Source organism: Acinetobacter sp. LCT-H3, assembly GCF_001866125.1.
Taxonomy (GTDB): domain Bacteria; phylum Pseudomonadota; class Gammaproteobacteria; order Pseudomonadales; family Moraxellaceae; genus Acinetobacter; species Acinetobacter schindleri.
In genome coordinates, this window is record NZ_MODX01000003.1 from 1 (window position 1) to 115,343 (window position 115,343).

Consider the following 115,343-nt stretch of genomic DNA (forward strand, 5'->3'; position numbering starts at 1 on the left):
TCATAATCTCTTAATGATCTTACTTAAAACCTCGTCAGCTTTAAGTTCCAACCCAATCACTTAACTTTTCGTTTCATGCATTGCGTTGGTGTGCTGCGTATTCTATACAGTTTCACAATGAGCGCAAGTGCTTTTCATAAAAATATATAAAAATATGATTTGGTCGTTCATTTTTTACTCTGAATGCGTATTTTTAGCAGCTTTAGGTGTGTAAATCCATCATTCTGGCCTGAAATATATTTTCAAAGTGTAACGTTTAGCTCTCAAACTAAAAAAGATCGGTATAAACCGATCTTTTTCATGTTTTTTCAATTCCCTTGCTCTGCTAGCCATAACATAAACTTCCGACGCTCTTCTTTAGATGCTTGCTGCCAAAGCTGAATCAGCTTTTGGTCAGTGGAAGTTTTTATTGCTGTTTCAGCTGAATTTAGATTCGCTACCACTGGTGATACCGCTGCCTGTGGATAAACAGACGCAGGCTGATTTGCAGGAGCAACTGTTTTAGTTGTCAAGTCTAGCGCTTTACCTAATACACTTTTACCCAATAATGGTTTGGTTTCACTATTTGCGCCTGACTGTTGTACCAACAATTGATTTCTGGCGTCATATAAACCAATGATCGGCTGATCTTTATATTTTTGTGCAGTATCAAAATCTTTAGGTGCATTAATCAAAGCCAAACGATAACTTTCGCCATCTTTTAATTCAGGTGTTTTAACTGTTACTACATCCGATTTTAAAATGTCATGGCTGTTATCATTATGCTGGAAGAATTCAATATAACGTACACTAATTCTATTTGAACCCGGATCTAGCTTATAAGTCTGTTTTTTACGGATTAATCCACTATTCACTTCTCGCTCATTCACCCCGACAATCTTGATTTCTTCTGGTGCCGTCAAGGTCACTGCTGAAAAAACAGAAGTACTTCCCATTAAAGTCGCAACTGCAATCATAATACGTAAATTCATTCGCTTCTTTTTCCTGATTATTTAAGTCTGCTTGCACTATGCCGAGTATACGTGACAATTTTATGATAAATCACTTAGACAAATAGCCAAGACTTTAAGCATATATCTATATATCCATCTGATTTATTCAGCTAAGCACTTTATCTTGAATGAATACAAAATAAAAAAAGGAGCACCGAAGCACTCCTTTTTTTATTATTTAACTCAATTAATTAAAAGTTTTAAAACGCTCTGCATCATCCATAAAGGTTTTTTCACCTGCTGGTGCTTCGATCGAACCAAACACAAGTTGGGCACGTAGCTTCCAGTTTGAAGGCACATCAAAAGCAATTGCAACTTCATCATCAATGATCGGATTATAGTGCTGCAAAGAGGCACCAATATTTTTCTCCGCCAGCGCTGTCCAAGTGGCAAATTGGGCAATTGCTGAAGAATGCTCTGACCATACCGGGAAATTATCTGCATATAATGGGAATTGTGCTTGCAGCCCTTTCACTACTTCCTGATCTTCATAAAATAAGGCTGTACCATAACCCGCTGCAAAACTGTTAATTTTATTATTTGTTCCTTCAAAGGCATCAGCTGGAACAATTTTCTTTAAAGTATCACGAACAATATTCCAGAAATTTTGATGCGATTCACCAAACAGGATTACCACGCGGGATGTTTGCGAGTTAAAAGAAGATGGGCTATGACGTACCGCTTCCTTAATTGTATTTTCAACTTCTGTCTGATCTAGGCTTACATTATTACCAATTGTATAGATGCTGCGACGTTGTTTGATCTGATCTAAAAATGCCATGAAGAACCTCTTGTATATCTTGTCTTGTTCAAAGTTGATAAAGAGAGATTAATCTTTTTATCACCCAGAAACAGGCGTATATAAAAAACGTAGTGTTTTATTTATAGAACAATAAGAGGATTCTTAACGTTTAATATTTGTATTGAACCCACTGGCAAAAATTTCCAGCGGGTTATTGGTCTTTATGATTTTAGGTAAATATGCGGAAGCGATCCTGAAAGTTAGGATCTGGACGGGCTTCTGCAGGCTGCTCAATAGAACCAAAACAAAGCTGGGCACGTAGCAGCCAGTTTTCATCTATTTTAAAATGTGCTGCAACTGCCTGATCCACCATTGGATTGTAGTGCTGTAAGGATGCTCCTAATCCTGAATCTGCAAGTGCTGTCCAGACAGCAAACTGCGCCATACCCGAAGTTTGCTCAGACCAGACCGGGAAATCTTCAGCGCTCATTGGCATTTTCTTTTGTAACTGCTGAATAATTGTCTGATCTTCATAAAATAGAACTGTTCTAAAGGCAGCAGCACATTGATCAAGCTTGATTTCAATTCCTTCGAATACCTGAACAGGCATTTCCTGACATTTGACCTCTTTCACGATTTCCCAGAATTTATAATGTGAATCACCAAACAAAATCACGATTCGTGCACTTTGTGAATTGAATGCTGAAGGACAACTACGTACCGCAGCTTGGATCAGTTCAGCAATATACGCCTGGCTATAATGAACTCGTCTTCCCAAAGCATAAATACTACGGCGTTTTTTCAGCTGATCAATAAAAGTCAGCTCATCTCCCTGTACAGTTTTGCTTTTTTTTTGAAAATTTAAAATCTTTCGTCAGGTCTGCCGTGAGTACATGCCCAATCTTATTTAATAACGCCATTTACACTTTCCCCCAATCAACACATGCCTACCAATAGGTGGACTTGTTTATTGTAAAGATTTTGACTAATAAGGCTTATGACATAAGCTTTCAAGCCTGTTGCTTTTTACAGCAAATAATCAATCTAAAAACAAAAAACTCCGCGCTAAGCGGAGTTTGTGTGACTTATTACACGATTATTTATTTTCAGTTTCAAATAATGCAGCAACAAATGATTTGGCAGAGAATGGACGAAGATCGTCAATTTTCTCACCTACACCAATAAAGCGGATTGGAACATGGGTACGACTGGCAATGTTAAATAGCACCCCACCTTTAGCAGTACCATCTAATTTAGTAATGGTAATACCAGTCAGACCAACCGCTTCATCAAACATCTCTACCTGATTAATGGCATTCTGACCCGTACCAGCATCTACAACCAGCATCACTTCATGCGGTGCAGTTGCATTAATCTTCTGCATTACACGTTTCACTTTGGTCAACTCTTGCATCAGATGGCTCTTGTTATGCAAACGACCTGCCGTATCAGCGATCAGGACATCTACACCTTTGGCACGTGCACTTTCAAAAGCATCAAAAATAACAGAGGCAGAATCGGCACCATGACCTTGAGCAACTACGGCGATATTATTGCGCTCACCCCAGATTTGCAGCTGTTCAGTTGCCGCAGCACGGAAGGTATCACCAGCTGCCAGCATGACTTTCTTGCCTTCGCCTTGTAAACGTTTTGCCAGCTTACCAATGGTTGTGGTTTTACCTACACCGTTTACACCGACAACCAGAATCACGAAAGGACTTTTGTTCGGGTCAATGTGTAACGGTTTTACACGCGGTGCCAATAAAGCCACCAGTTCTTCCTGAAGCGCTTTATATAATGAATGAGAGTAAATCAAGTCACCACGTGCTGTACGTTCTGTCAGATTGGCAATAATGGTCTTGGTTGCATCTACACCAATATCTGCAACCAATAATTGCTCTTCTACTTCTTCTAGTAATTCGTCATCAATTTCTTTGCCACCGATGAGGATATTGACCATACCATCTGCAAAGTTTTTGCGGGTCTTGGTTAAACCTTCCTTCATACGGCTAAAGAAACCGCCTTTAGGAGCAGATTCTTCACTCGGTATTTCTGTTGCGGCAGGCGCTGAAACAACGGCTTGTTCGCGTGGCGTTTCTATAATTGGCACATTGACCGCAGGTAAACTCGGTAATGTGACATCGTCATCTCCGATATCAGCATCAATCAAAAATTTGTTTTGCTCATTAGATTGCTGTTGCATGCCGAATCCTTGAAAAGCATTGCGTTAAAAAATAGGATTCTACCATAAGTTATAAGGTTTTAGCTTTAGATTAAAATTCCATTTCTACTACACCAAAAAGCAACAGCACCAGTTTGCTTTCAATTGCACAATTCTTAAAATGGCTTATAAATACATCTGCTTATTTTGGAATATCCAGTGTTCAAATCACTTATTTTTATGCACGCCCGTCCAATCCAGTTTAAGCGATACATGTATTCGCTTGGTACAATACTGATATGTCTAAGCAGCAGTCAGATTCAGGCACAAACTATAGAAAAATCCAAATCTGAACTGACGCGTAGTACCTTTGAAACCACCCTGAAAAATGGTCTAAAAGTCATTATCCGAGAAGATCACCGTGCGCCGATGGTCATGACCCAGATCTGGTATAAAGTCGGCAGTGCGGATGAATCCGGTAACACTCTGGGTATATCACATGTGCTGGAACATATGATGTTCAAGGGCACCAGCAAAGTTCCAAATGATGAATTTACACGGATTAGCCGGATTTATGGGGGCAGTATTAATGCTGCAACCTTTACCAATTACACCAATTATTATCAGCTTTATCCCAAGGCCTACTTCCCGATGGCGCTCGAACTCGAAGCTGACCGTATGAGTAATCTGCTGCTACGCCAACAGGATTTTGAGCCAGAAATCAAAGTGGTTATGGAAGAGCGCCGCCAGCGCACCGAGGACAATCCTCGTTCACGTGCCTTTGAACGTTTTAAATGGATCAGTTATCCCACCAGCCATTATCGCCAACCGGTGATTGGTCATATGAAAACCCTGAACAATATCCAGCTGAACGATGTAAAGCAGTGGTACAAGACCTGGTATACGCCGAACAATGCGATTCTGGTGATTGTTGGTGACGTAGAGTCTGAACAAGCGCTGTTACAAGTACAGAAATACTTTGCTGACACACCTTCACGTGCCACACCGCAACGCAATGATGTACATGAGTTTGAACACTTGGGCTATCGTCACATGGAAATCAATACCGATGTGCAAGTGCCCAACCTGTACATGACCTGGAATGTCAAATCACTGGCTTCCGCAATCAATCCGCAGGATGCTTATGCCCTGACAATTATCCGGAGTTTGCTGGACAGTGGTATTTCCTCAAGGCTGCAAGATCGCTTGGTACGAGACCGCAAACTACTGACTTCTGTCAGTGTGTCGTATGATCCGTATAACCGTGGTGACAGCCTGTTTAGTATTTCTGCATTACCTGCAAATGGCGTCAGTTTTGAAGATGCGCAAAAAGCCATTCAGGCAGAAGTTGATGCATTAAAAACCGAAGATATTCCCAAGCATGAACTTGAACGCATCACTACCCGCTTTGTTTCCAACCTTATTTATAATCAGGATAATATTGCTGGTCAGGCTAAAATGATCGGCAATCTGGAAGTGAACGGCTTAAGTTACCGACTGATGGATGAACTTCCTAAATATTATGAAAATGTCAGTATGAGCGATATTCAGCGTGTCGCGAATAGCTATTTTATTCGTGAAAATCTCAGTACCTTATACCTCGCACCGGAAACAAAAGCACAATGATGATCAAGTTCAAGTCTGCATGTTCGAATAGTTTATTAATTGTTGCGTTGAACTGTGCTTCTGTGGTCTGGGCCGAAAGTGTTCAAAATACAAAAGTTATACCGGAAGATAATCCCACCCAGTTGCAATCTATTCCCTTGCTACAAAGCTTAAAGAATCTGAAGAATGAAAGACAGTTTCATGCACCTTATGTACATGAGCTGAATAATCGCTACAAAATACGTACGCTGTTTGTCGAAACCAAAGATCTGCCGATGGTCGATATTCAACTAACCTTTAATGCTGGTGCAGCACGGGATGAGGAAATTCAGAAGGGTTTGTTTGGTTTGTCCAGTATGGCAGCCAAACTGATCCGGGAAGGAACCGATACATATACTGCGCGGGAAATTGCGTCTGTTTTTGATCAAAGTGGCGCACAATTTAGTGCCCAGGCGTATCGGGATATGTTTGTCATCCGCCTACGTGTAATGTCTGATCCGAAAAAACTGGAACCCGCACTGGCAATGATGATGGAAGTACTTAAACATGCTTCATTTAAAAATCAGAGCATCAGCCTGGCTGTTAGCAACACCAATGTTGGTCAAAAACAGCTACAGGAAAATCCAGGCCGCTTAATGGATATCCGTTTTTATAGAAGCCTATATGGGCAGCATCCTTACGCACAGCCAATCACAGGCACCATTGGCGGCACTCAAAAAGTAAATCCTGAACATTTAAAGAAGTTCCGTGATCAGTTTCTGGTTGCGCAAAATATGAATATTGCGATTACCGGAAAACTTAGCCCCAAAGAGGCCTTAGACCTGTCAGAACGCATTGCAGGAAATTTCAAGCAAGGCACACGAGCAAAGTCATTGCCTGATCCACAGCTAAAAAATGATATTGAAGTAATTCATATTCCCTATAACTCAAGTCAGGCTCATGTAATGTTCGGGCATATCGGACCCAGCCGCTTTAATAAAGATAGGCTGGCTTTAGAAGTTGCGAATCGTATATTTGGTGGTAGTGGCTTTAATGCGATATTGATGCAGGAGTTAAGAATCAAGCGTGGCTTTACTTATGCTGCCTATAGCACTTTTAGTTTTACTCAGGCACCGGGTGTATTCAGTTTCCGCTATTCGACCCGTCAAGACCAGCTATTAGACAGTATTCAGGTCGCGCATCAGGCATTGATCAACTTTGTAAATCAGCCGATAAATACTAAACGACTGGAAGAAACCAAATCTGGCATGTTAAGGGCATTTCCAAATAACTATAGTAGCAATGCCACCATTAACGCCCAGCTCGGAACGATGGGATTCTATGCAGAGCCACGCGATTATCTCGCCACCTATCCAGAACGATTAGCCAAAATCACTGCAAAAGATGTTGAAAATGCAGTAGACAAACATCTGCATCCAGACCGTTTAACCGTAGTGGTGGTCAGTCAGGCACTGGATAAAGATAAACTAAAAACAGCCTTAAAAGCGAATTTAACAAGTACGGCTACGGCTGAGGAATTAATACTCACACCTTAAATTTTAAGGCTGATCCGCTTTTACTGCAGGTAACTGATGTGCACGGACTGATTCCTGCTGGTATGCCTGCATCAATTTAAGATATTGTCCACGATAAACCGCTGGCCGCTCAAGCAAGGCTATAGCCATATCTTGCGTTTGTGGTAACTGTTGCTGTATGGAAAGTTGCTGAATTTGTTCAGATTGAACCGTAGTGACAGGACGATAAAGTGCAATACTTGCCAGCACCATAATAAATAAAAAAATAAAAATAAAAACGCTGTTATAAATTTGCTCCAGCGTTAATTTGGACAGAAATATCCTGATTTTTTCTACGTCAATAGCCATACACTACCTCTAATTCAAAGTAGTGTATGGCTGCATTGCAATAAGTTCAAGTAATCAACCGGAAATTCGCCTGATTTGCAGACGGCTTACTTTAGTTGAGTATTGTCTATTCTATTTAAATAAAGCGATAAAAACGGTACTTCCCAGCATACCCGCAGTAATTGCCAGAATCAGGAAGATAGCAAACTTGCTCAGCCCAGACTCTGCACTGGCTGGGTGCAGGCGGTCGGGATCGGCAAGACGTACCAGTTCTGAATTATAAAGTTTGTAGAATTGTTCACGCTGATTCTCGTCTAGCTGACGGGTAAAATCATAGACTGCTTTACGCTGTGCCAGACTATACTCCCCTAGATGGATTTCTTTATGGAAAATAGCTGCATCTAATTTTTTCCGGTGCAGTTGCGCCAATGCCATTACTTGGCCAGCCGTCGGGGGAATATCAAAATCAATTCCATCTAATGTGTGCGACATGTTATTCTCCTTGTTGTTAGCTTAATAGTTACTTCTTATAGTAATAAAAAATATATTTGATGATAGTTTAATCATGTAAACTACATAACAAAAATAAAATTCGATGAAATAATTGACTTTTCACCCATTCTGTAATATTAGTTTAACATTACTCAGTTATATTTGTAGTTAGACTAAAAAGTCTATCCGTAATCATAATTAAAATTAAGGAGTTTTTATATGATTCAACAATTCTCTCCACATGAACTTGAACATCTGTATGCTGAAGCTGTGAATACAATCCAGTCACAAATGAATTTTTCAGATGCTGTCAAACAACTTGAAGATGCTGCACGTGCAGGCCATGGTAAAGCGGCGCTTTTTTTAGCTGAACTTTATTATCAAGGTTTCCGTGTCGAGCGGGACTCAATGAAAGCCCAATACTGGCAAAACATGGCCACCATGCAAGCCTAAAAAAACGTCACCCCGGTGGCGTTTTTTTATAGTTACAATATTACTTATACATGATGAAGCATTAACATAACGATTTCTTGCAAAGCTGAAACAGTAATTTCATATAGTTTTCTTACAATGACAGCGTTGTTCTACGATAGCTTGATCATAATGAAAATGCCAAATATTAAAGATATCCAACCACTGCCTAAGGACCTTGCGGTCAAAATCACCATCCTGAAATCGATGATGTACTGCGGGGTACTTTGGGGACTGTTTCATGAAGGCTGGGGCATGATGCGCGATCAGGATGAAACCCTGTTCCCGTTCTGGCTTAATTCATCTCATGCGGCAAATTATGCCAAAAAGAACTGGCCAAATTATACTCCGCGCAAAATCACGCCTGAGGATTTTGAGCAGGCACTGTTACCTACCTTACATCGTCTGAATGTCACTCCTGTTCTGGTACGAGGCAGTGGCAAACAAATTAAGCTGACAATTGGACAGGTGCGTCATTTCTTTTTTTCAGGACAAGGGCTGCACTTCGCTGCATAACATGTTATTTATAGAGTCAGCACAGCAATTACCTGAAGATAAACAGCTTAAACTTCAGGATAAATAATAACAGCTAAGGACTTAATAATGACGAATGTAGCGCAAGTACTCAAAGACAAGCCCTCTCAAGAAATCTATACCATTCATCCAGAAGCGACGGTTCTTGAAGCCATTACTTTAATGGCAGATAAAGACATCGGTGCGATTGTAGTGGTCGAAGAAGATAAAGTGGTCGGAATTCTTTCCGAACGTGATTACACTCGAAAGATTGTGCTGATGGAACGTACTTCCTTTGATACGACTGTCAGCCAGATCATGACTTCTAATGTAATCATGGTAGATTGCCACACTTCTGTACCGGACTGTCTCAGCTTAATGACCAATAAACATTTGCGTCATTTACCAGTGGTAGAAGCAGGAAAACTGGTGGGGTTGGCTTCAATTGGTGACTTGGTTAAAGCAGCCATGAATGATCAGCAAATTTTGATTGATCAACTGCAACAATATATTTCAGGTTAAATATTAATTCAAAAAGCCATTTTGTAATGACATTAGATTGACAAAGAAATGATAGAAATAAAAAACCGCTCAATTTGAGCGGTTTTTTTATTTACAGCTATAGCTAGATTAGTTGAGACCTAACTTTTCAGCCACATAGTCAGAGTCTTTATCACCACGACCTGATAGATTCACAACAATTTTCACATCTTCTGGCAATTTACCTGCTTCACGAATCGCCCAAGCCACTGCATGTGAACTTTCCAGCGCAGGCACAATACCTTCTACACGTGATAAAGTCATAAAGGCATCCAGACATTCCTGATCTGTTGCCGTCGTATATTCCACACGACCCAAATCTTTAAGCAGACTATGCTGCGGACCGACACCCGGATAATCCAGACCAGATGCAATTGAATGCACTGGTAAAGGTTCACCCTGCTCATCTTCTAATACATAACATGCCATACCATGAATCTGGCTAGGCTTACCTAAAGTCAGCGTTGCAGAGTGTTTGTCAGTATCCAGACCATGACCTGCCGGCTCCACACCCACCAGTTTTACTTCTGGTTCATTTAAAAAAGCGGTAAATGCGCCCATCGCATTGGAACCACCCCCTACACAAGCTACGATATAATCCGGGTTTGCACCAAAACGATCATTACTTTGTACCTTGATTTCGTCCCCAATAATCGACTGAAAATCACGTACCATCATTGGAAATGGATGCGGCCCTACTACCGAGCCGATTGCATAGATGTAGTTTTTCGGGTCTTTTAAATATTCTTCAAAGGCACTATCTACCGCATCTTTCAAGGTAGCTGTACCACGAGTGACTGAAATCAGTTTGGCACCGAGAATTTTCATTTTCACCACGTTCGGGTGTTCTTTCTCGATATCCACCTGCCCCATATGAATTTCACATGGAATACCAACCAATGCACACGCCGTTGCCAAAGCAACACCATGTTGCCCGGCACCTGTTTCAGCAATCACTTTGGTTTTACCCATGTATTTTGCTAACAGTGCTTCACCCAGACAGTGATTGATTTTGTGCGCACCTGTGTGGTTTAGATCTTCACGTTTTAGGTAGATCTGCGCCCCACCGAGCTGTTCAGAAAGACGTTTGGCATGAAATAAAGGACTTGGGCGACCGACATAGTGGACCAACAGGTCTTTCAGTTCATTCTGAAATTCTTCAGTCTGACGAATTTCCTGATAAGCAACATTAATATCATCCATTGCCTGTTTCAGATCGGGTGGAATAAACTGACCGCCGTAGTTCCCAAAAAAACCCTCTTCATTTGGCAATGCAATACCATTAATTTGATGATCCATAGCGATCCTTAACAATCTGGACTAAATTTATAAAAACTACTTTATATTAAAATGTTTTGTTTTAAAGGACTAATAACTATAAATAAAGTCATCAAAAGATAAATGGAATCAGCGCGCCAGATATTTGGTCATATCTTCAATGCCTTTTAGGGTCATTGGATACATATGCTTTTCAAAGATCTGCTGAATCAATCCGATGGTTTGCGTATAGTGCCAGTAACGCTCTTCTTCCGGATTTAACCAGGCCGTTTTTTCAAAATGCTGACGCAGACGCTGTAACCAGACCTGTCCTGCTTCATCATTCATATATTCCACCGAGCCTCCCACTGAATGCAGCTCATATGGCGCCATACTGGCATCACCAACCACGATTACCCGATAATCGCGACCATAAGTATTCAGCAGATCCCAGGTATTCATACGGGTACTGGAACGACGAAAATTATCTTTCCAGACATAGTCATACAAACAGTTATGGAAATAAAAATATTCCAAAGTCTTGAACTCGGTTTTGGCAGCACTAAACAGTTTCTCACACTGGGCAATGTGTGCATCCATGGAGCCGCCCACATCAAATAGCATAAGCACTTTGATGCGATTACGGCGTTCCGGCACCAACTGCACATCCAGAATGCCCTGCTTGGCTGTTTCACGAATGGTACTGTCAATATCCAGTTCTTCAGCAGCACCCTGACGGGCAAACTTACGCAGGCGACGCAGTGCCAGCTGCATCTGACGGCTACCCAAAATCTGTTCATCATCCAGATTACGGTATTGACGCTGTTCCCAGACTTTGACTGCTGAACGCTTACGCCCCGGCCCGCCAATACGCACACCTTCAGGATGATCGCCATAGGCACCAAAAGGTGAAGTGCCACCAGTACCAATCATTTTGTTGCCGCCCTGATGTTTTTTATGCTGTTCGCGCAAGCGCTCTTCCAGCATTTTCATCAATTCTTCTAGTGAACCGGCTTTTTTCAGCTCTTCACGCTGTTCTGGTGTCAGATGCTTTTCCAATAGTTCCAGATCAAACCAGTCTTTGGGCAGCTTATGCACCTGATTCAGCAATTCATCCAGATCGAAAGTGGCGATCCCATCAAAATAGTCTTTCATGGCACGATCGAACTTATCGAAATAGCGCTCGTCTTTGACCATGACGGTTTTGGCTAGCTGATAGAACTCGTCCTGATCGGCAAAAACAATACCTTCAGCAACTGCCTGATTCAGGTCAATCAGCTCACGGGTAGATACCGGTACACCGTATTTGCGCAAGGTATAAAACAGTCGCACGAACATGCGTGTTTCTCCCTTAACGGCGTGACATGAATGCTAGGCGTTCAAGCAGCTGGACATCCTGCTCGTTTTTGATCAGCGCACCATACAGCGGTGGAATGGCTTTAGATTTATCGGCATTACGCAATACATCTTCTGGCATATCATCTGCCATTAACAGACTTAACCAGTCAATTAATTCAGAAGTTGAAGGTGGTTTTTTCAGGCCCGGAACCTGACGTAATTTAAAGAATACTTGCAATGCCTCATTTACCAAGGTTGCTGAAATATTCTCAAAATGCACATCAATAATGTCGCGCATGGTCGCTTCATCAGGAAATTCGATGTAATGGAAGAAACAGCGACGCAGGAAAGCATCCGGCAATTCCTTTTCATTATTTGAGGTAATGATGACAATTGGGCGCTGTTTTGCAGTAATAGTTTCGCCTGTTTCATACACAAAGAACGACATCTTATCGAGCTCATGTAACAGGTCATTTGGGAATTCAATATCTGCCTTGTCGATTTCATCAATCAGCAATACACAGCGCTCTTCACTGCTAAATGCTTCCCACAGTTTTCCTGGCTTGATGTAGTTTTTGATGTCATAGACACGGTCATCACCCAATTGACTGTCACGCAGACGCGATACTGCATCATATTCGTAAAGGCCTTGCTGGGCTTTGGTGGTGGACTTGATGTGCCAGGTGATGAGTTTCATTCCCAGACTTTCAGCCACCTGTTCTGCCAGCAGGGTTTTACCTGTACCCGGTTCACCTTTGACCAGCAGCGGTTTTTGTAAACTGCGTGCGGCTTTGACAGCCAATTTTAAACTATCAGTTGCAATATACTGACTTGTACCAGAAAACTGTTGATGATCCACAGACATGATTTAACCTTATTTTTTTATTTACAGTGGTGAAGTTTTTTTGTTTACAGCAATCTTTGCTTTATTTGTTACATAGCTTGACCAGCAATAGCCGATCAGTGAAGCAATACCAATCACAAACAAAATGAGTGAGGCATTGATCCAGACCAGTTCTTGTTCCTTGGTCAATACACCAAATATCAGTCCGAAAATCGCCGGGGCTAATGAGGCATTCGGACCTTCGGATACTGTCGGCGTTAGCAGGATGGCAAACACTAAAATCCAGAGAAAGCCACCTGCCGGTTTTGGCAGGCGCTTAGTCACGCCATACCAGCACAACAGTGCAATTATACTGCCTATCAGGTATACCGCGATGGCAATCGATTCTTCAGGAATTGAATCTAATACAGTTACATAACCATTCATTTCACAACTCCTGAATAAATATTAAGCACCACGAAGACCTTCTGGTTCTACAGCATTCGGGTTAATCAAACCTTCAGGCGGCATTTGCAGGAAGAAACCACGGGTTTCAATCGAGTCGATCACGTGCAGCACATTAGCACGTGCCAGCTTGCGGGTTTCGCTCAGTTCAAGATGCATGACAAAAGTCGCACGACCAAATGCTACGCGGACAGCTTCGCCCAGTACGTGAAGTGGATCGAAAGTTTCAGCTTCATTTTCTTCAGCTGGACGAGCCACATAAAGGTACATTTCATCCTTTTTGCTCGATTTGTAGATAGACACTTGCATGATTTTGATTTAGACAACAATTTAGAAAAATCAGTAGCAAGGATACCTTAAAACGTCACCTGAGGCATTAGCCATAATTAACGCATCAGTCGTGATTTTGTATAATTGCTCTTTCTTTAATCAGTTTTGTAGTTAAGTTTCTATCCAGGCTTTAGTCGACAACTTTCATCTGTCTAGAAAGATAGGATTCATCCTGACGTAGCAGCTCAACCAGTGGCTTGGTCAGATGATCATAACGCCAGCCAAGTAAAAATTCCGGCAAATCCTGTTCATCATTGTGGAACACAACATGCTGGTACAACGCATTCATCCATTTTTTGCGCATCAGGACTTCTTTCGGGATAGAAGTTTCATCTACAACATTTTGAATGATGGCATCAACTTTTGTACCGACTTCACTTGAAGAATGACGGATTGGACGTGCCAGACGTAATGGCCACTCGGATTGATCTGGCAAGAATTTCAGCAGGTCCAGAATCATCTTGCCATGATCACGAATAATATTGGCACGCAGATCTTTCACAGTGCTGAGCTGGAACATATTCTTAGGGTTCTTCTCCACCAGATTAATCATAGCCGAGTTTTTCATGATGAAACTGCGCGGAATATTCAGTGCCTTGGCAATCTGCTCACGCCATACTGCAAGCTGCTGTAGCTGCATCAGCTGACGGCGTGAATGACGATAGTTGCCAACATCCTGATATAACAAGGCCGTTGGTGTTTCCTCGCCAATTTCCCGGGTCATGAAGCGACAATCTTCCAGTGCCAAGTCTAACAGGTGCTTTTGTTTCAACTCCTGCTTGATCTGATCACCCAAGTGCACCAGATAATGCACATCATTGGCTGCATACAACAATTGTTCATGACTTAAAGGACGTGCCAACCAGTTTGAACGGGTTTGATCTTTTTCAATTTCAACATCTAGCATCTGCTTCAAGGCATTCTGATAGCTGACCTGTAAACCATGCCCCAGAAACGCCATCCCTACTTGGGTATCAAACACATTACTCAGAGATTTTTGCTGGGTATAGTGATAGATCAGATCAATGTCTTCTCCACAGGCATGGAAAATGTTCTGTTGTGCTGCAAAGAGACGCTTGAAGAACTCGGTCAGATCCAGGGTCGTACCGTCGAGCAGATAGACATTGCCACAGACATTAATCTGGAACACACCAAGTTTCGGCCATAAAGTATCGACCTTGATGAACTCTGTATCCAAAGCATAAACCGAGCTTTGATCCATTTGTGCGAGTACTTGATCGAGTCCAGCTTGATCTTGAATAAATTGAAACATAAATGACTGAATCAGCGTAATGTGGATGTCCGAATATAGTTATATTAACTGATATTTATAATATTTATGATAAAAAAATAAACATTTAGCTATAAAATTTTGCAATAACAATATCGATAAATTAAATGAATATTCTCATATTTTTTTTAACTTGTTCTTCTCTTTAGTAAAACGCATGCAGAGAAACAGGTTTATTTCATCCGCATGCGGTTATGTACAGCTTGGCTTAAGGTATGGCTGTCTACATATTCCAGTTCACCACCTTGTGGTACACCCTGGGCAATCCGGGTAATCTGAATCGGTAAATGCTTGCTGGCTTCCATGAGGTAGTGCGCAGTGGCCTGTCCTTCTACAGTTGCATTCGTAGCCAGAATCACTTCACGAATCTGACCTCTGTTTAAACGCTCGAGTAGATATGGAATCCCAATTTCTTCAGGCCCAATTCCATCTAGTGGTGACAAATGTCCACCCAGTACATGGTATTTACCACGAAAACTGCCACTCTGCTCAATAGCCATCACATCCGCTGGTGATTCCACCACACAAAGCAGCTCATCATCACGTTCAGTTGAGGTGCAGATATTACAGACTTCATCTTCAGTGAGTGAATGACAGATTGAACATTCATGAATATGGTTGGTTGCTTCAGTCAATGCATGTGCCAGACCAATCGCACCTTCACGGTTTTTCATGATCAGATGCAATGCCATACGCTGGGCCGATTTCGGCCCAACGCTTGGCAAGATGCGTAATGCTTGAACCAGTTGATCAAAACGATCACTAAACATTGCGCAAATTTCCTTAGAACAGGCCAGCCAGACCTGGAGGTAAGCCCATGCCCTGGTTTGCAGACTTCATACGTTCTTCTGAAATTGCTTCAGCTTGGCGTGCCGCATCATTCATTGCAGCCGCGATCAGATCTTCAATCATATCCGGATCATCCTGCAGAAGTTCAGGATCGATCTGAATGCGTTTTACCACATTACGTGCAGTCATCGTTACTTTTACCAGACCACCACCCGCTTCAGCATGAACCTCTACCAGCGCAAGCTCTTTTTTGGCTTTTTTCAGGTTGGTTTCTACTTCCTTTTGCATGCGCTGAGCTTGCTGCATCAACATGTTAATGTTCATAAAAATCTCCGAACATAAATTTATAAAAATTAGATTAGATCTAAACCACGTGTAATGTCACGGATAATATCATCAATATCTTCCAAACCAACAGAAACACGAATTAAACCCTCACAAATACCTGCAGCTTCTTTTGCTTCCGGTGAAAGTTTCCCATGCGTTGTCGTTGCCGGGTGGGTAATCGTTGATTTCGCATCACCCAGGTTACCCGTTATGGAAATAAACTGAGTATTGTCGATGACTTTCCAGGCACCTTCACGACCACCCTTCACTTCAAATGATACGATACCACCGAAGCCGGTTTGCTGCTTTGCCGCCAGCTCATGACCTACATGCTCAGGCAGACCTGCGTAGTACACTTTTTCTACTTTTGAATGTGCATTTAAGTATTCAGCCAGTTTCTGTGCACTTGCGGAGTGTTCACGCATACGCAGACGTAAGGTTTCCAGACCTTTCAGGAACACCCAGGCATTGAACGGACTCATAGATGGACCTGTGGTACGCACATAACCGAAGATTTCTTCAAGCAATTTGTGATTACCGACAACTGCACCACCCAATGCACGACCCTGACCATCCAGGTACTTCGTAGCTGAATATACAACGAGGTCAGCACCAAATTTGATTGGTTGTTGTAATACAGGTGTACAGAAGCTGTTATCAATTGCCAGTAATGCATCATGAGCATGTGCAAGATCTGAAAGCGCCTGAATATCTGCCACTTCAGCCAGTGGGTTAGATGGAGATTCCACAAAGAACAGTTTCGTTTCAGGCTTGATTGCATTTTTCCAGGCATCGACATCGGTCAAGTCCACAAAATCAACTGCCACACCGAACTTGCCTACATATTTTTCAAACAGAGAAACTGTAGAACCAAATACTGCACGTGAACAGATCACATGGTCGCCTGCTTTCAAAAAGGCTATTGCCACTGCCATAATCGCAGCCATACCCGAACTGGTCGCTACGGCGCGCTCAGCACCTTCAAGCGCAGCCAGACGTTTTTCAAACATTGCTACCGTAGGATTGGTAAAGCGTGAGTAAATATTGCCAGGTTCCTGACCTGAGAATTTTGCTGCCGCTTCAGCCGCATTTTCATAGACGAAAGAAGATGTCAGGAAGATCGGTTCTCCGTGCTCACCCTCAAAGCTACGTGTATGACCTGTACGGATGGCTAAAGTATCTAATTGATAATCGTCTTGTTGGCTCATCGCTCTAATTCAGCCCTGGCGGACTGCCTGTTGTAAAAAATTGCCAACATTTTGAGCGCCTATGCTATTTCAGGTCAAGGCATAATAAGCAATTATTGCCTAGACTTCGATCACTCCCTACCGGACACGGACAATTTATCTTTATGATTCAGTTAAAACAAAATCTGCAACGTCAACAGAAAAAACTCAAGCACCTGCGTGCGCGGTTTTTCAACAGCTCCTCACTGGTGCTGTCTCAAAAAACCCCGTTTGAGTACATCAAGGAAACTGAATTATATAAAGTCCGGCATTATCCAGCACCTGAAAGAAAGTTTAAGGAACCTTTGGTATTTGTTGCACCGCTGGCGATTAATATGGATATTTATGATCTGTATCCCTACCGTTCATTAGTAAAGCATTTCCAGCATAGCGGTTTTGAAGTATACCTGGTGGAATGGAACCGTTTCAGCTTCAAACACAAAGAGCTGAATTTTCTGTCCTTTATCGATCAATCCATTCCAGATGCCATAGAGCATATTTGCGAACATGCAAATAGTCCTTATATTTCCCTGCATGGCTGGAGTATGGCAGGTGTCTTTGTCACCCTATATACCGCGCTACACTCTCCAGAGCATGTGAAAAACCTGATGGTCATGGGTAGCCCAATTGACAGCTATGCCTCTGGCCGTATCGGCAAACTGTTTGAAACCACCAATAAACTGATTTCACAAAATCCAGCCCTGCGAAATACCGTACATAAGGGATTAATCCCCAAACAATATATTCATACGCCAGGTATTTTGAATGCCTTAGGCTTTAAACTGCTGGATCCTGTGGGCTGGTTCAAAAGTCAGAAACAGTTTTTGCTGAATCTGGAAAAACCCGACCATGTCTATGAACATGCCACCATGGGTCATTTCCTGAATAAAATGATCGATTACCCGGGTGGAATCAATCAGGATATGGTGCTGCACCTGTGGTTACAGAATCCTCTTAAAGATGGTTCGATTAATCTGCATGGCAATAAGATTGATTTAAAAAATATTTCCTGCTCACTCATGATCGGTGCCGGCTTGACGGATCAGATTGTTACCCGAGAAGCTGCAGAACCACTCACCCAGCTAACCAGCAGCAAAGATATTACTTTTACCCTGATTCCAGGTGGACACCTTGGTTTAATGTCAAATCAAAAGACAGCCAACACTTTTTGGCCTAAACTAACCACCTGGCTTGAGCAGCGTTCTACTCGACTAGCGCAATAATTCGAGAGATGCCTTCAAGCTTATAATTTTTAATTAAAAGATTTTGAGGGTTATCATGATTCAATCAGTTGCATTTCTTGGCTTGGGTGCTATGGGCTATCGCATGGCTGCGCATTTACCAAAGCATTTTGATACGGTCTATGTCTGGAACCGTACTGCTACCAAGGCAGAGCAGCATGCAACTGAATATGGTACACAGGCAGCAAGTCTGGAACAGGCCATCCAGGCAGATATAATCTTCTCCTGCTTACCCACCAGTGCTGATGTTGAAGCTTTAGTCCAAGGTCTGGAATTAAAAGCAGGCAGTATCTGGGTCGACTGCACCAGTGGTGTACCTGATGCCGCTCGTCGTCTGGAAGAAGCTTTAGCAAATCAAGGCGTGATTTTTCTGGATGCGCCCGTCAGCGGTCAGACGATCGGTGCTGAAAATGGCACTTTAACTGTTATGATTGGTGGTAGTGCAGCAGGTTTTGAACAAGCCCTTCCCGCGATTCAGGCTTTCGGCAAGCTGATCAAGCATGTTGGTGAATCTGGCGCGGGCTTTGCAGTGAAAGCAGTCAATAATATGTTAATGGCTGTAAACCTGTGTGCAGTTGCAGAAGGCTTTATGACGCTGAAAGCGCATGGTGTAAGTTTGAATGAAGCACTGGAATGTATTAATGCATCAAGCGGTAAAAGTAACGTAACTGAGAGCGTGATGCCGCAGCGTATTTTGAACCGCAGTTTCCCGCTTACCTTTGCATTACCGTTACTTGCCAAAGATACAGGGATTGCGGTAGATCTGGTTCGTGATGCCAAGCTGTCTGCACCATTGCTATCGCTTACCCAGAACCTGATTCAGGCAGCTAACCTTCAGGCAGAAGAAAATAGTGACTTTTCTACTGCAATAAAAATGTATGAATCATGGAGTAAAATTACTATTGAGTAATATATCGCCATTGAATCGTGAGAACAAAACCCAATATTGTGTTTAGGTATAGACACATGACTCAACACCAGAGGAAACCCGCATGAAAAAATTGACTGTTGCGACAGTGATGAGTTTTGCAGCATTGCTAGGGGCTTCAACTTCAGTTTTAGCTTCTGAACAAGAATGCAAAAAACTGAAAAATGATCATGATGTGATTTATGCTTCTAAGGGCTTCTGTTTTAAAGATCCAGATGCCAAAGCAAAGTATGGCAATGACAATTGCTACACAACCAAGCCAAAATTTTCAGAAAAAGAGCAACAACGTCTTGACGCGATCAAAGATCGTCAGAAAGAATTGAACTGTAAATAATTTAATTCAATGACGCTCAAGGAATGCCCTAATGACTTACGATGATCAAAATATTTTTGCACGAATTCTGCGCGGTGAACTGCCTGCAATCAAGGTGTATGAAGACGACCAGGTTCTTGCATTTATGGACATCATGCCTCAGGCAGACGGTCATACTTTGGTCATTCCTAAATCGCCTGCGGTGACGCTACTTGATCTGGATCCTGAAGTGGCTGCATATACCATTCAGATCGTACAAAAGATTGCCAAAGCCATCGAAAAAGGCCTAGGTGTAGAGGGTATCGTGCTGATGCAATTATCAGGTACCGCAGCGGGTCAGACCGTACCCCATGTACATTTCCATCTGGTTCCTACCTCTTTGCACAATCTGGGCAAACATGCCTTGGTCATGGGTGATCAGGAGAAAATCAAGGCGCTAGCTGAGAAAATCAAAGCAGCGTTATAATGCTAGATTAAACCGATATAGAAATGGAGCTTCGGCTCCTTTTTTTCTACCACCCAAAAAATGAAAAATATTAATCTTTGTGAAAGCCGATAAATAAAACAATTTAATATATTGATTAATAATAACTTTCTTAAAACAAAACATATACTATTCATATTTTTACATAACGAAACATTTAATATATTTGAAATATTTCCTTAATCTTATTGTCTTATTTGTAATCGATACTTAGCACCAATACAGGACGGTAGCAAAATTTAACAAAGCTACCACAACATCCTTGTTAGGACCAAAACAAGTCTTATTGGAGCTACACATGAAAAAAACTCTTTGCGCATTGGCAGTTGGGGCAACAATTTTAACACCAGTAATGGCAGCTGCTGCTGACGTTAAAGTATATGGTCGTGCACACGTTTCTCTGGATTATCTGGATGATGGCCAGGATTATAACGAAGTAGGTCTTTCTTCAAATTCTTCACGCTTGGGTTTTAAAGCTGAACAAAAATTAGAAAATGGTATGACCGTATTTGGTCAAATCGAACAGGAAATTAACTTTGCAAGTGGTTCTGCAAACGATGATGTGGAATTTGCAACTCGCGATACTTTTGTTGGTTTAAAAGGTGATTTCGGTCAAGCGCGTATCGGCCGTTTTGACAGCCCATTCAAAGTAGCACGTGGCCCGGTCAACTTCTTTGGTGATATGGTCGGTGATGTTCGTAACGTCACACGTGCTGGCAACTTGCGTTTTGATGAACGTAATAACAATACCATTGAATATAAATCACCTAAGTTTGGCGGCGGCTTTAATGTTTTAGCAGCACTTTCTTTACACGAAGGTAATAGCCCTGATAGCGTGTCAACGTCTTCACCAAAAACTACTGTAATTGAAACTGTGAATGGTCCAGTAACAGTAGTCGTACCGGGAACCACAACTACTACCAATAAAGATAATCGCGATGATAAAGCATACGACCTCGCTTTAACCTATAAAGAAGGTAAAGTTGATTTTGCTGCTGCCTATGAACATTATGAAGAAGATGCAGGTCGTGGCGAACGCGATGGTTTCCGTATTGCTGGTGCTTACAAAATCACCCCTGAATTCAATCTGGGCGGTTTATACCAATTCCTTCAACATGATAATTCTGAAGCAAACCCAGATGCACAAGTATTTGGTGTAGCCGGTGAATATAAATTTGCACCAAAAACCTCATTCCGTGGTGAAGTATTCCACCGCGATGTCGATGCCGATGATGCGAATGCAACTTTACTGGCAATCGGACTTGAGCACCGTTTAGATCCAACAGTCCGCATTTATGGCAACATAGCAACTGTACTAAATGATGAAAACTCAAACCTTACCCCTTGGGCACAAGGTCGTACCAATGCTGTAGGTGGCGCACGCGGTGAAGACAGCCTAGGTCTTTCTCTAGGCATGCGTTACGACTTCTAAGTCCAGTCTCCCTCACAAAGCTTAAAAAGAACATGCCTCCAGCATGTTCTTTTTTTGGTGTGTTTTTTATCAATATAAATATGATGTGAAAGATTATGATACTGATATTCAACTCTTATAAAACCAACCAATTTAGTTTAATTAATTTTATTCTTTATTTTAAAACCAAGCATTTTAATCAGATTAAAAAATATTAATCCAACTAAAACAATCTACATTCGAATATATAAATATAAGCATTTTAGTCGGATTTAAAAACCAATAAAATTACATAAAATAATAAAAAATATTTAGAATAAATTTTAACTTATATAAATATATATTTATTACTTTCAAGTATTTATAAATATATATTTATTTAAACTGTATAGTCTATTTATTTTTTAGTTACAATAGATTAATAATATACAACAAGTCATATAACAGGCTTAGTCGAATGAGCTTAGTTCCCAAAAATCTAAACCAGAGAGTGGTTAGAGAAATAACCGCTATTTTAATTATCAAGGTTATTTTACTCATGATAATTAAAAACATCTGGTTTGATGCGCCTACGATTCCTAAAAATTTTGATAACCAAGTCGCCGAGCGTATCGCCGGTAATCCTTCCCAAATCCAGGAGACACGTTGATGATTTCTGAAAGCGTGGTCGATCTCTCGCGGTTCCAGTTCGCCATGACCGCGATGTATCACTTTATTTTTGTTCCACTGACGCTAGGTCTGGCATTTCTGCTTGCCATTATGGAAACCACCTATGTGATTTCCGGCAAAGAAATCTATAAAGACATGACCAAGTTCTGGGGAAAACTGTTTGGTATTAACTTTGCCTTAGGGGTAACCACCGGCCTGACCATGGAGTTCCAGTTCGGAACCAACTGGGCTTATTACTCGCATTATGTCGGTGATATTTTCGGTGCACCGCTGGCGATTGAAGGTTTGATGGCCTTCTTCCTTGAATCGACATTTATTGGCTTGTTCTTCTTTGGTTGGGATCGTCTGTCCAAAGTGCAACATCTGGCAGTAACCTGGCTGGTGGCTTTAGGCTCGAACATGTCCGCACTCTGGATTCTGGTCGCCAATGGCTGGATGCAAAACCCGGTCGGTTCGGCATTTAACTATGAAACCATGCGTATGGAAATGGTGGACTTTGCTGCATTGATCTTTAACCCGGTCGCTCAAGTTAAATTTGTGCATACCGTATCTGCCGGTTATGTCACAGGTGCCATCTTCGTCCTGGCTATTTCAAGTTACTACATGCTGAAAAAACGTGACCTGCCTTTTGCACGCCGTTCTTTTGCCATTGCAGCCATCTTCGGGCTTGCTTCTACACTTTCGGTGATTTTACTGGGTGATGAATCAGGTTATGAGCTGGGTGATGTACAGAAAACCAAACTGGCAGCGATTGAAGCAGAATGGGATACTCACCCTGCACCTGCGCCATTTACTTTGTTCGGTATTCCGAATAAGGAAACCATGACTACAGATTATGCAGTGAAAATTCCTTATGTAATGGGTCTGATTGCTACACGTTCTACGACTGAACAAGTTACAGGTATTAAGGACCTGCTGGTTCAGCATGAAGCGCGTATCCGTAATGGTATGGTGGCCTATTCGCAACTGGAAAAATTACGTGCTGGTGATCAGTCTCCAGAACTGAAAACCGCTTTTGAAGAAAGCCAAAAAGACCTCGGTTACGGTCTGCTGCTGAAGAAATACACGCCAAATGTCGTTGATGCCTCTGAAGAGCAAATCAAAGCAGCTGCTAAAGATACCATTCCACACGTACCAAGTCTGTTCTGGGCCTTCCGTGCCATGGTTGCTTCTGGCTTCTTGATGCTACTTCTATTTGCACTGGCAACTTTTGCGGTAGCAAAACGTAATGCTGAAAACAAACCATGGTTATTGAAATTTGCTTTATTTGCACTGCCTTTACCTTGGGTTGCTGCGCAAACTGGCTGGTATGTAGCAGAAGTAGGTCGTCAACCTTGGACCATTGGTGAGGTATTACCGACGCATCTTTCAGCATCAAGCTTAAGCACAGGCGATGTATGGGGTTCGATCCTTGCATTGGCAGCGTTCTATACTGTGTTACTGATTATTGAGATGTATCTGATGATCAAGTTCTCACGTCTTGGCCCAAGCTCACTGCATACCGGTAAATATCATTTTGAAAAGCTTGCAGCTGCAGAAAAAGCAAATGGGGAGACTCACGCATGATCGAATATGAATTATTAAAAATCATTTGGTGGGTGCTGGTCGGCGTATTGCTGATTGGCTTTGCCCTCACCGATGGCTTCGATATGGGCTCTATGGCGATCATGCCATTTGTGGGCAAAAATGATAGCGAGCGCCGTGCAGCGATCAATACCATTGCGCCGCACTGGGACGGTAATCAGGTCTGGTTTATTACTGCCGGCGGTGCTTTGTTCGCTGCCTGGCCAATGGTCTATGCAACCGCCTTCTCTGGCATGTACTGGGCACTGTTGCTGGTACTGTTTGCCCTGTTCCTGCGTCCGGTCGGTTTTGACTATCGCTCAAAACTGGAAAATACCAAATGGCGCAATTCATGGGACTGGGGTCTAGCCATTGGTGGTGCAGTGCCTGCATTGGTCTTCGGTGTGGCATTCGGCAACATGTTCCTGGGTGTACCATTTACTTTAGATGAAACTGTACGTTCTACTTATACTGGTAGCTTCTTTGCCCTGCTGAATCCGTTTGCGATTGTCTGTGGTCTGGTCAGTTTATCGATGCTGTGTGCACATGGTGGTGCATGGTTAATGCTGCGTACTGATGGTGACCTACGCCAACGTTCTGCCAAAGCAACACAAATCATGGGACTAGTGTATTTAGCAACTTTCCTGGCAGCCGGTGCATGGTTGTATTTTGGTGGTATTCAAGGCTATACCTTGGTTACACCTTTTGATACCAATGGTGTTGCCAACCCGCTCGCCAAAGAAGTGCTGACCAATGCTAATCCAGGCTGGATGAACAACTATTCGACGTATCCAATCACAATGGCTGCTCCAATTGCCGGCATTTTGGGTGGCTTGATCATTGTCTTGGCAGCTAGTAAAAACAAAGCAGGCTTGAGCTTCCTGGGTTCATCTCTGGCTGTCATCGGTGCCATCCTGACTGCTGGTTTTGCCCTGTTTCCTTTCCTGATGCCTTCAAGCATTAACCCGGTTGCAAGTCTGACCATGTGGGATGCGGTATCTAGTAAAAATACCTTAACCGTTATGACCGTTGCTGCATGTATCTTTGTTCCATTGATCCTGATCTATACCACCTGGTGTTACTACAAGATGTGGGGCGTGATTACCAACAAACACATTGAAGATAATTCACACAGCCTGTACTAAGGGCTGTGTCTTAAGGAGAGACAACTATGTGGTATTTTGCCTGGATTCTGGGTGTACTGATGGCATGTTTTGCCAGTGTGATTGCTGCCATTTACATGGAACAACACCAAGACCTAGATGAGGAATAAAACATGACCGAAGCTGCGCTTGAGAAAACCGTTGTAGACAAGAAACCAAACAAATTTGCGATGGTGATTTCCTGCCTGCTAGCATTTCCACTCGCAGCAGTGTTACTGGTACATCCAGCTGCGATGCTGGATGATAATGGTGCATATAGTCACCGAGCCATGATGTTTATCATGATTGGCATTTCAGGTGGTTTTATTCATGGTGTTGGCTTAATGCCACGCCACTGGTTCTGGAAATGGCTATTTAGCCCTTTCCTTTCATGGCCGCTGATGCTCTGGGGTTATTACACCTGGTTCATTGCCTGAGCATTCAAACAAAATTTAAGCTCTTTTCGGAGAGCTTAAATTTGATAAACACAAGATCTTTACTCTCATATTTTTAAAAAGAACAATGATATTTTTATCAATTTTGGCCTAAACTATCTTCTAAATTTATCCTGAACAAGAGTAATGAACTCAAACAAAGCGACATTGATTGGTCTTACGGCAGTTTTCTTATGGAGTCTCATTGTTGCTCTCATCAAAGAAGTCAGTCATTACTTTGGACCGATCGGAGGAGCTGCGTTAATCTATTCATGCGCCTCGATTATTCTATTGCTTTCATTTGGCTGGACACATCTGAAAGAATTCCCCCTTAAATATCTGATTTGGGGAAGCCTGCTTTTTGTGGCTTATGAAATTTGTCTTGCCCTGTCTATTGGCTATTCAAGCAATAATAGACAAGCTATAGAAATCGGAATGGTGAATTATCTGTGGCCGACAGCCACGATTCTGTTTTCAATTATTTTTAACAGGCAGAAAACCAATTTTCTTATCTTTCCCGGGATATGTTTATCTGTGGCAGGGATCTGTCTGGTGCTTGGTGGTGAAGCTGGATTTAGCTTTAAAACAATGCTGTCCAATATACAGACCAATCCACTGAGTTATGGACTGGCTTTAACCGGTGTCTTTCTATGGGCTGCCTATTGTACCCTGACTGCTCGTGCTGCCAATGGTAAAAATGGTATTACCTTATTCTTTATTTCGGTGTCGATTGTACTATGGACCCAATGGATTTTCTCTGCTGAGCCCATACCGAATTTCGAATTGAATTCCAGCATTTATCTGGTATTAGCTGCTTTTGCAATGGGCATTGGCTATGGGGCATGGAATATCGGAATTATGCATGGAAATGTGACTGTATTGGCAACAGCTTCATACTTTATCCCGGTTTTTTCTTCTGTGGTTTCAGCATTGATTTTGAGCACACAATTAACCTTCAGCTTCTGGAAAGGTGCATTGATGGTGTGTTTTGGTTCACTGCTTTGCTGGATGGCGACTAAAGCAAAATCATAGAACCGAAAAAGCCAACCAATGCAAAGCCTAACTTTTAATCAAATAAAAATGCCATTTTTAAAGCGTCTTTAGAGCCTTTGTGAACCGTATAGGTAGAATTCACCCCCTACCGTTTTAGGCACCCCATTTCATAAGTAGTACCCAAATCAATGAAGGACTGATTAAAGCTTGTATCCAATAAATGAACAAATTGCAGTTCATCCTTGGCTTCAGCCAGATGCAGATTTTGTTCGGAAAAGTGCTTAAGCTGTTTTAGACCTTTAGAATATTCACATGTTTTAGCAATCATAATTGCTGGATGCTCGCGACGATCCACCGACACATTGAGTGCAGCCTGTTTCACTTCTAATGCATCATAATGCTGCTTAACTTGAGATTTAAATTCCGCTGAACTCAATGGCTTTGCCCATATAGTTGCTGACAATCCTACAAGTCCAATCACCAACATTAACTTCTTCATCTTGTCCCCAATATGCAAATATAGTTATTTATCTAAGTTATTGAATATTTATAACATAAAATCTCAAGCAATAAAAAAGCCAGAATAAATCTGGCTTTTTCTTTTCTCCTATTATTTAGCGATGGGTATGGATTGACATCACAATACCCATACCGGCGAGCAAAGAAATCACAGCGGTTCCGCCATAACTCATCAGTGGTAATGGGTCGCCTGTCACTGGAAGGATACCACTCACCATGCCTGAGTTCAGGAATACGAAAAAGAAAAAGGTTAGACCTGTAGCACCCGCATATAGACGGCCAAAGTTATGAAAGCTGTTCATTCCGATCATCAAGCAACGAATAATAATAGCGGTAAACAGACTAAATAATAAAAATACACCGATAAAGCCAAATTCTTCGGCATAAGTCGACATAATAAAGTCAGTATGATGCTCTGGCAGATAACCCAGATGTGACTGTGTCCCTTGCGAATAACCTTTGCCAGTCATTCCTCCAGAACCAATGGCGATTTTAGACTGGATAATATTCCAGCCTGCACCGAGTGCATCTGATTCAGGATCAAATAGCGTCAGGACACGTTTTTTCTGATATTCCTGTAACAGGAACATCCACATTAATGGTGCGACCACAGCTAATGCTGCCATTGCACCGCCAATCAAGCGCCAGGACATACCACTCAAAAATAAAACAAAGATCCCCGGAATCACCAGACCGATATTCAAGTCAGGCTGCAATGCTACAAGCACAAAAGGAATACCCAGTAAAATCAAGGCACCAACAATATGCATAAACTTCGGTGGAAATGGCTTACGCGCGAAGTACCAGGCCATCATCAGTGGCATCGCAAATTTCATCACTTCACTCGGCTGCATACTTCCCACGCCCGGCAAAGTAATCCAGCGTGTTGCTCCGAGTCGCCTTTCCCCAATCACAAAGACCAGCAATAGCATAAAGATCCCGAAGGCATAAAAATACGGGCTGGCGGCTTGATACACTTTTGGCGGAACCTGCGCACAGATAAACATCACCACAAAACCGACACCAAAACTGATCGCCTGACGGATCACCATGCCTGAGTTTTCAGAGGTCGCACTATAAACTACCATCAACCCCAAGGCAGCATTCAGTAACAGGAAGCATAGCAACCACGGGTCCAGATGTAGCTTGGTCCATCTTGAGGAATCGTGTTTTATACTCAATCCATCACGTGCGGATTGTCGTAAAAAACGATACTGCTGTGAAGGTATCATTGTGACAAAAGGTTCAAAACTAACAATGGCGAAATTATAAGTGAAAGCAGCGGAGAATTGATCGCCAGTGCTCTATTTATTATGTATTTCTTCAAATAAATTTAGGCTTGTGCTGCCAGAATCAGACGAGCCAGTTCCAGGTCATCCGGATAGGTAATTTTGAGATTATCAGATCGCCCCTGAACTACACGTACGGTTTCACCTACATGCTCAAGTGCACTGGCTTCATCGGTAATATTGGCACCATCTTGTAATGCCTGTTCGATAGCATATTTTAACCGGCCTAGTTTGGCCATTTGTGGTGTTTGAGCCTGCCAGAGAGTCGAACGGTCTACTGTAGTTTCGATATCCTGACCTTGTACGACGCGCTTTAAGGTATCGCGGACTGGAATTGCCAAAATAGCAGCTTGATCAGTTTCAGTCGCCGTATTGACCAGATCAATCAATGCATTTTGACTGACACATGGACGTGCCGCATCATGTACCAATACCCAATCTTCTTCTGAAGTGATTTCAGTTAGGTAAGCTAAGGCATTGAGGACAGAATTGACCCGCTCTGTACCGCCGGCACAAAAATGGGCTTTATCCTGATTAGAAAATGGCAAGGTTATAGCAACATCATCCTGACTACCGATCGCCAGCACATAACCGGTCAGCGGAAGTTGATTCAGACGTGCAACCGTATGTTCAAGAACAGTACGCTCCTGAATCATTTGATATTGCTTTAGTTCTGTTTTAGAGAATCTGCTACCCGAACCTGCAGCTGGAATGATAGCCCATAATTTATGGTGTGCTTGAATTTTCAGCTGACTCATTGGTACGCAGGTCTACTTTAGAATTTTGATCGAGATAAATCGGTTTATATTGGGTACTGATGGTACTCATCTGCACAAAAGTCTCATGCGGCTTAATTAAACCCAGATCCAGACGTGCATGTTCTTCAATGGCTTGATCACCATTTTTCAGATCATAAACTTCAGCTGCCAGCACACGGTTGCGCTCTTTCAGCTCTTCATTCAGTTCTACTTGTTGTTGTATTTTCTGTGTCAGTGCCTGATGGTCTTGATAGCCACCCTCACCAAACCAGTATAAATATTGAAACCCTGCGATCATAAGGATCGCAAGGCCCAACAGTACTTTACTCATCAAAGAGTCGAATACATTTAACATCAACGATAATCGCTTAGTTCAAACCTTTGAATTCAGCTTTACCGCGATATGCAGCATTAGTCAATTCTTCGATACGAAGTAATTGATTATATTTCGCTACACGGTCAGAACGGCAAAGTGAACCAGTCTTGATTTGACCTGCTGCTGTACCTACTGCAAGATCCGCAATAGTTGAATCTTCAGTTTCACCTGAACGGTGAGAAATTACAGTAGAGTAACCGTTTGCTTTTGCAAGGTAGATTGCATCTAAAGTTTCAGTCAAAGTACCGATCTGGTTGTACTTGATTAGAATAGAGTTACCTACTTTCTCGTTGATACCACGTTGCAGAATCTTAGGATTCGTAACGAACAGGTCATCACCAACCAGCTGGATCTTGTCACCCAGAATCGAAGTCAGGTAAGACCAGCCTTCCCAGTCAGATTCATCCAGACCATCTTCAATCGAGATAATCGGGTACTGATTTACCAGACCTGCAAGGTAGTCAGAGAACTGGTTGCTTGTGAATGCTTTATTGCCTTCACCTGCAAGAATGTACTGACCATCTTTGTAGAATTCTGAAGACGCACAGTCAAGCGCAAGCATGATGTCAGAACCCGCTTTGTAGCCAGTTTTTTCAATTGCTTCAAGAATAACAGTGATCGCTTCTTCGTTTGAACGTAAGTTCGGAGCAAAACCACCTTCATCACCAACAGCAGTATTTAAACCCTGTTTTTTAAGTACTGATTTAAGTGAATGGAAGATTTCAGCGCCAGCGCGAAGTGCTTCAGAGAATGAAGTGAAACCTACAGGCTCAATCATGAACTCTTGAATGTCAACGTTGTTGTCCGCATGTGAACCACCATTCAGGATGTTCATCATTGGAACAGGCATTGTCAGAATGCTGTTGTTACGAAGGTCTGCGATGTATTGGAAAAGTGGGATTTTCTTTTCTTCAGCCGCAGCACGTGCAGCAGCAAGCGAAACTGCCAGAGTTGCGTTTGCACCTAGTTTTTCTTTGTTTTCAGTACCATCTAAAGCGATCATCGTGTTATCGATGTCTTTTTGTTCAAATACTGATTTACCAACCAAAGCTTCACGGATCAAAGTGTTTACGTTGTTAACCGCAGTTTTAACACCTTTACCCAGGTAACGTGCCTTGTCGCCATCACGAAGTTCTAAAGCTTCACGAGAACCAGTTGAAGCACCAGATGGTGCACATGCACGGCCAACTACGCCAGATGCTAAGATAACGTCTGCTTCGATGGTTGGATTACCACGAGAGTCCAAAATTTCACGTGCACGAATGTCAACGATTTGACTCATGAACTATTCCTCAGTTGATTAATAAAAATGATGCGTCAAAAAAGACGCATCAATGTGTATTGAATTAATGTGTATCTAGCTTTGCGAAACCTTTGACCAAGGTATCTAATTCTTTCAGCTGCGCCAGGAAAGGCTCAAGCTGTGACAGGCGCAATGCGCAAGGACCATCGCACTTGGCTTTTTCCGGATCCGGATGTGCTTCCAGGAACAGGCCTGCAAGACCTGTTGCCATACCCGCGCGTGCAAGTGTCGTGATCTGGGCACGACGACCACCAGCAGAGTCAGCACGACCGCCCGGAGTTTGCAGCGCATGGGTAACGTCAAAGAACACCGGGACATTCATCTCTTTCATGATGTCGAAGCCCAGCATGTCTACAACCAGATTGTTATAGCCAAATGCTGAACCACGTTCACAAAGAATCAGTTTGTCATTTCCTGCTTCCAGACACTTGTGCAGAATGTGGCGCATTTCATGTGGAGCAAGGAACTGGGCTTTCTTGATGTTGATAATAGCATCAGTTTTTGCCATTGCTTCAACCAGGCCAGTCTGACGACTTAAGAAAGCTGGCAACTGAATAATGTCGGCAACCTCTGCCACAGGAGCCGCTTGATACGGCTCATGTACATCGGTAATGATCGGCACATTAAAGTGTTTTTTAATGTCCGCTAACCACTCGAGACCTTTTTCCAGACCTGGGCCACGGAAAGAGTTCAAACTTGAACGGTTGGCTTTATCAAAACTTGCCTTGAATACGTATGGGATTCCCAAACGTTTACAGATATCTACATAAGTTTCTGCAATTTCAAAAGCCAAGTCTTTGGACTCGAGTACGTTCATCCCGCCGAATAGTACAAATGGCAAATGATTTGCCATTTGTATATCGCCTAAACATACAATCTCTTGTGGTTTTAACTGCGACATTTAAACTTCCTAGTTGTGTCCTGACACCGATTATTGCGCTTTTTGATGCTTTTTTTTCGCAGCGTCGATAAAGCCAGCAAATAATGGATGACCATCACGTGGTGAACTTGTAAATTCCGGATGGAATTGTACCGCAATAAACCAAGGATGTTCAGGAATTTCAACAGTTTCTACTAAATGTTGTACTGGTGAATAACCAGAAATCTTCATGCCTTTCTCTTCCAGCACTGGGATATAACGGTTGTTCATTTCGTAACGGTGACGGTGACGTTCGATGATTTCATCAGAACCGTACACAGCAGCAGTCTTGGTTCCTGGTACCAGTTCAGACTTCTGTGCACCTAGACGCATTGTACCGCCAAGGTCAGAATCTACAGAACGCTGTTGCACTTCACCACGCTCATCTAACCATTCAGTGATCAGACCAATCAATGGAGATTTGGTTGAACGGTTGAATTCAGTCGAGGTTGCGTCAGCAATACCGGCAACGTTACGTGCATATTCAATTACTGCCAACTGCATACCCAAGCAGATGCCCAGGAACGGTACGCCATTTTCACGGGCGTATTTAATTGCCTGCATCTTGCCTTCAGTACCACGTTCACCGAAACCACCTGGAACCAGGATCGCGTCAGCATCTTTCAGTACTTCGCTTACATCCTGACTTTCAAGCTCTTCAGCATTAACATAGTCGATCTGAACTTTAACGCGATTTTGAATCCCTGCGTGTAAAAGTGCCTCATTCACAGATTTATATGCATCTGGAAGTTCAACGTATTTACCGACCATTGCAACACGCACTGTGTATTCAGGATTCAGTAAAGCTTCTACAACGTTATCCCAATCTGTTAAGTCAGCTTCAGGAAGGTCGTTATAACCAAAACGTTCACAGATTAAATCGTCAACATTTTGTTCATAGAAAGTACGTGGAATCTGATAAATCGTACGCGCATCTTTACACACGACGACTGCACGTGCTTCAACGTTAGTGAACAGTGCAATTTTACGCGTAGTATCTGCATCAACATCGTGTTCAGTACGACAGATCAGAATGTCTGGCTGAATACCAATCGACAGAAGTTCTTTAACAGAATGCTGTGTTGGTTTGGTTTTTAATTCTGCTGCAGACTTAATGTATGGGAGTAACGTTAAGTGCATAAGCATCGTGCGCTTGTGACCAAGTTCAACCATTAACTGACGTACAGATTCCATGAATGGGAGAGATTCAATGTCACCTACTGTACCGCCGATCTCAACGATCGCAACGTCATAACCTTCACCAGCGCGAAGTACACGTTCTTTAATATTATCAGTAATGTGTGGAATAACTTGCACAGTACCACCCAGGTAGTCACCACGGCGTTCTTTATTCAGAACATCCTGGTAAACACGACCTGATGTGAAGTTATTCAGTTTGGTCATTTTCGCACGACGTAAGAAACGTTCGTAGTAACCCAAGTCTAAGTCTGTTTCAGCACCGTCTTCTGTAACAAAAACTTCACCATGTTGGAATGGGCTCATGGTCCCCGGATCGACATTAATGTATGGATCCATTTTTACCATGGTCACTTTTAAACCACGGGCTTCTAAAAGTGCAGCAACAGAAGCAGCTGAAATACCTTTACCTAGTGATGATACAACACCACCAGTAACGAAAATAAAATGGGTCATTGGGTTTCTCGTACAATCGAGCCTAAATAGGCCTGCAATGTTGCGCAATTTTACTTTACCTTGCACCTAGAAAGCAAAGTCAATCCGCATCAATTCAAAGAACAATAAACAATTGACTATTCTAGCAGCATTTCCGATAAAAAATTAGAGTAAGTTCAGATCATTTCTATCTGCTAATTTACTGCTATAATATTGTAATCCCCTCTACATTTACCTATGAAGTAATGATGAATAAGAAACTTTTAATCTGTGGCGCGCTTGCAACCGGACTTTTACTTACTGCATGTGTAAAGAAAGAAGCTCCAAAGGAAGAGGAACAGACTGAAGTTGCTGCAGCATCGGAAGCAACCCCAGTAGAACAGCCGAATTTCGAAACACTGGAACCAGCAGAACAAGATCAGCCTTTAATTGAAGAAATTCCTGAAACAGTTGAAGTGATTCGTGAAGAAACGCCGAATACCACAACTGAAATTCGTCGTGAAACTCGACCTGCTCAAAGTACTCCTGCTACAGCACCGGCAGCATCACAACCTACTCAAGCACCAAACACCCAGGATTCTGAGACTGAATACAAGCCTAAAACCAATTCAGGTGCAGAACAGTCAGAGGATGATGCTGTGGCAGAAGCCATTGCAGCTGCTACGCCAGCACTTGAAAACTGATTATTTTTCAGTTAAAAAACCCAGCTTATGCTGGGTTTTTTAATGCTACGTATTCAGGTTCTGCTTCTTCTATTTCTGCCGCGGCCATAGAAAGCTGCTTCAGATACTGTGCTATAAGACGAGTAGCCCATGATTCAGTTCTGGTTAAGCCCTGATAAAAACCGCAATGACTGCCCCTTTTCGTAGTAACTACAATAATATTCGGCATGGCACGGATACGGTCTTTATATGGATGCAGATTGTTAATATGACAGACTGGGTCGTCTTCTGCATTCAGAATCATCAATGGGATTTTTACATTTTCAAAGACATAAATTGGGTTCGTGGCCTTGGTATAGGTTTCATAGTCTTCATAGCCAGCCAACTGAAAATACAGCTTCTCAAAATCGGCCAGATTTTGAACGGAAAGAATCTGCTCCCAGGAAGGTATATTTTTCCAGGTGTCCTGATAAGGATGAATAAATTTTTTCAGTAATTTTTTAGCCATAACCTTGCTATAAAATGGATGCACATAAGCAAAACCACTTTCAGTGTTATAGCCCGGACACAGTGCAAAAGCTGCTTTGAGTGGGGTTTGCTCACCCTCTTCCCCCAGATAGCGCACCAACAAACCTGTTCCAGCGGAAGAACCTACACCATATAGTTCGGATTGCGGGAATTTATCCTGAATATAAAGTAACTGTTCACGTAAATCTTGAGTGGAGCCAAACAGGTTCATTTTCGGAACAGGCATCGGTAAATTGGCATGACCACGGCGTAAACATAATGCCACTCGCCAACCCGTGTGCAGATGCAGATCTCTGACCAGCTCACCCATTGATTCTGGTGAACCGGTAATGGTATGTAGTAAAACAATCGTTGGCGTATCTACTGGCAGGTCGAGTCCATACCAGGCAATACCAGTGATTCCGCCATCAGACATGTTCAGCTGCTCAATTGCATCATATTTTAGTTTGATAGTTTTCTTTTTGATCAAGTCAAAATACAGAATATGGGCATGCGCATTGCATAGCCACGGTGTAGGACGGTATTTTTGCTTTAATTGTGGTAAATGATCAATCAGGTTCTGAAATACGCCATTTGGGTTGTAATATAAAGTAGGCGTGTCCGCACCAATCACACGGTCCAAATATTCACCTGAAAGCTGAACTACTTTTTTTATCAACATTTTCATTTGTCTTTCCATCCAGTTGTCCTTCAGTGACTTACAAATTTCATGCCGGGTTATATGATGGCTCCTGAATCAGACTAGTTTTGGAAGGCCATCATCCGCTGTCCCATTTGTGCAGCAAGCGCTTCAAGACCTGACTTCGGCCGAATCATCACTTCAAAGTCGATAATTTTGCCTTCATCATTGAACTGAATCATATCGATACCCTTTAATTTCTTATCCCCCACATTGGCAGAAAACTCAAGTACAACATAGTTACCGTCTTCTGAATAGAAAGTACGGTGATACGTAAAGTTCTCGAAGACCTGAATCACATTAGTCAGAATAAAAAAGACTACAGGCTTACCTGAGTATGGATTAAATGCCACTGGTGAACGAAATACTACTTCATCTGCCAGCAGTTCATTCAGAATATTCATGTCACGGCTTTCCAACATTTCGTGCCAGAATGCGAGTGAAGCTTTGGTGGTTTGTAGAGTCATTTTTGGGTCCTTTTTTGTTATTCGTATTTTTTAATTTAGAGCTCCTCCCTGAGCAAGTTTTAAAGCAGTGCTTTAAAATGAAGCGCAAGAAAGGGAGGTTGGAAGGGATTTTTCATATTTTCAATCCCCTTAAATCCCCCTTTTTCAAAGGGGGACTTCCTTAAGCATTTTATTTAAAAGTAGTTCCCTCTCCTTTAAGGAGAGGGTCAGGGAGAGGTAAAGAATTCAATTACCCTCTCCTAAATCCTCTCCCAGAGGGAGAGGACTTGAAAGCTATTAAATCACCGCTGCCAATTCAGCACCTTGACGAATCGCGCGCTTGGCATCCAGTTCACCGGCTTCTTTAGCTCCCCCGATCAGATGCACGCTCTTGCCTGACTGTTTCAGTTCATCAAACATTGCAGTATAAGATTCCTGACCTGCACAGATGATGACATTATCTACTTCAAGCAACGTTGGCTGACCGTTGACTGTAATATGCAAGCCCTGATCATCCACTTTTTCATAGCTGACACCAGGGATCATTTTTACGTGGCGGTGTTTCAGACCTGTACGATGAATCCATCCGGTTGTTTTGCCCAGATCTGCGCCCACGGATTTTGCTTTACGCTGCATCAAGTAAATTTCACGACTTGGCTGTTCTACACTTGGCTGTTTTAAACCACCGACATTGTCATAATCGGTATCGATTCCCCATTCATCATAGAATTTCTGCGGATTGACGCTGCCACTTTCCCCTTCATGGCTTAAATATTCCGCAGTATCAAAACCAATACCGCCTGCACCAATAATGGCAACATGCTGACCCACTGGCTTACGCTCTTTTAGCACATCCAGATAAGACAGCACTTTTGGATGATCAATGCCCGGAATATCCAGCTGACGTGGATTCACCCCAGTCGCTACGACGATTTCATCAAATTCTGAAGACAGCAGCTGCTCAAAAGTCGCTGTATGATTCAGTTTGAGCTGAATACGGGGTTGCAATTCGATCTGGCGTTTAAAGTAACGAATGGTTTCGTAGAATTCTTCTTTGCCCGGAACAGTTTTGGCAATATTAAACTGACCGCCAATCTGATTGGATGCCTCAAAGACAGTGACATGATGACCACGACCTGCAGCATAAATCGCGAAACTTAAACCAGCTGGACCCGCACCAATTACTGCAATATTTTTTGGTGTAGACACTTCTTTGAAAATCAGTTCAGTTTCATAGCAGGCGCGCGGATTGACCAGACAGGTCGCAATTTTCATCGAGAAAATATGATCCAGACAGGCCTGATTACAGCCAATACAGGTATTGATTTCATCACTACGGCCCTGCTCGGCTTTCACGACAAATTCGGCATCCGCCAGCATCGGCCGCGCCATGGAAACCATATCCGCATGACCGGCAGCCAGGACATATTCTGCCATTTCTGGAGTATTGATACGATTTGAGGTAATTAAAGGAACTTTGACTGAACCTTTTAACTTTTCAGTTACCCAGGTAAAAGCTGCACGTGGCACTTTGGTCGCAATGGTTGGAATACGCGCTTCATGCCAGCCAATCCCTGTATTGATAATTGTTGCACCTGCTTTTTCGATTTCCTGTGCCAGCTGAATCACTTCTTCTAGCGTTGAACCACCTTCGACCAGATCCAGCATCGACAGACGATAGATGATAATAAAGTTCTCACCTACGCTTTCACGGGTCCGGCGCACAATTTCAATCGGGAAGCGAATGCGATTTTCATAACTGCCACCCCACTCGTCATCACGATGGTTGGTACGTGCGGCAATAAATTCATTGATCAGATAGCCTTCCGATCCCATGATTTCCACACCGTCATAACCGGCATATTGGGCTAAGCGTGCACAGTTGGCAAAATCATCAATAGTCTGCTGGACTTCACTCGAAGTTAGGGCATGTGGTTTGACCGGATTGATTGGCGCCTGAATCGCAGACGGCGCGACATTTTCAGCCTGATAGGAATAACGTCCGGTATGCAAAATCTGCATGGCGATCTTGCCGCCAGCTTCATGCACTGCTTGAGTAATTACCTTGTGCTTCTCAGCTTCTTCTATCGTATCGAGCTTAGAGCCACCTTGGAAAGTCACACCGTGATCATTTGGCGAAATGCCACCAGTCACAATCAGGGCCACACCCCCTTGGGCACGTTCAGCATAGAATGCCGCCATACGATCATAACCACCCGGGGCTTCCTCCAACCCGACGTGCATAGAACCCATCAGAACCCGGTTTTTTAATGTGGTAAAGCCCAGATCTAATGGGGCAAGTAAATGCGGATACTTTGACATTTCGACTCCTTAGCGTGCCTGTCAGCTGGCTATTTTTTATATCGGCTGATGTGAAATTCACCTCACTCATCAGCTTTTATGCAACTTGTTGCATTAATTTATAGTTCAGAATTGATTTTTATGCAACATGTTGCATAATAATCCCGAGTCATTTTTCTTGAGACGTTTATGTCTTTATCGCATGTTCTATTGACCAGTTTACTGGAAAAACCAAGTACCGGTATTGAGTTAGGACGCCGCTTTGACCGTTCGATGGGCTTTTTCTGGAATGCCACCCATCAGCAGATCTATCGTGAACTGAATGCCATGTTACAAAAAGGCTGGATTTCTACCATAGAAGATGAAGACAGCAGTTCACGTAAAAAGACTTATCAGGTAGAACGTCCAGGACGTGAAGAACTGGCCAACTGGATGCTGGAACAAAGTCCACCGGCTCAACTACGTGAAGAATTGATGGTACGCTTACGTGCTGAAGCCCAAATGGGCAGCAATACTATCTTGCCAGAACTGGAAAGGCATCTAGAGTTGCACCGGGAAAAACTGAATATTTACCGACAGATTTTTGCCAAAGATTTTGCAACAGCTGACGAAAATAACCGCACACTGTATATTCATAAAATGATTCTGCAACTGGGTATCGATCTGGAAGTAGGCTGGATTAGCTGGTTAGAAATCATGATTCCAAAATTAAAACAATTTAATAATGCAGCTGCTGGCTAGCATATAAAAATAAGGACTCAGTCGATGTCATATTACAAAATGCCCGATGGCGAAATGCTTTTTGTACGCGAATATGGACAGGGTCAGCCGGTAGTGGTGTTGTCCGGCCTGGGGATGTTGAGCTGGCAATGGGCAGCTTTCCTCTATCCGCATCGGCATCAGTTCAGATTTATTATTCCGGAGTGGCGCGGTTTTGGGGCTTCCAGTAATTGCAAGATTCCAGATATGAATGCAATTTCCAGTCACTGGCTGGATGTGCAATCGGTAATCCAGCAATTACATCTTGATAAGGTGATGGTGATTGCATATTCCATGGGTGCCACTACGGCCATGCATGGTATGCACTATGCTAATTTCGCCGAGCATATCACTGCTTATCTGCATATTGACCAGACCCCAAAAATCCCGGTAGATGACAGTTGGAGCTATGGCCTGTTTGGTGAACATCATCCGGTATTTATTTCTATTCTGACCCAGATTTCAGAATTACTGGCAACACATCAGAATGTAAAATACATTAAAGATTTGGACAGTAACACTCGCCATCAGATTGCCAAACTTTGGCTGCAGTTTATTGGCTTGCAAAATAACAATAAATACAGCCTGAAAGCCTTTGAATGGATTCTGAATCAGCCACGCCTGCAAAGTCTGCTATTACCATCAAACCGGGTCGACTATATGGCCTGGTATATCAATAATTATCTTTACCATCGAGAAGATTACCGTGCGGCGATTCAGACACTCAAATGCCCGGTGACTTTCCTTAGCGGCTCACAATCCAAACTTTATCCAGTTGAAGGTCAAACCCTGATTGCCCAAAGCATTCCACATGCCAAACAGGTACGTTTTGAAAAATCCGGGCATACTCCACTTTTGACTGAACCGGTAAAATTTAGCAAGGAAATCGCGGCATTCTTAAAAGCCAGTGTTAAACACAGCAATCACGCAGCTTAGAGGAAAAAAGAAACAAAATGAAAAAACTGGTGGTCTTTTCTGGTGCAGGCATGAGTGCTGAAAGCGGAATCAATACCTTCCGCGACAGTGATGGCCTTTGGGAGCAGCATCGCGTAGAAGATGTGGCAACACCAGAAGCATGGCGACGTGATCCTGAACTGGTACAGCGCTTCTATAATGAGCGGCGCAAAAAGATTCTGGCTGCACAACCCAATGCTGCGCATCAACTGATTGCTGAACTGGAGGTTGCTTATGACATACATGTGATTACCCAGAATATTGATGATCTGCATGAACGTGCTGGAAGTTCAAAAGTCATTCACCTGCATGGCAATATCCAGCTGGCAAAAACGTCTGGACCAAAGGCGCAATACACCACCGAGTTTTATCCGATTGATGGAGCTGAACTGGATCTTAATAAACACCTTTGTACGGATGGCTATCCGCTGCGTCCGCATGTCGTGTGGTTTGGCGAAGCTGTACCTGCTTATGCAGAAGCACAGGACTGTGTGCAGGATACTGATATTTTTATTGTGATTGGCACCAGCTTGCAGGTTTATCCGGTTGCTGGCTTGATTCATGAGATTCCATTGAATTGCAGCGCTTACTATATTGATCCTAAAGCCAATCAGCAGCACTTACCTCCTCAGTTTGAGAAAATTGCCATGACTGCTACCCAAGGCATGCAATATCTGAAAGATAAACTGCTTAATTAAGCTAGATAGTCAATAAAAAGACAAAGTCAGCATTGACACATTGCAACAATAATTCTTTAATCACTTTATTGTTGCGTATATGGAATGAACTCATGCTGACGGATCTGGATGACTTTTATTGTTTTGCTCAAGTCGTAGAACATGGTGGCTTTAGTGCAGCAGAACGCGCCACTGACATTCCTAAATCCAAACTCAGTCGCCGGGTTTATAATCTGGAAGAACGTCTTGGTGTTCGGCTAATTCAACGCAGCTCACGTCATTTTGCCGTAACCGATATCGGTATGAATATTTACCGTCATGCCCAGGTTATGCTCAGTGCCGCCCAAGCCGCCCATGATCTGGTCGATCATCTCAGTACTGAACCACGCGGCATTATTAAACTCAGCCTGCCAGTATCCATTGCACAAAACGAAATCGGGCGCATTCTTCCTGCATTCCTGAAACAATATCCTGAAATCAAAATTCAGATGATGGTCACGAATCGTCGTGTGGATATCATCAATGAAGGTTTTGATATTGCCCTACGCGTCCGTTCCAGTCTGGATGATGATCCAAATCTGGTAATCCGTCAGTTTGACCAGATCGAACAACATCTATTTGCCAGTCAGGGCTATCTGAATGAATTTGGTCATCTAAAAAATCCGGAAGAATTGTCCGAGCATAAAATCCTGAGCATGGCGGATGAACATACTGAACAGTTTTTGATATTACACAATAATATGCAACAACAGAAAAAGATCCGCGTTATGCCAACAGTACTGGGCTCCGATCTAAGCATGCTGGCACAACTGGCTACTTCAGGCTGTGGTATTACCCTGTTACCTGATAACGTCGTGCAGCAATATGTGGAACGTGGTGAACTGGTACGTGTACTTCCGGAATGGAAAGCAGCTCATGGTATTTTCCATATGGTTTATCCGTCACGTCGTGGCTTGTTACCTGCTGTTCGGGTCTTTATCGATTATCTGGTTGAGCACCTGCATCATGATTAGATTAATGAGCATCTAAGTAAAATAAAATAATAAGTAAAAAAAAGCCCATCTACGGAGGATGAGCTAGTCAGAGTCACTACAGCATTAAGGGGTAACAATATTTACTCTGTAAATCAAAAAATATATCGCTCTCTTATCTCTTAAATTATATGCGCACTAATAAATAAAAGAGATTGATACAGCCTATCTATCTAACTCATATAAATATAGAGAATGAATCTCATTTGCACCACTGCAAGTCGTACTATTTTGTATTGTTTTGAAAACGTATGTGTGTGCTCATTTACAATTAAAAAAAACACTGATTTTTTAAAAATCAGTGTTTTCATAATCAGAGATTTATCTTTTATTTAGATTGCAGAATAAGAGCCCGTGCCTTCTGGCCATGGAGATAACAATTCAAAGCCAGTGTCAGTCACATAAACCATATGCTCCCACTGCGCAGATAACGATTTATCTGCAGTCACCACTGTCCAGCCATCTTTAAGTTCTTTAACACGCGCTTTACCCAGATTCACCATTGGCTCAATAGTGAATACCATGCCTTTTTTTAGCACCAGACCCTGACCCGGTTGACCATAGTGCAAAATGTTTGGCTGTTCATGGTACACCTTACCGATACCATGACCACAGTATTCACGTACGATACTATAACCTTCGCGATGTGCCACAGACTGGATTGCATAACCGATATCACCCAAGGTTGCACCCGGTTTTACTGCATGAATCCCGGCAACCATGGTTTCATAAGTGGTTTCAACCAGTTTTTTTGCTTCAGCCGAAGGCGTACCGACATAGTACATTCGGCTAGTATCACCAAAATAGCCATCTTTAATAATCGCAACATCGATATTGATGATATCGCCATCTTTTAATACGGTAGTTGCTGATGGAATGCCATGACACACCACTTCATTGGGTGAAATGCAGGTAGTCTTGGTATAACCGTAATACCCCACATTCGCCGGAATAACTTGGAGTTTATTCACAATAAAATCATTACAGATATCATCCAGATATTCTGTCGTGACACCCGGCTTCACATGCTCTCCGATCATTGCTAAAACCTCAGCAGCCAGACGGCCCGATATACGAAGTTTTTCGATATCCTGTTCAGTTTTAAGACTTATCGTCGAAGCTCTCATGTGTTCATCCTCTTGGTCAATCCTTGAATTATAGACCCTTTTTCTGAAAGATGCGGTGAATTCCTTCAATAACAGCGATCGGAAAATGTATATTTAAAACATGTATTGTTTATAGATTAAACAAATAAAACTATTCAGGATTTTTTAGAAATATTGATAATTTATGATGATTTTTATAATTTATAAATTTATTTGATTGAATTCATAAATTTATTTTAACCAAACTTCTACCCATCAGTTAAACAGAAAATCACTCAAAGAAATTCATCGAAGCTCAAGCCAAAAGGTGCTCCAAAAATCAGCATATTTCCTTTAAAATCGCTTTCTTTTTTGCGTTTATTCTCCCTCTATGACAAGTCTCCGTACTCGGGATATTGTTGCCTTAGGTTTTATGACCTTTGCACTGTTCATCGGTGCCGGCAACATTATCTTTCCACCGATTGTGGCTCAACAAGCCGGTGAGCATGTATGGTTAGCTGCTCTAGGTTTCCTGGTTACTGCAGTTGGCCTGCCTGTTATCACCATCGTGGCATTGTCTCGTGTTGAAGGTTCAATCCAGATCTTAAGTTCACCTTTAGGTAAAGCAGCAAGTCTTTTACTGACCGTAGTTTGTTATCTCACTGTTGGACCTTTATTCGCAACACCACGTACTGCAACCGTTTCCTATGAAATTGGTTTCTCCTCTTATTTTGGCAATGAGCCAAGTAATCTGCTGATCTATAGTGTGATCTATTTTGCAGTAGTGACACTGGTTTCGCTGTACCCAAATAAAATTCTGGATACTGTGGGTTACTTCCTGTCTCCATTGAAAATTATCGCATTGGTCATTTTAGGTGTGGCCGCAGTTCTTATTCCTGCCAGTAACCCACCTGCTGCGATTGGTAATTATGTTTCTAGCCCGGTCACTGAGGGCATCGTCAATGGTTATCTGACCATGGATACTTTGGGTGCCTTGGTCTTTGGTATCGTGATTGTGCGTGCAATTACTTCTCGTGGGGTCACTGACCGTAAGCTGATTACCAAATATGCGGTAAATGCTGCCATTATTTCCGGGATCGGCCTAACCTTGGTTTACCTCAGCTTGTTTAAATTGGGTCTGGGTAGTCATGAAGTTGCCCCAAATGCTGCCAATGGTGCGATTATTCTGCATGCTTATGTACAACATGCCTTTGGTGATATGGGTGCCTATTTCCTTGCAATCATGATCTTTGTTGCCTGCATGGTAACTGCGATCGGGCTGACCTGTGCATGTGCTGAATATTTCTCATCGATTACCCGTTTACCGTACAAAGCCTTTGTATTTGTTCTGGTTGGCTTCTCGCTGGTGATTTCAAACCTTGGCTTGACCAAACTGATTGCCGTTTCTGTGCCTGTACTGAGCGCGATTTATCCGCCTGCAATTGCAGTGATCCTGCTGAGCTTCTGTGGACATTTCTTTAAAAAGCCTGCTCAAGTTGTTGCACCCACCACACTGGTTGCATTTATTTTCGGTATATTTGATGGTCTTAAAGTTGCCGGTTTTGATTTACCTGCTGCACTTCAGAATTTGCCGCTTTCTGAGCAAAACATGGCATGGCTTATCCCTGCCCTGATTGTTCTCGTGATTTCAGCTTTGATTGACCGTATCAGAAACTAATCTTTCTGCGCAGTGTCAATAAATCGTCTTTTTACCCAGAATACGATTTAAGCGTGATCAATAATTGTCAGGTTTTACCCAAACGGACATTTATTGGTTCAATTCACTGCATGATTATCGCTAAGCAAGCGCTCAGTTAAAAGTAGATAAAAATTTAGCTGATACACAATTTAACCATTCGTTTAGCTAAACTAACCGAATCATTTCCAAAATTATTCAATTTCATTTACTTATATCAATATTCTAACAAATTTTATAATTCTTCAGCATCCCGCATACATGTGCTTAAATTCTCTGCCGACCAAACTACATATTGTGGCGTAAAATTTGCATTTTCCTGCTTGTACCATTTAAATTTTATCACCCAGCACTGCCTTAAACCCTAATTTAAGCATTTAAATGGTTCAGGTAAATTACTGTACTTTGACAATTTTTATAGCTCTACGACTAAAGTTGCTGTATTTCACCAGAACAGTCATCCGGAGCTATTGAAAAGTTCTGGTATTCGAAGTACAACTGTATGTTCAATTCTGATCAATCCACTCAGTTTTGGACATCAATAACACTAAAAATAGGAGGGATGGAGATGTTATCAGTACATTTCAAAAAGCAAGTCTTCATTGACGCTCTTAAAGCCAATTCTAACCTTGTGGTGTTTCTAAGCACCACCTTTGCGCTGATGTTGACTTTAATCGTTCACTGCGTAATTCAAGGCAATTTAAAGCCAGAGTATTTAGCGTATGCGCTGATCGTCTCGGCTGCATTTTACCTATGGGTGGTCATTGACCAGAAATATCGCTAATCAACCTTGATGTTGAACCACATGGATGAATTCGCCACTCATCCATGTGGTAGAAGAAAAAGAAAAGTCCAATTCAAGTATTTCTCCTTCCAATCAGAATAAAAATAATCTAAAACAGCCCGTGTGCTGCGCCCCAAAGTAAAATTCCTGTTCCACCCAGCTCTGCCACAATTAACCCTATCATCGCCAAAGTCATTAATATGCCCGGTAACTGAACCTTGCCCAATTGATGCGGTTTTTTGAATTGGTTGGTGGTGTCTTTTAGGATGCCATGCAGAATATAAGCCCCAATTGAGAAGCTGAAAAAAGCCAGATTCAATACTACACAGATCAGATTTATAGTCTCTGAAAATTGAGAATAATAAGCCAATACCGCAAGAATTAGTGCTGCTGGTGCATACAGCAAGCTGCTACGATGGGCAATATCGACATAATAATGTGCCCGTGACTGGGCTGAATTGCGGATCTGCAGATATTTCCACACTCCTGTCAACATCCCTACCCATAAGAAAATTCCACTAAATAAAATTGCCAGTTTAACTGCCAGACTAAGCTCGATTAGCTGCATATCCTAATTCCATTATGTTCATTATTTTGACTTTTTAGTCATGTTTTAAAACCGCTCCTACCCGGAACTGGTGTAGATTAATTCTTGATAATGATCCCAAAAATATAGTGTAGCGCATGTCCGAATTTGAAACATTGACCATTAAGTGCAAGGATGGCTATCCATTGACAGCACGTTTTTACGCCACCAATGCAGCTAGCCGAAAAGCTTTACCTATATTAATCTGCCCGGCGACCGGAATTACAGCACAGTTCTATCACAGTTTTAATGTGTGGCTGCAGGCACAAGGTTATGATGTATTGTGTTTTGACTTTCGCGGTATTGGTCAGTCCTTAAATGGTCCTTTAAAAAAATCTAAAGCCAGTATTGTGCAATGGGGACAACTGGACATTCCGGCTGCAATTGATGCGCTATTAGCTAAGACTCAGGCAGCAAAGGTTATCTTACTTGGGCATAGTGCTGGTGGACAGCTGCTGGGTATTGTCCCAAACTATGCCAAAGTGGAAAAAGTCGTAGCAATTGCTGGATCGACGGGTCATGTTAAAGGTTTAAAGGGTCGCACCAAATTACTAGCACCAGTGATGTTCAATATCATTTTCCCATTGGCACGTATCACCAAAGGCTATGGTCCAACTCAAGCGATTGGTATGGGTGAAAACCTGCCAAAAGATGTGGCGCGTGAATGGGCAGAATTTTGTAGTAAACCAGGTTATATAATTAATGCGATTGGTAAAAAGATCGCACCAGCACATGACTATCATGCTCAGATCACCTGCCCGATCACATCAATGTGGGCTTCGGATGATGAAATCGCCACTCAAGCGAATGTCAAAGACTTGCTGCGCTTATATCCAAAAGCAGCCACAGAAATGATTGAGCTAAAACCCCAAGAATATGGTCATAAAGGGATTGGCCACATGCTGATGTTCAAGAAATCTCATCAAAACTTATGGCCAGTGATTGAGCAACAGTTATCTGCCTAAAGATGATTTAAATGGCTATTGATAGGTTAATGTGCTTTAATACGCTCAGTATGAGATGAGCCTCTTACAGTATGTGCCTCAGATGTGCATACGACTAGCCCCTAACCATGGGGCTTTTTAATGTCTATATGATTTTGAAGTCGTATTAAAATTTAACCGAAAAATGCAATGATACTCTGAATCACCACAGCATTCACAATATCAATAAAAAATGCACCACACAGCGGTACGATTAAAAAGGCTTTATGTGATGGACCATAGCTATTGGTGACCGCCTGAATATTGGCAATCGCAGTCGGGGTTGCTCCCATACCAAAACCACAATGCCCTGCTACCAATACGGCTGCATCGTAATTTTTTCCCATGATTCTAAAGGTCACAATTGCGGTAAATAAAATTAGTACCGCTGTCTGCGCAAACAAAATGGTAATGAGCGGGCCTGCCAAATCGGCCAGCAACCAGAGTTGCAGTGAAAGTAAAGCCATAGATAAATACAAGGACAATGACGCATTCCCAAATACATCAATGGCACGGTCGAAAATATCGACTTTCAGTACATGCTCGAGGAAGTTACGTACAATCACCCCTGTCCCTAAAGCCCAGACAAAGGTCGGCAGTTCGAACCATCTTCCCTGACTAATCTCTGTCATTTCATTCGCAACAAAAATACATAGTGCAAACATTCCCAAAGTCGACACTGCATTACTGGCTGTAATCAACCGGGTTTTCTTTGGATATTCGAAGGGTGCGGTGTTGATACTAGTATCGAGTTGTTGTTCATTGGTCTCTTGTGCTACTGTCTCTGCCAATTGATTGCGTTTAATCAGGAATTTGGCAACCGGACCACCCATAAGCCCACCAATAATCAAACCAAAAGTAGCACTGGCCATACCAAGAACAATTGCCCCTTGGATTCCATATTGAGTTTCAAGCACTTCACCCCAAGCACCGGCAGTACCATGACCCCCTGTTAAAGTAACAGAACCAACAATCAAATCAATCAATGGATCAAGCCCAAGTGCTGTGGCTAAGCTCATGCCAACCGCATTTTGTACAACTACAAATAGAATGACACAGACCAGAAAGATCAGCAGTGATTTCCCACCTTCTTTGAGCTTGGTAAAGTCTGCACTTAAACCAACAGAGGTAAAGAACATCAGCATTAGAATGGTTTGAATTTCTGAGTCAAATGTGGCACTGATATTAAAAAATTTATAGAGAATAAAAGCTGTAATCGCTGCGATTAGACCGCCGATTACAGGTTCAGGTAAGTTATAGTTTCTAAAGAAGCCAATTTTACTAACAAGATACCGCCCAATAAAAAGAAAAAATACCGCAATCACCAAGGTGCCAAAGGCATCGATCTCATAATTCATAACATTCCCTATTGGCTTTATTTTCATACAGTTTTAGGAAAATAGTATGAAAAATCAATTTTAGAAATGTTATGCAAGTTACTGTTTCTAGTAATTGTTTAATTTAGAGCCCGAACAGGTGCAATTAATACAATGGAATATCATAGATCCAGTTGCGCGCTTGCTGGTCTGTGATACTTTCACAGACATAATAATCATGATCCCAAGCGTCTTGATGGAAGATTTCCTTTTTATAATAAGTCACGTGTTTACCATTTTCGATACAGATAAAACTGTCGCCTTGGTCTTTGACTTGGGTTCCATTGAGGAACCCACCAATACAGAGGAATCGGGATTGTTTGGGCATAGTTTATTAATTAAAATTATAAAGATGTAAAATCATTCTCTTTTAAAGCATATTTTTCAATAAAATCTGTATATGACTTTAAATTTTGAATAGTTTTTTCGATATCAATTAATTTTGAGGCCTTATCTTTAGTCAAGTATTCAGCCGTAAGAATTGTCATTGTTTCGCCGTTACCAAAACGTGCTGGTTTTTTAAAACTTAAGTTCTCTTGCTTAGCCTTTTCTATATAATATTTATAACAATAATTTCTAAATTTTGTGTAATTTTCAGGTTTCAAAGCATTTATTTTCAAAACAAGTTTATCTTCTTGAATTTGAAGGTATTGCCAACAGCTCTCATTTTTTTGAAAAGCCCACCAATACCCCATGAACCCACCATTTTGATTAGGGACATATCCCCAATCACCACGATTTAATTCTTTTTGCAAATACTTAAAAAATCCTACCCAATTTTTATGATTCCATTCTTCTTTATGAACATATGCATTAACTTCATTTTCTATAGAATATATATAATCTTTGAAATCATTAAAAATATCACTTGGTATAGACGTATAATTGTCTAATACAGAAATTAATCTATCTCTAGAAAAAATCTTAAATCCATCTGCTATTTCTTTTTTATAATTTGACTGGTCATGCGTTTTAAAAAATATTGCTAAAACGTTTTCTTCACCCACCTCTGAAGAAATAATATTTCTATATCTGGTTAGTTGATCTCCATGAGATTTTGTTGCAGTTTTATCTTCAATGACAATAGAATAATTATTTAATTTTAATAAGATATCTATATTTTGATATTGTTTTGAAAGACTAAATTTTTCAATATTCTTTGGCATTTCCTTATTTTCTAATTTAAAAAATTCTGATATTAAGTTTAAAGCACAATTTTTTAAATCCTGATTAATATTATTATATTTAGGATTTGCATGATCTAATAGCCAAAAAATAAAAGCATCTTGTGATAATTCTTTTGTTGCATATGTAAATATATTCGGTTTATGCATTTTTATACTCAAAAAAATAAGGGCTGATTACTCAGCCCTTATCTTATACCGCTTATTACTTAATTAACAAAGAATTAAGCTAATTGAGCAGCAGCAATTTTCTTAGTATCGATGTCTTTAGCAGCATCTGTATACTCGCTCATCTTGTCGAAGTTCAAGTATTGGTAGATGTCAGCAGACATGCTGTCGATTTGAGCAGCGTACTGTTGGTATTCTTCTGGAGAAGGTAATTTACCCAATACAGCAGCAACAGAAGCAAGCTCAGCAGATGCTAGGTAAACGTTAGCACCTTGACCTAGACGGTTCGGGAAGTTACGAGTAGAAGTCGATACACAAGTCGTGTTCGGCGCTACACGTGCCTGGTTACCCATACATAGTGAACAGCCTGGCATTTCTGTACGAGCGCCAGCTTTACCATAAGTATTGTAGAAACCTTCTTCCATCAATTGGTGTTCATCCATACGAGTTGGAGGAGCCAACCATAGACGAGTAGATAAAGAACCGCCAGGAACTTTGTCTAGAAGTTTACCAGCTGCACGGAAGTGACCGATGTTGGTCATACAAGAACCAATGAATACTTCATCAATTTTCACGCCTTGAACGTCAGAAAGCAGTTTTGCATCATCTGGGTCGTTCGGGCAGCAAAGAACTGGTTCTGTGATTGTAGAAAGGTCGATTTCGTACACTTTAGTGTATTCAGCATCAGCATCAGCTTTAAGAAGTGATGGATTTTCCAACCATTTTTCCATGTTCTCAACACGGCGCGCCATAGTACGAGCATCGCCATAGCCTTGTGAAATCATCCACTTCAGCATAGTGATGTTAGAACGCAGGTATTCAGCAACTTTCTCTTCAGAAAGCGTGATCGCACAACCAGCCGCAGAACGTTCAGCAGAAGCATCAGAAAGTTCGAATGCCTGCTCAACAGTCAGGTCAGTTTCCATTTCTGTCAGGTCGATCTCAAGGATACGGCCAGAGAAGATGTTTTTCTTACCTTTCTTCTCTACAGTCAGGTCACCTTCTTGGATCGCTACGTAAGGAATCGCATGTACTAGGTCACGTAGAGTGATACCAGGTTGCATTTTACCTTTGAACTTCACAAGAACAGACTCTGGCATGTCAAGTGGCATAACGCCAGTTGCAGCAGCAAATGCTACCAGACCAGAACCCGCTGGGAATGAAATACCAATTGGGAAACGAGTATGCGAGTCACCACCAGTACCTACTGTATCTGGAAGAAGCATACGGTTTAACCAAGAGTGGATAATACCGTCACCTGGACGTAGAGAAACACCACCACGGTTCATGATGAAATCAGGAAGCGTGTGTTGCATTTGAACGTCAACTGGTTTTGGATACGCAGCTGTGTGACAGAAAGATTGCATTACCAAGTCAGCAGAGAAGCCGAGGCAAGCCAAATCTTTAAGTTCGTCACGAGTCATCGGACCAGTTGTATCTTGAGAACCAACAGTTGTCATACGTGGTTCACAGTATGTACCTGGAACAACACCTTGACCTTCTGGAAGACCACAAGCACGACCAACCATCTTCTGAGCAAGCGTAAAGCCTTTGCCAGTTGCAGCAGGTTGTACTGGTGTACGGAACAATGTAGAAGCAGGAAGACCTAATTCTTCACGTGCTTTAGTAGTCAAACCACGACCAATGATCAGGTTGATACGGCCACCCGCGCGAACTTCGTCTAGAAGTACTGGAGTTTTAAGATCAGCTTCAGCGATTTGAGCACCGTCTTTGAACGCAGTTACTTTAGCAGCAGCTTTGTCGATCTTAAGCGTGATTTCATCGCCCATGTTCATGTTTGCTACATCGATTTCAACTGGTAATGCACCAGCATCTTCCATCGTGTTGAAGAAAATCGGAGCAATTTTAGAACCTAAGCAGTAGCCGCCTTCTTTTTTGTTCGGAATGTGCGGAATTTCGTCACCGAAGAACCAAAGTACAGAGTTAGTAGCAGACTTACGAGAAGAACCTGTACCAACAACGTCACCTACGTAAGCAACCTGGTTGCCTTTCGCGATCAGTTCTTTGATCTGGTTTAATGGACCAACTTCACCAGGAACTTCTGGGTTGATGCCATCACGTACGTTTTTCAACATTGCATTTGCGTGCAATGGAATGTCTGGACGGCTCCATGCGTCTTGTGCTGGAGACAGGTCATCAGTATTCGTTTCGCCAGTTACTTTGAAAACTGTCAGTTTGATTTCTTCAGGAACGTCTTTACGGTTTGTGAACCATTCAGCGTCAGCCCAAGATTGAAGAACTGCTTTCGCGTTTGCATTGCCTGCACGTGCTTTGTCGGCAACGTCATGGAACGCATCAAATACAAGAAGAGTTTTCTTCAACGCTTCTGCAGCAAGTTCACCTAGTGCAGCGTCGTCTAAAAGTTCTACTAAAGGAGCAACGTTATAACCACCAAGCATAGTGCCCAGTAAGTAAACCGCACGTTCTTTAGAAACTAGTGGAGAAGTCGCTTCGCCTTTTGCCAATGCAGCTAAGAACGCAGCTTTTACGTATGCAGCTTGGTCAACACCTGCAGGAACACGGTTTTCAAGCAAGTCAACTAGGTATGCTTCTTCACCCGCTGGTGGATTTTTTAATAATTCAACTAATGCAGCAGTTTGAGCATCGTCAAGTGGCTTCGGTGGGACTCCGAGTGCGGCACGTTCTTCAACGTGTTGGCGGTAAGCTTCTAGCACGGTTTATTCCTCTTTTTTAAAAAATTATCTGTGAATTCCTACTTTATAAAGCTTCACAAATAATATGGACTCTCAAATTTTACTAAAATTCCAGTTAAAAGTTAATGCAAGTAAAGTGTTTCTTTGTGATGCTCATTATTTTGTAAATAAATGATGTGCATAATGATTATTTGATAATCAAAAATCTGTTTTCTTGCATAAATTAAGCTCCAATTGAGCACTTTTAGCTGAATTTCACTTATAAAAAAGGCAACACGAATGTTGCCTGAGTTATAAGAAAAAAGATACTCCACCTTAGTGTACTGTGCTTGTGCTCAAATATTGGTTAAATGCATCACGACAGCCTTCAAATTTGAGTACACACTGGTCTTCGTAGGTGCCGTTATGATTGTTACTGGCAAAGGAAATATCGACCAGATAGAGTTTTTTATTTTGATCAAGAATACGTTTTAAACTGACTTTATCACCAACGCTCAGCACGTAGTTTCCACCACCAATGATCGCCATGCCCTGTTCATCTTCGAGCAACAGGTCTGCATGATGTAAGTATCCCACAACGTTCATAATGCTGCTCCTTTTTAATTATTTTGGAGATATTTTCATTATTCGATATTTAGATAAGTATTGCTATATTTTAGATTTAGAATTTGTCACAAATTGTACAAAAGGCTTAGGCTATTTTTATAAGAGATCAGTATCAGATAAATAACTTCTTTAACTTTGCATAAAATAATTTAAATATGGCAAAGCTATAAAAAAACCGTTCCTTAGAACGGTTTATAATCTGGCAATTCATCATGCGGTGTCGCAATACATTTTTCAGTATATTCGGCACGGATTTTTTCACGCGATTCTTTTACATCTTTGGTGATTTCATCCAATGGCATTTTATAAACATCATCAATAATGGTCATGACGAATGCTTTGGTGGTTTCATCTTCAACCTTGCTGGCATGTTCAACAGCTTTTTCTTTCTCAATGCCATTTTGACGGTCCAACATGATACTGCGTGCAGCATTGCCCACACTACGACAATAACCTTGCCACTGCTCTTCAGGGGTGAGTGGTTTCTTTTCGGCACAGCCAGCCAAAGCCACCAAAACAGATAAAGCAAATAACTTTTTCATGAACTTCTCCTTACGCAGGGCAATATAAAAGATCACAGCGCATTTGTCATTTAATTTGCCAAGTCCGACTGTAACAAAAAAGCCCTCTACAGGGCTTTGTTGTCAAAATGATTTAACCACAGCTGGACTGAACAAGTTTTCCAGTTTTTGGATCTACGGTGACCGTAACACGGTCTTCACGGAAATCCATAGTTACTGCTTGTCCCGGTTGTATCATACGCACAATTTTAGCTTTGGTTTTGGCTTTGATTTGCGCTTCACTCAGACCAGACTGACCGATCAGACTATGTGCTGCTTCAGACAGGCAGATGTCCTGATTGCTACGATACAATGCCCACTCCTCCACCACTTTACCATCTGGCAGATGGCAATAGGCCACCTGACCATCCACTTCATTATGGATATCAAGCTTCCCACCTTGATCCACACAATAAGCACTGGCAGGATTCGGCATGCCAATACGCGGTGTTTCTTCCAGCTGCTGTGCTGCACATCCTGTTAATATGGCGATCAACATGCCCAGATACATAATTCTTTTCATTGGCGATCTTCTTCTAAAGGCCCATTCCGACTTAATTTAACATAGTCATACCCAATAAAGTTTATCTAAATGTATGTAAATCAATGTTGAAGCTACTCTCAGCGATAAATCATGATGCTTTTATATTGCCCTGCTGCAATTAAGCCACAAGAATACTTAGTAATCTGGTTTGAGTGATATGCGGGTTTAAGCTAAAATTTGCTTGAATTTTAAACTTTTCTGCGGCTATGCAAGATCCCCAATTCTCGCTCAAGGAATATCTCTCTACCGTGCAGGAGGTGATTAAACTCACCTTCGATACACCGGTATGGGTCAAGGCAGAGATACGCAACCTGAATATCAAGGCAGGTCATTACTATCTGGAACTGGCAGAAAAAGATCCTGACAATGATCAGGTGATTGCCAGTTGCCGTGCCACCATCTGGAAATTTGCTGCACAGAAAATTGTGACTCCATTTGAACGGGAAACCGGGATTGAGTTAAGTCGTGATTTAAATGTTCTGATTAAGGTCAAAGCCAGTTTTGATCCGCAATATGGCTTTTCCCTGAATATTGTTGAAATGGATTCCAGTTATACCCTCGGTGATATCGCCCGACGTTATCAGGAAATCGTACAACGACTCACGGCAGAAGGTTTGATTGAACGCAACCGGCAATTACCAACACCATTCGACCTAAACCGGATTCTGGTGATTGCTCCTGAAAATGCTGCTGGTTTAGGTGACTTTAAAAAGGATGCAGATGCACTAGCGGATGCACAGGTATGCGAGTTTGTTTATCACTCGGCGACTTTTCAGGGAAATACTGCACCACAAAGTATTCGCCAAAGCCTGGCACAAGGGCTGAAACAGTGGGCAGAAGATTACACAACGGCGCCTGATTTAATCGTGATTATCCGCGGTGGTGGTGCAGTCAATGATCTGGCCTACCTGAATGATTATGAACTGGCTGCCCTACTGTGTAAGCGTAGTGTGCCAATCTGGGTTGGTATTGGTCATGAAAAAGACAGGACCATTCTGGATGAAATTGCACATCGTTCCTATGATACCCCGAGTAAAGTCATCGCTGGGATTCGCAATCACATTGTGGAGCGTGTGCAGGATGTCATTACCAATCTGCAAATTATTCAGCGTAGTTCCCGGCAGCAGATTCAGGCCTATCAAAACCAGAATGATCAATTGATGACATTGATTCAAAGTATTGCCAATGCCAAAGTCTCGGATGCTTTCAAAGAAGTTACTCAATTGAAATCTAATATCAGCAATTTGGCCCGCCAGCAAACCCGAATTGCACAACAACAGATTGAAGCCTTGTTACGTGAAACGCTGATCCAGAATCCGAAAACAGTACTTTCCAAAGGCTATGCCATCGTCCGTCAACAAGGTCATGCTGTGCGTTCAGTCCATGAACTTGAAAGTGAGGTGCAGGTCGAAATGCAGGATGGAATTTTTGTAGCCACTATCACACAGGTAAATCCACATGAATAATGACAATACTTTAAGCTTTAAAGAAGGCTATGAAATTCTAAAAAGGAATGCGGAATTATTGGATGCCCAGCAGGAACCTGATATTGATAATCTGATGAAGATTGTTGAGGAATCCATGGCAGCCTATAAAGCCTGTAAGACACGTGTCGATGCGGTACAACAGGCATTAGATGACACTTTTAATGAATAAACTTTAGGTTCTATCTCCTGTTATGTTTATTTTTTAGCGCAAGTAATAAGGTTTAAAATATAACTTAGGCTATTTTTCGAATATAAAAAGCCTTCATAAAGAAGGCTTTTTTAGATGAGAACAGTCTATTTTTGCTCTCTTAGCGGATTTTCAGGCTCTGCATTGGGTTTTTTCTCAGGCTTAACATTCTTATAAGAAGCCTGATTACCCTTATCATCGTTGGATTCTTTATGTGGCGTAACATCTTTATCTGATTGCTCTGATAGATTGGTCATATGTGTTCCTTTACTCAATATACTTAACCCATAGATATGACAGATTGGGACCCGACATCAAGGCTAGAAATGTTATACATCTTTATCATTTAAAAAAGACAACAGTTGCTTCAACTCCACAATTAAAAAAAGCCCTCACTTGAAGGGCTTTTTTTTCTTTTAGAAACGCCAGTTATAGAACAAGTCGATAGCTCGTTCGAGAGACTGACTCGCTTCCAGATATAGACGCTGATTCATCTGATAACGCAAAGTCAGTTTATTCACGGGGGTAAAGACACCTACACCATAGCGAATATACAGGTCTGGCGTAATATAACCGGTAACTGATACCTGGGTATCATCGCCTGTACCCTGTGCATCCAATGCCAGACCACTTAAACCAAAAGTACGACCAATCTGGTTGGTCAATGCGCGGGTACCACCTAGACCCAAACTGATCACCGCAGCGGCAATGGTATTGTTAACATCAGACCTGAAACTTTCAGACTGGCTTAATGCTGAACTACCTTCATTGATCCGGCCGGTGATCAAGGCATTTAATGCTTCCTGTTCAGACAAGCCGGCATCGTTATACACCTGAATAGCAGGACTTGAGGCTGTACCGGTAACACGTACACCTACGACACTACCCTGTACAGATTTATTGGCATCAATATCCAGGGTCGGATTAGACAATGGACCGTTAAAACGGGCAATGGCACGGTTCAGATCCAGACTTTGACCATACGCTTCGATTTTTACCCGCTGGGACACACCAATCGCACCATTGGCACGCATTGCTGTTTCCAGACCACGTTGAGACAGGTTCACCCGGCCAATCAATGGAATACGGCTATCAAAGCCCTGGAAGATCACCTGATTACCCAGTGACACCGCAACATCAGCACGAATATCCCATGGACGTGCCGATTTTAGAATTGCCAGCTGATCCTGACCTTCCTGTACGACACGGACATCTGAAGAAATATTAACGACCGGTTTAGACGCTTCCGGCATGGAAATCAAAGCACGTGGAACTTCTATTGAACCATTCAGGCTGAGTTTCTTGTTAAATGGATAAAGGTCCAAAGCCAAATCTGGCGTGACGACAGCTGTAATCAGTGGTGCCTGGCGTATCAGCAGATTTTCACCTTTGAGACGTAACTGAACACGTGGATCGTTTTTCCAGTCCACCGAACCAGTCAAGCGGCCTACACCACGACCACTGTTAAATGCACCATTAATTGTCGCAGAATCCTGACGTACAGATGAATACAGTTGCACATTGGTCAGATTCACTGGCAGGGAAATCATACTGATCGCCCCATCTTTTACGCGAATCTCACCGTTTAATAATGGCTGGGTTAGTGTACCGCCGATCTTACCCGCATAAGACAAGGTGCCTTCCAGTGTACGCACATCCTGAATAAATGGCTTGAATACTTTCAGCTGTACTTCGTTAAAAGCGACTTCACCACGCATCGGTTTACTGTCACGATATGGATCAATAATGACATTGGCATATCCCGTTCCGATATCCGGTGTTTTCACATCCAGACGAATTTGCAAGCCATCTGCAACACTTTTCGCGACCAATCCGACTTCATCATATTTCAGGGTCTGACCCAGATATTGCGGATCTTCAGCGGCTAGCCCCACCACACCATTTCGGGTGACAAGTCGCGCATCAATCTTCGGTTTCGCACCTTGCGCCCATGTTGCACGCGCGTAGCCATTGACCTTACCGGTAATTGCCAACCCTTCAGGCATGAACGCACTGAAATCATTCAAGTCTAGGTTCTGGGTCTGGAATGAGACACTACCACGTGTCTTGTTGACACGTATTGGCCGGTCAAAGCACAACTGACTTTGCTGGCTCATCCAGCAATGCGCACCGACAAACAGATCTGACTGTGCTGTGTTATAGATCACAGAGGCATTCTGACGCTGTACCAGACGCGTACGCAGAGAATCGAAATCACCATTTTGAATTTGCCCCAGCCAGTTGTTTTGTGCATTAAAACCACCGGCCAACTGTACATAAAACTTGGACAGTTTGTTTTCTGCCTGAACTTTTAAGATATGCGCTGCACGTGTCCCAGCTAGAGATATTTCACCGCGGGTAATCTGACGATTACCACTACGCAGGTTATCCATGGTTGCGGTAAGCAAGGTTGGTGTGTTTTGTGAAGTTGGCAACTGGCCTTGTACCCGGATTTTCTGCACGCTAAACAGATTATTAAAGGCAAAATCATCGACTGCAAGGTTGGTTGAAGCACGCAAACGTGGCTGCGCCTGCATATTGATATAACCATATGCACGACCACGCAGTCCTGGATATAACTCATAGAGCGCTGGCGCATTCACCTTGAGTTGAAGATTCTGTGCATTACCGGTTGCCTGAATCTGGTTACTGGCATAAGACAGGAACAGATTATTGGCTTCAAACTGCTGTGGTACAAATCCGCTCTGTTTGTTATCAATAATCATCGACAGATTACCTGTACCACGTACCGGCTTGTTATTCAGTATTCCGGCAAGATTAAGACGTTCAATCTGAATACGTTTCAACGCATCTGACCATACGCCACGGGTTTTCACATTTCCCGATAGCTCACCTTTGACACTGGAAGCAAAATATTGTGGCTTAAAGCGAACCAGTGAAGCATTGATATCCCAGCCAAAACCATTCGCTAGATTCACCAGACCACTGGCATTGATCTTGCCGGCAATACCATCATGCCTGAATTCATTGATTTTCAATAATTCAGGTGTACCGGATACCTTGAATTTGAGTAGACCTTTACTTGCAGCGAACTGGCTGGCATTTAAATTGCCATCATAATTTACTGCATAGCCCTTGAAGCCACCGCCCCGTTTTTCATCATGGAATAACAATGATGCCGTACTGCTACCGGTCAGTCGCACTGTTTCATTTTGACCAGTAAGGCGTCCTGTCAGATCGATCGCTTTTAAGTTGATAATCTGCTGATTTGGCTTGGCATAACCACTCGCTGTAACGCGACCATTGAGGCGATCGACTGGTGATGCTGCTGCCAGTGCCTGCGTATTCAGATCTTTGGCATTTAGCACAGCGCTCCATTTTAACTGGCGTTTTTTATCCGGCAGTTCTACTACGGCGTTACCGGTGAGGCCACCACTTTGCGCAGCATAGCTAAAGCTTGGCACTTTGAGAATGTTATTCTTCAGATTCAGTTTCGCCTGATACATACCTGTTGGCAGCATACCCTGCTCATGGGCAGCCACCTGCGTTGCCACAAAGATGTCCTGCTGACCTTCAGTTAGCGCCAGATTTACATCTCCGGATTCGCTCTTTAACCAGCCTACATAAGGCACTGCACGGTCGATATTCTTCCATGCCACATTCATCAGCATCGGCTGGGCTTTTTTATTTTTCGCTTCGTTCTGATCCAGCTTGATGTTCCAGGTTTCATAACGATCGAAATCAACCAGCGCTGTCAGGTGTAAACCTTTTTCCAATGTCCCTTTAGAAGCGATATTTCCATCCAGACTTGGTGGCAGAAAGTCCTGCACGACCTGTGGAATCACTTTATCTTTAGGATTAAGACGATTCACACGGCCAGACACATCCCAGGTCACCTGATCATGCCAGCTGACCATACCTGCCAGACTGACTGAACCTTTCATTAATTGTCCATTAAAGTCAGTAATATTCAGCTGATTGACCAGATCTGTATGCATCATGGCATTGTACTGGCCTTCCGGAATATCCTTGCCGCTCAGGTCTGTATTGAGATTAATATTCAGTTTTTTGATATCGCCATTAAATTCCGCCATACCATCTTTGGAGAATAGTTTCTGATCTTCCAATATTGGCCAGTGATACTGCTCAAATTTAAGTTTACCAAACATCGGCACATGTGAATTCATCGGATGAATCACGGCCCAGCCAGTCAGCAAGTCTGGCGTATAGGTGGCAACACCGGCTTCAATAGTTTCTAAGGTGCCTCGGGCTGCTATACGAATATCACGAATATTCAGGCTATTATTTAATGATGGAATATTCAGTACGCCAGTCGCATTCAGTGGATATTTACCATGGAAGTCCATATCACCTGTGGCATCATAAACATACAGATAGCCCATATTCATGCGCGAATTTTCGAAGGTTAGCTTGGTTCCAGACCAGAGTCCCTCATTAATCACCACATCATAAAAATCAACTGAAGAGCTATGTGTTTTAATCAGCAGGTGATCCAGATCCAGATGATCGACCCGCAATACAAATGGCAAACGAATATCATTATAAGAAAACGGCTTATCACTTGGCGGATTCTTGCTAATGACCTGCATATTGCGCATATCTGCATTATTTAAATGAATTTCCCGTTTAAGAATTGCCCGCCAGCCTAAAATGACATCGGCACGGTCAATTTTGACATCAACCGATTTGAGCGTCACCAGCACATTGCGCACAATAATGCCGCGCCACAGATTACCGCCTTCATATTCATAATGAATAATCTGCTGACGTTGCAATACCTGATCCAGTAAAAACTTGCTGCCACGATCCGTCGAGAACATGATCGCCAGTGCCGCGAGTAAAAACAGAATAGAAAACAGCACCGACAGTAAGATGCTTCTTAAAATACGGCGCTTTTTAGGTAAAGGCGTATTTTCCGGCTCTGCTTCTTGTGGTTGCTGGTTCTCGACCATGTTCTTCCCAAATATCTAAAATTTTTAATCAGTTTGTTTTATAGCTGTGAGCCAATAAAGAAGTGCACGCGGATTGGATGGTTATCATCCGAAATGCCTGAGGCCACATCAATACGAATCGGACCAATCGGCGATGCCCAACGCACGCCAAGACCTACCCCATATTCAGTCGGATTACTAAAGTCCTTGTCATAAGCATTTCCGGCATCTGCAAATACTGCCGCACGCCAGCCTTCCCTGAATTGATAATTATATTCCAAGGAACCAATGGTCAGGGCCTGTCCACCTACTTTAAAGCCATCGATTTCTGGTGACAGACTCTTATAGTCAAAACCACGAATACTTTGATCACCGCCAGTGAAATATCTTAAGTTATACGGTACTTTGGTAAAATCTTCAGTAAAAATATAGCCTGCATCGGCACGACCGACAAACTGATGATCAGCATTTTCACCCAGTGAATAGATAAAGCGCCAGCCAGCATTGGCAATGGCCATATCAGCATCGGACAACAGCGCCTCACTCCCCAGTTCAATCTTATAGGTCTGTCTAAAGCCTTTGGTTGGGTTTACCCGACGGTCACTGGTAGTACGAGCAACTTCATAACCGAATAATAAAGACTCTTGGGTTTCTGCAGTACTGACCAGGAAAGCATCCGGAATATCATCAGCATTCACAGTACCGTCCTGAGTCAATTGATCCAGACGATAACGCACGCCATAAGTATGCTGCCAGCTTCCTCGTGGATTTTTAATATAACGATCGGCACCAATTACGGCAGATTCGATCAAGAGTCCATCGCCTTGTGCAACATCATCACGTTCTTCACGCTCATAACCACCGACAATACTGATGTAATCATTGAGCGGGTGTTTATACGGAATATTATAGCGGCCATCAATAGACTGACGGATTCCTGAAAGCTCGAGGTTGGCATCAAAAGAATGTCCACGTTTGTTAACGATGGCACGGCGGTACTGTCCGCGTAGACGTGTCCCAGTATCGGTTCCATAACCTAGACCGACTTCAGCGCTGTTTTTCTTGTCAGCATTCAAAGTCACAATCACCGGAATCTCTTTCTCTTCACGTGCTTGGGCTTTTAAACGTTCCTGCTCATTGGCCTTGGTTTCCTGCGCAGTACGCATGGCGCGTACATCTGGGTTTTCTTCCTCACGGCTACCAGCAAACTGGCTTTCATCAACCACGTTCTGGGTAACTTCCCTGGAAGAAGCCTCGGCTTTTTTCTCCTGGGCCAAAACCCCTTCAGAGATTTTTTGCTGATCGACCAGCAATTGCAGATCAGGCGCCAGTTCAAGTTCCGCTTCGACTGGGTCCGGTTTCACCGCATCAACCAGGGTATAGTTAAAATATCGTGAGTTGGTCAGGTTATTGGCTAGTGTGTTTACCCGCCAGAAACGGTAATCGGCACCATCTTCCCAAGGCACCAGACTTTGCAAGATATCTGGATCTAGCGGGAATTTCTCATCCGGATCACTCATCCGGAAGGTCACCGGTCCAAGTTTGTAAGGATCGCCAGTTTCATAACGCAGATTTACTTCTGCCGTATTCTGTGGCTGTGCGACCTTGACATCATGCAGCCGCCAGTGCGCATCGAAGTAGCCGTTATTACTCGCTGCTTCGACAATTCGCTCCTTGGTTTTTTCATATTCACCATGATTAAACACATCACCCACTTCCTGATCTGGCAATACACTAATGACCTGGAACTGTGGTTGCTCAGCACCAGCACCGGTAAATTCCAGGTTCTGGCTTTGAATGATGACTGGCTCATTCGGAGTTACATGCACCCTGACGCGTGATTCAGAAAGTTTTTCAAAACGGAATTCGGTATTATAGAAGCCAACTGCCTGAGCAGCCTGGTTAGACAGACTACGTAATTGTGGCAACGCGGATGGAAAATCGCTAAAGGATTCCTGAGTGAAACTCGACAGTTTATTTTCAATATTCTCTGCCAGGTTTTCATAGGCCCGTATACGTGCAGCCGAACTTAATCCATTGCTCGTTTGAGTACTGCTTTCACCATTACGTATAACCACGTCTGCATCAATCCGCGGCACACTAGCTGTCATGATCTGGCGTGGCGGACGGATTTTATAAAAGAGTCGTTTAAAAATATTCGGTTTCTTGTCATCTGCCGGCGTAAGTTGCTGCGGAGGAATTTCCGGCAAGGTACTGCCTGTTTCATTCGCCTGCACAATGATCTGGCTGTCAGACTGAATACTTTGCATCAGCTGATCAACATTGACTGGCGCCTGATTGATTTCCACCAGTTCCTGCTGGCTGATATCGGCAACTACGGTTTCTGTCTGCTGGGTCTGGCGATAGCTTTGTGCTTCCTGCTTGGCTTGCTCAGCCACGCGGTAAATTTCATCCGCCATTGCCTGATCGATCGGTTGAACCGGTAATTCTTCTAGGTCTTCAAACTCGATCGGCTTAAATACATCCAGCTGTGCGCCTTGCTGTTCCTGCTGTTGCAGCATTTCCAGGCTGTCTATTTCATTTTCTGGCTGCAAAGCCTGTTCAATTTTCTCGGTAGCTTCTTCTTCGGAATTAGCTACCCCCTGTTGCACCGCCTGCTTAGACAGTTCATCAATCATTTCTGCCTGCGAAACTGCCACGGGCGTTTCCGTTTCTGGAGTTTGTGCCATGCCATGTTGGGCCAACATCATCAAGAAAATACTCATGCACAAGCGACTGCCTGTAGGTGCAGATATGAGTGGACTCATGCTCTGACTCAGTACCGTTTCTTTAAATTTTATTTTTGCAGGCATAGCAAACTCTAAACAAATACATTCTTTAATTGATTATTTGACCGAAAAATATAAGCTAAGAAACTTGAATCTATAGGATTTTGCCATTTCCGTGGTCAAAGGTATCTTACATGATTTTTCAAGATGTTCACGCATCACTGACATTTCTTAATAAATCTTAATGTAGCACGTCCAATATGAACAATAACGAACATTTGTTAGGCTCTCGTCGCTTTTTACCCATGTTTTTGACGCAATTCTTCGGGGCGTTAAATGATAATGTATTTAAACAGGCATTATTACTGGTCATTACGTATGGATGGATTCAGCAAAGTGCGGGCATTAGCACCTTAAATAATCTTGCTGCATTACTCTTTATTTTGCCTTATTTTATTTTTTCTGCAACTGCCGGACAAATTGCCGATAAATATGAACGTTCCCAATTGATTCGTTATTTAAAGATCCTGGAAATCGTGGTGATGATTCTCGGTACTATCGGTTTCCTGATGGGTAATCTATGGATTCTACTGTTTGCGCTGTTCTTAATGGGGACGCAATCGACTTTCTTTGGTCCGATTAAATATGCAATTTTGCCAGAAGTGCTGAAGAAAGAGGAATTGATGTCAGGTAATGCACTCTTTCAGTCTGGAACTTCCCTGGCGATCCTATTCGGTATGATTCTGGGGGGGGCGGTGATTGCAGCATCGGCTGGCAATTTACTCTGGATCAGCTTAACCGTAGTGGTTATTGCCATCCTCGGTTATTTATCAAGCCGCTTTATTTTAAAGCAAAGCATTCCTGCACCTGATATTCAAATTGACTGGAACTTTTTCCGTACCAGTTTTCAAACCCTGAAATATGCCAAAAGCCTGCCTTTGATCTTTCTGATTCTGCTTGGTAACTCCTGGTACTGGTTTTATGGCGCGACCTATTTAACCCAGATTCCACAACTGACCCTACAGAACCTGCATGCTTCTGAAAATGTTGCAAGTTTACTGCTAACTTTCTTCTCGATCGGGATTGGCTTGGGATCTTATCTGTGCCGTAGATTAGGTGGGACTGAAGTTAATATTCGTATGGTGCCAATTGGTGCAGTTGGACTGACCGTCTTTGCTATTTATCTGGCTGTCAGCATGGCCTTTATACCTGAGCGTACTGGCGAATTGCTGGGTCTAGCAGATGTATTCCGTCAGGGCTGGAGCTATTACCATGTGATGTTTGCCGTGACCTTATTGGGTATCAGTGGTGGTTTTTATATTGTTCCGCTGTATGCCATGATGCAAGCACACTCTCCCCGCTCACATCGTGCACGGGTGGTTGCAGCAAATAACATTTTGAATGCTGTTTTCATGGTATCTTCTGCTATATTTTCGATTATCATTTTAAGTGTCTTAAAGTTTGATCTTAAAATACTTTTCTGTATTACAGCGGTCTTAAGCGGCATATTTACCTTATGGTTATTACTGCGCCTTAAACCGATGATCAACTCTGCACAAGCATCATTGGAGGATTAATGCATGCGTCAATTTACAGGTGTCGATAAGCTCATTCATTCTTTTGATCAGGCATTACGTAGTCTTGTCCCAGGTACGACTTCTGCACAGCGCACTAATCCTGCTGAAAATACTGATAGCCAACTGGCGGTTTCTGATGCTCGTCATGTTGCTGGTCTGATGCGGGTAAATCACAGTGGTGAAGTCTGTGCACAGGCGCTTTATCATGGTCAGGCGATGACCGCCAAACTGCCAAATGTCCGTCGTGAAATGGAACAGGCAGCAATTGAGGAACAGGATCATCTGGCCTGGTGTGAAGATCGTTTAAAAGAATTAGAAAGTCATACCAGCTTGCTGAATCCGGTTTGGTACGGTCTTTCTTTTGGTATGGGTGTCATTGCCGGAATTGCTGGCGACAAATACAGCCTTGGCTTTGTTGCTGAAACAGAACGTCAGGTCAGCCTGCATTTGCAACACCATATCAGCCAGTTACCACCGCATGATGAGCGTTCACGCCGTATTCTGGAACAGATGAATGAAGATGAATTGCATCACCGTGATACAGCATTAGCAGCGGGTGGTGTAGATCTGCCTTTACCGGTCAAAATTGCCATGACCGGCATTTCTAAATTAATGACCAAGACCAGTTATTATATTTAAGCCCTTAACTAAAAAAGCCCACACTGATGTGGGCTTTTTTTATGCATATTCAATCAAGTAAATACTACAAAGGTTTTAGGCTCCTATACTTAATACTTCTTAATCATCTCGGAAAGCAGATCGAGTTGTATTTCCTGTATCTGAGCCAGTCTTTCCCACTGATGCTGAAGAAGATGATCCAGTTTTTCATGTAAATGCTGGATTTCAAGTTCAGCTTTGAGGTTGATTTGATAATCATTTTGGGAACGTAATCTGTCTTTGGCTTCTTGCCGATTTTGGCTCATCATAATGACCGGTGCCTGAATCGCTGCAATACAGGAAAGTATCAGATTTAAAAGAATAAAGGGATAAGGATCAACCGGTTTGGTTACGATAACCATCGTATTCATTCCGATCCAGAAAGTAATAAAAACAGTAAAACAGATCAGAAATGACCAGCTTCCACCAAAAGAAGCAATTTTATCAGCCAATCTTTCACCAAAAGTCCACTTTTGTTCCAACGAGGCTTCTACATCTTTAGTAATCAGCTCATGATGGCGCATGCTCTTGATCACTTCATATTCAAGATTAGTGACTTCACCCTTTTCAGACTTTAACAATGCATGAACATACTGTACGCGATATTTGGTCAAATCTGCCTGGCAAATATAATGATCAGGTGACCAGTCTGGAATATCTTTAGCAATCTCTTCGGTAATGACTTTTCTCACCGTTCCCATCGAGGTAAGATTTTTTAAGGAATAATATTTTCCACATACCAAGCATAGATAAGTTGCATTTTTTCTTTCATGATTATTCTCTTTATCGTGACGCCAGCTCAACAATAAATTTGCTCTAAATTATTATTTGTATGGGTAATTTTAGTAACAAGTATAAAAGTTAAGCTCTGTTATTCGTTTATAAGTCGTATAGATAAGCGAGCTTCTAGCCCACCTCTTCATAGACCGTCACATGTTCTTAAAGAAGAGGGTTGATCATAGATGTTATAATTTTACTTTCTTCAAATATCCTGTTTTTTCCGGGAGTGCTAATAAAATAGATAAGGTTGCTGGTCATTCCCATCCTTTTATTGCTAATTTAAAAGCTTAAAATAAAAATATTCATTAAGGTCATGTTATGGAAACAGTTATAATTCTTGTCATATTAGCGGTTATTACCGTACTACTGATTATTTTTTATAACAAGAAAAAATAATCGGCGCGCTTTTCTTTAAATTTACCAATTTTAGTCAATTCTTGTTATTTAATATATAAAATGCGCTGATTAGCCAAGCTTAGATTTTAAGCGTGCTCGTCTAGGCCCCACGTCATACTAATTGAATTTGATCCGTTCCGGTTGAATTTTCAGTTCATACATATAGCCAATATCACCATCGCATTCTTCTTTAGACAGTTGTTAAACCAGCATATATATATCTGACAATTTTCTAATTTATGAAACCAGTTATCTTTTGCTTTTATAAGGGACTAATCTGATTGCAACTCCGTTTTAGACCGACAAAACATGTGCTACACATCAGCACAACTGCTAAAGGCTTAACCCTAGAAAAAACTTCGTTTAATATACCAGCATATGCTTCCACTCCTCTTTTTAAACCCTATTTTGCACAAGGTTTAACATCAGGATTTATAGCACTGCGTTAAGTTTAACCTGTGGGTACTGGAATTGATGGTCATATTCAAATGCCGGATGTGACCAGATCTCATGCATTGGAATTTTGACATCTAAAGCCAACGGTAACTTTTTTGGATTAAACTGCATCTGACTTAAATCACTGCCCCAGGCAATCAGATCGATATCCAGGCTGATCTGATGTGAGGGACGCACTCGTCCTGAATCCGCTTCCATCTGTTTAAGCTGCTGAAGCATTTCTTCAACTGTCATTTCAACCTGTAATAGACATGCTGAATTCCAGTAATTCTCACCAATCCCGTCACGACACGGAATAATATAGATGGGAGAGAATTGCACTTCTCCCCAAGTGGAAATACGTTGTTGTGCAGCTTGAAAATGTTGCTGAGGATGACAATTACTCGCCAGTGCTAAGGCGAATATCGTTTCGGTGGCGTTCAAGACGTATCCCTACAGAATTGGCTTGCGCGATAATGGCAGGCTTACGAATAGTAATCTTAATCGATTCAATTGCTGTAAAGGTAGTAAAAAGTGCGTTTAGCACTAACTTTGCTGCATGTTCAATCAATTCTGGCTGTGCCTGCTGAATGACCTGTGCGGAAATTTCACAGATCTCGGCATAATTTAGTGTATCTGCCAAGGCATCAGAATTGGATGCCTGTTCCAAATCTGTCTGAATAACCAAGTCCAGCATTAAAGGCTGAATAATCTGACGTTCCCAGTCAAAACAGCCAATTACTGTTTCAACCTTCAAACCTTCAATGATAATTGCGTCCATATTTCTGCTCAGGAGTTTTAAAATCACTTCAATAATCTCCCTAAGTCCCTCTTTATGAAAAAGGGACTTCTACATCTCGAAGTATTTTTATGAGCGTGTAGCTCCTCCCTTTTTCAAAGGGAGGTTGGGAGGAATCCATCTTTTAGAATTAATGCTTCAACAATAAATTCGGGTCAATTGTCTGAATCATCTGTAAGCGCTGATCCGCATAAATATCAGTATATGGCGCAAGGATACGCATGAAACGGTCGAAATACAGCATTTGCTTGAACAGCAAGGCGAAGTCACGCGGGAAGCGAATGCCATGACGTTCACCAACGGCGACCATATCCATCATGACATCATTAAGGTCACTTGGATTGGAACTTAGCAATTCTTGTGGATCTGCCATAATTACACCACTAAATAAACGCTCAAGATCTGCGGCCAATACTTTCGTGTCAATGGCAACTGCAGTCATGCCCATTTTCAGCATGTTTTCTGCCATCAGATCATAATTGGTATTTTGCAGTGCATCCATAAAGGCCATACATGCTGTCCAGACTTCCGGATTCAGCTGACCGACAATACCAAAATCGATAAAACCAACACGGCCATCTTCGAGTAGCATCAGATTACCGGCATGCAAGTCTGCATGGAAACTTTCACACATCATCAGGCTGCCAAACCAGGTATTCATTGCAGTAATCAGCACCTGAGAAGGATCTTTAGCCACTTTCTTTACTACATCAAAATCGGTCAATGACACGCCATACAAACGCTGCATGGTCAGTACACGACGCGTGGAATACTGATGATAGACTTTTGGTGCTGTCGCTGCATGATTATTGGTGACATTCAGATAATTAACGAAGTCATCCAGATTTTTAGCTTCTTCAATAAAGTCAACTTCACGCACCATACGTGTTTTAATTTCTTCAACGATATCTGCCAAAGATGCAAATTTCACTTTTGGCACGGCTTTTTCAAGCAGCTTGGTTGCCCAATGTAGTACGTTCAGATCCGTATAAAGAATGGTTTCTACACCTGGCTTTTGTACCTTAATCACCACATCTTCGCCAGAAACCAGTTTGGCAGCATGTACTTGTGCAATAGATGCTGAAGCCAATGGCGTTTCCTCGATCGAGGCAAAGATTTCATCCAGATTACGGCCTTCAAACTCAGATGCCAGCACCTGCTGTACATAGCTAAATGGCAGGCTTGGAGTTTGATCTAGACAACCCTGAAATTCCTCGACAAATTCACGAGGAAATAAAGAGGGTGTAGAGGCAATAAACTGCCCTAATTTGATATATGTTGAACCTAAGGATTCAAAGGTTTCACGCATCAGTTTAGCATTACTTGGTTTTTCAGTCGCATACTTGATGCCTGCACGTGCAGCAATGACGGCGGTTTCACCGACACGTGCCACAGAACGCAAACCATCCAGGAAGATATTATTTTTCATAATGTCAGCGTAATTTCAAATTTTCTCGAGTGTAACAAATATTCAGGCTGATCTGTTCTATCTTGCCTGACAAATTGGACAATTCGCATCTTTCTCAAATTTGAGAATACGTTGCTGCATGCTCTGACCATCCCATAACAGCAGCTTTTGTCGCAATGGCATTTTTCCAAGTCCCAGATAAAGCAAAGCATGATGTGCTTGCAGACTTGCCATGACATTCGGTGTTGTCGCCAGCACACCGGAATCCGCACAGCGCATGGCTGTATCAGTTTGATCTTCTTGCGGGAAAAGGCAGTTATAGCAGGCAGAATCACCTTCCACCATAAACAGTTGGCCTTGTAGACCAATCGCAGATGAGCTGATCAATGCTACATCAAACTGTCGACAGATTTGATTCACCAGATAACGGGTTTCAAATTGATCACATCCATCCAAAACCAAATCCTGATGCTGAATCAGGTCTTGTGCATTATCGATAGATATTGCCTGATTATAATATTCAATTTGCACATGCGGATTAATCTGTTGTAAACGTTTCGCTAGCGTTTCTGCTTTATAAAAGCCGATATCTTGTGGGGTAAATGCGAGTTGACGCTGCAGATTACTGATCTCAATCGTGTCTGGATCAATCAGGATAATTTTTCCCACACCTGCACGGGCAAGTAACTCCGCGAGTGCGCAGCCAATTCCCCCACAGCCAATAATACAAATATCGGAAAATTTTAGTTTTTCCTGTGCTTCGATGTCCCAGCCTTCTAACAGGATTTGACGTGCATACAAATGCATTTCCACATCAGTGAGTTCGAATTCAATGTTTAAAGCGTCTACCACTATACCGTCCGTGTTCTTTAAAAGATGAATCTATAATTTCAATCCATCTTGTTGATTTAAAATGATGAATAACATTTAATAAAGCATTCAACAAAAATAAATTAGATAAAATGAAATTTAATTTTTCATTAGATGCCGCCTTGATCATTACTGCTTCAACTGCACTACTTTATCTTGTAGCTCAGGTATTTCTTGCAGGTTATATCAGTATATTTGGCGCCGACATTACTGTACTAAATCTTACCGTTCAAGATAAATTGTATTATGGCTTTTTAAAGAGTCTTGTTCATACACTGTATTTTACTTTGGCTTTATTTGTACTTTTTATTGCTATACCTTCCATTTTTAATAATTTTGGAGGCAATATATGGCTCCATAAAAAATTACAAAATTTAAGGGCAGCTATTCATAAGGATACAAAGCATAGACCGGTGATCCATAACAGCTCTTTTGAATTAGAAAATGAAAGACAATTTAATCGTAAGCTTTTTGCTTCTTACTTTATTCTGGTCTTATTGTTCGGCTCAGTAAAATATTTATCTTATATCGAAACTGAAGCAAAGCAACGTGCTCAAAATGATTTAATGAATTACTCACAAAAATTAAGAAAAGTTCAGCTTAAATCTCAAGAAAATCAGGAAGCCTATAAAATTCTCTGTGGTCAAAATCTTTGTGCCGTTCTTATGGTCAATGGAAAACAAAAAATCCCTGCACTATATTGACCCCAAAGATATCGCACTCTTCCTAAATTAGGTTTTATATAGGATCGATAGAATTCTTAATCCGGATCTCCTTTTCTGTTTATTTGCTTCAAAAATTCGGTTGATGCTCTCTTAAAGAATAAGTACTTAAACTAGCTAAAAGTCTCTTTTTGAAAAAAATAAAATCAGGTATTTATTTTGAAACAGTCAAAAATGTCCATTATTTGTAATTACAATGCAATCTCAAAATTAACTCATTAATTTAAATTACAATGAGGTTGCAGAATTTATCATTATTTTTAGGCCTTGCTTGCTCCGATTCTCTTGTTAGCTTCTATCTAAAAAATTTATCGGATAATTTTTACTGTGCTGTAACTAAAACCTGTTTAATGGTAATTCGTGTAGTGCTCTTCTCAATTTAAGTATGTAAATGTACGAGTTCAGTGAGAGTTACAGCATCCTGCTATAAATATGATTAAGCTGCTTAACGTTATCCAAATTTAACCTTTAACAAGAATATGGAGCAGCATATGACAGAACAATATTCAGAACACAATAACCGTGAAAAATTATGGGAACTCATTAAAGATGTGCGTTTCACTATGATCAGCCATCAGGCTGAAACTCAAGAAATTCACTCCCAGCCAATGACCATGCTTAATTCAGAAAAAATGCATGAAAGTCAGAATCTGTATTTCATCATGAAAGACACTAATGATATTGTCCAAGCAATTAATGCAGGTCGTCAGCATCTTGGTTTATCCTTTGCCAAACCATCAGATGATATCTATGTCTCTATAAGTGCTCATGGCGAAATCAGTACCGACCGTATCTTGATTGAAGAATTATGGAACCCTTGGGCAGAAAACTGGTTTGAAGGCAAGGATGATCCGAGTGTACGTGTGCTTATTGCCAAAGCAGTCAGCGCAGAGTACTGGAATGTGAAGGACAATAAAGTTACTCATCTACTAAAAGTCTTAAAAGGCAATATTACTGGCAAGCCTGAAGAGCCAGATACTGATCATGCAAAAGTACAATTATAAAAATTAAAGCGAATTTATTTATCATTTAGCCTCTTATCTAAGAGGCTAAATTTTTGCATGTTGAAAGTATATTTTTAGTTTAGTAGAAGCTCATTTCGAAAAAAGTTGAATTCTTTTTAATCCATTACACTTATTTTAGGATCAGCATTAAACGGTAACTTAAGGAATTAATGTAGCTTAGGCTATTTTGCTGCCATCCGGATTGCTCCATCTAAACGAATGACTTCACCATTGAGATAGGTATTTTCAAGAATATGCCCGACTAATTTTGCATACTCAGATGGCTTAGCTAAACGTGGAGGAAATGGTACCATCTGCCCAAGAGAATCCTGTACATTCTGCGGCAAACCTTTTAGCATCGGCGTTTCCATAATTCCCGGAGCAATCGTCATGACACGAATCGCATTTTTAGCGAGTTCACGTGCCAGTGGTAAAGTCATGGCAACTACTGCCCCTTTAGATGCGGAATAAGCAGCCTGTCCAATCTGTCCATCGAATGCAGCTACAGAGGCGGTATTGATGATAACACCACGTTCCTCTTCGCCCTGTTTTAACTCATATTTCGAAATTAGCTCAGCAGCATAGCGCAGCATATTAAAGGTACCCGTGACATTGATATTCAGCACACGCTGGAACATCGCCAAGTCATGCAATCCATCACGACCAAGTACTTTAGCAGACGGCGCAATACCTGCACAGTTTACCAATCCATTGAGTTGTCCATGCGTCTGTTCTAATGTCTTAAAAAATTCACTGGCAGCTGTTTCATCAGTCACATCTAATTGCTGGAATTGCGCCTGTTCCCCAAGTTCTTGTGCGAGACTCTGCCCAAGTTCAAGATTCATATCGACCAGTACGACTTGAGCGCCCTTCTCCACCAGATAGCGTGATGTTTCGGCACCGAGTCCTGAAGCTCCGCCCGTCACTACAAAGACTTTATTTTGAATATCCATAGCTCATCCATGTCATTTTGAATTTTTACTAGACTAATCTTTGCCCAAATAGGAAGCAAATCAAACTATGACCACAGCAGTTTAATTATCAATTAAAAATATTTTATTAGACTTAAAAACGATTAATATCAGCTTTTTATATTTAAGTTTTTAATTTTACAGAACATCTGGTTTTCAAGCTTTATCACCAAATAAAATGAGACTCTACGGTCATCCCAATATCTTTGTATTTATCGTTAATTTAGATTATTTTTCACACAATTTGATGCATCTATTTAGTTGCTCATTCCTCTCCCTACTTAAGGTACTCTTATGTTAAACATGACTGATGTTCTTGGCCAAAACCTGGTTCAAAACTTCTCTAATGCTTTATTTCATTCTGCGGACCTTCTTTCTGAACAGCTCAATCAAGGGATTTTGAACGCATCTGATTCAGCTTTGAAAGATGCAGTGGTGACTTTCCTCAATCGTATCGATGTTCTTGACGCGGCGGCGGCACTTGAAATCTCTGCTGAACGTATTGAAAGCCTGAAGCAAGGGATTGCATTGAAAGATGAACAGTTCATTGCAGATACATTAAAAGTGGTAACCCTATGTCTGGCAATGGAAACCAATACACTAGATCAGGTCGAAGTTTCTGACTGTCTACAAGATTATCCAATGTAAAAATATAAATAAAAAAGCGACCTTAAGGGTCGCTTTTTTATAGAGGTTTATCCTGTGCAGAATCAATGCAATGAGATTTAAAAATATTTGCTTATCAAATCCAGCCATAATCTTGTAGAAATTTCAGCTAAGTCTAAAAAAGTCACCTTCATTACAATTAAATTAATTATAAACAATAGCTTATTAAAATTTACACCTTTATATTTTATTTGTTGATTTGATTATCTGTTTTTCTTTTTTGTCTGTTTATTCATTTACCGCTATTTATGTCGAAAATTTCCTAAATAAATTAGAGCTCCTCATGAAAAAAACTTTAGCAACAACAAAATTAGGCTTAATTACTATTTCTATCTCTCTAGTGAGCGGGTTGACAGCAGCAGCAATTCCAAGCGAATTAAAACTGGATTACGCTTATTATGCACCTACCAGCTTGGTGGTTAAGGAGCAAAAACTACTGGAAAAAGCATTGCCTAAAACCAAAATTAAATGGGTATTTAGCCAAGGCAGTAATCGCTCGCTTGAATATCTGAACAGTGGTAGTACAGATTTTGCTTCAACCGCAGGTTTGGCGGCAGTACTTAGCCGTGCCAATGGTAGCCCAATCAAAACGGTTTATGTTCAAAGCCAGCCTGAATGGACTGCGTTGGTCGTTAACAAAGATTCCAATATCAAATCTCTCAAGGATTTAAAAGGCAAGAAAATTGCTGCCACCAAAGGCACCGATCCATTTCTGTTTACGCTACAGGCTTTAGATACCGTCGGCTTGGGTAAACGTGATGTTGAGCTAGTACACCTGCAACACCCAGATGGAAAAATAGCTTTAGAGCGTAAACAGGTCGATGCTTGGGCGGGTCTTGATCCGTTGATGGCTTCTGCGCAGGTGCAGTCGGGTGCGAAATTGCTGTATCGCAATATCGGCTTTAACTCATATAGTGTACTCAGTATTAAAGAAAACTTCGCCAAGCAAAGTCCTGAAGCCGTTGATGCAGTCATTAAAGTCTATGAACAGGCGCGTAAATGGGCCAAAGCCAATCCGGATAAGCTGGCCGAACTGTTAGCCCGTGAAGCCAAACTACCAATTGAAGTGGCGAAATTACAGCTGAGCCGTACCAATCTGGATCAAAACATTCCAACAGCAAAACATATTGCTGCATTACAAAAAGCAGGTTCTATTCTGACTGAAGAAGATTTGGTACGTAAAGGCACCAATGTCAATCAGGTCGTAACTCAGCTCTTTGATAGCAAATATGCGCAAAAGGTTGTTAAGAAGTAATGTCTGCACCAAACACTATCTCCGAACAACTTGTGAAGGAAGATCAACCTAAATCTGTTGCCCTTCCCCGTGGTATTCGTCTGTTGAAAGGGATCACCATTCCGGTGATCCTGATCTTGTCATGTGAAATTCTGGTTCGCAATGGTGTAATTGAGCCTTATTTACTGCCTGCACCCAGCAGTTTATGGCAGTCTCTGACCGAACTGGCTGAAGGTGATCTATGGCAGCATCTCTGGGCAAGTAGCTGGCGTGTCTTTTTAGGCTTTGGCATTGGGAGTGGCTTGGGCTTAGTTTTTGCGATCTTAGTCGGGTTAAATCGTCATGCCGAAGACTTCCTGGAACCAACATTTTCTGCAATCAAATCTATTCCGAGTTTGGCCTGGATTCCACTTTTGTTACTATGGTTAGGCATTGATGAAGGTTCCAAGATTACCTTGATTGCAATTGGTGCCTTCTTCCCTACTTATACCAATACCGTTGCTGCAATTCAGGGTGTGGATCGTAAGCTGATTGAAGTGGCCAGAGTCTACCGGCTGAAATATTGGCAACAGATTCAGCAGATTGTGTTACCTGCGGCATCACCGGGAATTCTCACAGGTTTAAGAAACAGCTTAAGCTTGTCCTGGATGTTTATGATTGCAGCAGAACTGATTGCAGCAACTCAAGGGATTGGCTATTTACTCAGTGATGGCCGGGAGACCTCTCGACCGGATATTGTAATTATTGCCATTATTCTACTGGCAGTGTTGAGTAAGATTACTGACAGTATTATGAAGTTGTTTGAACATCGTCTGCTGCGCTGGCGCGATGTCATCAAAAAATCCTAAAAATAAAAAAGCGACCTTGAAGGTCGCTTTTTTATTAAAAACAAGATTTGGGAAATCAATGAGGCCACTGAGCTAAGGTCACTCGGTCATTACCACCATAATCTTTAACAGTACGCACCTGTTTATAACCCGCCTGTTTAAATAGATGACGCACTGCATCCCCCTGATCATAACCATGCTCAAGTACTACCCAACCATTTACAGTCAGGTGTTTTTTGCCTTGAGCGATGATCTGTTCTAAATCAGCCAAACCTTTATTGTCTGCTACTAAAGCACGTTCTGGCTCAGTCACCAGATCATGCATATGCTCATCGGCTGCATCAATATACGGTGGATTGGAAACAATCACATCAAAGAACTGACGCCCCAATGGTTTGAACCATGAACCCAATACGAACTGTACCCGCAACAAGTCATGCTGTTCAGCATTGAACTTGGCCACCTCTAGAGTCGGTTCATAAATATCAGTTGCAGTAACTGACCACGCTGGACGTTCCGAAGCCAAGGATAAGGCAATCGCACCAGTACCTGTCCCCAGATCTACCACACGAGCATCTTCAGGCAAGTCCAGCTTAAGTACAGTTTCAACCAATACTTCTGTATCGGGACGTGGCACCAAAGTGTCTTTGGTGACTTTCAGATCCAGTGTCCAGAACGGTTGTGAACCAGTGACATAAGCCAAAGGCTCGCCAGCAGCAATACGCGCCAGAGCATCAACATAAGCCTGTTCCTGTTCAGGCGTCAGTTCCTGATTCTTTTTCATCACCAGATCAAAAGAATCAATCTTGGTAATGTGTTCCAGCAACCAGGCATTTTCCTGACGTTCATAGCTCTCTGGTTCACCACGCAAAGCCAGTGCTTGTAAAATATTCATTATCCACCATTCTGCTGTGCGAGCATGGCAAGCTGATCCGCCTGATATTCACGATGCAGACTATCCAGCAATTCAGTCAAATCACCTTCCATCACGGCATCCAGCTTGTATAAAGTCAAGTTAATACGGTGATCGGTCATACGGCCTTGTGGATAGTTATAAGTCCGGATACGTTCTGAACGGTCACCCGAACCCACCAGGTCACGACGCATTTCAGAAGTTGCCGCATCTGCAGCTGCACGTTTGGCATTTTCCAGACGTGACACCAGAAGCGCCATCGCTTTAGCCTTGTTCTTATGCTGTGAACGCTCATCCTGACATTCCACCACAGTCCCCGTTGGAATGTGGGTAATACGTACCGCAGAGTCGGTTTTGTTAATGTGCTGACCACCGGCACCTGATGCACGATAGGTATCAATACGCAAATCCGAGGGGTTAATGTCAACTGAAGTATCCACATCAACCTCAGGAAGAATCGCGACTGTACATGCTGAAGTATGTACACGACCCTGGGATTCTGTTGCTGGGACACGTTGTACACGATGTGCACCACTTTCGAATTTCAGACGACCATAGACGCCTTCACCATTGACCAGGCAGATCACTTCTTTATAACCGCCGTGTTCACCTTCATTTTCAGACAGGATTTCGATACGCCAGCCCTGACTCTCTGCATATTTACTATACATACGGAACAAGTCACCCGAGAAGATCGCTGCTTCGTCACCACCGGTTCCGGCACGGATTTCCAGATAAGCCGAGTTCGCATCATTCGGATCTTTCGGAATCATCAAAATGTTCAGATCTGCTTCCAGCTGTTCGATCAGGGTTTTATTTTCCTTGATCTCTTCCTGAGCCATTTCTTTAAAGTCAGGATCGCTCAGCATGGCTTGAGCAGTCTCAATATCTTCTTCAGCCTGTTTATACTTGGTCCATACTTCAGTAATTTCGGTCAGATCATTGTGCTCGCGGGAAAGCTGGCGAAAGCGTTTATTATCTGAAATGACTTCGGCATCTGCCAATAAGGCAGTGAGTTCTTCGTGACGGTCGGAGAGCTGGTCTAATCGTAAACGTAACGATTCTTTCATTTTTTAAAGTATCTCAAACAAAGGCTATAGCTAAATAAAGGTCTTAGCACAGCGAAATCAAAAATTGCGCCTAGTTTAACGATTCTCAGGCATAAAGAACATCTTTATTCAGTACAAGCTTTCTGCGGCTAAAGCATCCAGATAAGCAACTCTCTTAAGATCCAAATTAAGACTAACGCCTCCTTTTTAATCAATTTAATCCGCATTCTTTACTTATTTTACAAACTCGCAAATAAAGCATCTAAATATGGAGATCTTTCTTCACAATGTAATGACGATTTTTTGTTACATTTTCTGCCATCGAAACACAATATAATCCGATCACGGATATGGAGTTCCAGCATGAAACTGAGCGCAGTTTTATTAAGTACCGCTTTAGCCGCAGGGTCAATGATGACCGTTAATGCTCATGCCGACAGCACTGCTCGTGTTGCTGCTGCAAGTGCATTAGGTAGTGTGGCTGGTACAGCTTTGGGTAAAAACATGGGGGGCAACACAGGTGCAACAATTGGTGCAGCACTTGGCGGTGCTGGTGGTGCAGCTGTAGCAAGTAACAAGAAGAACCGTACTGAGTCTGCCATTGGTGGCGCTTTAGGTGGCGGTGCAGGTTATAGCGTAGGTAAAAGCATGGGTGGCTCTAACGGTGGTTACATCGGTTCTGCGTTAGGGGCAGCAGGTGGTGCAGCTTTAGGCAATAAAATTGCCAAAGACAAAACAGCAGACCGTCGAGCTGAAAAACGTGCGAAACATTGGAAAAAACGTTACCGTTAATTCAGTACTTATAGTCTCTCAATCGCATCTTACATTTGACGTAAAAAGCACCTTCGGGTGCTTTTTTAATTGTTTCTAAATGAGTCTAACTAATTGTAATACTTGAAAAATATTGTTTAGTAATTATGAATAAATTAAGGAGAGAAAAAACACATTTCGTCTACAGACTCTCCATGCTATTTCGCTCTTGCTAGATTAAATTTAACTCATAGACAAATACAGCCATATATATAAAAGGTGTACTCATGAACTACAAATCTCTAATGATCGCGGTTGTTGCTACCTCAGCTATGGGCATGGGTATGACAGCAGCGAATGCGGGTAATACAACGAATACTGCTCTTGCTTCTGCACTTGGTGGCGTAGTTGGTGCTGCAGTAGGTAATAGAGTTGGTGGCACAACTGGTGCAACAATCGGTTCTGCAATCGGTGGTGGTGCAGGTGCAGCCATTTCAGCGAATAAACGTGACCGCAACGGTGCCATTATCGGTGGCGCACTGGGTGGCGGTGCAGGTTATGCCGTAGGTAAAAATATGGGTGGTAACAATGGTGGCCTGATTGGCGCAGCATTGGGTTCTGCGGGTGGTTCTGCACTTGGCAAGAAAGTAAGTGAAGACCGTCGTTATGATGACCGCTATGACCGCCGTTATAATTCCTCACGTAATTACCGTTATAACGACTATCGCTATAACAACCGTGGCCGTCGTTAAGCGTTCAATACAAAGCTTAATCTCTTTTACAACCTTCCCTCTTTTGAGCATCTTCGGATGCTTATTTTTTTGCCTATACATTTCGTTTACACTTATATCGTTTTTTTTCGATATACAAATCCGGTTGAACATCGTATGCTCTTAGTCATGTCAAATAAAGAGTAATATTATGCGTACGCTTAACGATACTCAGTTCTCCATTCTTGAACTGGTTCCTGTTCGTGACGATAAAACCATTCAATTCTCCCTGCAACATGCTCTGGAACTGGCACAAACCGCAGAAAAGCTGGGTTACCGCCGCATGTGGTTAGCTGAGCATCATAATATGGATGGTATTGCCAGTTCAGCAACCGCTGTCCTGCTTGGCTATTTACTGGCAAATACTAAAACCTTAACTTTAGGCTCAGGTGGCATTATGTTGCCGAATCATGCACCTTTAGTCGTAGCTGAGCAGTTTGGTACTTTAGCGACTTTATATCCTGAGCGTGTTGAACTTGGTCTGGGACGTGCACCCGGCACCGATCAGATGACCATGCGTGCTTTGCGTCGCGGTCGTCAGGAAACTGAAGATCAGTTCCCTCAAGATGTACTAGAAATTTTGCAGTACTTTAAAGATCCGATTCCGGGCCAACGCATTGTAGCTACTCCGGGTCAAAGTACTCATGTTCCGGTTTGGCTGCTTGGTTCTAGCCTGTTTAGTGCTCAGTTGGCAGCGAAACTTGGCCTGCCGTATTCCTTTGCTTCGCATTTTGCCCCACGTATGCTGGGCCAGGCTATTCAGTTATATCGTGAAAACTTTGAACCGTCTGAATACCTGGATCGTCCTTATGTTTCTATGGGCGTACCGACCTGTGTCGCAGATACGGATGAAGAAGCTCAATATCTGGCAACCAGCGCCTACCAGCGTGTACTTTCCCTGATTCGTGGCCAAAGCCTGAAACTGAAAGCACCTATTGATTCAATGGAAGGACTCTGGTCACCACCTGAAAAAATGTCCGTTGATAATTTCTTTGCCATGGCTCAGGTCGGTTCCAAGGAAACAGTCAAGGCAGGACTGGAAGCACTTTTAGCCAAATATGATGTAGATGAGTTTATTTTTACTTGTGACATCTATGACACTGACAAACGTCTATATAATTTCGATTTGTTAATGCAGGCTAAGCAGGGCTTATAAAATTTCCCTTTCATAAATGTCTTTTAATAAACCGCTGATAGTCAGCGGTTTGTTTTTTTAGGAGGTAATCCATTGATTTATTAAATTCAATCTGCATTCAAATAAAAAACTAACAATTATACGTGCAGGATAAAAACATCAATCATTATATTAACAAACCGACTGCAACCTTTGTTGCAGCAAGTTGGACACTTTAATTATTGGTGCTATTACTTACGGTATTAAACTGTATGAACACAACTTTTAAAAAGCTCAAGAAAAATTACGTCAATATAATTCCGAAAATCCATAACTGAAGTGGATTTTAAAATGTCGAATTATTGATGACTCGAGATTCCATGAAAGTGACTTTACGCCCCTGCCGATATTGTCTATATCTATCACAACAGAATAAAAATTAAATAATTACAGGATATCAATATGGGCGTTAAGCAGGATACAGGTGCCGGTATTTTTCAAAACAACCCTGAACACTTTAAAAGCTTTAATGGGACTAAAGTCGACTCTGCCGCCCTTAAGGATATGGATTTTCAGGATCTAAATGTGGCAGTAATTGGGCTTGACCAGTTTAGTGTGAGTCATCTTGACCGTATTTGCCAGCAAGCGGCATCTGTTAAAGTCTTTCAGATTGAACCGCAATTTGTGATGCCGAGTACCAGCCGCACGCTTCAACGCGTATTGAATCATCCGCTAATCAGCAAAAATAAAAATCTCATTAGTAACCGGATTAAAGGGTTATTGTCTTTACGCTTTTTAGAACAGCAGGTCAAAAATCCCTGGTTAAGACGCCAGCTCATGCCTAATCTGGCAGCCTCTAATCGTCATTACTTTAAGTCAGATAGCTTCTATATCGCCCTGCAACGTGAAAACTGCCAGCTTATTACTTGGCCAATTTTGAAAATTTCTGATCATGCAATTCATTGCATACATGGTGAAAATTATCCGGTTGAGGTCATTATTCAAACCTTTAAATAAAAATCTATTTATTTTTTTCTGATATATATTCCATAAAAAATACTAAAAAAGAATAAAGGCCTAAATTTTATTGATCGCTTTTTATACAATTTTAGCATCAAAATACGTTTATATTTTTCTATGAGGTATTTCGTAGCGAAATAGTACCGACTGATATCAACTATCTTATCATCGTTAATTCCTATCATTAATTATTTTAATATATAAATTTTGATAACCAATGGAGTCAAAAACCAGCTTTGACTCCATGAACTAGGACCTTATCCAATACGACGTTTTAAACCAGTCATTTGCAGTACACGTGTCGAGATTTCTTCAATCGACATCTCGGACACATTCAGATATTTAATACCCTCTGAAATGTAAATTCCTTCAATCGCACGCAGTTCCATCTGGCACTGACTAAAGCTGGCATAACGGCTATTTGCCTTACGTTCAGTACGGATTGCCACAAGGCGATCGGCATCAATCATCAGACCGAAAAGCTTGTTTTTATGCGGGCGCAGCACAGCTGGCAGACGGTTATCATCCAGATCTTCTTCAGTCAGTGGGTAGTTTGCAACACGAATTCCAAACTGTAGAGAAAGATAAATCGAAGTCGGTGTTTTACCAGAACGTGATACCCCAATCAGGATCAGATCGGCCTTGTCATAATGACGAGTACGCGCGCCATCATCATTATCCAGAGCAAAATGTACAGCATCAATACGCGCTTTATAGGAAGCAGAGTCGGTTACCGCATGAGTTTGTCCTACCAGCGTCGTTGGATCTGTACCTAGCTCTTCGGATAGTTTACTAATAAGCCCTTCAAATACATCAAGATTTACTGCATTAGCCGTATTAATAATATCACGCACATATGGGTCCACCAAAGTATCAAAAACCAGTGGTTTCTGTCCTTCCTCGTGGGCACGTGCATTGATCTCGGCTACGACATTGGTAGCAGCTTCTTCGGAGCTTATATAGGGAATGATATGTATATCAAAATCGACATGAGGGAACTGTGCCAAAAGTGAGTGTCCCAGCGTCTCTGCGGTGATCGCAGTACCATCAGAAATGAAGAAAACACTACGCTTTATCTGTTTACCTTCCGACATTAAAATTCTCCTCAAACATTTGTCTTCGTACTATATAATCTTTATAGTAAACCGATCTTACATGACTGTCGCTTAGTAAAATCATCCACCTAGGTGATTTACTATACTCTCATGCCAAGATAATGATTAATACTGCAAAAGTGGAGTAACAACTTTGGAAGCGCGCGTAATTGGTCTGGAAAAATTAGGGAAACACGATGTTGAGCTTGTTGGTGGGAAAAACTCATCTTTGGGCGAAATGATCAGCCACCTAGCAAACGCTGGCGTATCTGTACCAGGTGGTTTTGCAACAACTGCTGGTGCATATCGTGAATTTCTCGAGCAAAGCGGCCTAAACGCTAAAATCAATGCAGAGCTTGCCAGCCTAAACGTTGATGACGTAAACGCTCTTGCTGAAACTGGCGCTAAAATTCGCCAATGGATTGTAGAGACTCCGCTTACTGCAGCATTAGAACAAGAAGTTCGTGCAGCATTTGACGCACTTTCTAACGGCAACCCTGACATCGCGGTTGCCGTTCGTTCATCTGCAACTGCAGAAGACTTACCAGACGCGTCTTTTGCTGGTCAGCAAGAAACTTTCTTGAACATCCGTGGCATCGACAATGTATTGATCGCGATCAAAGAAGTTTTCGCATCTTTATACAATGACCGCGCAATCTCTTACCGTGTACACCAAAACTTTGCCCATGACGTGGTTGCCCTTTCTGCTGGCGTACAACGTATGGTTCGCTCTGAAACTGGCGCAGCTGGTGTAATGTTCACACTGGATACTGAATCAGGCTTCCGTGATGCAGTATTCATCACCGCTTCTTACGGTCTGGGTGAAATGGTTGTACAGGGCGCAGTTAACCCTGACGAATTCTATATCTCTAAACCACTTCTAAATGCTGGTAAGCACGCGATCCTGCGTCGCAATCTTGGTTCTAAACACCAGAAAATGATTTATGGTGAAGAAGGCGCTGCTGGTAAATCAGTAGTTGTGGTAGATGTTGAAAAAGCTGAACGTCAACAGTTCGCTTTAAATGACCAGGAACTTCAAGAACTAGCTAAACAAGCACTGATCATTGAAAAACACTACGGTGCGCCAATGGACATCGAGTGGGCAAAAGACGGTGATGACGGCAAACTGTACATCGTTCAGGCGCGTCCTGAAACTGTAAAAAGCCGTGAAAACGTTGGTACGATGGAACGTTACCTGTTGAAACAGAAAGGTACGGTAGTATGTGAAGGCCGTTCAATCGGTCAACGTATCGGTTCTGGTAAAGTCCGCATCGTAACGTCGATCAAAGAAATGGATAAAGTACAAGACGGTGACGTACTTGTATCTGACATGACTGACCCGGACTGGGAACCGGTGATGAAACGTGCTGCTGCAATTGTGACCAATCGTGGTGGTCGTACTTGTCACGCTGCAATCATTGCACGTGAACTGGGTGTTCCAGCAATCGTTGGTTGTGGTAATGCAACTGAAGTACTGGTAGACGGTCAGGAAGTGACTGTATCTTGTGCTGAAGGTGATACTGGTTTTATCTACGAAGGCGCGCTTGATTTTGAAGTTCAAACGAACTCGATCGAATCTATGCCTGAACTTCCATTCAAAGTCATGATGAACGTAGGTAACCCGGATCGTGCATTTGACTTCGCACAAATTCCGAACGAAGGTATTGGTCTTGCTCGTCTTGAGTTCATCATTAACCGCATGATCGGTGTACATCCTAAAGCATTGCTGAACATTGACAGTCTGCCTCGTGAAACGCGTGCTGCTGTGATGGCGCGTACTGCGGGTTATGCATCTCCAATCGAGTTCTATGTGGAAAAACTGGTTGAAGGTATTTCTACCCTTGCTGCTGCATTCGCTGACAAGCCAGTGATCGTACGTATGTCTGACTTCAAGTCAAACGAATATGCGAACCTGATTGGTGGCAAGTTGTATGAACCAGAAGAAGAAAACCCGATGCTGGGCTTCCGTGGTGCAAGCCGCTACGTTTCTGACAACTTCCGTGACTGCTTCGAACTTGAATGCCGTGCACTGAAAAAAGTTCGTGACGAAATGGGTTTGACCAACGTACAAATTATGATTCCTTTCGTACGTACTGTAAACGAAGCGAAACGTGTCATTGAGCTACTGGCATTAAATGGCCTAAAACGTGGTGAAAATGGTCTAAAAGTTATCATGATGTGTGAATTGCCAACTAACGCGCTGTTAGCTGATCAGTTCCTTGAACACTTCGATGGCTTCTCTATCGGTTCTAACGACTTGACTCAGTTAACACTAGGTCTAGACCGTGATTCTGGTATCGTATCTCACCTGTTCGATGAACGTGACGCTGCTGTAAAAGTCCTTCTTTCTATGGCGATCCAGGCTTGCCGTAAAGCAGGTAAATATGTAGGTATCTGTGGTCAAGGTCCTTCAGATCACCCAGATCTTGCAAAATGGTTAATGGAACAAGGTATTGAATCTGTATCTCTAAACCCGGACTCAGTATTGGATACCTGGTTCTTCCTTGCTGATCAAGAAGCTAAATAAGCTGAAATTCAGTAAATAAAAAAGACCCTCAAATGAGGGTCTTTTTTATTTCAGTAATAAATTTTACATGAATTTAAGATATTAGATTTAACTAATCATCCCTTTGATATTTATCAGCAGAAAATTCTTCGTCATTACATTAAAATTACAGTTTTTAAACCATCAATCTTGGATACTTTATTTTTTGTAGATGGCTAAAAATTTGGATTTTTTTAGTTTCCTAAATCAAATTCGTTTTCTTTTGTGTTGTTTTGGTTGTACTTCACCTAAAAATGTCCGACATATGCGCATGTTTAGCTTAAGATTTTGTTTGTGTTATGGCTATAATTCAATAAAATCGAAGCTAAACCTTTTCAACGTACATTTTGAGATTCAGTCTTTATGCAGATTTACCTGGCACGAAATAATCAACAAGCTGGACCATATACGCTTGAACAGCTAAATCAGATGCTTGCAAGCCAGCAAGTATTATTGACTGATTTGGCCTGGCACCAAGGCATGACCGAATGGAAAGCTTTGGGTGAGCTCACGCAGGGTAAATTCGTTTATGAACCTGAAGGTTATATTCCACCTGCACCAGTTGCCGAGCCAGCAGCACCATTTGAGCAGCCTGCAGCACAAACCAATACTTATGCACGTCCTGCACCAAAAGCGAATACATCTGAACTGGCGAGTATTCCTGCACGTATTTTTGCCAAGTTCGTCGACCTGCTGCTCTGGATTCCAGCAACTTTCATTTTGACTGCCTTCTTCACAGCTGAAGAAAAACTGCGTTTTACCCAGCTAAATGAGCAGATCATGACGCAGGCTATGGGTGGCAGTGCAGATCAGAACCGCGTGCTGGAATTGCAGTCTCAAATGCTGGATATGTTCTCTACTCAGGCTTGGACAGCAGCAGGTTTATATCTGCTGATCATGCTGGTTATCCAAGGTTACCTGATTGCAAAATCTGGTCAAAGCATTGGTAAAAAACTGACTAAAATTAAGATTGTAGATGCTGAAACTGGTACTCAAACCTCACTCATGCGTGCCTTTACTTTGCGCAGTATCGTGTTCATTTTGCCTACAATTTATTTTATTCCATTGTTTTCGCTTGTGGATTGGATTTTCGGTTTGGGCAAAAACCGTCAGACTTTGCACGATAAACTGGCGAAAACCAAGGTGATCAAGCAATAAAATTAAGTTCTCTTTAAAGGGATGCTCTGCATCCCTTTTTTCGCTCATAACTTTGAAATTAAAATAAAATTACTATAAATATTCGACAATCCCGAGCAGTAAAATCGGTTTTTATTACAGTCATTTAAAGCCTCTTTATATATAGCTTAGTTTGTTGTAATCAGGCATAATGCCCTACAACGTAGCGGTGTCTCATGATTAGGAAGATTTTTTGTTAACAAATGAATCTTTTTAATCATGCGACACTTTAATCGCTATCCCATATTAATTTAGGGAATGGGACTCTTCACCGAGGTTGTAAAATGAGACAAACGATTTTAGCTGTATTGTCTTTATCTGCGATGTCCGCACTTTTAACAGGGTGTGGTGGTGATTTAGTACTTCTGAACTCTAAAGGTCCAGTTGCAGCAGGCCAAAGTAGCCTGATGATGACTGCGATTTACTTAATGCTTCTGGTGGTTATTCCATCAGCAATCATGGCATTATGGTTCGGTTGGAAATATCGCGCATCGAATAAAGACGCAGACTATAAACCTACTTGGGCACACTCTACTGCAATTGAAATTGTAGTTTGGGGTATCCCAGTTATTATTATTGCTATTCTTGCCTGGTTAACTTGGTGGGGTTCCCACAAGTACGACCCGTACCGTCCGCTTGAGGCTGACAAGGCACCATTGACCGTTCAAGTTATTGCTGAACAGTTCAAATGGGTCTTCATCTACCCAGAGCAAGGCATTGCGACTGTTAACGAAATCCGCTTCCCTGAGAAAACTCCGGTTAGCCTTCGTATCACTTCTAACTTCACGATGAACTCATTCTTCATCCCTGCGTTAGGTGGTCAGATCTATGCAATGGCGGGTATGCAAACTCACCTGAACCTGTTGGCAGATGAAACTAGCCCAGCTGAAGGCTACCGCGGTTTCTCTTCTAACTATTCTGGTTATGGCTTCTCACAAATGCGCTTTCGCGCTCACTCTGTGACTGATGCTCAGTTTGCTGAATGGGTTTCTGCTGTTCAAGCAGGTAACGGTACTTCAGTAAATCCAGAAGCTGTTCAGAAATCTGTATTAGACCAGGCTGAATTCGCATCTCTGCGTGACGGCAACCGTGGTAAACACCAGATTGAAGCGCTGATCGCAAAAGCAAATACTCCTGAAGAGAAGGCTGCTGCTGAAGCTATGAAGCCTTACCCAACTAAGCCACATCCAGTGACTTATTACTCTTCTGTAGAGCAAGGTTTGTTTGAATCTGTGATTAATCACTACATGAGCAACTACCATGGTGCTGACCACTCAGCTCCTGCTGCAGAGCACGGTGTTGCGCACGAAGAAGCTGCTGCTTCTGAAGCACATGTAGCTGATGCACATGCGACTGCTTCTCAAGGGGAATAAGACATGAACTTATTAGGTAAGTTAGGTCCAGATGCAATTCCTTACGATCCAATCGTATTGGTTACTGTTGCAATGATGATCTTAGGCGGTATCGCAGTTGTTGCTGGTATCACCTACTTCAAAAAATGGGGCTACCTGTGGAACGAATGGTTCACATCTGTAGACCATAAAAAAATCGGTATCATGTATATCTTCGTGTCGATTATCATGCTTGTGCGTGGTTTCGCCGATGCGATCATGATGCGTCTTCAGCAGTTCCTTGCAAAAGGTGGTGGTGAAGGTTACTTGCACCCAGAACACTATGACCAGATCTTTACCGCGCACGGCGTGATCATGATCTTCTTCGTAGCAATGGGTCTTGTAGTTGGCTTAATGAACGTAGCTGTACCGCTTCAAATCGGTGCACGTGACGTTGCCTTCCCATTATTAAACTCTCTAAGCTTCTGGCTGTTTGCTGGTGCTGCGGGTCTGATGATGGTGTCTCTGGCTCTTGGTGAGTTCGCTGCAACTGGTTGGATGGCATACCCTCCACTATCAGGCATTGAATATTCTCCAGGTGTTGGTGTTGACTACTATATCTGGGCACTTCAGGTTTCAGGTCTAGGTACGCTTCTTACTGGTGTTAACTTCTTTGTTACTATCATCAAAATGCGTGCGCCTGGCATGAAGATGATGGATATGCCGATTTTCACTTGGACTTCGCTTGTAACAGTTGTGTTAATCGTTGCAACCTTCCCTGTGTTAACTGCAACACTTGCAATGCTGTCTCTTGACCGTTACTTCGGTTTCCACTTCTTCACAAATGACATGGGTGGTAGCCCAATGTTGTACGTGAACTTGATTTGGACTTGGGGTCACCCAGAAGTTTATATCTTGGTATTACCAGCATTTGGTATTTACTCAGAAGTAACTTCAGTGTTCTCACGCAAAGCATTGTTCGGCTACAAATCTATGGTGTACGCAACTGTAGCAATTGGTGTTCTTTCACTGGTTGTTTGGGTTCACCACTTCTTTACCATGGGTGCTGGTGCCAACGTTAACGCGTTCTTCGGTATCATGACCATGATTATTGCGATCCCGACTGGTGTAAAAATCTTCTCTTGGTTGTTCACCATGTACAAGGGCCGCATCACTTACACTACTCCAATGCTATGGACACTTGGCTTCCTTGTGACTTTCGGTATCGGTGGTTTAACAGGTGTATTGATGGCAGTTCCACCAGCGGACTTCCTGGTACATAACTCTTTATTCCTGATCGCTCACTTCCATAACGTAATTATTGGCGGTGTAGTATTCGCAATGTTCGCAGGTATCATTTACTACTGGCCAAAAATGTTTGGTTGGAAGCTAAATGAAACTTGGGGTAAAGCAGCGTTCTGGTTCTGGTTCTTCGGTTTCTACTTTGCATTCATGCCACTTTATATCCTTGGTTTCATGGGTATGACTCGTCGTCTGAATACATTTGACAACCCAGAATGGGACCCATATGTAAATATCGCGATGTTCGGTGCGATTCTTATTGCACTAGGTATTGCCTGCTTCGTTATGCAGATCGTTGTTGGTTTCTTGCAACGCGAACAAAATATGGACTATACAGGCGATATCTGGGATGGTCGTACACTTGAGTGGGCTACTTCGTCTCCATCTCCATTCTATAACTTTGCTTACCTTCCAAAGATCAATGGTATTGATACTTTCTGGACTGACAAAGAGAATGGCGTTGCATACGCAAAACCAACCAAGTACGAAGACATCCATATGCCGACTAACCGTGCTGCTGGTTTCGTTATCGCCATGTTCATCACTGTTATGGGCTTCGCGTTAATCTGGCACATCTGGTGGTTAGTAGTTGTTACTTTCGTTGCATCTATCATCAGCTTCATCGTTTCTTCTTTCACCAAGAAAGTGGATTACTATGTCCCAGCTGCTGAAGTTGAGCGTATCGAAAGTGAACGCTATGCGATCCTTGAAAAACACTTGAAGAAGGACTAAGACCATGGCTGAAGTACTTCATCACGACAACCACGGACACGATGAGCATCATCATCACGATGATACTGACATCACTGTCTTTGGTTTCTGGACTTACTTGATGAGTGACCTTGTCCTTTTCGGTACACTCTTCATTGCATTCGCTGTTTTGAGTAGCCACATTCCTGTGGGCACTCCAAGTGCGAAAGATCTGTTTGGCGATTCTTTAGGCTTCGTTCTTACTGAAACCTTCGCCCTTCTGATCTCTTCTGTAACCTTTGGTTTTGCAGTTCTTGCTGCATACAAAAAAGACGTTGCAAAAGTACTAACCTGGTTAGCGATTACTTGGGTATTCGGTGCTATCTTCATCGGCATGGAACTATATGAGTTCAATCACTTAGTTCATGCGGGTCACGGTCCAAGCACAAGTGCGTTCTTATCTGCGTTCTTTACTTTGGTAGGTACGCACGGTATTCACGTAACTTCTGGTCTGGTCTGGATGATCGTGCTTATGATTCAAATCAAGAAATATGGTTTGACTCTTGCAAACACGCGTCGTCTAGCTTGCCTAAGCTTGTTCTGGCACTTCCTTGACATCGTATGGATCTGTGTATTCAGCGTAGTTTACTTGATGGGAGTTCTGTAATGAGTCATGATCATAACGCTGCTGGCGAATCACACGGTAACGTGAAGCAATACACTATCGGCTTCATCCTGTCTGTTATCCTTACTGTAATTCCATTCGGTATGGTTATGGCGGGCGGTTTTGGCCGTGGTATCTTGATTACTGTCATCGCGATCACTGCGGTTGCTCAGATTCTTGTACAGCTGATTTACTTCCTGCACATGAACTCTTCTTCAGAGCAACGCTGGAACGTAATTGCATTTGTGTATACCATCTTAACCATTGCTATTCTTTTAGTAGGTTCTGTATGGATCATGAACTACCTTCACTACAACATGATGATCTAAACTGGTTGTCATGCTGAAAAAGTATTTATTCCTGACTAAGCCAGGAATTCTCTTTGGTAACTTTGTTACCACTTTGGGCGGCTACTTTGTAGCCGCTCAAGGTTCTGTAGATTTCCTTCTCCTGCTCCTTACCCTTTTTGGTACTACATTTGTTGTAGCATCAGGATGTGTGGTCAATAATGTAATTGACCAGGACATCGACCAGAAAATGCAGCGCACACAAAATCGTGCTCTTGTTAAAAAAACCATTTCTGAACCTGTCGCACTTGCCTTTGCTTTTGTATTAGGCCTGGTCGGTTTTAGTGTTCTCTGGTTTTGGGTAAATGCATACGCTTTCTTATTCGCAGTTATTGGTTTTGTCGTATACGTTGGTTTTTACAGCTTATGGACAAAACGAACAACTATTCACCAGACACTGGTAGGTAGTATTTCTGGCGCAGCTCCGCCTGTCATTGGTTATACCGCTGTTGCAAATCAGTTTGACTTAGGTGCCCTGCTGATCTTCGTTGGGTATGCCTTCTGGCAAATGCCTCACTCGTGGGGAATTGCAATTTACCGTTTTCAAGATTACAAAAATGCAGGTATTCCTATTCTACCTGTAGCACGTTCAATTCACCGCACCAAGATTGAATCGCTGATCTATGTGGTTCTGTTTGGGGTTGTCATGAATGGCCTGTTTTTCTTTGGCTATGCCAACTGGCTCTATATGGCGGTGTTGAACATCTTAACCCTGTACTGGATTTATTTAAGTATTCAGGGCTTTAAGGCTAAAGATGATGAGGCGTGGGCCAAGCAGTATTTTATGTATTCTGTGAAGCTGATTACTGTGATCAGTATTCTGTTCTGCTTTACATCGACTGCTCCAAAGATGCCTTATATCATTTTTTAAAAAGATAGAGTTTTACTCTATCTTTTTTTATTTGAGCCTGTTATTTCCCCGACTCTTTTTTAAATACTTCTGCTCTTATCTTTATAAACCCTGTCTTTCTGAAACCAACTGCAAAAATACACTTCAATCTTTCTAAAGTGCATTTAACGCATAAAATAAGAATTCTACTTGAATAAAAAGATACTTATTATGGCGAGATTAGAATTATCTCATTACCAACCATCATTGAATCACCAATTAATTAATCTCAGTCAATTTTCTCTTCTCTTTTCTGTGCTACTCATTCCAGCCCGTACAAAACTGCTGTTTAATTATGCAATTCTTGCCAATCTGGTTGTATTTCTCCCCAAAACCCACTAAACTTCACGCTTCGCAAATATTGCGACACAACCTTGGTTGTGACTCCTTGCTTCAATTGACTTAAAAATTGGGGCTGTTTAAACCGTAAGGAGCTGACAATGCGTCACTACGAAATCGTACTATTGGTACATCCAGACCAAAGCGATCAAGTTGTGGGTATGGTAGAACGTTACCTAACTCACATCAAAGAAGCTGAAGGTCAAATCCACCGTCTTGAAGACTGGGGCCGTCGTCAATTGGCTTACCCAATCAACAAGATCCACAAAGCTCACTACATTCTTATGAATGTTGAGTGTGGTCAAACTACTCTTGATGAGCTTGAAGAATTATTCCGTTATAACGACGCAATCATTCGTAGCCTTATCATCCGTCGTGAAAACGCTATCACTGAAGAGTCACTATTGGCTAAGAGTGCTGAAGAAAAACGTGCGCGTAAAGCTCAACGTGAAGAAGCACAACACGCTCAAGACTCTGCTGAAGCATAAGGAGAACCTAACATGGCACGTTTTTACCGTCGTCGCAAGTTCTGCCGCTTTACAGCTGAGAACGTTACGTACATCGACTACAAAGATATCGACACTTTAAAACAGTACATCACTGAAAACGGCAAGATTGTTCCTAGCCGTATTACAGGTACTAAAGCTCGTTACCAACGTCAATTAGCGCTTGCTATCAAACAAGCTCGCTACTTGTCTTTGATCCCTTACACTGACAATCATAAGTGAGGTTGAGCTGTGGATATTATCTTATTACAACGCATTAAAAACCTTGGTAAACTTGGTGATAAAGTTTCAGTTAAAGCTGGTTACGGCCGTAACTTCTTGATCCCACAAGGTATGGCAGTTGCTGCTACTGAGTCAAACACTGCAGCTTTTGAAGCTCGTCGTGCTGAACTTGAGAAAGCTGAAGCTGATATTTTAGCTGCTGCTCAAGCACGTGCTGACCAATTGAACGAAGTAAATATCGTAATCACTGCGAAAGCTGGTGATGAAGGTAAACTGTTCGGTTCTATCGGTACTCGTGACATCGCTGACGCGTTGACAAATGCTGGTCTTACAGTTGACCGTGCAGAAGTACGTCTTCCAAATGGCGCACTTCGTAACACTGGTGAATTCAACATCGCAATCCAATTGCACCATGATGTTGTTGCAGAAGTTCTAGTTACTATCGTAGCTGAGTAATTTCTCACCAAGAAAAAGAGCATGCTTTGGCATGCTCTTTTTTTATCTAAAATAATTCGAAGATATGGCATATCTCACTTTCATTTTATTATTCGCGTAATTTTAAAAATACACTTCGCATTTTTTAACGGAACGCGTATTATTTCACTTCGTAGTTGATAGTTGCTATCCATCTCCGAGAATATTTAAACCATTGTATTAAAATTCAGGGCTTTATATGTCACAGGCGAATGCCAGCACTAAGCACAACAGCGCTAAACCAGAAATTGTTGCTGATACTCAGCTCAAGGAGTTTCGCACGCCTCCACACAATTTAGCGATTGAACAAGCTGTACTTGCTGCCTTAATGACGGTTGCCGAATCTTTTGAACAAGTCGGTGACGTGCTTACTGAGAACGATTTTTATGCAACCCGTCATAAATATATCTTCCGTGCGATTGATCAGCTGTCCAAGGACAACTCTCCTTACGATGCCGTATTGGTGCATGACTGGCTAATTAAACAGAATCTGCTGGATGCCATTGGTGGTGAAGAATATCTGATGCAGCTCATGGCTGACTCGCCATCAAGTTTCTACAACCTGGAAACCTACGCTAACAAGATCAAGGAATTCTCGACCTTACGTAGCATGATTAAAGTCAGTTCTGAAATCCTGCAAAATGCCTATGACACCAAAGGTCGTAGCGTCAGTGAAATTCTGGATCTGGCAGAAACCAATATTTTTTCGATTGCCGAGCAACATAATAATAATGCCAAGGCACAAGGGCCGAAGGCAATCAATACCGTCGTTGCAGATGTCTTTGATAAATTGAATGAACTTTCACAAATGGAAGGTTCGATTACTGGTCTCACCACCGGCTTCGTCGAACTCGACAATAAAACCTCCGGCATGCAATCCGGTGACCTGATTATTGTTGCAGCCCGTCCATCGATGGGTAAAACCACCTTTGCCATGAATTTGGTAGAAAGTGTGCTGTTTAACAACAATCTGCCTGCCCTGGTTTACTCGATGGAGATGCCAGCCGACTCGATCGCGATGCGTTTGATTTCTTCCTTTGGTCGTGTGCATCAGGGTCATTTACGTGCTGGTAAAATGGACAGTGATGAATGGTCTAAAGTCACCAGCACCATTGTGCATTTGCAGGAAAAGAACCTGTATATCGATGACTCCTCTGCTCTGCCACCAACGGAAGTTCGTGCACGTGCGCGTCGCATTGCCAAAATGCATGGCGGTAAGCTCGGCTGTATCATGGTCGATTACTTGCAGCTCATGAAAGTGCCTGGCATGGGGGATAACCGTGTCGGCGAGATTTCGGAAATTTCCCGTAGCTTAAAAGCGCTCGCTAAAGAAATGCAGTGCCCTGTTATTGCCTTATCGCAGTTGAACCGTTCTCTGGAAAACCGTCCAAACAAACGTCCAGTTATGTCTGACTTACGTGAATCTGGTGCGATCGAGCAGGATGCCGATTTGATCATGTTTATTTACCGTGATGAAGTCTATAACAAGGAATCTAAAGAAGCTGGGACTGCCGAAATTATTATCGGTAAACAGCGTAATGGTCCAATTGGTACTGTGCGTCTGGCTTTTGAAGGTCAATACACGCGCTTTAGTAACCTCTCTCCTGAGTTCTATGCGCAGTATGATGATGAAGAATAAATATTCTGCTTAAACCTGATTAAAAAAAAGAGACTCAAATGGTCTCTTTTTTTATTGCTTAAGCATACCTTGGAGGAAATTATATAAATGAGCATGTCCATTTGTGGCAGATAGGACTACAATATTTACAATTTTGAAATGACTGATTTTGTTTTATCAATACAGTTATTTCTCTCCCTCTTTTGTGTATTTCACACAACATCATTTTGTCATCCCGAAGGAGTATCTAGGGTGCGCCAAGCAACAGTTTATATTGACAGTACAGCACTGCAATATAATTTAAACCGTGTCAAACAACTTGCCCCAACCGCTAAAATCGTCAGCATGGTTAAAGCCAATGCTTACGGACATGGAGTTAAAGACTGCTTAGCAGCCTTAAAAGATAGCGATGCCTTCGGTGTCGCCTGCCTTCAGGAAGCACTGGAAATTCGTGCACTCGGCTATCAGCAACCGATTACGCTGATTGAAGGTATTTTCTCTGCTGATGAAATGCAGATCGTGATCAATCAGAATATTGAAGTTGTGGTGCATCATCAGGCGCAGCTTGACTGGCTACTGGCCCATAAAAATGCTTATATCACTAAAGGCCTTAAAGTCTGGGTGAAACTGAACAGCGGTATGAACCGTCTGGGCTTTAAAATTGATGTGATTAAACAGGTGATCAATCAACTCAAAGCCGAAGGTTTTACTTGTGTACTTGCGATGCATTTTGCCAATGCAGACGCTGATCACCCATTGAATGAAGAGCAAATCCAGCAGTTCCTTGAAGTGAAAAATGACTGTGCCCCACTCATGGGTTCATGCTGCAACTCGGCTGCGATTTATAAATATCCTGAACTGCATTTTGACTTTGTCCGTCCAGGTATCATGCTCTACGGCGCGACCCCATTTGCAGATAAAACGATTCATGATCTGGATTTAAAACCAGTGATGACTTTCACAGCTGAAGTCATTGCGCTGAATCATATTAAAGCGGGTGAACACGTCGGTTATGGTTCGACTTTCACCGCAGATCAGGACATGACATTGGCCATTGTTTCAATTGGCTATGGTGATGGTTATCCACGCGCCTTCCCGAAACAGAATTATGTCGCAATTAATGGACAACAGACTCGCGTGATTGGTCGTGTCGCAATGGATATGATCGCAATAGATGCAACTGATCTCAATCTGCAGCTTGGCACTGAAGTAGAACTGTGGGGTAAAACCCGCCTGGTCGATGATGTCGCTGAAGCAAATGGCACTATCGGCTATGAATTGCTGTGTCGTATGTCTGCACGTCCAGTTCGAAGACTGGTTTAAAATACCGTGCATTAAAAAGCCCAATAGTAATTGGGCTTTTTAATTTAATTTTCTGTAGGTTCTTCTTGGTCTTGAGTTTGTAGCTGAGTTAATAGCGCATCTACATGCACTTGTTCAAAACTATGTGGTGTAAAGTCATTAAAACCCATATTCTTACAAAAATCCCGGATTTCATCGCGTCGTGAGATATACTTCATCGACCAGCCGGCAAAATTAATCTGCTCAAGCGGACGCATTTCAAAACGTTTGATATTCTCATGCCGTGGATCTTTGCTCAGCTTTTCAAATAATAAATTCAGATGTTCCAATTTACCTTCAAGACATTGAAAAAAATAGCCATCTGCAAAATATAACGCCCCAGTAATATCGTGACGATAATTAAAATCTCGTGCCTCGGCCAGAATATTCGTTAAGTCATCGAGCAAATTCGACTTATCAGAGGTACTCTGACTGGCATAACAAAAATGATGCATACTAACCTCTGTAATTTAAATTTTCTTAAATTTAGCATGCCACTGTAACGTGATATCAAACTGTAACGTGATATCAAACAGATAGATAGTTTTATTGAAAATAATCTAAAGTTGGCTTAGGTAACTCCTGCAAACCTTTCTTCAAAGTATCCGACCACTGCTTACTGATTTTGGTGAAATATTCATCATCTTCCTGAATGCGTTTACCTGCCGGAATTTCAAATGTGTCCTTATGATAAACCAGCACATCCAACGGCATACCTACGGAAACATTGGAACGTAAAGTCGAAGCGAAGGAAATCAGTGAACATCGCAGTGCTTCATCTAGCGGCATATCATAGCTGAGAGCCCGATCCAGAATCGGCTTGCCATATTTACTTTCCCCGATCTGAAAATACGGCGTATCACTGGTTGCACAGATAAAGTTGCCTTGCGGATAAATATGATAGAGCTGCATATCTTGTCCGGCAATCTGACCACCCACCAACAAGCTGCAATAATAGTTGCTTTGCTCCATGGTATCTGTAGTTACACTTTCAATCACATGCTTCAAGGTACGGCCGACCAGTTCCGCAACCTCAAACATGGTATGCAAACTGAGAATATTAGGTTCCTGATTCAGTTCCAGCTGATTTTTAATATGCCCGATCACCGCTTGTGTCGTAGCCAGATTTCCTGATGCCTGAATAACAATGACGCGCTCACCCGGAATACCAAAGGTATATAATTTGCGAAACACCGATATATGATCCACACCCGCATTTGTCCGAGTGTCACTAATGAATACCATCCCCTGCTCCAAACGAAGCGCACAACAATAAGTCATTTTTTGTCCTTACTAACAACTTAGAACCTGGACGATGGAATGCATGGATTCCACTCCGCCCTTTTCTCTTATCCCACGTACCGGCGCGACGTCCCAATAGTCGCGCCCAATGGCAACATAAATATGTGCACTAGGTACAAATAACTGATTACTTACATCAAAGCAATACCAAGCCTGGTCAATAAATACCTCTGCCCAGGCATGACTGGCCAGATGAGAAGTATTTTGAGCATACAAATAACCCGAAACATAACGTGCCGGTAAGCCCAGATATTTGCACATGGCAATGAAAATATGAGCATGATCCTGACAGACACCCTGTTTCGCCTCAAAAGCATCAATGGCGGATCCATGTACCGAGCTACTATTTGTTATATACGGTACATGCTCCAATACCGCCTGAGCCAAGGCGATCAGATTTAGACGTGTTGAAACTGGCACATACTGTTTTACAAAGTCCTTCATCTCCTCATTGCACTGAGTAGTTGAAGTCGGCTGCAAGAACAGGTTTGGATTGATCTGATCATTCATTCCCTGATCATTATTCAAGGGATTTAAATCGACTATACCTTGCGCCATAATGGTTAAGTACTGATAAGGTGTGCGCTGAGTACTGGTAATCCACAAATTATGAAAGGCATCCCGGCTCAGCTCCCGACTGCCCGGCACGCTGACATCCCAGGAATGCACCTGCTGATGTACATTACTGGAAGGCATCATCTTAATATACTGAATACTACTGGTGACAGTCTCGGTATAGCTATAATGTGTTTGGTGATTCACCATCAACTTCATACATTAATCTCAAACATATGATGAATATAATCACTGAATTGGTAAAAATTGATCAGGTCAGTATGGTCACGTAGCTGGTTCCAGTATTCATTCAGATCTGACCAGCCCATCTCAACCAAGGATTCAATCACATAATCAATTTTTGCAATTGTAGTGGTGGTGTCTTCACCTAGACGTAGCTCCTGATCAAGCTTTTCCAGACATTGGCCCAGACTAAAAAACAGAAACACATCCGGAGCTTCACCTTCCAGAATATCCTGACAATCTGTAACGACATCACAGATATAACCGGCATTCTGATCAGCAGTACGAATCAGGCGGTTCAGTTCTGCATAAGCTTTGGCAGACAGTACACCACGTAGTTCCTGAATATTGTCACGCGCCACTTTAAACTGTTGATGGAATGAATAAGGTTGAGCCGGATCCAGCACCAGTTCATTTAGCGAACTGGCATCAAAGGCTGGGAGGCAGAATGCATGCGCATACGCAACTGCCGCATCATCTTCTAAAAATGGAAAATGGGCACATAAAAACTGTGTTCTTGATAAGTAGCGACCCAACCAAAAAATATGTTGCGCATTGGAATTAAGTAAAAGCATGACAAATTCCTTCTTTGCTATTTTTATGAATGGAGATTATCGACAATCCAAGTGTCCTTAATGCCACCGCCTTGGGAGGAATTCACGACCAGCGAACCTGCTTGCATTGCTACACGTGTCAGTCCACCCGGTACGATTTCAGTACGATAGGGTGAGCTAAGTACAAATGGACGCAAATCAATATGACGTTCTGCAATGCCATAATTGGTTAAAGTTGGGCTGACAGACAGATCCAGCGTTGGTTGGGCAATATATAAATGTGGCGCAGCCATGATTTTCTCTCTAAAGGTTTCAATCTGCTGTCTAGACGCCTGTGGACCGATCAGCATGCCATAGCCACCTGAACCTTGGGCTTCTTTCACAACCAGCTTATCAAGATGTGCCAATACATAACTGAGATCTTCAGCTTCACGGCATTGATAAGTGGGAACATTCTTCAGAATGGGTTGTTCGCCAAGGTAGAAATTGATCATCTTATCCACATAAGGATAGATCGACTTGTCATCTGCTACACCGGTTCCCGGTGCATTCGCAATAACAACATTGTGCTGCAAATAGGCAGACATCAGGCCTGGTACGCCAAGGGTACTATCAGGTTTAAAACAAAGCGGATCGATATAGGCATCATCGACACGTCTATAAATAACATCTACCTGCTGACGACCACGTATAGTTTTTACATAAACTTTCGCGTTCTCTACATAAAGGTCACGTGATGTCACCAGTGGCACATCCATTTCCCTTGCCAGGAAAGCATGTTCATAGTAAGCACTATTGAAACGGCCCGGAGTCAGGACCACGATAAACGGATTATCGACAGCTGAGTTTTCTGCCAGAATTTCTTTGAGTAAATGTGGGTATTGCTCTATACCAGCAATAGGTGTCTGTTCAAACAGGCCCGGCATCAGCTTTTCACTGATCTTGCGGCTTTCCAGCATATAAGACACACCTGAAGGGGTCCTAAGGTTATCTTCAAGCACATAGAATTCACCCTTTGAGTCACGGATAATATCAATGCCACTGATCTGACTATAAATGCTGCCTTTCAGACTATGCTGATACATGTGTGGCTGATAAGCCTCATGGGTCAGTACTTGCAGTTCAGGCACAATCCCTGCTTTCAGGATATCCTGCTGATGATAGATATCATGCAAAAACAGGTTCAGGGCTTTAACACGCTGTTCACAACCGAGTGCTACCATATTCCATTGCTTGCGTGCAATCACGCGTGGAATAATGTCAAAAGGGATGGTACGTTCGGTGCCTTCTTCATCTCCATAAACCGTGAAGGTAATTCCTTCATAAAGAAAATGTTCTTTTGCCAATTTATTCAGGGTGTTAAGCTCATCTAAAGTATGCTTTGACAGCCACTCTTCGATTTTTTGCCCAGCCAGACCATTCATATTCTGGTCATCACGCATTTCATTAAAGAATTTAGATGCCATTTGCTGCAGCACTTGTAGAGGTTTGCCTGTGTGAGTTGCTACCGTGTCCTTCGCTTCTGTAAAATTAGTGTTAATCGCCGTTGTTGTAAAATTTTCTATAGTCGTTGTGATATTTGTATCCTGGGTTTCTTTTAGCATACAAACCTCGTCGTATTGTAATCAAATTGTATATTTAACAAAGCAATATCCATGCCATGCGGTATTTTTGTACTTACCATTAATCCCTTTATTTCCGAGGGACTCAATGGCATTTTTGCACCAATGTGTATCTATTCTGCTATCCTCGATTACTTAAAATACTTGCGAAAAAAATAGAGATTTTTTATTGTGTTAATGATTTTTTCTCAATTTGCAGATCCTGATTTCAGCTTATGACCGCACAAGAAAAAGAAACTTCGAATAGCCTTTATCGCCAATGGCAGATTTTATCGCGCCTGACGACCGGGAAATGGATGGGCACTCGCGAATTGCAGGAAATCCTGGAACGAGAAGGTGTGGAAATCAGTTTGCGCACTATTCAGCGTGACCTGAATCAGATTGCGCAGCGTTTTCCCATTGAAAGCAGCAAGACTATTCCACAGGGCTGGCGTTGGCGTTCCGATGCACCGATTCAAAGTCTGCCGCACATGACCAGTTCACAAGCAGTGACGTTTATGATGGTTGAGGAACATCTCAAACATCTGTTACCACCCAGTCTGATTGAGGAAATGAATCCCTGGTTTGATCTGGCACGTCGCAGCCTGTCAACCCAGAACAATGTGCGACAATGGATTAACCGGGTCCGTATCGTTCCTGCGACTCAGCCGCTGATTCCACCTGTTGTCGACCGTCAGGCACAACAGGCGGTTTATGAAGGTCTGTTACAGGACAAGCAGCTGGAATGTATCTATCAGGGTCGCGGACAAAACAGTGAAAAAAAAACCTATATTCTCAACCCGCTGGCATTGGTACAGAAAGGTTCGATCATTTATCTGGTATGTACCCGTCATGACAAATCCGATATTCAGACCTTTGCCCTGCACCGCTTTAAGTCTGCGAATGTTTTAAATACGCGTGCCCTGCATCCAGTGAACTTTGATATTGATGAATATATTGAATCCGGTGCTTTGGGCTTCCGGGTAAACTTTGACCAGCCTACTGAAAATGTTATGCTGAAGCTGCACATGCCTGAAGCAGATGCACACTATTTTGAAGAAAGCCAGCTCAGCCGCGATCAACAGATTGAAAAGCTTGATCATGGTATGGCTCTCATTAGTGCAACAGTGCCTTTTACTTCACAGCTGGTATGGTGGCTACGCAGCTTTGGTAACAAGATTCAAAAAATTGAACCTGAGCACGTTTCCCAAGCCGTATATCAAGAAGACGAAGCATAAAACAGACATAAAAAAAGCCCCATTCCCGGGACTCATAATTTTTTATATTGTTTTTGTCATTGTTCTGGTTGATCGGCTGCTGATCCTGCATATACCTGTCTTGTTCCCCAGATATATGCAGTAAGGAAGTTTCATAGTTAAGGTCATTACATACATGAGCACGCAAGCTCTGCAGTATTGAACCGGATTGATTTCTTCGTCATACCATCTCCTCCGCTATTGGATAAAATTACTTTAAACCAGCTTTTCTTGCATGTGAAATAAAAAGAAGCGATGCCTTTTGCAGATTTTTTTCATAGGATTTTTCCTGCTAAACATATTATTTTGGTTAATTTTTAATCCAAACAATCTTTCCAAGTTAAACCTATAAAATCCAATAACAATTTTGTTCTTGTATAAAATCGCCAAGCCTTGAAAATCTGAAGGTTTGATAAGAACAACAGGGAATCAAGATTTTATGGCAAATCCAGCTCAACTTGTCCGGCATAAACTGCTAAATACCTTTTTTTCACGGTATTCTATCTGGTTCCTTTGTATTTTTATTGCGTTGGTATTCACCGGCTTTCATATCGGCTATTCACCCCGCTATATTTACTATTTCATGCCTCAAACGCTGGTCAATACGCTGTGGATTATTAGCGCTGTCCTGAGTGTGGTGGGGCTCTATGATGTACTACAACACCGGCATTCTATTCTCAGGAACTATCCGATTATGGGTCATTTCCGCTTCCTGTTTGAAGAGTTCCGTCCTGAAATTCGCCAGTACTTTATTGAAGCCGATCAGGATGCCCTGCCTTTTTCCCGTATGCAGCGCAGTCTGGTTTATCAACGCGCCAAAAATGAAAATTCTGACAAGCCTTTTGGTTCGATTATCGATGTCTATAACCATGACTATAAGTTTGTCACGCATTCGATTATTCCTTGCCCACCCGCAGATCCAGCGACTTTCAGGATTACGATTGGCAATGAACAATGTAAGCAGCCTTATAGTGCTTCAATCATGAATATCTCCGCCATGAGTTTTGGCAGTATGAGTGCCAATGCCATCCGCGCGCTTAATCTGGGTGCCAAAATGGGCAATTTCTACCATGATACAGGTGAAGGCAGTATTAGCCCCTATCATCTGGAAAATGGCGGAGACCTGGTTTGGGAAATTGGTAGTGCTTACTTTGGTTGTCGTACACTGGACGGCCAATTTGATCCGGTCAAATTTGCGGAGAAAGCCCAAATTCCACAAGTGAAAATGATTGAAATCAAGTTGTCTCAAGGTGCGAAACCAGGACATGGTGGGATTCTTCCAAAAGCCAAGATTTCTGAGGAAATTGCCGAGATTCGCGGAGTTAGCCGCGAACATGACTGTGTTTCGCCAGCCAGTCATCCTGCGTTTGGCACCCCAATTGAAATGATGGAATTCATTCAGCAATTACGTGAGCTGTCTGGTGGCAAACCGGTTGGCTTTAAGCTATGTCTGGGGCAGCCCTGGCAATTTATGAGTATCGTCAAAGCGATGCTGCATACTAAAATCCTGCCGGACTTTATTGTGGTCGATGGTTCAGAAGGCGGTACAGGTGCAGCACCGATTGAGATGATTGATAATATTGGCGTTCCCCTGCGTGAAGGCTTATTATTCGTTCATAACACATTAGTGGGTGCAGGATTACGCAAACAGATCAAAATTGGTGCAAGCGGCAAGATCATTAGTGCATTCGATATCGCCAGTACGATCGCCATTGGTGCAGACTGGGTCAATTCAGCACGTGGTTTTATGTTTGCTATTGGCTGTATTCAAGCACAAAGCTGTCATACCAACCAGTGTCCGGTTGGTGTCACTACTCAGGATAAGAGCCGCCAAAAGGCGCTACATGTGCCAAGCAAGGCGGAACGGGTCTATAATTATCATAAAAGCACCCTTAAAGCCCTCTCCGAAATGATTGCTTCTGCTGGTGTTTGTCATCCATCTGATATTAAACCTCATCAACTGGCTCAACGCATCAACAGCCATGAAATTAAAAACTATGCACAATTACACTTCTGGATGAAAGAAAATGAGCTGCTTCACTGTGAAAATCGTGATGAAGAAAACTTTTATTACCGCATGTGGAATATCGCAACTGCAGAAAAATTTTAAATATATTTAAATGAAAAAGGCAATTCTTTAGCATCGCCTTATCTACTATTCATCATCTGAACTTAATAATAGGTTCGACCGCCCTGCGCATGCAGAAAGGCTGGAATCAGCCCGGTCAGTGCCGCACGAATATCAGCTCGCTCATTAATCAGCTGATGCGAACCTTCCTCTAACATCAACAATGTCTGCAGGCGGAATTTGCGCCGAATAAATTCGATGTTATAACGCCAATCCACCGTCTGATCCTGCGCACCCTGCGCCAGCCATACCGGAATACGGCAAGCTGGCCGGTCTTCCATCTGCTGCATCCAGCGTGACATCGCCAGAATCCAGTCCATGCCCATCATACGGGGTTGTAATGGATCTTTTAAACGCACAAAGCGCAGGAATTCCGGGTTATGATTATTACGTCTGAAATGGCGTGGCACTTCACGCTTAATCCGGCGAATAATCCCGAGACCTACAGAGTTATGCCACCATGCCGTTTTAGCTGGACGAATCAGTGGTGAAAGTAGCAGCACGCGATCTACAAAGGGATTTTCACGACGTTCTGCAAACTCCAGCAAGTGGTGCATCCAGATTGCACCACCAGTACTTTGTCCGATACCTAACCAAGGTTTTGGCAACTGCGTTGCATGACGTACATAACGGTGCACTGCATGCAATACTTGCTGGTAATGGTCAAAGTTCTGAATATTGGCCGATGAACCATTACTCAAGCCGTGCCCCGGCAAATCAAAGGTGAGTACACTAAACCCTTCTTCCAGTAGCTCTTTGACAATTGGCTGATAGATCCCGCTATGTTCCAGATAGCCATGCAATAGAAACACCGTTCCCTGAATTTTATCAAAACGGCTTTCGGTCAGATCCGGCTCAAAGACTTGCACATGCAATTTAAACAATGGCATTTGCACATAACCTTGCCAGTGTTTCGCATTGAGCAGGTCAAAACCATACAGTTTCCGGTAAGCCTGTAATTCCAGCGTAGACTGCATGTCCCGATTCAGATTTAATGGTTGCAACAGCTGTGGCGTAATATCCCTGTTGGGGACTGGTAATTCCAGCTGTTTGAGAATTGTCGGGTTTAAAAATGGGATATCTGACATTAAGGTACCTCCCGACAGTCACTTGATCCAAACCACACATCCCGAAGTGTTGCTAAGAGTTCATAGTTAGCCCGTCGGCTATGATCATAGTTTTTAACACTTGGACGCCATGTAGTAAGTGAATTTGGTATTGGCGCTTCCACCGGAATGGTCTGAATACCGTTAAGTGCGAACAGACGGCGTGTACGTGGCATATGATAGCGATCCGTGATCAGGATCACCGTAGGGGCTCCACCCTTCTTCTGTAACAGCAATGAACTGAAACGGGAATTCTCACAGGTATTCATACTACGGTCTTCAAGAAGTTTGGCATCTACGTCATAGGCTTGTAACCAGCGTTGCATATACGGAGCTTCTACTCCACTCAAAACAATCGGCAGATCATACTGTTTTTCGACTTCCAGGGTTTTTTCCAGGCGCAGACGAGTATAGTCATTGACGATAATATCTTTGCCATTTTCATGCAGGGTTAAACCGCCACCTAAGACCACAATAGCATAAGGTTTGGACATCTCATCCTGCACTGGCTGAGTTTGGTCATGATTTAAAGTTGCGAGGTCTTCGGCAAATTCCACATTGGTCATTTGCGCAATATTTTGCTGATGCTGTTCAACATCATAGCTTTTCAGGAATTCTATAAACTGTTCCATCTGGGCAGCATTTTCATCACTGCTCAAGCTTAACAATTCAGTCAGATCATCTGGTTCTACTACATCAGCTGCTTCTGTTTCAGTCACCAGCAATGGTACCTGAACTTTCTGCTGTTCAGATTTTTCTGCCTCAGCTTCACGTTCATCTTCAAGTAACTGCTGTAAAGCTTTATAGCGTGCCTGAATCAGTGCCAGGTTCTGTGACTGATTTTTGGAAATATCTTCTTCCATCACCTTGAGATAGGCCTGGCGCGCAATCCATAACTCAGAACCTGGCTCTAGGGTTTCATTGACACTTAAGGAGGCCTGTTTCTGGCTTTCAGCCGCGATCTGATTAACCTCGACCGGAACAAAATAGTTCAGTCCTTTGACCACCAGATGTGAATAAAACGGCGAATAAAGAAAGACTACGAACAGTGCGCACAGCACAAATAGTACTGAGACTACTTGAACTATTCGAACCATCCAGTGTGCTTTATCCATCTATTTATCCTTTAATCCTGATGTGAGCGGATCATGCCATTTTCAGCAAATAAAACTGGCTCCGGTTCAAGCAGAACCCCAAATTTTTCCTGAACGTCAGCCTGTACGGCCTGGTAGGTTGCACGCACGTCTTTGAGCGAGGCATTGGCATAATTCACCAGCACCAGCGCCTGCTTATGGAACATACCGACTGAACCCAGCTGTTTACCTTTCCATCCGCTTTGGTCGATTAACCAGCCGGCTGCCATTTTAACTTGATTATTTGGCTGCGGATAATGAGGTAAATTCGGGAATTGTTGAGCAATTTGGTCAAAGAATTGTAAATCAACTACTGGATTTTTAAAGAAACTACCGACATTTGGATATTCTTTAGGATCAGGCAATTTGCTCTGACGAATCTGGATCACCTGGCGCTCCAGATTTTCTGGCGTCTGTTCCTCACCCACTGCTGTTTTCAGGTCACCATAATTGAGTTTAAGCTCAGGCTGTTTCAACAAACGGAAGATGACATGGGTAATGATGTAACGGCTCGGATAATCTTTAAAGATACTGTGACGGTAGGCGAAGTCACAATCTGCTGCTTTGATTGAGCTAAAACTGTGATTTTCACGATCATAGACTTCAACGCTTTCAATGAATTCCCCGACCTCTACCCCATAGGCACCAATATTCTGTACTGGCGAAGCACCAACAAGACCCGGAATTAAAGCCAGATTTTGCAGGCCATAAAAGCCTTGTTGTGTGGTCCATAATACAAAATCATGCCAACTCTGGCCTGCTCCAACACGAAGGCGTTGCACCTGATCATCCGCATCCAGCAGTTCAATGCCCTGAATGTCCATATGCAATACCAGTGCATGAATCTGTTCCGGTAAAAGCATATTGCTGCCACCAGACAGAATCAGAATATTCAGCTGTTGATGTTTGGCAAAATCCAGAGCCTGAATCAGATCATCAATTGATTGAATTTTACAGTAATGTGATGCGACTGCATCCAGACTGAGGGTATTAAAAGGTTTAAGTTGAACCTGTGTTTGGATTTGCATGACTTAAACCTTAAGCTCTTTTTGTTGCATTTTAAAGACATCGATCCACGCAAGACTGCTGGATTCACACTGATTGAGTACACGTTCAAAACCCTCAGCACCGCCATAATAAGGATCGGGTACTGCCTGTTTTGGATAGTCAGAATCATATTCACTCATCAGGGCGACTTCAGCACGTAAATGGCCAAGTTGTTGTTGAGCACGTTTCTGAAGTGCAAGAATATCCCTGAGATTGTCTTCATCCATCGCGAGCATCAGATCAAAATCAAGGAAATCCTGTAGAGTCAGCTGACGGGCACGCAATGCAGACAGATCATAACCACGCTTTAGGGCATGTTCCTGACTGCGCAGATCAGGCGCTTTACCCGGGTGATAATTACTGGTTCCCGCCGAATCAATCATGATATTGAGATTATGTACATCACAATAATGTCTGAGGACCACCTCTGCCGTGGGAGAACGACAAATATTTCCCAGACAAACACATAACACCTTAAATGGCGTTCTGGATGACATAAACAACCTCAGCACTACTTTATTTTCAGGATTCTTATGTTAAGTTATTTGTATAGTGAATCCTATATCACAACGCCACAATAATATGAATTTGGATAAAAATTAAGGAAGCAGCCATGCAAAGATTTCAATTTCAGACTGTTCCCAACATCATTGCCGGACTTGGCACAATTCGTGAGCTGCACCAAATTCTACAGAAAGGCAAATATGTCCGCGTGCTACTGGTGACCGATCAAGGCATGATTGCGCAGAATCTGCATGAGGAAGTTTTATACATTATCAATGAAGCAGGTCTGGATTATGCTATCTATGCCGATGTGCAGGCAGATCCGCCAGAACATATCATAGCGGATGCCATTTCTTTCGCCCGTCAGGAACAGATCGATGTGGTGATTGGTTTTGGTGGTGGCAGTTCATTGGATGTGGCCAAGATTATTGCGGTCTTGAGTCATCCACAGCAAACCCAATGCCTGAATGAACTCTATGGTATTGATCAAGTTGAAGGCCCACGTCTACCGCTGATCCTGATTCCGACTACGGCAGGAACCGGTTCGGAAGTCACCCCCATTTCAATTGTGACTACGGGTGAAACCACCAAAACCGGAATTGTTTCGCCTTTGCTGTTTGCTGATATTGCAATTCTGGATGCCAGCTTTACCCGTGGTTTACCTAAACATATTACGGCAGCGACCGGCATTGATGCGATGGTACATGCCATAGAAGCGTATACATCGAAAATCAAGAAAAATCCCTATTCGGATATGCTGGCCAAACAGGCATTAAAGCTCCTGAACAACAATCTGACTCGTGTTCTGGAGGATGGAGATGACCTGGAAGCACGCCAGAATATGCTGGTCGGTTCCATGCTGGCTGGTCAGGCTTTTGCCAATGCACCTGTCGGTGCGGTACATGCACTGGCTTATCCACTTGGCGGGCATTTTCATCTATCCCATGGTCATAGCAATGCGATTGTGCTGACAGAAGTACTGAAGTTTAATGCCCCTGCTACCAAACAGAAATATGCCGAACTAATGACCTGGCTCGATCCCCACAGTAAAGGCTGTCATGATGGCTTAACTGATCTGTTCATTGATCATTTTAATAATCATCTGCAACGCAGTGGTTTACCTTTAAAACTTGCTCAGCTGGATATTCCTGAGCATATATTGATGATATTGGCTGAAGATGCCATGAAACAGACTCGACTGTTGCAAAACAACCCGCGTGATATGACTGTAGAGGATGCTTTACAGATCTATCAGGCGATTTATGCCTAATGTTTACCAATTAAACGCTTAAATTAATCTCAATTTTTATAAGAAATGATTCATGAGTAAAACAACTGTCAAAACCCGTAAGCAATATACTTATTTCCTCAGCATCCAGACCCGCTGGGCGGACAATGATTTATATGGGCATGTCAATAATGTCACCTATTACAGCTATTTTGATACCGCAGCCAATGCCCTGCTGATCCAGCATGCCGGTTTTGATCCAAGGACTTCTCCTCATATTGGTTTGGTGGTGAATTCCTGCTGTCAGTTCAATCAGGAACTGTCTTATCCTGAAGTGATTGAGGTCGGTGTCAGTATCGCCAAGCTAGGAGGTTCTTCCCTGACTTATGACCTGGCTATTTTTAAGCAAGGCAACGACCAGGCTGCTGCCCAAGGCAGTTTTGTACATGTTTTTGTCGATCGTCATACACGAAAAAGCACCCCGATTTCAAATGAAATGCGGGATGCCCTATGTCCGTTTATGCACAGTAGCTGTGAAATCTAGAACTTATTTCAGCTGAATATTCTTCAATTCTGCATCGAAGTTTTGTACCAGATCTTTCACAGCAGGCTCTGCATATAGCAACTCCTCAGCGCGTTTAAATGCACGCACTTTACGTTCACGCTGCATGGTATAAGGTGTCAGTTCATTGACATCTTCAAACTTCACCTTGAATTGCGTACCTGTCCATTGCTGTTTTAAAGCTTCTTCTAAGGTATGTTGCAACTGACCGAGTAATTGCTGGTAACGCTCCGGAATATGAAAAACTGATTCTCCATCAATCTGCCCGGTCATAATGCCGTACTGTGCCAGCTCCTGTACGGCCGGTGAAAGCTGGCTATTGCGGAACCAGAATTCCCATTTTTCTACAGTCCATTCACCCTGCATGTCCTGTACCGGAATTTGCAGAATATCCTGTGGCATTAGATTACGGTCTGTTGAAATATCCGTATTTGCCGTTTGAATATGTACAACTTCTGTCGGAGCTATAGGCGCTATTTGAGAACTAACTTCAATATTTTCAAAAGTTTCTGTTTCAGGTGTTGCTGCAGACAAACTGAATTCAGGCTCATTCTGTTCTACAGGCGCAGCAGCACGATTTTCAGGAAGATATTCTTCTAACAGGAAATCATCACTACAGGCTTCTGTGCTTGCTATAGCTGGTTCCGCCGGCACATCATCAAAACCAAACAGTCCATCATCCACACTTGGATCAAACATAATCTGATCCGTACTTGGTTGCTTAACTGTCGTAGGTTCTGCTGCCTGTGCTTCGACAGGCGCAGTATGTAAATCTGGTTCATCTTCCACATCGAGAAAATCATCAGAAGATGATTCAGACTGCGCAGTGGCTGAGCTATATTCTGGCTCATCCTCATAACCATCATCTAATGGAAAATCCTCGACCACCGGTGATGCAACTGGAGCACTTTCCTGTTGGGGTACAATACTTGGCTGTGCAGATACAGGTGTCACTTGCTGTACTGGTACAGTATTGGCTGGAATCTCATTTGGCTGCAATGGACGAAAAGCCAGCAAGCGCAGCACCGTCATTTCAAAGCCCTGCTCCTGCGTTACTGCCATTTGCAGATCAGCACGACCCTTACAGGCAATTTGATAATACAGCTGCAGATCTTGTGCCGAAATCAGTCCTGAGAGCTGCATGATTTTCTGGTTAATTTCAGCACTATATTTCAGACTTAAATCTGGCAAATATTGTAAAAGTGCCAGTTCATGCAAGGTCGAAATCAGCTGATCTAGTACTAGAGATACATCTAGTGCCTGCTGCCGGAACTGGAGTAAAAGTTCACTGACACGGGCCTTCTGATTCTGGTGAACCGCCAAAATCAGGTCATAGATAATGGTACGGTCAATCAGACCCAGCATCTCTTTTACATCCTGATGCTGAATCGCACCCTGGCCATAAGCAATGGCCTGATCGGTCAGCGACAGTGCATCACGCAATGAACCTTGTGCAGATTCAGCAATTTGCCAGATTGCATCTTGGTCAGCCTGAATACTTTCTTTTTGTAAAATATGCCCCAGGTGATCAGTAATTTCATCGACTGCTAATGGACGTAAAGTAAACTGTAAACATCGCGAAATAACTGTAATCGGGAGTTTTTGCGGATCTGTGGTTGCAAACAGGAACTTCACATGTTCAGGAGGTTCTTCCAGTGTCTTTAACAAGGCATTGAAAGAATGGGTAGAGAGCATGTGCACTTCATCGATTAGATAGACCTTGAAGCGCCCTTGAGTCGGTGCATAGGGAACGTTATCTAATAGTTCACGTGTATCTTCAACTTTTGTACGGGAAGCTGCATCGATCTCGATCAGGTCAATAAAACGGCCTTCATTCACGGCAGTACAGGTTGGACAGACCTCACACGGCGTTGAAGTCACACCTATTTCACAGTTCAGGCATTTTGCAAGAATACGTGCAATCGTCGTTTTACCCACACCGCGCGTGCCCGTAAACAAATAGGCATGATGCAGACGGCCACGTTCGAGCGCACTGGTTAAGGCACGAGAAACATGGTTTTGACCCACCAATTCATTGAAATTACGAGGACGATATTTTCGTGCAAGTACCTGATACATGTATGCTCCTTTTTACAGGTCTAAGCATACTGTTTTTTTGATAAATAGTGAAATAAATGCAGGAATTGAATAAATAAAAATCCCTTTTCTATTCAGATAAAAAAAGGGATATAAAACAGAAGCTTTTATTAAGATTTGAGGCTTTCAGCTAAAATAAAATCACTTTGCATCTGATAGCGTTTGCCTGTTTGATCTTCACGAATTTCGAGTAAACCCTTTTCCAGATCAACAAACAGTAAATTTCGTTTAGCGACGTTGAGCAATTCAATCTTCTGTCTACTGTCATCCTGAAAACGGATTTTACCGCTAATCGTTTCAATCTCATTATGACCGCTCAGACTCTCACGTTCCAGCACAAAGGTTTCATCTTCATTTAGTCGAAGTTTTACAGCCATTCCCGGACAATCTTCACAGCTGGATAAACATCCCATACACGGTGTTGTGCCCTGATATTCACCCGCCCAGGCCGTTTGCATCGCCTGAGCTTCAATTGCAGTTTGGGCTTTATCCTGTTTGGTATCCTGACAACCCCATAGTGCCGCCGTTGCCACGAGTGGAATCAAAATAACTTTCTTCATGATTCTAGATTCAGCATGTTGATTATGCGGCAACATACCATAGTGAATACCGTGAGGTAAATTGCATTAATTTGTCGGGAATCTTAAAACCAGCCCTTACGTCCGGTCTGGATCTGATCAGCGCAACGTAAGGCTTCCTGAGTTAAGCCCCACAGACGGTAATCTCCAGTAATGGAAGCAGTAGGAAAATTATGGGTATAAGCAAAACTCAGTTTACGTTCCGGATCACACCAGGCTCCAGAACCATTAAAACCGACATGACCAAAACCTTTCGTTGATTTTCCTAAGGTCAGGATGCGGTGATAGCCCAGACGCCAATGCATCGGAAACGGCATAATCCGGTCACGATGGGTATATTGCACCGTACTTAAACGTGTAAAAGTCTGTTGGGAAATAAGGTCTTGTCCCTGCCATTGGCCTTGTTGTGCCAGCATGGCATAGACTTTTGCCAGACTCTGAGCAGTAAATACCCCGGTTGCTGCTGGAATAATGGCTTTAAGCCCTTCGTCACTAAAGAAGTTTAGATGTTTCATACCTTTAGGAATCATGGCATCCTGAAAATCCTGCGGATTTTGACCACTCAGCTCTAAGGCGCGTTCCATCAGATTAGGCTTCCTTGGTTGATGAGTTTGATCTGCGCGTGACCTAGTCTGTTCTTTTTTCCGGTGAATCGGACGAGCAACACGTAGCAATTCATGCTCAGGCACACCAAAGTAAGCACCATCTAGCTGTAATGGTTGCACCAGATATTGCTCCATCAACTCAGCAAGTGTTTTGCCAGTCGCTTTTTCCAATGCTCCACCGACCTGCCAGCCAAAAGTGAGCGGCTGATAAGCTGCATCCGTTCCTAAAGCAAAACGTGGTCTGGCTGCGGCAACGCGTTGCAGTATATGCGACCAGTCCACCATTTCCCGGGCATCCTCGATGATATTGCGAATATCATACAAACCACTTTGATGACTGAGCATATGTGCCAGCGTGATCTGGTCTTTGTCTTGCTGGGCAAACTCTGGCCAGTATTCTGCTACAGGTGTGTCATAGCTGATCAGCCCATGACTGACCAAGATATGTGCCAAGGTCGCTAAGACACCTTTGCCTGTGGAATAACACACTGACAGCGTATCCGATTGCCACAGTTCCTGTTCAGATTTTTTGCCGGTATAAATATCCAGGACTTTTTCACCCTGATGATAAACCACCAGTGCAGCACCCCCCTGTTCGGCACGTGCATCTTGAAAACGACTAAACTGCACAGCCAGATCCTGAAAGCGAGGATCAACATAACCTAGATAGTTTTCGGTACTGGCAGATAGATATTGTTTAATCGGTTTCATGCGTCCTTCCTTGATACATGTTTCAAATGAGATCTAATATTTGTACAGGCTGAAATAAAAAAAGCCTAAATCAAGTTTAGGCTTTTTAGATCATTATAAAGCTTTGATGCTACCTGAAACATGCGGTTTCTGGCTTTTCGCATTACGGATCAGGAATTCAGTATCATTGTCTGATTTCACAGTCGTGAACTGCACTTTAGATGGCAAGTACATCGGTAGCTTAAACCACACGTCCGCTTCATAGGCATCTGGCAGGGTCAGGCTGGCTAAAGCTCTCGCCTTACTCCACATGCCATGGGCAATCGCCTGTTTAAAACCGAAAGCTTTAGCTGTTAGTGCATGAATGTGAATCAGGTTAAAGTCACCTGAAGACAGAGCATAGCGACGACCAGTATTTTCAGAAATGTCCCATTCCGCATTCACTTCATAATTCGGTGTTTTGCTTTCTATGGTTTTTGCAGATGCTTTTGCATCAGTTTTTTGACGTGACAAGTAAGTGGTTAATGCTTCAACCACGACATCATTACCAACTTTCACTGTAGTAATGAAATTAAACTGTACGCCTTTATCATGTGGCTGCAACTCACCAAACTTGCAAGATAAAGTCAGCTGTTCATTCACACCCACTTTACGGTATTGCTTGACCTGATTGCGGATATGCACCAACCCTAGAATTGGAAATGGGAAAGCTTCCGAGGTCATCATATGCATTTGCAGACTTTGTGAAAGTACTGCCAGATAGATCGCCGGGATATAACCATTGTTCTTAAAACCACAGACGGCGTTGTAAGCTTTTAAATGCTTTTGATCGACCTTGAATGAATCTACCACGTATTCAACTTGCGGCAGGACCTTTTCACCCTTTGGTTTTTTTGAAATGAGACCCTGAATGATTTTTGGATAAGCAAGATACGGCTTTGGAAGTTGATTAAAATGGCGAGTATGCATACTGAACCTTTGGAATATTTTTATTTCAATTTGGATTGAAAGCCCCTTCTCCCTCTGGGAGAAGGCTGGGATGAGGATAATATCTCATCCTACCTTCTATTTAATTTATTTAACCTTTCCTACGAGGAGAGGGAATTCTTGATCTACTCTACGGGTTAACGTACAGAGAGAAAAGAACTTTTCAGAAAGAATTAAGCCCCTAACAGGCTCTGACCACAGACACGAACCACGTTGCCATTCAAGCCTGTAGATGCAGTTGAAGCGAACATTGCAATCGTTTCAGCGACATCGACTGGTAGACCACCTTGACTCATTGAATTCATACGGCGGCCAGCTTCACGAATTGCGAAAGGAATTGCAGCAGTCATTTGAGTTTCAATAAAACCAGGAGCAACGGCGTTAATGGTAATACCATTGCTTAAAGTTGGGGCTGTATATTTCACAATACCGACTACACCCGCTTTAGAAGCTGCATAGTTAGTTTGACCCAGATTACCTGCAATACCAGAGATTGAAGATACACAGATAATACGGCCGTTAGCGTTCAGACCGTCATTATTCAACAGGTAATCATTAACGCGTTCAATCGCTGACAGGTTGATGTTAATTACCAGATCCCAAAGCTCAGGCTTCATGTTTGCCAAAGTCTTGTCACGGGTAATACCGGCATTATGCACGATAATATCTAAACCGCCCTGCGCAGCTGCCGCCACTTTGATTTTTTCACCAGCATCAGCTGCAGTAATATCAATTGCCAAGGTAGAACCACCGATCTCACCTGCTACACGGTCAAGATCTGCTTGCTGTTGCGGAACGTCCAGACAGATCACATGTGCACCATCACGTGCCAGTACATGAGCAATCGCTTCACCAATACCACGGCTAGCACCTGTGACTACAGCTGTCTTGCCTGCCAAAGGTTTAGTCCAGTCTACATCTTGAGTCGCTGCTTGAGATACGCGAATCACCTGACCAGACACATAGGCAGAACGTGGAGAAATCGCAAAGCGGAGTGCAGATTCGAGATTTGCTTCAGCCCCATTGTCCACATAGATCAGGTTCGCTGCGATACCTTTTTTGAATTCTTTACCCACTGATTTTACAAAACCTTCAAGCGCACGTTGTGCAATTGCCTGCTTCACTGAAGTTGCTGATTCAGGAGTGGTTCCTACAATCACCACACGACCAGATGCCTGGATTTGACGCGCGATCGGATTAAAGAAATCATATAACGCTTTTAAATCGTCCGAATTCTGAATACCAGACGCATCAAAAATTGCTACTTTAAATTTTGATTCTTTGTCGCCCTGATTAAATGCACCCAGGTTCAGACCCGCTTGTGCAGCTGCCTGTTGCAGTTCAGCATTATTTCCCGCATAGCTATTGGCATGAATATTTGCCAAAACCTGTGCAATTGAACCAGTCAAAGTACTGCCAGGTGCAGCACCTACTAAAACGGCGCCTTTGACTACAGGAGTTGCAGAGTCATAGCGCTCAAGGAAGGTTGGGGATGGAAGACCTAGGTTTTTAATGACAAATTTACCAATAGGAGATTTTGCGAACGCTTGGTACTGGTCAGTCATGATTATTATCTCTCATACAAATTAATTTTTGATCGATCTAAAGTTATGCTTTAACTTCAATATAATGTCAGATACTTATAATTCAATAGATCCATCAGATTCTGGTCAATAATACTTGAGATAATAAACAGATGACTTGACCTAAGCGCACTCTGTAATGTCATTCTAGTCAATTCAGCCTATAGCCTTCTATGTTAATGTAGCGACCAAGAAGATGATCAATTTGCCTGGTAAAGCCTTATGAGCAAAACAACTCAAGAAAATCCAGCGGTCGAGAATCCTGTAGCCGAAAGCGTGTCAAAACCATCAACAGCACGCAAGCGCA

At 42.5% G+C, this 115,343-nt stretch carries 113 protein-coding genes and 1 pseudogene (1 of these 114 running past the window's edge); 54 read left to right on the forward strand and 60 right to left on the reverse strand.

The window, feature by feature from the left end; translation table 11 throughout:
* Positions 1–308 precede the first annotated feature (308 nt).
* From BK820_RS02495 to ftsY, 4 genes and pseudogenes are all read right to left on the reverse strand, one after another.
* The gene (locus BK820_RS02495) at positions 309–971 is read right to left on the reverse strand and encodes a DUF2057 domain-containing protein (RefSeq protein WP_071320000.1); all 663 of its coding nucleotides are present in this window, start codon (positions 969–971) and stop codon (positions 309–311) included.
* 208 nt (positions 972–1,179) lie between these two features.
* Entirely contained in the window at positions 1,180–1,773 is a 594-nt protein-coding gene (locus tag BK820_RS02500) for a nitroreductase family protein (protein ID WP_071320001.1), read from the reverse strand.
* 190 nt (positions 1,774–1,963) lie between these two features.
* A pseudogene (locus BK820_RS02505) lies at positions 1,964–2,654 on the reverse strand (nitroreductase family protein).
* A 176-nt stretch (positions 2,655–2,830) separates the two neighbouring features.
* Complete coding sequence (ftsY, locus tag BK820_RS02510; RefSeq protein WP_071320003.1) at positions 2,831–3,937, reverse strand: signal recognition particle-docking protein FtsY; 1,107 nt, start codon at positions 3,935–3,937, stop codon at positions 2,831–2,833.
* A 198-nt stretch (positions 3,938–4,135) separates the two neighbouring features.
* On the opposite strand from ftsY, the gene BK820_RS02515 reads away from it, so the two are divergent.
* On the forward strand, positions 4,136–5,521 hold the full coding sequence (locus tag BK820_RS02515) for a M16 family metallopeptidase (protein WP_171260582.1): 1,386 nt from the start codon (positions 4,136–4,138) through the stop codon (positions 5,519–5,521).
* Entirely contained in the window at positions 5,518–7,035 is a 1,518-nt protein-coding gene (locus tag BK820_RS02520; protein WP_071320005.1) for a M16 family metallopeptidase, read from the forward strand. The genes BK820_RS02515 and BK820_RS02520 overlap by 4 nt, the downstream gene beginning before the upstream one ends.
* Positions 7,036–7,038: 3 nt before the next feature.
* Here BK820_RS02520 and BK820_RS02525 read toward each other — a convergent pair whose 3' ends face one another.
* On the reverse strand, positions 7,039–7,362 hold the full coding sequence (locus tag BK820_RS02525; protein ID WP_004815854.1) for a hypothetical protein: 324 nt from the start codon (positions 7,360–7,362) through the stop codon (positions 7,039–7,041).
* A gap of 111 nt (positions 7,363–7,473) precedes the next feature.
* Complete coding sequence (locus BK820_RS02530; RefSeq protein WP_071320006.1) at positions 7,474–7,833, reverse strand: hypothetical protein; 360 nt, start codon at positions 7,831–7,833, stop codon at positions 7,474–7,476.
* Between the two features lie 219 nt (positions 7,834–8,052).
* On the opposite strand from BK820_RS02530, the gene BK820_RS02535 reads away from it, so the two are divergent.
* From BK820_RS02535 to BK820_RS02545, 3 genes are all read left to right on the forward strand, one after another.
* Entirely contained in the window at positions 8,053–8,286 is a 234-nt protein-coding gene (locus tag BK820_RS02535) for an SEL1-like repeat protein (RefSeq protein ID WP_004815850.1), read from the forward strand.
* 150 nt (positions 8,287–8,436) lie between these two features.
* Positions 8,437–8,820 (forward strand): DUF2750 domain-containing protein, encoded by a 384-nt coding sequence (locus tag BK820_RS02540; RefSeq protein WP_071320007.1) that lies wholly within the window; start codon positions 8,437–8,439, stop codon positions 8,818–8,820.
* A gap of 87 nt (positions 8,821–8,907) precedes the next feature.
* Entirely contained in the window at positions 8,908–9,339 is a 432-nt protein-coding gene (locus BK820_RS02545; RefSeq protein ID WP_048881225.1) for a CBS domain-containing protein, read from the forward strand.
* Positions 9,340–9,447: 108 nt separating this feature from the next.
* Here the strand turns inward: BK820_RS02545 and trpB are convergent, their stop codons facing one another.
* From trpB to BK820_RS02590, 9 genes are all read right to left on the reverse strand, one after another.
* Positions 9,448–10,656, reverse strand: a complete 1,209-nt coding sequence (gene trpB / locus BK820_RS02550; RefSeq protein ID WP_071320008.1) for a tryptophan synthase subunit beta — start codon at positions 10,654–10,656, stop codon at positions 9,448–9,450.
* Between the two features lie 108 nt (positions 10,657–10,764).
* Positions 10,765–11,952, reverse strand: coding sequence for a vWA domain-containing protein (locus BK820_RS02555; protein ID WP_048881226.1), 1,188 nt, complete (start codon positions 11,950–11,952; stop codon positions 10,765–10,767).
* A gap of 13 nt (positions 11,953–11,965) precedes the next feature.
* A complete protein-coding gene (locus tag BK820_RS02560; RefSeq protein ID WP_004815840.1) occupies positions 11,966–12,817 on the reverse strand; it encodes an AAA family ATPase in 852 nt (283 codons plus the stop codon).
* Between the two features lie 21 nt (positions 12,818–12,838).
* Positions 12,839–13,222, reverse strand: a complete 384-nt coding sequence (locus tag BK820_RS02565; protein ID WP_004815838.1) for a hypothetical protein — start codon at positions 13,220–13,222, stop codon at positions 12,839–12,841.
* Positions 13,223–13,243: 21 nt separating this feature from the next.
* Positions 13,244–13,549, reverse strand: coding sequence for a YcgL domain-containing protein (locus BK820_RS02570; RefSeq protein WP_026056700.1), 306 nt, complete (start codon positions 13,547–13,549; stop codon positions 13,244–13,246).
* A gap of 151 nt (positions 13,550–13,700) precedes the next feature.
* Positions 13,701–14,843: a ribonuclease D gene (locus BK820_RS02575; protein WP_048881227.1), complete on the reverse strand. Its 1,143-nt coding sequence runs from the start codon at positions 14,841–14,843 to the stop codon at positions 13,701–13,703.
* A 191-nt stretch (positions 14,844–15,034) separates the two neighbouring features.
* Positions 15,035–15,631, reverse strand: coding sequence for a recombination mediator RecR (gene recR / locus BK820_RS02580; protein ID WP_004815833.1), 597 nt, complete (start codon positions 15,629–15,631; stop codon positions 15,035–15,037).
* Positions 15,632–15,644: 13 nt separating this feature from the next.
* The gene (locus BK820_RS02585) at positions 15,645–15,974 is read right to left on the reverse strand and encodes a YbaB/EbfC family nucleoid-associated protein (protein ID WP_071320009.1); all 330 of its coding nucleotides are present in this window, start codon (positions 15,972–15,974) and stop codon (positions 15,645–15,647) included.
* Between the two features lie 29 nt (positions 15,975–16,003).
* Complete coding sequence (locus BK820_RS02590) at positions 16,004–17,185, reverse strand: O-succinylhomoserine sulfhydrylase (RefSeq protein ID WP_071320010.1); 1,182 nt, start codon at positions 17,183–17,185, stop codon at positions 16,004–16,006.
* Between the two features lie 143 nt (positions 17,186–17,328).
* Here BK820_RS02590 and BK820_RS02595 point away from each other — a divergent pair, with 143 nt between their 5' ends.
* From BK820_RS02595 to yddG, 11 genes are all read left to right on the forward strand, one after another.
* A complete protein-coding gene (locus tag BK820_RS02595) occupies positions 17,329–18,426 on the forward strand; it encodes an alpha/beta fold hydrolase (protein ID WP_071320011.1) in 1,098 nt (365 codons plus the stop codon).
* A gap of 55 nt (positions 18,427–18,481) precedes the next feature.
* Complete coding sequence (locus BK820_RS02600; protein WP_071320012.1) at positions 18,482–19,354, forward strand: NAD(P)-dependent oxidoreductase; 873 nt, start codon at positions 18,482–18,484, stop codon at positions 19,352–19,354.
* Between the two features lie 109 nt (positions 19,355–19,463).
* Entirely contained in the window at positions 19,464–19,706 is a 243-nt protein-coding gene (locus BK820_RS02605) for a YARHG domain-containing protein (RefSeq protein WP_372510725.1), read from the forward strand.
* A 31-nt stretch (positions 19,707–19,737) separates the two neighbouring features.
* Entirely contained in the window at positions 19,738–20,151 is a 414-nt protein-coding gene (locus BK820_RS02610; RefSeq protein ID WP_071320013.1) for an HIT family protein, read from the forward strand.
* Positions 20,152–20,467: 316 nt separating this feature from the next.
* Positions 20,468–21,601, forward strand: coding sequence for a porin (locus BK820_RS02615; protein WP_071320014.1), 1,134 nt, complete (start codon positions 20,468–20,470; stop codon positions 21,599–21,601).
* Between the two features lie 436 nt (positions 21,602–22,037).
* Positions 22,038–22,229: a cytochrome oxidase putative small subunit CydP gene (gene cydP, locus BK820_RS02620; RefSeq protein ID WP_004645265.1), complete on the forward strand. Its 192-nt coding sequence runs from the start codon at positions 22,038–22,040 to the stop codon at positions 22,227–22,229.
* Positions 22,229–23,815, forward strand: a complete 1,587-nt coding sequence (locus BK820_RS02625; protein ID WP_005106661.1) for a cytochrome ubiquinol oxidase subunit I — start codon at positions 22,229–22,231, stop codon at positions 23,813–23,815. Before cydP ends, BK820_RS02625 begins: the two co-directional genes overlap by 1 nt.
* Positions 23,812–24,957 (forward strand): cytochrome d ubiquinol oxidase subunit II, encoded by a 1,146-nt coding sequence (cydB, locus tag BK820_RS02630; RefSeq protein ID WP_071320015.1) that lies wholly within the window; start codon positions 23,812–23,814, stop codon positions 24,955–24,957. Before BK820_RS02625 ends, cydB begins: the two co-directional genes overlap by 4 nt.
* 26 nt (positions 24,958–24,983) lie before the next feature.
* Positions 24,984–25,085 (forward strand): cytochrome bd-I oxidase subunit CydX, encoded by a 102-nt coding sequence (cydX, locus tag BK820_RS02635; RefSeq protein WP_004278713.1) that lies wholly within the window; start codon positions 24,984–24,986, stop codon positions 25,083–25,085.
* 3 nt (positions 25,086–25,088) lie between these two features.
* Complete coding sequence (locus BK820_RS02640; protein WP_071320016.1) at positions 25,089–25,391, forward strand: cyd operon YbgE family protein; 303 nt, start codon at positions 25,089–25,091, stop codon at positions 25,389–25,391.
* 144 nt (positions 25,392–25,535) lie between these two features.
* On the forward strand, positions 25,536–26,420 hold the full coding sequence (gene yddG, locus BK820_RS02645) for an aromatic amino acid DMT transporter YddG (protein ID WP_071320017.1): 885 nt from the start codon (positions 25,536–25,538) through the stop codon (positions 26,418–26,420).
* 106 nt (positions 26,421–26,526) lie between these two features.
* Here yddG and BK820_RS02650 read toward each other — a convergent pair whose 3' ends face one another.
* From BK820_RS02650 to pyrG, 7 genes are all read right to left on the reverse strand, one after another.
* Complete coding sequence (locus BK820_RS02650) at positions 26,527–26,880, reverse strand: hypothetical protein (RefSeq protein WP_228152954.1); 354 nt, start codon at positions 26,878–26,880, stop codon at positions 26,527–26,529.
* A 115-nt stretch (positions 26,881–26,995) separates the two neighbouring features.
* Positions 26,996–28,132, reverse strand: coding sequence for a rod shape-determining protein RodA (rodA, locus tag BK820_RS02655; RefSeq protein ID WP_004815808.1), 1,137 nt, complete (start codon positions 28,130–28,132; stop codon positions 26,996–26,998).
* 101 nt (positions 28,133–28,233) lie between these two features.
* Positions 28,234–28,947: a 2-C-methyl-D-erythritol 4-phosphate cytidylyltransferase gene (ispD, locus tag BK820_RS02660; RefSeq protein ID WP_004815806.1), complete on the reverse strand. Its 714-nt coding sequence runs from the start codon at positions 28,945–28,947 to the stop codon at positions 28,234–28,236.
* Positions 28,916–29,302: a septum formation initiator family protein gene (locus BK820_RS02665; RefSeq protein ID WP_005222368.1), complete on the reverse strand. Its 387-nt coding sequence runs from the start codon at positions 29,300–29,302 to the stop codon at positions 28,916–28,918. The genes ispD and BK820_RS02665 overlap by 32 nt, the downstream gene beginning before the upstream one ends.
* A gap of 13 nt (positions 29,303–29,315) precedes the next feature.
* Positions 29,316–30,605, reverse strand: a complete 1,290-nt coding sequence (gene eno, locus BK820_RS02670; RefSeq protein ID WP_004893069.1) for a phosphopyruvate hydratase — start codon at positions 30,603–30,605, stop codon at positions 29,316–29,318.
* A gap of 64 nt (positions 30,606–30,669) precedes the next feature.
* Positions 30,670–31,527: a 3-deoxy-8-phosphooctulonate synthase gene (kdsA, locus tag BK820_RS02675; RefSeq protein ID WP_071320019.1), complete on the reverse strand. Its 858-nt coding sequence runs from the start codon at positions 31,525–31,527 to the stop codon at positions 30,670–30,672.
* A gap of 30 nt (positions 31,528–31,557) precedes the next feature.
* Positions 31,558–33,198, reverse strand: a complete 1,641-nt coding sequence (gene pyrG, locus BK820_RS02680) for a CTP synthase (RefSeq protein WP_071320020.1) — start codon at positions 33,196–33,198, stop codon at positions 31,558–31,560.
* A gap of 227 nt (positions 33,199–33,425) precedes the next feature.
* On the opposite strand from pyrG, the gene BK820_RS02685 reads away from it, so the two are divergent.
* Positions 33,426–33,860, forward strand: coding sequence for an internalin (locus BK820_RS02685; RefSeq protein WP_071320021.1), 435 nt, complete (start codon positions 33,426–33,428; stop codon positions 33,858–33,860).
* Between the two features lie 25 nt (positions 33,861–33,885).
* Here the strand turns inward: BK820_RS02685 and BK820_RS02690 are convergent, their stop codons facing one another.
* From BK820_RS02690 to BK820_RS02700, 3 genes are all read right to left on the reverse strand, one after another.
* Positions 33,886–35,034, reverse strand: coding sequence for a YheT family hydrolase (locus BK820_RS02690; RefSeq protein ID WP_071320105.1), 1,149 nt, complete (start codon positions 35,032–35,034; stop codon positions 33,886–33,888).
* A gap of 74 nt (positions 35,035–35,108) precedes the next feature.
* The gene (locus tag BK820_RS02695) at positions 35,109–35,513 is read right to left on the reverse strand and encodes a nuclear transport factor 2 family protein (protein ID WP_071320022.1); all 405 of its coding nucleotides are present in this window, start codon (positions 35,511–35,513) and stop codon (positions 35,109–35,111) included.
* Positions 35,514–35,789: 276 nt separating this feature from the next.
* Positions 35,790–37,814 carry an NADPH-dependent 2,4-dienoyl-CoA reductase gene (locus BK820_RS02700; RefSeq protein WP_071320023.1) on the reverse strand — a complete coding sequence of 675 codons (2,025 nt, stop codon included), beginning with the start codon at positions 37,812–37,814 and terminating at the stop codon, positions 35,790–35,792.
* A gap of 168 nt (positions 37,815–37,982) precedes the next feature.
* Here BK820_RS02700 and BK820_RS02705 point away from each other — a divergent pair, with 168 nt between their 5' ends.
* The 4 genes from BK820_RS02705 (at position 37,983) to BK820_RS02720 (ending at position 41,196) form a co-directional block, all read left to right on the forward strand.
* Entirely contained in the window at positions 37,983–38,534 is a 552-nt protein-coding gene (locus BK820_RS02705) for a PadR family transcriptional regulator (protein ID WP_004815788.1), read from the forward strand.
* Positions 38,535–38,558: 24 nt separating this feature from the next.
* Positions 38,559–39,488 (forward strand): alpha/beta fold hydrolase, encoded by a 930-nt coding sequence (locus BK820_RS02710; protein WP_071320024.1) that lies wholly within the window; start codon positions 38,559–38,561, stop codon positions 39,486–39,488.
* Positions 39,489–39,505: 17 nt separating this feature from the next.
* Positions 39,506–40,204 carry an SIR2 family NAD-dependent protein deacylase gene (locus tag BK820_RS02715; protein WP_071320025.1) on the forward strand — a complete coding sequence of 233 codons (699 nt, stop codon included), beginning with the start codon at positions 39,506–39,508 and terminating at the stop codon, positions 40,202–40,204.
* Between the two features lie 92 nt (positions 40,205–40,296).
* Positions 40,297–41,196, forward strand: a complete 900-nt coding sequence (locus BK820_RS02720; RefSeq protein WP_071320026.1) for a LysR substrate-binding domain-containing protein — start codon at positions 40,297–40,299, stop codon at positions 41,194–41,196.
* 350 nt (positions 41,197–41,546) lie between these two features.
* Here BK820_RS02720 and map read toward each other — a convergent pair whose 3' ends face one another.
* Complete coding sequence (gene map, locus BK820_RS02725) at positions 41,547–42,341, reverse strand: type I methionyl aminopeptidase (RefSeq protein ID WP_071320027.1); 795 nt, start codon at positions 42,339–42,341, stop codon at positions 41,547–41,549.
* Between the two features lie 349 nt (positions 42,342–42,690).
* Here map and brnQ point away from each other — a divergent pair, with 349 nt between their 5' ends.
* Both brnQ and BK820_RS02735 read left to right on the forward strand, forming a co-directional pair.
* Positions 42,691–43,977 carry a branched-chain amino acid transport system II carrier protein gene (gene brnQ / locus BK820_RS02730; protein WP_071320028.1) on the forward strand — a complete coding sequence of 429 codons (1,287 nt, stop codon included), beginning with the start codon at positions 42,691–42,693 and terminating at the stop codon, positions 43,975–43,977.
* Between the two features lie 586 nt (positions 43,978–44,563).
* Positions 44,564–44,779, forward strand: coding sequence for a hypothetical protein (locus tag BK820_RS02735; protein ID WP_004893017.1), 216 nt, complete (start codon positions 44,564–44,566; stop codon positions 44,777–44,779).
* Positions 44,780–44,888: 109 nt separating this feature from the next.
* Here BK820_RS02735 and BK820_RS02740 read toward each other — a convergent pair whose 3' ends face one another.
* A complete protein-coding gene (locus tag BK820_RS02740; RefSeq protein WP_071320029.1) occupies positions 44,889–45,347 on the reverse strand; it encodes a hypothetical protein in 459 nt (152 codons plus the stop codon).
* Positions 45,348–45,463: 116 nt separating this feature from the next.
* Between BK820_RS02740 and BK820_RS02745 the strand changes: the two genes are divergently transcribed.
* Positions 45,464–46,330 (forward strand): alpha/beta hydrolase family protein, encoded by an 867-nt coding sequence (locus BK820_RS02745; RefSeq protein ID WP_071320030.1) that lies wholly within the window; start codon positions 45,464–45,466, stop codon positions 46,328–46,330.
* A gap of 152 nt (positions 46,331–46,482) precedes the next feature.
* On the opposite strand, the gene gltS is transcribed toward BK820_RS02745, so the two are convergent.
* The 7 genes from gltS to BK820_RS02780 all read right to left on the reverse strand — a co-directional run bounded on the left by gltS (position 46,483) and on the right by BK820_RS02780 (position 53,440).
* Positions 46,483–47,706 carry a sodium/glutamate symporter gene (gltS, locus tag BK820_RS02750; RefSeq protein WP_071320031.1) on the reverse strand — a complete coding sequence of 408 codons (1,224 nt, stop codon included), beginning with the start codon at positions 47,704–47,706 and terminating at the stop codon, positions 46,483–46,485.
* Between the two features lie 124 nt (positions 47,707–47,830).
* Complete coding sequence (locus tag BK820_RS02755; protein WP_071320032.1) at positions 47,831–48,052, reverse strand: hypothetical protein; 222 nt, start codon at positions 48,050–48,052, stop codon at positions 47,831–47,833.
* A 16-nt stretch (positions 48,053–48,068) separates the two neighbouring features.
* The gene (locus BK820_RS02760; protein ID WP_071320033.1) at positions 48,069–49,058 is read right to left on the reverse strand and encodes a PD-(D/E)XK nuclease family protein; all 990 of its coding nucleotides are present in this window, start codon (positions 49,056–49,058) and stop codon (positions 48,069–48,071) included.
* Between the two features lie 74 nt (positions 49,059–49,132).
* Positions 49,133–51,772, reverse strand: coding sequence for a bifunctional aconitate hydratase 2/2-methylisocitrate dehydratase (locus BK820_RS02765; protein ID WP_004892994.1), 2,640 nt, complete (start codon positions 51,770–51,772; stop codon positions 49,133–49,135).
* 294 nt (positions 51,773–52,066) lie between these two features.
* A complete protein-coding gene (locus tag BK820_RS02770) occupies positions 52,067–52,336 on the reverse strand; it encodes a hypothetical protein (RefSeq protein WP_004815762.1) in 270 nt (89 codons plus the stop codon).
* A 203-nt stretch (positions 52,337–52,539) separates the two neighbouring features.
* Entirely contained in the window at positions 52,540–52,899 is a 360-nt protein-coding gene (locus BK820_RS02775; RefSeq protein ID WP_004892990.1) for a hypothetical protein, read from the reverse strand.
* A gap of 112 nt (positions 52,900–53,011) precedes the next feature.
* Entirely contained in the window at positions 53,012–53,440 is a 429-nt protein-coding gene (locus BK820_RS02780) for an I78 family peptidase inhibitor (protein WP_071320034.1), read from the reverse strand.
* A 227-nt stretch (positions 53,441–53,667) separates the two neighbouring features.
* Between BK820_RS02780 and xseA the strand changes: the two genes are divergently transcribed.
* Both xseA and xseB read left to right on the forward strand, forming a co-directional pair.
* Positions 53,668–54,927: an exodeoxyribonuclease VII large subunit gene (gene xseA, locus BK820_RS02785; RefSeq protein WP_071320035.1), complete on the forward strand. Its 1,260-nt coding sequence runs from the start codon at positions 53,668–53,670 to the stop codon at positions 54,925–54,927.
* Entirely contained in the window at positions 54,920–55,117 is a 198-nt protein-coding gene (xseB, locus tag BK820_RS02790) for an exodeoxyribonuclease VII small subunit (protein WP_071320036.1), read from the forward strand. The genes xseA and xseB overlap by 8 nt, the downstream gene beginning before the upstream one ends.
* Before the next feature lie 125 nt (positions 55,118–55,242).
* Here xseB and BK820_RS15450 read toward each other — a convergent pair whose 3' ends face one another.
* From BK820_RS15450 to BK820_RS02800, 3 genes are all read right to left on the reverse strand, one after another.
* Complete coding sequence (locus BK820_RS15450) at positions 55,243–55,392, reverse strand: hypothetical protein (protein WP_004892982.1); 150 nt, start codon at positions 55,390–55,392, stop codon at positions 55,243–55,245.
* A gap of 159 nt (positions 55,393–55,551) precedes the next feature.
* Entirely contained in the window at positions 55,552–60,069 is a 4,518-nt protein-coding gene (locus BK820_RS02795; protein WP_071320037.1) for a translocation/assembly module TamB domain-containing protein, read from the reverse strand.
* A gap of 38 nt (positions 60,070–60,107) precedes the next feature.
* Positions 60,108–62,861: an autotransporter assembly complex protein TamA gene (locus tag BK820_RS02800; protein ID WP_071320038.1), complete on the reverse strand. Its 2,754-nt coding sequence runs from the start codon at positions 62,859–62,861 to the stop codon at positions 60,108–60,110.
* A gap of 176 nt (positions 62,862–63,037) precedes the next feature.
* On the opposite strand from BK820_RS02800, the gene BK820_RS02805 reads away from it, so the two are divergent.
* Together BK820_RS02805 and coq7 are read left to right on the forward strand one after the other, a co-directional pair.
* Positions 63,038–64,354 (forward strand): MFS transporter, encoded by a 1,317-nt coding sequence (locus BK820_RS02805; RefSeq protein WP_004892970.1) that lies wholly within the window; start codon positions 63,038–63,040, stop codon positions 64,352–64,354.
* A gap of 3 nt (positions 64,355–64,357) precedes the next feature.
* Entirely contained in the window at positions 64,358–64,993 is a 636-nt protein-coding gene (gene coq7, locus BK820_RS02810; protein WP_071320039.1) for a 2-polyprenyl-3-methyl-6-methoxy-1,4-benzoquinone monooxygenase, read from the forward strand.
* Positions 64,994–65,082: 89 nt separating this feature from the next.
* Here coq7 and BK820_RS02815 read toward each other — a convergent pair whose 3' ends face one another.
* The 5 genes from BK820_RS02815 to BK820_RS02835 form a co-directional block, all read right to left on the reverse strand.
* On the reverse strand, positions 65,083–65,814 hold the full coding sequence (locus BK820_RS02815; RefSeq protein WP_071320040.1) for a DUF1003 domain-containing protein: 732 nt from the start codon (positions 65,812–65,814) through the stop codon (positions 65,083–65,085).
* Positions 65,815–66,619: 805 nt separating this feature from the next.
* A complete protein-coding gene (locus BK820_RS02820; RefSeq protein WP_071320041.1) occupies positions 66,620–67,066 on the reverse strand; it encodes a 2-amino-4-hydroxy-6-hydroxymethyldihydropteridine diphosphokinase in 447 nt (148 codons plus the stop codon).
* Positions 67,023–67,403, reverse strand: coding sequence for a dihydroneopterin aldolase (gene folB, locus BK820_RS02825; protein ID WP_005222405.1), 381 nt, complete (start codon positions 67,401–67,403; stop codon positions 67,023–67,025). The genes BK820_RS02820 and folB overlap by 44 nt, the downstream gene beginning before the upstream one ends.
* A 148-nt stretch (positions 67,404–67,551) precedes the next feature.
* Complete coding sequence (locus tag BK820_RS02830) at positions 67,552–68,850, reverse strand: ABC1 kinase family protein (RefSeq protein ID WP_004892962.1); 1,299 nt, start codon at positions 68,848–68,850, stop codon at positions 67,552–67,554.
* A gap of 57 nt (positions 68,851–68,907) precedes the next feature.
* Positions 68,908–69,636 (reverse strand): HesA/MoeB/ThiF family protein, encoded by a 729-nt coding sequence (locus BK820_RS02835; RefSeq protein WP_171260583.1) that lies wholly within the window; start codon positions 69,634–69,636, stop codon positions 68,908–68,910.
* Positions 69,637–69,791: 155 nt separating this feature from the next.
* Here BK820_RS02835 and BK820_RS15640 point away from each other — a divergent pair, with 155 nt between their 5' ends.
* Both BK820_RS15640 and BK820_RS02850 read left to right on the forward strand, forming a co-directional pair.
* Positions 69,792–70,403: a hypothetical protein gene (locus BK820_RS15640; RefSeq protein ID WP_228715858.1), complete on the forward strand. Its 612-nt coding sequence runs from the start codon at positions 69,792–69,794 to the stop codon at positions 70,401–70,403.
* A gap of 509 nt (positions 70,404–70,912) precedes the next feature.
* Positions 70,913–71,425, forward strand: a complete 513-nt coding sequence (locus BK820_RS02850) for a pyridoxamine 5'-phosphate oxidase family protein (RefSeq protein ID WP_071320043.1) — start codon at positions 70,913–70,915, stop codon at positions 71,423–71,425.
* 182 nt (positions 71,426–71,607) lie between these two features.
* Here the strand turns inward: BK820_RS02850 and BK820_RS02855 are convergent, their stop codons facing one another.
* On the reverse strand, positions 71,608–72,378 hold the full coding sequence (locus tag BK820_RS02855; protein WP_071320044.1) for a 3-hydroxyacyl-CoA dehydrogenase: 771 nt from the start codon (positions 72,376–72,378) through the stop codon (positions 71,608–71,610).
* A gap of 312 nt (positions 72,379–72,690) precedes the next feature.
* On the opposite strand from BK820_RS02855, the gene BK820_RS02860 reads away from it, so the two are divergent.
* The 3 genes from BK820_RS02860 to BK820_RS02870 all read left to right on the forward strand — a co-directional run bounded on the left by BK820_RS02860 (position 72,691) and on the right by BK820_RS02870 (position 75,144).
* On the forward strand, positions 72,691–73,044 hold the full coding sequence (locus tag BK820_RS02860; RefSeq protein ID WP_004815725.1) for a hypothetical protein: 354 nt from the start codon (positions 72,691–72,693) through the stop codon (positions 73,042–73,044).
* Positions 73,045–73,345: 301 nt separating this feature from the next.
* A complete protein-coding gene (locus BK820_RS02865; protein ID WP_071320045.1) occupies positions 73,346–74,317 on the forward strand; it encodes an aliphatic sulfonate ABC transporter substrate-binding protein in 972 nt (323 codons plus the stop codon).
* Positions 74,317–75,144, forward strand: a complete 828-nt coding sequence (locus BK820_RS02870) for an ABC transporter permease (protein WP_071320046.1) — start codon at positions 74,317–74,319, stop codon at positions 75,142–75,144. Before BK820_RS02865 ends, BK820_RS02870 begins: the two co-directional genes overlap by 1 nt.
* A gap of 55 nt (positions 75,145–75,199) precedes the next feature.
* Here BK820_RS02870 and prmC read toward each other — a convergent pair whose 3' ends face one another.
* Together prmC and prfA are read right to left on the reverse strand one after the other, a co-directional pair.
* On the reverse strand, positions 75,200–76,018 hold the full coding sequence (gene prmC / locus BK820_RS02875) for a peptide chain release factor N(5)-glutamine methyltransferase (protein WP_071320047.1): 819 nt from the start codon (positions 76,016–76,018) through the stop codon (positions 75,200–75,202).
* Positions 76,018–77,106: a peptide chain release factor 1 gene (gene prfA, locus BK820_RS02880; protein WP_071320048.1), complete on the reverse strand. Its 1,089-nt coding sequence runs from the start codon at positions 77,104–77,106 to the stop codon at positions 76,018–76,020. The genes prmC and prfA overlap by 1 nt, the downstream gene beginning before the upstream one ends.
* 342 nt (positions 77,107–77,448) lie before the next feature.
* Between prfA and BK820_RS02885 the strand changes: the two genes are divergently transcribed.
* The 4 genes from BK820_RS02885 (at position 77,449) to BK820_RS02900 (ending at position 80,736) form a co-directional block, all read left to right on the forward strand.
* A complete protein-coding gene (locus BK820_RS02885; RefSeq protein ID WP_004815717.1) occupies positions 77,449–77,877 on the forward strand; it encodes a glycine zipper domain-containing protein in 429 nt (142 codons plus the stop codon).
* 245 nt (positions 77,878–78,122) lie between these two features.
* Positions 78,123–78,587, forward strand: coding sequence for a glycine zipper domain-containing protein (locus BK820_RS02890; RefSeq protein ID WP_004815715.1), 465 nt, complete (start codon positions 78,123–78,125; stop codon positions 78,585–78,587).
* A 169-nt stretch (positions 78,588–78,756) separates the two neighbouring features.
* Positions 78,757–79,761 (forward strand): LLM class flavin-dependent oxidoreductase, encoded by a 1,005-nt coding sequence (locus BK820_RS02895; RefSeq protein ID WP_071320049.1) that lies wholly within the window; start codon positions 78,757–78,759, stop codon positions 79,759–79,761.
* Positions 79,762–80,181: 420 nt separating this feature from the next.
* Complete coding sequence (locus BK820_RS02900) at positions 80,182–80,736, forward strand: NAD(P)/FAD-dependent oxidoreductase (protein WP_048881265.1); 555 nt, start codon at positions 80,182–80,184, stop codon at positions 80,734–80,736.
* A gap of 260 nt (positions 80,737–80,996) precedes the next feature.
* Here the strand turns inward: BK820_RS02900 and ppsR are convergent, their stop codons facing one another.
* On the reverse strand, positions 80,997–81,833 hold the full coding sequence (gene ppsR, locus BK820_RS02905; RefSeq protein WP_004815709.1) for a posphoenolpyruvate synthetase regulatory kinase/phosphorylase PpsR: 837 nt from the start codon (positions 81,831–81,833) through the stop codon (positions 80,997–80,999).
* Positions 81,834–81,987: 154 nt separating this feature from the next.
* Here ppsR and ppsA point away from each other — a divergent pair, with 154 nt between their 5' ends.
* The 12 genes from ppsA (at position 81,988) to alr (ending at position 95,259) form a co-directional block, all read left to right on the forward strand.
* Positions 81,988–84,360, forward strand: a complete 2,373-nt coding sequence (gene ppsA / locus BK820_RS02910) for a phosphoenolpyruvate synthase (RefSeq protein WP_004892929.1) — start codon at positions 81,988–81,990, stop codon at positions 84,358–84,360.
* 381 nt (positions 84,361–84,741) lie between these two features.
* Positions 84,742–85,536, forward strand: a complete 795-nt coding sequence (locus BK820_RS02915) for an RDD family protein (RefSeq protein WP_048881266.1) — start codon at positions 84,742–84,744, stop codon at positions 85,534–85,536.
* Between the two features lie 302 nt (positions 85,537–85,838).
* Complete coding sequence (gene cyoA, locus BK820_RS02920; RefSeq protein ID WP_008304112.1) at positions 85,839–86,927, forward strand: ubiquinol oxidase subunit II; 1,089 nt, start codon at positions 85,839–85,841, stop codon at positions 86,925–86,927.
* A 3-nt stretch (positions 86,928–86,930) separates the two neighbouring features.
* Positions 86,931–88,919: a cytochrome o ubiquinol oxidase subunit I gene (gene cyoB, locus BK820_RS02925; protein ID WP_005222430.1), complete on the forward strand. Its 1,989-nt coding sequence runs from the start codon at positions 86,931–86,933 to the stop codon at positions 88,917–88,919.
* Between the two features lie 4 nt (positions 88,920–88,923).
* Positions 88,924–89,544 carry a cytochrome o ubiquinol oxidase subunit III gene (cyoC, locus tag BK820_RS02930; RefSeq protein ID WP_004815698.1) on the forward strand — a complete coding sequence of 207 codons (621 nt, stop codon included), beginning with the start codon at positions 88,924–88,926 and terminating at the stop codon, positions 89,542–89,544.
* A complete protein-coding gene (locus BK820_RS02935; RefSeq protein ID WP_004815696.1) occupies positions 89,544–89,870 on the forward strand; it encodes a cytochrome o ubiquinol oxidase subunit IV in 327 nt (108 codons plus the stop codon). Before cyoC ends, BK820_RS02935 begins: the two co-directional genes overlap by 1 nt.
* A gap of 10 nt (positions 89,871–89,880) precedes the next feature.
* Positions 89,881–90,759 carry a heme o synthase gene (cyoE, locus tag BK820_RS02940; protein WP_071320050.1) on the forward strand — a complete coding sequence of 293 codons (879 nt, stop codon included), beginning with the start codon at positions 89,881–89,883 and terminating at the stop codon, positions 90,757–90,759.
* A gap of 458 nt (positions 90,760–91,217) precedes the next feature.
* Positions 91,218–91,604 (forward strand): 30S ribosomal protein S6, encoded by a 387-nt coding sequence (gene rpsF / locus BK820_RS02945; protein ID WP_004278789.1) that lies wholly within the window; start codon positions 91,218–91,220, stop codon positions 91,602–91,604.
* A gap of 12 nt (positions 91,605–91,616) precedes the next feature.
* Positions 91,617–91,844 carry a 30S ribosomal protein S18 gene (gene rpsR / locus BK820_RS02950; protein WP_004278792.1) on the forward strand — a complete coding sequence of 76 codons (228 nt, stop codon included), beginning with the start codon at positions 91,617–91,619 and terminating at the stop codon, positions 91,842–91,844.
* A 9-nt stretch (positions 91,845–91,853) separates the two neighbouring features.
* Positions 91,854–92,300: a 50S ribosomal protein L9 gene (gene rplI / locus BK820_RS02955; protein WP_004815692.1), complete on the forward strand. Its 447-nt coding sequence runs from the start codon at positions 91,854–91,856 to the stop codon at positions 92,298–92,300.
* Positions 92,301–92,517: 217 nt separating this feature from the next.
* Entirely contained in the window at positions 92,518–93,957 is a 1,440-nt protein-coding gene (gene dnaB, locus BK820_RS02960) for a replicative DNA helicase (protein ID WP_004815691.1), read from the forward strand.
* 231 nt (positions 93,958–94,188) lie between these two features.
* Positions 94,189–95,259 (forward strand): alanine racemase, encoded by a 1,071-nt coding sequence (gene alr, locus BK820_RS02965; protein ID WP_071320051.1) that lies wholly within the window; start codon positions 94,189–94,191, stop codon positions 95,257–95,259.
* A gap of 44 nt (positions 95,260–95,303) precedes the next feature.
* Here alr and BK820_RS02970 read toward each other — a convergent pair whose 3' ends face one another.
* The 5 genes from BK820_RS02970 to BK820_RS02990 all read right to left on the reverse strand — a co-directional run bounded on the left by BK820_RS02970 (position 95,304) and on the right by BK820_RS02990 (position 99,535).
* On the reverse strand, positions 95,304–95,732 hold the full coding sequence (locus tag BK820_RS02970) for a BLUF domain-containing protein (RefSeq protein ID WP_071320052.1): 429 nt from the start codon (positions 95,730–95,732) through the stop codon (positions 95,304–95,306).
* A 91-nt stretch (positions 95,733–95,823) separates the two neighbouring features.
* Positions 95,824–96,558 (reverse strand): proteasome-type protease, encoded by a 735-nt coding sequence (locus BK820_RS02975; protein WP_005222442.1) that lies wholly within the window; start codon positions 96,556–96,558, stop codon positions 95,824–95,826.
* Between the two features lie 12 nt (positions 96,559–96,570).
* Positions 96,571–97,353, reverse strand: coding sequence for a transglutaminase family protein (locus BK820_RS02980; RefSeq protein WP_071320053.1), 783 nt, complete (start codon positions 97,351–97,353; stop codon positions 96,571–96,573).
* Positions 97,350–97,952 carry an alpha-E domain-containing protein gene (locus tag BK820_RS02985; protein WP_004892897.1) on the reverse strand — a complete coding sequence of 201 codons (603 nt, stop codon included), beginning with the start codon at positions 97,950–97,952 and terminating at the stop codon, positions 97,350–97,352. The genes BK820_RS02980 and BK820_RS02985 overlap by 4 nt, the downstream gene beginning before the upstream one ends.
* Before the next feature lie 23 nt (positions 97,953–97,975).
* Positions 97,976–99,535, reverse strand: a complete 1,560-nt coding sequence (locus BK820_RS02990) for a circularly permuted type 2 ATP-grasp protein (RefSeq protein WP_071320054.1) — start codon at positions 99,533–99,535, stop codon at positions 97,976–97,978.
* Between the two features lie 233 nt (positions 99,536–99,768).
* Here BK820_RS02990 and BK820_RS02995 point away from each other — a divergent pair, with 233 nt between their 5' ends.
* Positions 99,769–100,770, forward strand: coding sequence for a helix-turn-helix transcriptional regulator (locus BK820_RS02995; protein ID WP_071320055.1), 1,002 nt, complete (start codon positions 99,769–99,771; stop codon positions 100,768–100,770).
* A gap of 457 nt (positions 100,771–101,227) precedes the next feature.
* Entirely contained in the window at positions 101,228–102,898 is a 1,671-nt protein-coding gene (locus BK820_RS03000; RefSeq protein WP_071320056.1) for an FMN-binding glutamate synthase family protein, read from the forward strand.
* Between the two features lie 62 nt (positions 102,899–102,960).
* Here BK820_RS03000 and BK820_RS03005 read toward each other — a convergent pair whose 3' ends face one another.
* From BK820_RS03005 to BK820_RS03020, 4 genes are read right to left on the reverse strand one after another with little or no spacing between them, the layout of a single operon-like run.
* On the reverse strand, positions 102,961–104,004 hold the full coding sequence (locus tag BK820_RS03005; RefSeq protein ID WP_005222451.1) for an alpha/beta hydrolase: 1,044 nt from the start codon (positions 104,002–104,004) through the stop codon (positions 102,961–102,963).
* Entirely contained in the window at positions 104,004–105,137 is a 1,134-nt protein-coding gene (locus BK820_RS03010) for a YdcF family protein (protein ID WP_071320057.1), read from the reverse strand. Before BK820_RS03010 ends, BK820_RS03005 begins: the two co-directional genes overlap by 1 nt.
* An 11-nt stretch (positions 105,138–105,148) precedes the next feature.
* Positions 105,149–106,183 carry a UDP-N-acetylmuramate dehydrogenase gene (murB, locus tag BK820_RS03015; RefSeq protein ID WP_071320058.1) on the reverse strand — a complete coding sequence of 345 codons (1,035 nt, stop codon included), beginning with the start codon at positions 106,181–106,183 and terminating at the stop codon, positions 105,149–105,151.
* Between the two features lie 3 nt (positions 106,184–106,186).
* Complete coding sequence (locus BK820_RS03020) at positions 106,187–106,699, reverse strand: low molecular weight protein-tyrosine-phosphatase (protein ID WP_071320059.1); 513 nt, start codon at positions 106,697–106,699, stop codon at positions 106,187–106,189.
* Positions 106,700–106,815: 116 nt separating this feature from the next.
* On the opposite strand from BK820_RS03020, the gene BK820_RS03025 reads away from it, so the two are divergent.
* Both BK820_RS03025 and BK820_RS03030 read left to right on the forward strand, forming a co-directional pair.
* Positions 106,816–107,976 (forward strand): iron-containing alcohol dehydrogenase, encoded by a 1,161-nt coding sequence (locus BK820_RS03025; RefSeq protein WP_071320060.1) that lies wholly within the window; start codon positions 106,816–106,818, stop codon positions 107,974–107,976.
* A 52-nt stretch (positions 107,977–108,028) separates the two neighbouring features.
* Entirely contained in the window at positions 108,029–108,478 is a 450-nt protein-coding gene (locus BK820_RS03030) for an acyl-CoA thioesterase (protein ID WP_071320061.1), read from the forward strand.
* A gap of 3 nt (positions 108,479–108,481) precedes the next feature.
* On the opposite strand, the gene dnaX is transcribed toward BK820_RS03030, so the two are convergent.
* The 5 genes from dnaX to BK820_RS03055 all read right to left on the reverse strand — a co-directional run bounded on the left by dnaX (position 108,482) and on the right by BK820_RS03055 (position 115,018).
* Positions 108,482–110,575 (reverse strand): DNA polymerase III subunit gamma/tau, encoded by a 2,094-nt coding sequence (dnaX, locus tag BK820_RS03035; RefSeq protein ID WP_071320062.1) that lies wholly within the window; start codon positions 110,573–110,575, stop codon positions 108,482–108,484.
* A 128-nt stretch (positions 110,576–110,703) separates the two neighbouring features.
* Positions 110,704–111,153 (reverse strand): copper resistance protein NlpE N-terminal domain-containing protein, encoded by a 450-nt coding sequence (locus tag BK820_RS03040; protein WP_071320106.1) that lies wholly within the window; start codon positions 111,151–111,153, stop codon positions 110,704–110,706.
* An 83-nt stretch (positions 111,154–111,236) separates the two neighbouring features.
* Entirely contained in the window at positions 111,237–112,487 is a 1,251-nt protein-coding gene (locus BK820_RS03045) for a serine hydrolase domain-containing protein (RefSeq protein ID WP_071320063.1), read from the reverse strand.
* 93 nt (positions 112,488–112,580) lie between these two features.
* Positions 112,581–113,435 carry a MaoC family dehydratase gene (locus BK820_RS03050; RefSeq protein WP_071320064.1) on the reverse strand — a complete coding sequence of 285 codons (855 nt, stop codon included), beginning with the start codon at positions 113,433–113,435 and terminating at the stop codon, positions 112,581–112,583.
* Between the two features lie 191 nt (positions 113,436–113,626).
* Positions 113,627–115,018 (reverse strand): 3-oxoacyl-ACP reductase, encoded by a 1,392-nt coding sequence (locus BK820_RS03055; RefSeq protein WP_071320065.1) that lies wholly within the window; start codon positions 115,016–115,018, stop codon positions 113,627–113,629.
* Between the two features lie 240 nt (positions 115,019–115,258).
* Here BK820_RS03055 and BK820_RS03060 point away from each other — a divergent pair, with 240 nt between their 5' ends.
* Positions 115,259–115,343 carry the 5' end (the start) of an acetyl-CoA C-acetyltransferase gene (locus BK820_RS03060; protein WP_071320066.1) on the forward strand. 1,430 nt of this gene lie beyond the right edge of the window, so the window shows 85 of its 1,515 coding nt (coding positions 1–85); the start codon lies at positions 115,259–115,261; its stop codon lies beyond the right edge, outside the window.

What these genes read in the sequence shown, in the direction of transcription:
- BK820_RS02970 (WP_071320052.1), bottom strand. Translation starts at nt 95,732, where the DNA reads ATGCATCATTTTTGTTATGCCAGTCAGAGTACCTCTGATAAGTCGAAT.
- BK820_RS02890 (WP_004815715.1), top strand. Translation starts at nt 78,123, where the DNA reads ATGAACTACAAATCTCTAATGATCGCGGTTGTTGCTACCTCAGCTATG.
- BK820_RS03000 (WP_071320056.1), top strand. Translation starts at nt 101,228, where the DNA reads ATGGCAAATCCAGCTCAACTTGTCCGGCATAAACTGCTAAATACCTTT.
- xseB (WP_071320036.1), top strand. Translation starts at nt 54,920, where the DNA reads ATGAATAATGACAATACTTTAAGCTTTAAAGAAGGCTATGAAATTCTA.
- BK820_RS02745 (WP_071320030.1), top strand. Translation starts at nt 45,464, where the DNA reads ATGTCCGAATTTGAAACATTGACCATTAAGTGCAAGGATGGCTATCCA.
- BK820_RS02610 (WP_071320013.1), top strand. Translation starts at nt 19,738, where the DNA reads ATGACTTACGATGATCAAAATATTTTTGCACGAATTCTGCGCGGTGAA.
- BK820_RS02895 (WP_071320049.1), top strand. Translation starts at nt 78,757, where the DNA reads ATGCGTACGCTTAACGATACTCAGTTCTCCATTCTTGAACTGGTTCCT.
- kdsA (WP_071320019.1), bottom strand. Translation starts at nt 31,527, where the DNA reads ATGTCGCAGTTAAAACCACAAGAGATTGTATGTTTAGGCGATATACAA.
- BK820_RS03055 (WP_071320065.1), bottom strand. Translation starts at nt 115,018, where the DNA reads ATGACTGACCAGTACCAAGCGTTCGCAAAATCTCCTATTGGTAAATTT.
- BK820_RS02985 (WP_004892897.1), bottom strand. Translation starts at nt 97,952, where the DNA reads ATGCTTTTACTTAATTCCAATGCGCAACATATTTTTTGGTTGGGTCGC.
- BK820_RS02980 (WP_071320053.1), bottom strand. Translation starts at nt 97,353, where the DNA reads ATGAAGTTGATGGTGAATCACCAAACACATTATAGCTATACCGAGACT.
- BK820_RS02740 (WP_071320029.1), bottom strand. Translation starts at nt 45,347, where the DNA reads ATGCAGCTAATCGAGCTTAGTCTGGCAGTTAAACTGGCAATTTTATTT.
- BK820_RS02515 (WP_171260582.1), top strand. Translation starts at nt 4,136, where the DNA reads ATGCACGCCCGTCCAATCCAGTTTAAGCGATACATGTATTCGCTTGGT.
- BK820_RS02540 (WP_071320007.1), top strand. Translation starts at nt 8,437, where the DNA reads ATGAAAATGCCAAATATTAAAGATATCCAACCACTGCCTAAGGACCTT.
- eno (WP_004893069.1), bottom strand. Translation starts at nt 30,605, where the DNA reads ATGAGTCAAATCGTTGACATTCGTGCACGTGAAATTTTGGACTCTCGT.
- BK820_RS02560 (WP_004815840.1), bottom strand. Translation starts at nt 12,817, where the DNA reads ATGTCTGTGGATCATCAACAGTTTTCTGGTACAAGTCAGTATATTGCA.
- BK820_RS02575 (WP_048881227.1), bottom strand. Translation starts at nt 14,843, where the DNA reads ATGTTTCAATTTATTCAAGATCAAGCTGGACTCGATCAAGTACTCGCA.
- BK820_RS02595 (WP_071320011.1), top strand. Translation starts at nt 17,329, where the DNA reads ATGATTCAGTTAAAACAAAATCTGCAACGTCAACAGAAAAAACTCAAG.
- BK820_RS02800 (WP_071320038.1), bottom strand. Translation starts at nt 62,861, where the DNA reads ATGCCTGCAAAAATAAAATTTAAAGAAACGGTACTGAGTCAGAGCATG.
- map (WP_071320027.1), bottom strand. Translation starts at nt 42,341, where the DNA reads ATGAGAGCTTCGACGATAAGTCTTAAAACTGAACAGGATATCGAAAAA.
- BK820_RS03045 (WP_071320063.1), bottom strand. Translation starts at nt 112,487, where the DNA reads ATGAAACCGATTAAACAATATCTATCTGCCAGTACCGAAAACTATCTA.
- BK820_RS02500 (WP_071320001.1), bottom strand. Translation starts at nt 1,773, where the DNA reads ATGGCATTTTTAGATCAGATCAAACAACGTCGCAGCATCTATACAATT.
- cyoA (WP_008304112.1), top strand. Translation starts at nt 85,839, where the DNA reads ATGAGACAAACGATTTTAGCTGTATTGTCTTTATCTGCGATGTCCGCA.
- dnaX (WP_071320062.1), bottom strand. Translation starts at nt 110,575, where the DNA reads ATGTATCAGGTACTTGCACGAAAATATCGTCCTCGTAATTTCAATGAA.
- cyoE (WP_071320050.1), top strand. Translation starts at nt 89,881, where the DNA reads ATGCTGAAAAAGTATTTATTCCTGACTAAGCCAGGAATTCTCTTTGGT.
- BK820_RS02850 (WP_071320043.1), top strand. Translation starts at nt 70,913, where the DNA reads ATGACAGAACAATATTCAGAACACAATAACCGTGAAAAATTATGGGAA.
- rpsR (WP_004278792.1), top strand. Translation starts at nt 91,617, where the DNA reads ATGGCACGTTTTTACCGTCGTCGCAAGTTCTGCCGCTTTACAGCTGAG.
- ppsR (WP_004815709.1), bottom strand. Translation starts at nt 81,833, where the DNA reads ATGTCGGAAGGTAAACAGATAAAGCGTAGTGTTTTCTTCATTTCTGAT.
- BK820_RS15640 (WP_228715858.1), top strand. Translation starts at nt 69,792, where the DNA reads ATGAAATTTAATTTTTCATTAGATGCCGCCTTGATCATTACTGCTTCA.
- trpB (WP_071320008.1), bottom strand. Translation starts at nt 10,656, where the DNA reads ATGGATCATCAAATTAATGGTATTGCATTGCCAAATGAAGAGGGTTTT.
- BK820_RS02525 (WP_004815854.1), bottom strand. Translation starts at nt 7,362, where the DNA reads ATGGCTATTGACGTAGAAAAAATCAGGATATTTCTGTCCAAATTAACG.
- BK820_RS02860 (WP_004815725.1), top strand. Translation starts at nt 72,691, where the DNA reads ATGTTAAACATGACTGATGTTCTTGGCCAAAACCTGGTTCAAAACTTC.
- BK820_RS02775 (WP_004892990.1), bottom strand. Translation starts at nt 52,899, where the DNA reads ATGAAAAAGTTATTTGCTTTATCTGTTTTGGTGGCTTTGGCTGGCTGT.
- cydX (WP_004278713.1), top strand. Translation starts at nt 24,984, where the DNA reads ATGTGGTATTTTGCCTGGATTCTGGGTGTACTGATGGCATGTTTTGCC.
- BK820_RS02640 (WP_071320016.1), top strand. Translation starts at nt 25,089, where the DNA reads ATGACCGAAGCTGCGCTTGAGAAAACCGTTGTAGACAAGAAACCAAAC.
- BK820_RS02685 (WP_071320021.1), top strand. Translation starts at nt 33,426, where the DNA reads ATGAATAAGAAACTTTTAATCTGTGGCGCGCTTGCAACCGGACTTTTA.
- BK820_RS02530 (WP_071320006.1), bottom strand. Translation starts at nt 7,833, where the DNA reads ATGTCGCACACATTAGATGGAATTGATTTTGATATTCCCCCGACGGCT.
- cydP (WP_004645265.1), top strand. Translation starts at nt 22,038, where the DNA reads ATGAGCTTAGTTCCCAAAAATCTAAACCAGAGAGTGGTTAGAGAAATA.
- BK820_RS03040 (WP_071320106.1), bottom strand. Translation starts at nt 111,153, where the DNA reads ATGAAGAAAGTTATTTTGATTCCACTCGTGGCAACGGCGGCACTATGG.
- BK820_RS02870 (WP_071320046.1), top strand. Translation starts at nt 74,317, where the DNA reads ATGTCTGCACCAAACACTATCTCCGAACAACTTGTGAAGGAAGATCAA.
- brnQ (WP_071320028.1), top strand. Translation starts at nt 42,691, where the DNA reads ATGACAAGTCTCCGTACTCGGGATATTGTTGCCTTAGGTTTTATGACC.
- BK820_RS02995 (WP_071320055.1), top strand. Translation starts at nt 99,769, where the DNA reads ATGACCGCACAAGAAAAAGAAACTTCGAATAGCCTTTATCGCCAATGG.
- BK820_RS03010 (WP_071320057.1), bottom strand. Translation starts at nt 105,137, where the DNA reads ATGGATAAAGCACACTGGATGGTTCGAATAGTTCAAGTAGTCTCAGTA.
- BK820_RS02605 (WP_372510725.1), top strand. Translation starts at nt 19,464, where the DNA reads ATGAGTTTTGCAGCATTGCTAGGGGCTTCAACTTCAGTTTTAGCTTCT.
- BK820_RS02545 (WP_048881225.1), top strand. Translation starts at nt 8,908, where the DNA reads ATGACGAATGTAGCGCAAGTACTCAAAGACAAGCCCTCTCAAGAAATC.
- BK820_RS02555 (WP_048881226.1), bottom strand. Translation starts at nt 11,952, where the DNA reads ATGTTCGTGCGACTGTTTTATACCTTGCGCAAATACGGTGTACCGGTA.
- BK820_RS02625 (WP_005106661.1), top strand. Translation starts at nt 22,229, where the DNA reads ATGATTTCTGAAAGCGTGGTCGATCTCTCGCGGTTCCAGTTCGCCATG.
- rpsF (WP_004278789.1), top strand. Translation starts at nt 91,218, where the DNA reads ATGCGTCACTACGAAATCGTACTATTGGTACATCCAGACCAAAGCGAT.
- recR (WP_004815833.1), bottom strand. Translation starts at nt 15,631, where the DNA reads ATGTTTAGTGATCGTTTTGATCAACTGGTTCAAGCATTACGCATCTTG.
- BK820_RS03050 (WP_071320064.1), bottom strand. Translation starts at nt 113,435, where the DNA reads ATGCATACTCGCCATTTTAATCAACTTCCAAAGCCGTATCTTGCTTAT.
- BK820_RS02710 (WP_071320024.1), top strand. Translation starts at nt 38,559, where the DNA reads ATGTCATATTACAAAATGCCCGATGGCGAAATGCTTTTTGTACGCGAA.
- murB (WP_071320058.1), bottom strand. Translation starts at nt 106,183, where the DNA reads ATGCAAATCCAAACACAGGTTCAACTTAAACCTTTTAATACCCTCAGT.
- BK820_RS02520 (WP_071320005.1), top strand. Translation starts at nt 5,518, where the DNA reads ATGATGATCAAGTTCAAGTCTGCATGTTCGAATAGTTTATTAATTGTT.
- prmC (WP_071320047.1), bottom strand. Translation starts at nt 76,018, where the DNA reads ATGAATATTTTACAAGCACTGGCTTTGCGTGGTGAACCAGAGAGCTAT.
- BK820_RS02690 (WP_071320105.1), bottom strand. Translation starts at nt 35,034, where the DNA reads ATGAAAATGTTGATAAAAAAAGTAGTTCAGCTTTCAGGTGAATATTTG.
- BK820_RS02780 (WP_071320034.1), bottom strand. Translation starts at nt 53,440, where the DNA reads ATGAAAAGAATTATGTATCTGGGCATGTTGATCGCCATATTAACAGGA.
- BK820_RS02760 (WP_071320033.1), bottom strand. Translation starts at nt 49,058, where the DNA reads ATGCATAAACCGAATATATTTACATATGCAACAAAAGAATTATCACAA.
- prfA (WP_071320048.1), bottom strand. Translation starts at nt 77,106, where the DNA reads ATGAAAGAATCGTTACGTTTACGATTAGACCAGCTCTCCGACCGTCAC.
- BK820_RS02865 (WP_071320045.1), top strand. Translation starts at nt 73,346, where the DNA reads ATGAAAAAAACTTTAGCAACAACAAAATTAGGCTTAATTACTATTTCT.
- BK820_RS02600 (WP_071320012.1), top strand. Translation starts at nt 18,482, where the DNA reads ATGATTCAATCAGTTGCATTTCTTGGCTTGGGTGCTATGGGCTATCGC.
- BK820_RS02935 (WP_004815696.1), top strand. Translation starts at nt 89,544, where the DNA reads ATGAGTCATGATCATAACGCTGCTGGCGAATCACACGGTAACGTGAAG.
- BK820_RS02650 (WP_228152954.1), bottom strand. Translation starts at nt 26,880, where the DNA reads ATGAAGAAGTTAATGTTGGTGATTGGACTTGTAGGATTGTCAGCAACT.
- BK820_RS02615 (WP_071320014.1), top strand. Translation starts at nt 20,468, where the DNA reads ATGAAAAAAACTCTTTGCGCATTGGCAGTTGGGGCAACAATTTTAACA.
- BK820_RS03005 (WP_005222451.1), bottom strand. Translation starts at nt 104,004, where the DNA reads ATGTCAGATATCCCATTTTTAAACCCGACAATTCTCAAACAGCTGGAA.
- BK820_RS02495 (WP_071320000.1), bottom strand. Translation starts at nt 971, where the DNA reads ATGAATTTACGTATTATGATTGCAGTTGCGACTTTAATGGGAAGTACT.
- BK820_RS02900 (WP_048881265.1), top strand. Translation starts at nt 80,182, where the DNA reads ATGGGCGTTAAGCAGGATACAGGTGCCGGTATTTTTCAAAACAACCCT.
- BK820_RS02795 (WP_071320037.1), bottom strand. Translation starts at nt 60,069, where the DNA reads ATGGTCGAGAACCAGCAACCACAAGAAGCAGAGCCGGAAAATACGCCT.
- BK820_RS03030 (WP_071320061.1), top strand. Translation starts at nt 108,029, where the DNA reads ATGAGTAAAACAACTGTCAAAACCCGTAAGCAATATACTTATTTCCTC.
- BK820_RS02885 (WP_004815717.1), top strand. Translation starts at nt 77,449, where the DNA reads ATGAAACTGAGCGCAGTTTTATTAAGTACCGCTTTAGCCGCAGGGTCA.
- BK820_RS02805 (WP_004892970.1), top strand. Translation starts at nt 63,038, where the DNA reads ATGAACAATAACGAACATTTGTTAGGCTCTCGTCGCTTTTTACCCATG.
- BK820_RS02590 (WP_071320010.1), bottom strand. Translation starts at nt 17,185, where the DNA reads ATGAGCCAACAAGACGATTATCAATTAGATACTTTAGCCATCCGTACA.
- BK820_RS02770 (WP_004815762.1), bottom strand. Translation starts at nt 52,336, where the DNA reads ATGAACGTTGTGGGATACTTACATCATGCAGACCTGTTGCTCGAAGAT.
- rodA (WP_004815808.1), bottom strand. Translation starts at nt 28,132, where the DNA reads ATGATACCTTCACAGCAGTATCGTTTTTTACGACAATCCGCACGTGAT.
- BK820_RS02855 (WP_071320044.1), bottom strand. Translation starts at nt 72,378, where the DNA reads ATGGATATTCAAAATAAAGTCTTTGTAGTGACGGGCGGAGCTTCAGGA.
- xseA (WP_071320035.1), top strand. Translation starts at nt 53,668, where the DNA reads ATGCAAGATCCCCAATTCTCGCTCAAGGAATATCTCTCTACCGTGCAG.
- BK820_RS02735 (WP_004893017.1), top strand. Translation starts at nt 44,564, where the DNA reads ATGTTATCAGTACATTTCAAAAAGCAAGTCTTCATTGACGCTCTTAAA.
- yddG (WP_071320017.1), top strand. Translation starts at nt 25,536, where the DNA reads ATGAACTCAAACAAAGCGACATTGATTGGTCTTACGGCAGTTTTCTTA.
- BK820_RS02990 (WP_071320054.1), bottom strand. Translation starts at nt 99,535, where the DNA reads ATGCTAAAAGAAACCCAGGATACAAATATCACAACGACTATAGAAAAT.
- ftsY (WP_071320003.1), bottom strand. Translation starts at nt 3,937, where the DNA reads ATGCAACAGCAATCTAATGAGCAAAACAAATTTTTGATTGATGCTGAT.
- BK820_RS02975 (WP_005222442.1), bottom strand. Translation starts at nt 96,558, where the DNA reads ATGACTTATTGTTGTGCGCTTCGTTTGGAGCAGGGGATGGTATTCATT.
- BK820_RS02570 (WP_026056700.1), bottom strand. Translation starts at nt 13,549, where the DNA reads ATGCAAGTGTCTATCTACAAATCGAGCAAAAAGGATGAAATGTACCTT.
- cyoB (WP_005222430.1), top strand. Translation starts at nt 86,931, where the DNA reads ATGAACTTATTAGGTAAGTTAGGTCCAGATGCAATTCCTTACGATCCA.
- BK820_RS02705 (WP_004815788.1), top strand. Translation starts at nt 37,983, where the DNA reads ATGTCTTTATCGCATGTTCTATTGACCAGTTTACTGGAAAAACCAAGT.
- BK820_RS02700 (WP_071320023.1), bottom strand. Translation starts at nt 37,814, where the DNA reads ATGTCAAAGTATCCGCATTTACTTGCCCCATTAGATCTGGGCTTTACC.
- dnaB (WP_004815691.1), top strand. Translation starts at nt 92,518, where the DNA reads ATGTCACAGGCGAATGCCAGCACTAAGCACAACAGCGCTAAACCAGAA.
- BK820_RS02915 (WP_048881266.1), top strand. Translation starts at nt 84,742, where the DNA reads ATGCAGATTTACCTGGCACGAAATAATCAACAAGCTGGACCATATACG.
- BK820_RS03020 (WP_071320059.1), bottom strand. Translation starts at nt 106,699, where the DNA reads ATGTCATCCAGAACGCCATTTAAGGTGTTATGTGTTTGTCTGGGAAAT.
- BK820_RS02835 (WP_171260583.1), bottom strand. Translation starts at nt 69,636, where the DNA reads ATGCATTTGTATGCACGTCAAATCCTGTTAGAAGGCTGGGACATCGAA.
- cyoC (WP_004815698.1), top strand. Translation starts at nt 88,924, where the DNA reads ATGGCTGAAGTACTTCATCACGACAACCACGGACACGATGAGCATCAT.
- BK820_RS02585 (WP_071320009.1), bottom strand. Translation starts at nt 15,974, where the DNA reads ATGAACATTAACATGTTGATGCAGCAAGCTCAGCGCATGCAAAAGGAA.
- BK820_RS02565 (WP_004815838.1), bottom strand. Translation starts at nt 13,222, where the DNA reads ATGAATGGTTATGTAACTGTATTAGATTCAATTCCTGAAGAATCGATT.
- coq7 (WP_071320039.1), top strand. Translation starts at nt 64,358, where the DNA reads ATGCGTCAATTTACAGGTGTCGATAAGCTCATTCATTCTTTTGATCAG.
- BK820_RS02755 (WP_071320032.1), bottom strand. Translation starts at nt 48,052, where the DNA reads ATGCCCAAACAATCCCGATTCCTCTGTATTGGTGGGTTCCTCAATGGA.
- ispD (WP_004815806.1), bottom strand. Translation starts at nt 28,947, where the DNA reads ATGAGTCAGCTGAAAATTCAAGCACACCATAAATTATGGGCTATCATT.
- BK820_RS02715 (WP_071320025.1), top strand. Translation starts at nt 39,506, where the DNA reads ATGAAAAAACTGGTGGTCTTTTCTGGTGCAGGCATGAGTGCTGAAAGC.
- pyrG (WP_071320020.1), bottom strand. Translation starts at nt 33,198, where the DNA reads ATGACCCATTTTATTTTCGTTACTGGTGGTGTTGTATCATCACTAGGT.
- gltS (WP_071320031.1), bottom strand. Translation starts at nt 47,706, where the DNA reads ATGAATTATGAGATCGATGCCTTTGGCACCTTGGTGATTGCGGTATTT.
- BK820_RS02695 (WP_071320022.1), bottom strand. Translation starts at nt 35,513, where the DNA reads ATGACTCTACAAACCACCAAAGCTTCACTCGCATTCTGGCACGAAATG.
- BK820_RS15450 (WP_004892982.1), bottom strand. Translation starts at nt 55,392, where the DNA reads ATGACCAATCTATCAGAGCAATCAGATAAAGATGTTACGCCACATAAA.
- cydB (WP_071320015.1), top strand. Translation starts at nt 23,812, where the DNA reads ATGATCGAATATGAATTATTAAAAATCATTTGGTGGGTGCTGGTCGGC.
- BK820_RS03025 (WP_071320060.1), top strand. Translation starts at nt 106,816, where the DNA reads ATGCAAAGATTTCAATTTCAGACTGTTCCCAACATCATTGCCGGACTT.
- BK820_RS02665 (WP_005222368.1), bottom strand. Translation starts at nt 29,302, where the DNA reads ATGTTAAATGTATTCGACTCTTTGATGAGTAAAGTACTGTTGGGCCTT.
- BK820_RS02720 (WP_071320026.1), top strand. Translation starts at nt 40,297, where the DNA reads ATGCTGACGGATCTGGATGACTTTTATTGTTTTGCTCAAGTCGTAGAA.
- folB (WP_005222405.1), bottom strand. Translation starts at nt 67,403, where the DNA reads ATGGACGCAATTATCATTGAAGGTTTGAAGGTTGAAACAGTAATTGGC.
- BK820_RS02535 (WP_004815850.1), top strand. Translation starts at nt 8,053, where the DNA reads ATGATTCAACAATTCTCTCCACATGAACTTGAACATCTGTATGCTGAA.
- BK820_RS02830 (WP_004892962.1), bottom strand. Translation starts at nt 68,850, where the DNA reads ATGAAAAATAATATCTTCCTGGATGGTTTGCGTTCTGTGGCACGTGTC.